Genomic DNA, 114,024 nt, shown 5'->3' with positions numbered 1-114,024 from the left:
GTGGTTTGTTCAACATGGAGTCGGATCCTTGCGCCGGCGATAAGCCTACTGCCACCGCTGCTCAATGCGCCAACACCGGCGTGACTGCGGCGCAATACGGCAAGATTGTGGACAGCACGGCGGGTCAGTACAACGGCCTGTTCGGCGGTAACCCCTTGCTGGAGCCCGAGACATCAAATTCGATGACCTTTGGTGTGATTTTGAATCCGATCAAGGACATGACCTTCTCGGTGGACTATTTCGACATCCAGATCGAAAAAGCGATCGGCAGCTTGCCGCCGGACGGCTCGGTGAATGAGTGCTTGAACACTGGCAATCCAGCCTATTGCAAGCTGATCACCCGTGACAGCAAGGGTACGCTGTGGCTGTTGCCGCAAGCGCAGGTGATTTCGACCAATATCAACGTGGCCAAGATCGGCACCAAGGGCGTCGACTTCGGCCTGGACTATGGCATGCGCATGGGCGACATGGGTAAGCTGGACTTCAGCGTGATGGGAACCTATCTGTTGGAGGCCAAGGCCGAAACGCAGCCGGGCAAGGGTGCTTTTGATTGCGCCGGCTACTTCGGTACCACCTGCGGCAACCCGGCTCCAACATGGCGCCACAAATTGCGCGGCACATGGACGGCGCCGTTCGGCTTGTCGACCACGCTGACATGGCGCTATTTCGGTAACGCCAAAAATCAGCTGACCAGCGACGACCCGCAATTGCATGGAGACGTGGCAGAAAGTCAGTCCAACATCAAGGCTGTCAGCTATCTTGACTTGGCTATGGGCTATAAGCTCACCAAGAACATCACGCTCAGCGCCAGCATCAACAACTTGCTGGACAAGGATCCACCGGTCTTGAATACGGGTGCTCCGTTCGGTAACGGCAACACCTATCCGGTCGTCTATGACGCGCTGGGCCGTCGGGTTACCTTGGGCTTTAACGCCAAGTTCTAAACCTCGGTCTGTAGTGACAAAGCCCATGCAATGCATGGGCTTTTTTGTGCTCAGATGTTTTGTAATTTAGGGTGACAAATAAGTGAAAACCCTAGGGCAATGGGGATGTTGGACCTTGCTGATACCAGTAAAATACCAGACGGAAGAAGGCTTGATGCCGCTTGGTAACTCTGGTCGGTGCTGGGCTCTTCTTCGGGAAATCCCCATGATCGAGTGGCTTTCGAACTCGTTTATGATCCGGGGCGCTGAAGATTTGAGCTCTTGCTGCAAGCTGCAAGTAAGGCTCTGGCCTTCGGTGAGGCCCGCGGCCCAAAGCTGACGGGCATTTTTTTTGAAGTGGCAATCGGTCGACTTGAGTCGTCTTGTGGTCTTGCTGTGATGGCGAGGTCGCTGCGGCGAGCAAGTAGATGAAAGCCTCAGGTTCGAGACGGGCACTGCGCAGAGCGGAATATTGCTCTCGCGTCTTGATGGAAGAATTTCGCAGTCTTATGAAGGAGCGCGCATGAACTTTGCGCAGGAGAAGAACGGCTCGTCACGTTTCATGGGTTTCGGCATCGTGGTTTTGATCCACGTGTTGCTCGTGTGGGCGATTGCCAGTGGTTTGGCCCGCAAGGCGGTTGAAGCCGTGACGGGTCCAATCGAGACCAAGGTGATTGAAGAGAAGGTCAAGCCGCCAGAGGAGATCAAAAAGATCGAATTGCCGCCGCCTGATCTGAAGGCTCCACCACCGCCATTTATTCCGCCACCTGAGTTCCAGGTGACCGCGCCAGCACCACCGGCGCCTGCGATCGCGTCGACCCAGGTCGCGCCTCCGCAGCAGCAAGTGCGCGCAGCGCCGCCGCCGGTCGTAGCGGCGCCGCCTGCACCTGCACCTGCACGTACCGGTCCGGTCAAGGCGGGTATGGTTTGCACCAAGATGGGCAAGCCAGAAGTGCCATCGGTGAACTGGAGCGGCGAAGCCTTGTTCCGGGTCGTGGCAACGGTCAAGTCGGGTCGTGTCTCTGGCATCGAAGTGCAGAGCCTGCGCAGCGGTGTTGACCGTAAGGCTCAGCGAGCGCTGGTTGCAGCGATCGAGGAAACCTTGCGCGATACCTATGAATGCCCAGGTGACCACGTGTTCGAACAAGAGTTCCAATTCAAGATCGAATAAGAACTCGCTAAGTCCTCATCTATGGGGCCGGATCATCCTCTGGCCTTGTTTTTCTCAATCTGATTCCGATTTCATCCGCAGGAGCTGACTCCATGATCTCTCGTATTTCCGGCCTGTTCGCCGCTATCGCTTTTGCTACGGCCATGGCCGTTTCCCCAGTCCACGCTCAAGAAGCCAAGCCAGCCGACGCTGCCTCGGCGGTTGTTGAAGGTGCCGCACCGGCTGCCGAAGCCGCCGCTCCGCTGGCTGCTGCAGCCGCCAAGCCTGTGGACAATCCATATGGCCTGAAGGCCATGTTGGAGCACGGCGACTTCGTGTCCAAGGGCGTGTTGGCCTTGCTGGTCATCATGTCGATGGGCAGCTGGTACATCCTGATCACCAAGCTGTGGGATTCGCATAAGCTGGCTGCTGAGGCCAAGACCGTGCGCACCAACTTCTTCAAGAAGGCCTCGCTGGCCGAGGGCATCAAGGGCCTGAGCGAGGGCAGCGCCTTCCGTTTCATCGCGGCTTCCGCGATTGAGGCTTCCGAGCATCACGAAGGTGCTTTGACCGAGAACATCGACCACAGCAGCTGGGTCACGATGAATGTTGAGCGCTCGGTGAGCGAAGTCAACAGCCGCGTTCAAGGCGGTCTGGGCTTCTTGGCTACCGTCGGTTCGACCTCGCCGTTCATCGGCTTGTTCGGTACGGTGTGGGGCATTTTGCAAGCGCTGACCGCCATTGGCGTTGCCGGCCAGGCATCGATCGACAAGGTTGCCGGACCAGTGGGTGAAGCGCTGTTGATGACCGCTTTCGGTCTGGCCGTGGCTGTGCCTGCGGTGTTGGGCTACAACTGGATGGTGAACCGCAACAAGGAAGTCATGGGCCAGATCCGTGCTTTCGCCGCTGACGTGCACGGCGTGTTGATGGGCAACCGTCAAGTCTCCAAGCGTTAATTCTCGCGTTCAAGCAACACTCAACGCGGAGAAGACGCCATGAGCATGAATGTCGGATCCTCTTCCGGCGAAGACGAAGTGGTTTCGACCATCAACACCACTCCCCTCGTGGACGTGATGTTGGTGCTCTTGATCATCTTCCTCATCACCATTCCAGCGGTCATCAGTGCGGTCAAGGTCAAGCTGCCTAGCGAAACCAATATCGCCCGTGTGACCAAGCCTGAGAACATTGATATCTCGGTGACCAAGGATGGCGACATCTACTGGAACACCACCCAAGTCAATGACACCGATGAGTTGGTCAAGCGTTTGGGCAAGGTTTCGGTGTTGAATCCTCAACCCGAACTGCATGTGCGCGGCGACAGCGGTGCGCGTTACGAATCGGTTGGCCGTGTGGTTTACGCCGCTCAGCGCGCCGGCATCATGAAAGTCAGCTTTGTCACGCAGCCACCCGAGCGTGGCGGCTGATTGAAGGGATAAGACATGGGTATGAATGTAGGCAGTTCGTCCGGAAGCGACGAGCCCGAAGTGATGATGGACGTCAACACGACGCCTCTGATTGACGTGATGTTGGTGTTGATCGTGATGTTGATCATCACGATTCCAATCCAGTTGCACTCGGTGAATCTGGACATGCCACCTCCGAGCACTCAGCAACCGCTGAAGGACCCGGTCGTGCATGAAGTCTTCATCGACTTTGACGGCACGGTCAGCTGGGACGGCGTGGCGCTGGCCAATCAAGCTTCGGTTGAGGCGAAATTGGCGGAAGTCGCGGCCGAACCCGATCAGTCTGAAGTGCACATCAAGCCCAATAAGCTGGCCGAGTACGGCAGCGTGGCGGCCGTGATGGCCGCAGCGCAGCGCTTGGGTGTCAAGAAGATGGGCATGGTCGGTAACGAACAATACGTCAAGTGACGCGGCTCGACGCATGAGCATCGAGTGAAGTGAAAAACGCGCTGCCTGCAAGGGTTGCGCGTTTTTTTTCGCTGAGGCCTCACCGGTATTTCGCCCAAACGTCACGATAAAAAATTTTTCGCAGAAAGTAGCTAACGATGAAGTTCAAGACCCTGTCCCTGGTGGCGATTGGCGCCATGGCGTTTGTGATGGGCTCGGCCCCTGATGGCCAGCTGGGCTTGGCGCCGGCGCATGCGCAGTCCGAAGGTGTGCGGCCTGCTGTGGGCAAAAGCCTCAAGGATGCGAGCGCCTTGATCAAGTCCGGCAAGTACCGGGACGCGCTCGGCAAAGTTGCCGAGGCGGAAGCCGTCAGCGGCCGCAATGCAACCGAGAATTACAACATCGAAGCGATGCGTGTGGCTGCCGCGTCAGGCGCCGGCGATACCGAGGCGATGGTCAAGGGTTTTGAAGCCTTGAAGGCCAGCGGCCGTTTGGCGCAGCCGGAGCAGTTGCGGATGATGGAGTCGATCTCCGGCACCTATCTGCGCAACAAGGATAACGCCCGGGCACTGACTTGGGCGCAGCGTTACTTCAAGGAAGGGGGAAACAGCCCCACCATGAAGCAGGTCCTGACTACCGCGCAGTTCAATTCCGGCGACATGGGCGCAGTCATCAAGGACACCGAAGCCGAAATTAATGCCGACGAAAAGGCCGGCCGCACGCCGTCAAAAGACAAGCTCAATTTGCTGCTGGGTGCTGCGATGCGCCAGAAGGACGGCAATGCCGAGCAAATGGCCATCAGCAAGTTGCTGGCCTACTACCCGAGCAAGGAATTGTGGGTGCAAGTCTTGGGCACGCTGCCGCAGAAGAAGGGTTTCTCGGACCGCTTTGCGCTGGACGTATACCGTTTGAAGTTGGCCACCGGCAATATGCGCGATGCCAATGACTATATGGAGTTCGCGCAGTTGGCGGCTCAAGCCGGTTATCCCGAAGAAGGCAAGTCGGTGGTGGACAAGGGCTTGGCCGCAGGCGTTTTGGGTCAGGGCGCCGAAGGTGCTCGCCATAAGCGTTTACTCGACTTGATGAACAAGCGCATTGCTGAGGCCAAGGCCGGCCAAGTGGAAGCCGAGCGTTCGGCCAATGAGTCCAAGGACGGCAATGCGATGATCTCGCTGGGCTTGGCCTATGCCTTCCGCGGCGAGGCTGCCAAGGGTGTCAAGATGATCGAAGCCGGTATCGAGAAAGACACGCTGAAGCGCCCGGAAGATGCCAAGCTCTATCTCGGCATGGCGCAGATGATGGCCGGTGATGACAAGAAGGCGACCGCCACCTGGCGTGCCGTCAAGGGCACGGACGGCGCCGCCGATCTGGCACGTTTGTGGATCGTGCAGACGCGCGGCGCCAAGCGCTGATAGCTGCTTAGCCTTCCGAACGTAAAAAGGGCCTGATCGATTCGATCAGGCCCTTTTTTACTTCTGGACTGCCTTTCTAGTCAGTTGGTGCCAGAGCTACTCTCTACGCAAGGGCGGTCTGGCACACAAGCTTAGTCAGTTATTTTGGCGCCAGCCGGATCGCGCCGTCGAGCCGGATCACCTCGCCGTTGAGCATTTCATTGGTGATGATCTGATGGACGAGTTTGGCGTAGTCGGCGGGTGTGCCTAGGCGCGAAGGGAAGGGCACGCCGGCGGCCAATGCATCCTGCACCTCTTGAGGCATGCTGAACAGCATCGGTGTGCCGAAGATGCCGGGCGCGATGGTCATATTGCGGATGCCATTGCGGGCCAGATCGCGGGCGATCGGCAGCGTCATGCCTACCACGCCGCCTTTGGATGCGGCATAGGCCGCTTGGCCGATCTGCCCGTCGAAGGCAGCTACCGAGGCGGTCGAGATCAGCACGCCGCGCTCGCCGGTGGCTTCGGGCGTGTTCTTGCACATCGCCTCGGCGGCGAGTCGGATCATATTGAAGGAACCGATCAAGTTGACCGTCACGACCTTGCTGAAGGCGGCCAGCGAATGAGCACCGTCTTTGCCGACGGTCTTGGCGGCCGGCGCAATGCCGGCGCAATTGACCAGACCAAACAAGGCGCCCAGGCTGAGGGCCTTGGCGACAACGGCCTGACCATCGGCCTCCTGGCTGACGTCGGCGCGCACAAAGGCGCCACCCAACTCGGCCGCCAGCGCTTCGCCACGCTCGGCCTGCAAATCGGCTATGACGACGGTCGCGCCATGTGCGGTCAACATGCGTGCCGTGCCTTCGCCCAAGCCCGACGCGCCGCCGGTGACGATGAATACCTTACCTGCGATTTCCATTTTCTATCCTTGAGTTGGCGTCAATGTTGACGTTTACGTAAACGTTAATTGTCGGGCAAAAACAAAGCCGCGATCAAGCGGCTTTGTTCGGGGTTTCTAGCAATCAGGCCAAGGCCGTCAAGGCGCGTTGGGTGATCTCGTCAACCGAGCCGATGCCGGCGATGCACCGATATTTGGGGGCATTAGCGTCGCCTTGAGCCGCCCACTGCGAGTAGTAATCCACCAACGGCCGCGTTTGGGCCTGATAGACCTCCAGGCGCTTGCGGACGGTTTCTTCCTTGTCGTCATCGCGCTGCACCAGCGCTTCGCCGGTGGCATCGTCCACGCCTTCAACCTTCGGTGGGTTGAACTTGACGTGGTAGGTGCGACCCGAGGCAGGGTGAACACGGCGGCCGCTCATGCGCTCGATGATGGCGCTGTCGGGCACGTCGATCTCAAGCACCAGGTCCAGCTTGACGCCGGCAGACTTCATTGCATCGGCCTGCGGAATCGTGCGCGGGAAACCGTCGAACAAAAAGCCATTGGCGCAATCGGCTTGAGCAATGCGCTCTTTCACCAGGCCGATGATGATGTCATCACCCACCAGGCCGCCGGCGTCCATCACCTTCTTGGCGGCGACGCCCATTTCGGTGCCAGCCTTGACGGCCGCACGCAGCATGTCACCGGTCGAAATTTGCGGGATGCCGAATTTTTGGCAGATGAAGGCGGCTTGAGTGCCTTTGCCGGCGCCGGGGGCGCCCAGAAGAATCAGTCGCATGGGTCTCCTTGTTATGTCTCAAAACAGTCGCCGGACTAGTTCGGCGGCCCTTCCAACGGCAGCCCCGAGCATGGGTCTCGGGGGCGCATCAATAGGCGGCGAGGATAGCATGGGCGAGCCTACGTCAAGCTGACGCGGCCGCAGCTTGTTCCTCTATGTAACTTGGCTTGAGTTGGCGCTCGGGGCAGCGGTTCTGATGATCGCTCGCACGCGCTCCAGGTCTTCCGGCGTATCAACACCCGGCCCGGGCCTCTCCGCGCTGACGTGGACAGCGATCCGCTCGCCATGCCACAAGACCCTGAGCTGCTCAAGCGACTCGATCTGCTCCAGGGGACTGACCGCCAACGTCGGAAAGCGCCGCAGGAAGCCGGCGTGATAGGCATACAAACCGACATGGCGCAGCGCCGAGCCGGCCAGAGGTGCCGGCAGGGCGGCTGTGGCGCCATCGCGCCACCAGGGAATCGGGGCGCGTGAAAAATACAGGGCCAGGCCCTGCTGGTCCAGCACCACCTTGACCACATTGGGGTTGGCAAACTCGGCCGCATCGTCGAGTGCATGGGCCACCGTGCTCATCACGCATTGCGGCCGCGCGCGCAGCAACTCGGCGCAGGCGTTGATCATTGCCGGCTCAATCAGCGGTTCGTCGCCCTGCACATTCAGCACCATGTCCTGGCCGTCCAGGCCGAGTTGCTCGCAGGCCTCGGCCAGTCGGTCGCTGCCCGAAACATGGTCGGCGCGGGTCAGCAAGGCCTGCACGCCATGGGCTCGGCAGGCGTCGATGACCGCTTGAGAATCTGTGGCGACGATGACTTGGGCAGCCTTGGACAGCGCGGCGCGCTGAGCGACTCGGACGATCAGCGGCAGGCCTTCGATGTCGGCCAGTGGCTTGTTGGGCAGGCGCGTGGACGCCAAGCGTGCCGGGACGATAACGCTGAAGCTCATGGGCTTGGCGTCCGACTGGGTCGGGTCTCGGTCTCGGGGTCGATCGCGCGGGCCTCGTTCTCCAGCATCAAGGGGATGCCGTCCCGCACTGGGTAAGCCAGTCGGTCGGCATAGCAAATCAGTTCCTGGGCGGTTTCACTGCGCTTGAGTTCCAGCGGCCCCTTGCAAAGCGGGCAGACCAGCATTTCCAACAATCGGTTATCCATTTTTCGGGGTCAGGTTGGCAGGCCGCAGCAGATGCTCAAGGCGATTCTCTACGGCCTGCTGAAAAGCTTGTTCGGGGCTGAAGTCTAGCGTGACCACCCAGACACGGGCGTCCTTGCAGCGCTGGGGCTGCAGCTTGACGGCGTCTTTTTCGGTCAACAGTACATCTTCAAATCCAGAATTTCCGCCACGCTGCCAGGGCAGGTTGCCGAAGTCAAAGTGGTCGGCCAAAGGCATTGCTTCAAAAGTCAGGCCCTCCGCGGCAAGCATGTCAAAGAAGCGCTGCGGGTGGGCCATGCCGGCGGTGGCCAGCAGTTTGCGGCCGCGCAAGGCATGCAAAGTCTCGATCCGCGCCGGCTCGCCGCGCCACCAATCTGCCAGGCTGACCGCGCCGGCCAGGCTGCGCCGCGCCATAAATCCAGGCAGCTGAGTGCTGGGGCGAGCGGCGTTATAGAGTACCAGTTCATGCGCTTGCAGGCGGCTGCAAGCGGCTTGGCGCAAGGGGCCGGCGGGCAGCAAGCGGCCGTTGCCCAGGCCGCGCTCATCGAACACCAGCACGGACAAGTCGCGCGGCAAGCGCAGATGTTGCAGGCCGTCATCGCTGAGCAGGATATGCAGCTCGGGGTGGGCTTGCAGCAACAGCCTAGCCGCCGCGACGCGGTCCCGCCCCACGGCCACCGGCACGCCGCTGCGTAAATGAATCAGCAGCGGCTCATCGCCGACCTGGCCTGCCGTGCAATCGCGACTGACCAGGCGCGGCGCATCATCCGAGCGGCCATAGCCGCGGGAAATCACGCCGACGCCAAGCTTCAGGTCTTGCAACTGAGTCAGCAGGGCCAGAATGGTCGGGGTCTTGCCGGCACCGCCGACGATCCAGTTGCCGACCACGATGACGGGCACCGGCAAAGACTCGGTGCGCAACCAACCCCTGCTGTAGGCGGCCAGGCGCAGCTTCAGCAGCAGGCCATAAGCCCAAGCAAGTGGCCGCAGCGAATCGGCGAATGCGCCGCCGCCGCCATACCATTGCGCTTGCAGGCGCTGGGCCCAGGCATTCACGCTCAAGGGGTCAGCAATGCGCGATCACTGCGCGTTGGCTTGGGCTGCAAAGGTCAAATGCGACAGACCAGCCCGCCGGGCCGCGTCCATCACATTGATGACGGCCTGGTGAGCGGCCGCGGCGTCGGCCGAGACGATCACCACGCTGTCGGCACGGCCTTCGGCTGCCTGGCTCATGGCGGCGCTCAGCAGTTCCACCGCGCGGCCCTCAACCGGCTGCGAGTTCACCACGTAACGCCCATCGGCTGCCACCGCGACGATGATTTCGCGCGGCCGGTCTTTGAGTTTTTCGGCGTCGGCCACCGGCAATGTGATCTGCAGTTCGGTGAACTTGGAATAGGTGGTCGAGAGCATCAAAAAGATCAGAATCACCAACAAAACGTCGATGAAGGGGATCAGATTGATCTCCGGATCCTCGCTGCGGCGCTGCCTGAATTTCATTGCGGATTCAGCCGGTGAAACGTTGCAAGTGGCTCAACATGCGGTCGCTGGACTGTTCCAGTTCCAGCACATATTCCTCCACCCGACCGCGGAAATAGCGGTAGAACATCAGCGAAGGGATCGCGACCATCAAGCCCAGTGCGGTGTTGTACAGCGCCACCGAAATGCCGTGCGCCATCTGCGCGGGGTTGCCGCCTCCACCTCCTTGGCTGCCAAAAATCTCGATCATGCCGACGACGGTACCGAGCAGACCCAATAGCGGCGCGGCGGTGGCGATGGTGCCCAGCGTATTCAAGTAACGCTCCAGTTGATGAATGGCGCGCCTGCCCGCCAACTCGAATACCTGTTGCAACTTGGCCGCCGGCATCCTCGGCTCGGTGGTGACGGCGCGCAAACCGGCCGCCAAGACCTGACCCAGCAGCGAATGTTCGGCCAAACGATTGACCACATCGGGCGTGGGCAGGCCTTGACTGGTGATGCCTAGCACTTCGTCGAGCAAGCGGCTGGGCGCGACACGACTGGTGCGCAGGCTGGAAAACCGTTCAATGATCAAGGCGAGTGCAATGACCGAGCAAATCAGCAAGGGCCAAATGGGCCAACCGGCGGCTTGTATGATCGAAAACAACGGGCGACCCCTATCCAGAAATGCGGAAAAGACAGCCTGGCGCCGAGGTGGCGCCGCTCTGCCAGCGTGCGGGCGATTATGGCCCCAACCGGCGCTGTTTTTTAGGCGGAAAACACTCGTTTGTCCAGATCGTCTATGCGCGTGATCTGGCCGGCAGGTCGATCTGTAACAATCCACTTTTGCTGTGGATAACTTTGTGGGCAAGCAGACCCCAATGGCCGGAGAGGCCCGAAAAACATGGCCTGAGGATAAATTGCTTAAATCTTGGGCAGGAAAAAGATCTTGAAAAACAAGCGTTTATATGCGTATGTCAGCGATGTGACGAGCCGAGTAGCCATCCGGCCCATGATTGGCGCGGCTGTGGAGTTCTGCCCCTGCGCGGGCGGCGGGCCTCGCCATGATTGATCGTCCGCAGGCGGCGCCGCAGCGCATGGTATGGGGCGTGGCCGCGCTGCTGGCGGCGGTCACGGAGAGCCTGAACACGCGCTTCGCCGTCTGCGTGGTGGCGGGCGAGTTGTCGGGCTTCACGCGCGCTTCCAGCGGCCACTGCTATTTCAGTCTCAAGGATGCTAACGGCCAAACTGCGATGCTGCGCTGCGCCATGTTCAGGCGCGCCGCCAGCCTGCTGGATTTTGCGCCCGCCGACGGCGCCTTGGTTGAAATGCGCGGCCGCTTGACGCTGTATGAGCCGCGCGGTGAGTTGCAATTTGTCGTCGAGGGCATGCGCCGGGCCGGTGCCGGCGCTTTGTATGAGCAGTTCTTGCGCTTGAAGGCCAAGTTGGATGCCCTGGGCCTGTTCGACGCCGCTGCCAAGCGACCCTTGCCGGCGTTTCCCCAGCGCTTGGGGGTGATCACCTCAACGGCGGGCGCTGCCTTGCATGATGTGGTGACGGCGCTGGCCCGGCGTGCGCCGCATGTGGAAGTGATCATTTACCCCAGCGTGGTGCAGGGCGAGCAGGCACCGGCGGCCTTGGTGGCGGCGCTGCAGACAGCCAATGCGCGGGCCGAGGTGGATGCACTGCTGCTGGTACGCGGCGGCGGCTCGCTGGAGGACCTCTGGGCCTTCAATGACGAACGCGTCGTGCGCGCGGTGGCGGCGTCCGATTTGCCCATCATCTGCGGTGTGGGTCATGAGACGGACATCACCTTGGCCGATTTGGCGGCCGACCTGCGAGCGCCGACGCCGACGGCAGCGGCGGAACTGTCCGCGCCCTCGCGTCAAGCCAATCTGGACGCCTTGGCGGCTTTGTCGGCGGCCTTGACGCGGAGGGTCCAGCAGCGCCTGGATCTGGCGGCGCAACGACTCGACCGGGTGGCGCTTCGTTTGGCACGGCCGACCGAGATGCTGGCCCGGCAACGCCGTCATCTGGCCCTGTTGGCACAGCGCTGGGGTCAGGCCTTGCCCAAACTGCAGGCCATGCAGTTGCAGCGCCTGGCCAATCTGGAGCAACGCGCCGGACGAGCCGTGCCGGCCTTGCTGAGGGCGCAGGATCTGCGTCTGGCATCCTTGCAGGCGCGGCTGGCGGCGCTCGACCCCAAGCAGGTGTTGGCGCGCGGCTATGCCTGGCTGGACGATGGCCAGGGCCGCGCACTCAGTTCGGTGCAGCAGTTAGCCTTGGGTGCTCAGGTGCGCGCGGTCTTGGCCGATGGCGAGGCGCAAATGCAGGTGCTCGCTACAACACCGAAAGTCTGAAGGCTACTCTGCGGCGCAAAGACTTGGCGCCCGCAAAGACCTAGAATCGCGCCCGAAGCTCTTCACCCCTGCCTTTTTTCACCGAGGAATTGATATGGAACATACCCTGCCCGCACTGCCCTATGCCAAGGACGCCCTGGCTCCTCACTACAGCGCCGAGACGCTGGAGTTTCACCATGGCAAGCATCACAACGCCTATGTGGTGAATCTGAACAATCTGCAAAAAGGCACCGAGTTCGAGGCCATGGATCTGGAGGCCATCGTCAAGGCCGCCAGCGGCCCGATCTACAACAATGCCGCACAGATCTGGAACCACACCTTCTTCTGGAACTGCATGAAGCCCAATGGCGGCGGTGCACCGACCGGCGCGTTGGCAGATGCCATCAACGCCAAGTGGGGCTCGTTCGATGCCTTCAAGGAAGCCTTCACCAAGAGCGCGGTCGGTAACTTCGGCTCCGGCTGGACCTGGCTGGTGAAGAAGGCCGATGGCTCGGTTGACATCGTCAACACCGGCGCCGCCGGTACGCCCTTGACCACCGCCGACAAGGCCTTGCTGACCATCGACGTGTGGGAGCATGCCTACTACATCGACTATCGCAATATGCGTCCAAAGTTCGTTGAGGTGTTCTTGAATAGCTTGGCCAACTGGGATTTCGCGCAAGCCAATTTTGCTTGAGCCTGTAGCGCAGCAATAAGGGCCGGTCGTTGACCGGCTTTTTTACGTTTTGGCGTATAGGAATCGGGTGCAGGCATGCGTGTATTGCTGGTTGAAGATGATGTGGCGCTCAGCCTGGGTGTTACGAGGGCGCTCGAGCGTGAGGGGTGGCAGGTCGATGGTCTGGCCGATGGCCGCCAAGCGATGGCGCCGGGCTTGATCAATCTGTATGAGTTGGCGGTGCTGGATCTTGGTCTGCCCGGCATGGACGGCATGACGGTGCTGCGCGCCTGGCGCGCGGCCGGGGCCAAATTGCCGGTGCTGCTGTTGACGGCGCGCGATGAGTTGTCGGACCGGGTGGCGGGGCTGAACGCCGGCGCCGATGACTATCTGGTCAAACCCTTCGATCTGCCCGAACTCGTTGCCAGGTTGCGGGCGCTGAAGCGCCGCTCCGAAGGCCGGGTCAGTGAAACCTTGGTGGTCGGCGAATTGACGATGGATTTGTCGCACCGGGAGCTTTCGCACCGGGCCGACCCGGTCTATCTGAGTCCGCGCGAATTCGCTTTGACCGAGATGCTGATGCAACGCGTCGGGCGGGTGGTCAGCAAGGATGCGATCGTGGCGCGCTTGTCGAGTTGGGAGGCCGACTTCAGCGAAAACTCGGTCGAAGTCTATGTGCATCGCTTGCGCAAGCGGCTCGGTGAATTGGGCGTGACGATCCGTACGGTGCGCGGCTTTGGTTATGTGTTGGAGTGCAATGCGCAGCCCGGCCCGGCGACCGAAACGGGCAATGAGTCCGATTGACTCGATTCGCCCGCTGAGCCTGCGGCGGCAATTGCTGGTGCCGCTGGCTTGGGTGTGGTTGCTCGGTTTGGGCGCGACGGTGGCGGGTGCGTCCTGGTTGGCCAGCGCCAGTGCGAACGCGGCGTTTGATCGCGGCCTGCAGGATGAAACCGCGGCCCTGGCCGCCAAAGTGGTCTGGACCGACCGAGGCCCATTGCTGGACATCAGCCGTCAAGCGATGGAGTTGCTGAATTGGGACCGTGAAACGCCGAGCCGCTTCGTGGTGCTCGATGAGGCCGGCCATGTGCTGGCAGGGGACGCCACCGTTCCTCGCCCCGACTTGCGACACCAGAGCTTTGCTCAGCCGCAATTGTTTGATGTTCTGCTGCAAGGTCAGTGGCTGCGAGGCGCGCAGTTTTCACTGCGATCGCCGATGCTGGACCGCAGTGTCACCGTCATCAAGGTGGAGGCCAGCCACAAGCGCAGCAGCTTGATGCGTGATGTGCTGTTGGCGATGGCCGTGCCCACGCTGGCCATCGCTTTGTTGACGGTCTTGCTTTTGAACTGGGGTATCCGGCGCGGTTTGGCGCCGCTGCGGGCGGTCGCGCGCGAGGTCGAACGACGGGCCCTCAGCGATCTCAGGCCATTGCCGGTCGAGGGCGTGCCGGCCGAGGCTGCGCCTTTGATCGAGCGCATCAACAGTCTGTTGGCCGATGTGCAGCAATCGGTGACGGTGCAGCGGCGCTTCGTGGCCGATGCGGCCCACCAGTTGCGTACGCCGGTGGCGGGTTTGCGTGTGCTGACGCAAGAGCTGGAGTTCGAGTTGGGTCAATACAAGGGGGCGCAAACCGCCGCCTGGCAGCCCTTGTTGAGCGCTTTGCTGCGGTCCAGTGACCGTTTGGCCCGCTTGATTGGCCAGTTGCTTAGTCTGGTTCGTTCGCAGGGCGCACATCAATCCACTGCCGGTGAGCCCGAGCGCCAGGACGTTCGACCCTTGTTGCGTGAGGCGGCCGAGCCCTTTGCCTTGCGCGCCGCGCGGCAGGGGCGCAGTCTCTTGCTGGAGATGCCGGACGCGCCGGTGCTGGCCCGGGCAGACTCGCTGTGGTTGGGTGAGGCGCTGGCCAATGTGCTGGATAACGCCCTGCGCTACGGCGGAACGCAGATTGTGGTGACGGTGCAGTCCTTGCCCGACCTAGTGCAGATCGATATCGAGGATGACGGGGTGGGCGTGGCTGCCGCTGATCTGCCGCGTTTGACCGAGGCGTTCTGGCGCGGCGAGCGGGCCGATACCCGGGGCGACGATGGCAGCGGTGGCAGCGGCCTGGGCCTGGCGATTGCCTATGAGGTGATCGCCCGACTCGGTGGCCACTGGTCGGCACAAACCCGGCCCGAATTTGCGGGTCTGCGGATCCGCTGGCGATTGCCGGCTTGAAATACTTGATGACGCTTGGACGTGCCTATTGTCCCCAAGGCCGGCCGGTCAATTTACTGCCCGGCTTGATGCCGCGTTTGGCAAACCAGCCCTGGTTCATCTCCAGTGCATAACGCACCGGCTTGGCGGAGCAATGAGACTCGAGTGCCTGCGGTTTCATTTCGGCAATATTGATGACCGTGCCGTCATCGGCGATGAAGGCGATGGACAGCGGCAGCAAGGTGTTCTTCATCCAGAAGCATTGCGGGTTGGCTTCCTCGAATACAAACAGCATGCCCTCATTGGCGCCCATGCTGGGGCGGTTCATCAAGCCGATCGCGCGCTGCTCGGGTGACTGCGCAACCTCGGCACTGATCACATGCATGCCGGCGCCGAGCTTGATGGCGGGCAGGCTTTGCGGCCGATCTTGTGCCAGCGCCGAGTTGCAGTCCAGCAGCCCGGCAGCGCCGACAAGCAGGGCCGGCAAGGCCAGCTTGGCCGCCAAATTGTGGGCATGGCGCGACAGGCTGGTGAGACTCATGCTGTGTGAGAGGCTAAAACGTTTGAAAAAATAATTGGTCTTGATATATATCATTTGGCTTACCCTTGGACTCGCCTAGATTATGGTGCCGAACCCCGCATGATGATCTCCGCCCCCACGCTCCTTCTTCCCCCCGACCCAGACACAGCGCTTGTTGCCGATGGCAATATTGCGCTTGATGACCCGGATCTGCTGGCTCCGTTCACTCGCTGGATGCCGGGCGATAGCGCGGACACCGGCTTGGCGGAATCGCAGTTCCAACTCGCCGGTCTGCATTGCGCCGCTTGCGCCGGCATCATTGAGCGTGCCTTATTGGGCTTGCCCGGCGTGCGAGCGGCCAGGGTCAATGCGGCCAGCTCCCGCCTGACGCTGAGTTGGCATCCCGGCCAGACCCGTCTCGCCACGATTCTGGAGCGCGTCGAACGAGCCGGTTATGGCGCCGCGCCGGACGCCGCCGCACCGGCGCGGCAGTTGCGTGAGCGCGAGCATCGAACGGCGCTGTGGCGTTTGTTCGTGGCGGTGTTCTTGATGATGCAGGTGATGATGATGGCCGCCCCGGCCTACTTTGCCGCGGCCGGCGATCTGAGTCCCGATCTGGCGCGCTTGCTGCAATGGGCTTGCTGGGTGCTGACTCTGCCGGTCTTGTTGTTCTCGGCCGGGCCGTTTTTCAGTGGTGCCTGGCGACAAATCCGGGCTCGCCGCCTGGGCATGGACGTGCCGGTCGTCTTGGGGCTGGCGACTACCTTTGTGGCCAGCAGCGGGGCGCTGTTTGAACCCGATGGTTTTTTCGGTAACGAGGTTTACTTTGATTCGCTGACGATGTTCGTGGCCTTTTTATTGGCCGGTCGTTTTCTGGAAATGCGTGCCAGACACCGCGCTGCTGCCGTACTGGAGCAGACCAGCGCCGACATGCCCGAGGCTGCAGAGCGGATCGAGGCCGATGGCAGCAGCACGAGCGTGGCACCGAATCGCCTGCGCGTCGGCGACTTGGTGCGGGTCTGCGCCGGCCAGGTCTTCCCGGCCGACGGCCGAATCGAGTCAGGGCTGACCACCGCCAATGAGTCCTTGCTGAGCGGTGAGTCCTTGCCTGTCAGCAAGGCGGTCGGCGATGAGGTGGTTGCGGCCAGTCTGAATTTGCAGTCGCCGGTCTTGATGCGGGTGCAGCGGGTCGGGGCGGATACCCGCCATCAGGCGATTCAGCGCCTGATGCGTGAGGCCTTGACGCAGAGGCCGGCAGCTACCGAATTGGCCGATCGCATCGCCGGGCCTTTTCTCTGGGCGGTCTTGGCTCTGGCGGCGGGCGGTGCACTGGCATGGAGTTTTATCGATCCATCGCGGTCGGTGTGGGTGGCCGTGTCGGTCTTGATCGTGACCTGCCCTTGCGCCTTGTCGCTGGCCGCGCCCTCGGCCAGACTGGCCGCCACCGGGGCGTTGGCGCGCCGCGGCATGTTGCTGGTCAGGCTGGGTCTGCTGGAGACCTTGTGCAAGGTCGATACCGTGGTCCTGGACAAGACCGGCACCCTGACGGAGGACCGCATGGAGTTGCTGCAGGCCCAGGCGGTTGGGTCCGAGACTGCGCCCTTGCTGAGAGCGGCGCAATCCTTGGCGCGACATTCGCAGCATCCGTTTTCACGCGCCTTGGTCGGCGCCGCCCTCGCGCCGCTGGCGTCCGAGACTGATATCTGGACGCAGGTGCAGGAGCTGCCGGGCAAAGGCTTGCAGGGCGTTGATTCAAGCGGGCAGATGTGGCGTTTGGGCGCACCGGACTGGGTCGCCGAGGCTAGGGGCACCGTACAGGCGGCAAGTTTGCTGGACGGTGCCCAGTTGGCCTTTGGTGGCGCCGCTGAGACCTTGTGCCTGCGTTTCGGCGAGCTCTTGCGCCCCGATGCCCGCGAGGCCTTGGCGGCCTTGCATGGGCAAGGTCTGCGCACCTTCTTGCTTTCCGGCGATGCCGACGAGCGAGTCCTTGGCTTGGCCGCCGCCGCAGGCGTTCAGTCTGCACAGGGCGCGGCAACGCCGGCGATCAAGCTGGACGTGGTGGCGCAGATGCAGGCCGAGGGGCGTTGCGTGCTGATGGTCGGTGACGGCATCAACGATGCGCCGGTGTTGGCACGCGCCGATGCCAGTGTGGTGATGGGGCAGGGCGCCATGTTGGCGCGGGCCAGCGCCGATGCCTTGTTGCTCTCCAATCGTTTGATGGACCTGGCCAAGGCGCGCGAGTTGGCCCTGCGTACCAACCGGGTGATTCGTCAAAACCTGCTTTGGTCGGCCGTTTACAACGCCGCCTGCATCCCCTTGGCCTTGGCCGGTTTGCTGCCTCCTTGGGCGGCGGGCTTGGGTATGGCCGGCAGCTCCCTTTTCGTCGTCTTGAACGCTCAGCGTTTGGCGCGGCCGCTGAACTAGGTCAGAGCATGGATATTTTGTATTTATTGATCCCCTTGTCCGTGCTCTTGGTGCTGCTGATCGTCGGTGTCTTCGGGTGGGCAATTAACAACGGTCAATTGGAAGATTTGGAACGCGAAGGCAATCGAATCCTCGAAGATGGTGATGGGTTTGACGAACATCAAGTTCCCCCGCCTGGCGATCGCAAAGAATCGCGCTCGTCTAATTAGAAGCCGCAAGGAGCCAACACAATGGCAAAAACCGCTGGACCGGTAAGTTCTACCGGAGAGGTGTACGAAGACGGAGTGGTGCGAGCCTTCGCACTCGCTGCCGTGTTATGGGGCGTTGTGGGCATGTTGGTGGGGGTGATCATTGCCGCCCAGCTGACTTGGCCAGAACTGAATTTAGGGATTCCGTGGCTCAGTTACGGTCGCCTGCGACCGCTGCACACGAATGCCGTGATTTTTGCTTTTGGCGGCTGCTCGCTGTTTGCGACCGCTTACCACGTGGTTCAGCGTACCGGCTACACGCGCTTGTTCGCGCCCGGTCTGGCCTGGTTCACGTTCTGGGGCTGGCAGTTGGTGATCCTGTCTGCGGCGATCACGCTGCCCTTGGGCTACACCAGCGGCAAGGAATATGCCGAGCTGGAATGGCCGATCGACATTCTGATCACGCTGGTCTGGGTGTCCTATGCGATCGTGTTCTTCGGCACGGTCGGAACCCGCAAGGTCAAGCACATCTATGTGGCCAACTGGTTTTTCGGTGCCTTCATCCTCGCCGTGGCCCTGCTGCACCTGGTCAATAGCGCGGCTATTCCCGTCAGCCTGTTCAAGAGCTACTCGGCCTACGCCGGCGTGCAAGACGCGATGGTGCAATGGTGGTATGGCCACAATGCGGTGGGCTTCTTCCTGACGGCTGGTTTCCTCGGCATGATGTATTACTACATCCCCAAGCAAGCGGGTCGGCCGGTCTATAGCTACCGCCTCTCGATCGTGCACTTCTGGGCGCTGATCTTCACTTATATGTGGGCGGGCCCGCACCATCTGCACTACACCGCCTTGCCCGACTGGGCGCAGAGCGTGGGCATGGTGTTCTCGCTGGTGCTGTTGGCGCCAAGCTGGGGCGGCATGATCAACGGCGTGATGACCTTGAGCGGCGCCTGGCACAAGCTGCGTGACGACCCGATCCTGAAGTTCCTGATCGTGTCGCTGTCTTTCTACGGCATGTCGACCTTTGAGGGCCCGATGATGTCGATCAAGACGGTCAACGCCTTGAGCCATTACACCGATTGGACGATTGGCCATGTGCATTCCGGCGCTTTGGGTTGGGTCGGCCTGATATCGATGGGCTCGCTCTATCACCTGATTCCGCGCATGTTCGGTCGCACCGAGATGTACTCGAAGTCGGCGATTGAATTGCACTTCTGGATCGCCACGCTGGGCATCGTGCTCTATATCGCCGCGATGTGGATTGCCGGTGTCATGCAAGGTCTGATGTGGCGTGCGGTCAACCCGGACGGCAGCTTGGTTTACACCTTTGTGGAGAGCGTCAAGGCGACGTATCCCTTCTATGTGGTACGTCTGCTGGGCGGCGTGCTTTACCTGGGCGGCATGTTGGTGATGGCCTGGAACGTGGTCAAGACGGTGCAGATTGGCCGCACTGCGTCGACCCCTATCCCCGCCGCATTGGCTCACGCCTGATGCATTGCTGACCTAGGAGAAATAGATATGGCATCGACAAACGATAAAGCCACTGGTCACGCAAGAATCGAGACCAGTAATTTTCTGATGATTGTGCTGGTGCTGCTGACGGTGATCGTCGGCGGTGCGGTGGAAATCATTCCGCTGTTCTTTCAGCGTTCCACCACCGAAGCCACGCCTGGCTTGAAGCCCTACACCGCGCTGCAACTGGCCGGGCGTGACATCTACATCCGTGAGGGTTGCTACAACTGCCACTCGCAGATGATTCGCCCGTTCCGCTCGGAGACGCTGCGCTACGGCCACTTCTCGACCGCAGGTGAGTTCGTCTATGACCACCCCTTCCAGTGGGGCAGCAAGCGTACCGGCCCCGATCTGCACCGGGTTGGCGGCAAGTACAGCGACGAATGGCATCGCATTCACATGACGAATCCGCGCGATTTGGTGCCCGAGTCCAATATGCCGGCCTACCCTTGGTTGGCCAAGAATATGCTGGATCCGAGCGAAATGGCGCCCAAGCTCCGTGCGCTGCGCGTCGTTGGCGTGCCTTATGCGGATACGGAAATCGCCGAAGCCGCCGAAGCCGTCAAGGGCCGCAGCGAGTTGGATGCGGTAATTGCTTACTTGCAGGTGCTCGGCACCGCGCTGAAGTGAAAGGTCGGACGCAATGGATATCAATATCTTGCGGGCGGCAGTGACGGTTTTTTCGCTGCTGGTTTTTTTGTGCATCGTGGCCTGGGCCTATTCCAGCCGCAACAAATCGAGCTTTGACGAGCAGGCCATGTTGCCGCTCGGAGATGATGTTATTGGGAGGGCGCAATGAGTGACTTTTTCCATGATGGCTGGTCCCTCTTCGTTGCCGCCGGCACGATCGCCGGGCTGGTCTTTTGTATTGTTTTGCTCTTCGTTGCCAGCCGCCACAAGGTCATGGCCGGCGACAATAGCACCGGTCATGTCTGGGACGAAGACATCGTTGAGTTGAACAATCCCTTGCCACGTTGGTGGGCGATTCTGTTTGTGTTGACGGTGGTTTTTGCCGGTATCTATCTGGCCATGTACCCCGGTCTGGGCAGCAAGGCGGGCTCCTTGGGTTGGTCCAGTGAAGGCCAGTACCGGCAGGAGCAGGATGCTGCGAACAAGGCGATGGCCACTTTGTTTGCCAAGTTCGAGGGCAAGACCGCCGAGGTTTTGTCCCAAGACTCGGTGGCCATGGGTATCGGCGAGCGTTTGTTCGCCAATAACTGCGCCGGTTGCCATGGCTCGGACGGTAAGGGTAGCAAGGGCTTCCCGAACCTGACCGACACTGATTGGATTTACGGTGGCGCGCATGAAACCATCATCCAGTCCATCACCAATGGTCGCAACGGCGTGATGCCGCCAATGGCCGCTGCGGTGGGGTCGTCCGACGATGTTCGCAATGTTGCCAACTATGTGCTGAGCTTGTCCGGTAGCGCCCATAACGCGATCGCCGCACAGCTGGGACGGGCCAAGTTTGGGGCCTGCGCGGCCTGCCACGGTTCGGACGGCAAGGGCAACCAAGCGATCGGCGCGCCGAATCTGACCGACAAGGTCTGGCTGCATGGCTGGGGTGAAGATGCCATCATCGGCATCATCAACAGTGGCAAGAACAATGTCATGCCGGCGCAAGCGGGCCGCCTCAGCCCCGAGCAGATCCATGTCTTGGGCGCCTATGTGTGGAGCCTCTCCAGCAATACGGCGGCAGTGGCTAAGTAGACTCTGCAGTTCAGAGGCCGTCCCCGGCCTCTCTTTCGGTGATCCAAGGTAGGCATGAGCGCAGAGACAGGCACGGCCCCATCAAAGCCCCCAGTCAAGCCCAATTCCGGCAAGGGAACGGGCAAGGGCAAGGGCAGCGACACGGTGATCGAGATCATCTCGCTGTACGAGGCGCAGAAGAAAATCTATCCGCGCTCGGTCAGCGGGCTCTTCGCCCGCTGGCGTTGGGGCTTGGTCTGGTTCACGCAGCTCTTGTTTTACGGCCTGCCTTGGCTGCAGTGGAACGGCCGGCAGGCGGTCTTGTTTGATCTGGCGAGCCGGCGTTTCTACATCGGCGGCTTGGTGCTTTACCCTCAGGACTTCATCTACCTGACGGGTCTGCTGCTGGTTTCGGCCTACGCCTTGTTTTTGTTCACGGCGGTTGCCGGGCGGCTTTGGTGCGGCTTTGCCTGCCCGCAGACGGTCTACACCGAAATCTTCATGTGGATCGAGCGGCAGTTCGAGGGCGACCGCCAGGCGCGCATCAAACTCGACGCGGCACCCTGGTCCGCCAACAAACTGCTGCGCAAAGGCGCAACCCAGCTGAGTTGGATCACGCTGGGGCTGTGGACAGGTTTCAGCTTTGTGGGTTACTTCACCCCGATCAAGCAGCTGTGGGCCGAGGCCTTCACGCTGGGCTTCGGGCCCTGGGAGTGGTTCTGGGTCTTGTTCTATGGTTTTGCAACCTATGGCAACGCGGGTTTTTTGCGTGAGCAGGTCTGCAAATACATGTGTCCTTATGCGCGCTTTCAAAGCGCGATGTTCGACAAGGACACGCTGATCATCAGCTACGACGCCGAACGTGGCGAGCCGCGCGGTTCGCGCAGCAAAAAGGCCAGCGTTGAGGAGATCAAACTGGCCGGTTTGGGTTCTTGCATCGACTGCACGCTGTGCGTGCAAGTCTGCCCGACCGGCATCGACATCCGCAAAGGCTTGCAATACGAATGCATCGGCTGCGCGGCTTGCATTGATGTTTGCGACGGCGTGATGGACAAGATGGATTACCCGCGCGGCTTGATCCGTTACGACACCGAGAACGGCCTGAGTCAACACCTGACCCCGACGCAAAAGCTGCGCCGTGTGTTCCGCCCGCGCGTGGTGATCTATAGCGTCGTGCTGCTGCTTTTGTGTGGCGCTTTGCTCGGCAGCCTGTTGTTCCTGCGCAGCCCGGTGAAGCTTGATGTGGTGCGCGACCGTGGCGTGATGGCGCGTTTGGTCGAGGACGGATTCATTGAGAATTTGTACCGTTTGCAGGTCATGAATGCGACCGAAATGCCGCAGCAGTTTTCGGTCTCGGTCAGCGGCATGGACGGTGTCGCGTTGGCACGACCGGTGGCGATGACGGTGGAGTCGGCCGAGGCGCGCTGGGTTTCCGTCGCGGTGCGGATACCGCCGGAGGTGGCCGCAAAGGCAGGCGCCGGCGCGCATCCCATTCAATTCCAATTGAACCGGGTGCAACAGCCGGGTCAGGTTGGCCCCCAGGCCGCCGCTGAAAAATCAACTTTTGTGGTGCCGCGCTGAGCGTACTGGCGGCAGCAAGGAATAGACATGAGCATGCAAGATATCCTTCCGAACTCTTCGTCCAACGCCAAGCCCGCGCGCACCCGCCCTTGGTGGCGTGAGCCTGTGATGTGGTTGGTGGTGGGTGGGCCGAGTTTGGTGGTGGTGGCGAGTTTCGCTACCCTGGGGCTGGCCTTGAGCTACCCCGATCCTGTGCTGCAAGAGCAGGCCGCCGGCAATAGCAGCGCTAAATCGATGCAGCCCGCCAAAGAGGCCCGTAACCACGCCGCGACGGGTGGGAAATGAGCGGATCAGCCGCAACACCACCTGAGGCCAGGGAGGCGCCCGGCGGGCGATCCGGCCGGCTTGGCCGTGTCGCCATGGTCGTGCTGTGGCCCTCGTTCTTGATGGCCGGGGTCTTGTCGGCGCTGATTTTTGCGCTGGTCGATCCGAGTGATTTGAGCTGGTTCGGCGGTGCGCCGCTCGATTTGCCGCGCCAGGCGGTCTACACCATCGGCTTCTTGCTGTTTTGGCTGATCGTCAGCTTAGGCTCGAGCCTGAGCGTGCTGATGGCTACGCTGCCCGAGCCGCCGGCCGACCAGCACCCGCGCGGCTGGCCGCGCTAAGCAGGCGACCTAGCAGTTGCTGCTATTGACCAAGCGCTGCAGGCCGGCTTGGTCGAGGATGCGCAGCTGCCGCTGTTTGACCTCCAGCAAGCCGTCGTCCTGGAACTTCGAAAAGGTCCGGCTGACGGTTTCGAGCTTCAAGCCCAGATAGCTGCCGATTTCTTCGCGCGTCATGCGCAGCACCAGGGCGGCCGCGGAGAATCCGCGGGCCTGCAGGCGCTGGGTCAGGTTGAGCAGAAAGGCCGCCAAGCGTTCCTCGGCACGCATGCTGCCGAGCAGCAACATCACGCCGTGATCGCGGACGATCTCCCGGCTCATGATCTTGTGGAACTGGCGCTGCAAATCGGTGAACTCACGCGACAACTCTTCGAGTTGCTCATAGGGGATCACGCAGACCGAAGAGTCTTCCAGCGCCACCGCGTCACAGCTGTGGCGGTCGGTGCTGATGCCGTCCAGGCCCAGCAACTCGCCGGCCATTTGAAAGCCGGTGACCTGGTCGCGGCCGTCTTCGGAGGTCACGCAGGTTTTGAAAAAGCCTGTGCGCACTGCGTACAAGGATAGGAAACTGTCGCCGCTGCGAAACAAGGTGTCGCCGCGGGAGACCTGGCGGCGCGTTGCGACCAACTTGTCGAGTTGCTCCAAGTCGCCCGACGACAAGCCCACCGGCAGGCATAGCTCGCGCAAATTGCAGCTTGAGCAGGCGACCTTCAGCGGTTCGATTTTGATCGGGATGGTGGCGTTCATTCGATTCTTTTCTACTGATTCGCCGCGGGAGGGCGGCGAATCATTGGGGGAAATGGGGCTGCTGAGATCATCATCCTGATATATCTCAAGAGCTGAAGCATTGTTGGTCTTGCCAAGCGCTTTAAGCTTGATCTTGATCAAGTAGCGAAAGTAAAGACTTGGCAAAGTGTGCGCCATGGTACAGATCATTCACGCTAGCCCCGCTTTGGGTTCCGCCTCGGCCTCGGACAGCATCAGCGAAGAGCTGTTGCAACGCTTCGATGTCTCGGGGCCGCGCTACACCTCCTACCCGACCGCCGATCGCTTTGTTGAGGCCTTTTCGGCCGACCAATATACGCAGGCCTTGCAGCAAAGGGCGGGAGGCTCCTTGGGTGGGGCTTCGCCTTTGTCCTTGTACATCCACATTCCGTTTTGCGAGTCGGTCTGCTATTACTGCGCTTGCAACAAGGTCATCACCAAGCATCACGACAAGGCCGTCGAGTATTTGCAGGCCTTGGTCACCGAGATGGACTTGACGCTAGCGCATCTGGGGCGAGGTGCCGCGGTGTCGCAGTTGCATCTGGGCGGGGGGTCGCCAACCTTCCTGAGCGACGCCGAGTTGAGCCAGTTGATGGCCGCTCTGCGCGAGCGCTTCCGCGTCGCCCCTGGCGCCGAGGTGTCGATCGAAGTTGATCCGCGCACGGTCACCAATGATCGGCTCAAACATCTGCGTGAGCTGGGCTTCAATCGGCTCAGTTTTGGCGTGCAGGACTTTGACGCCGCGGTGCAAAAGGCGGTTCATCGGGAGCAGAGCTACGAGAGCGTTGAGGCCTTGATGGTGGCGTCGCGCGAGCTGGGTTTTGAGTCCACCAATGTCGACTTGATCTACGGCCTGCCGCTGCAGACGCCGGCATCATTCGCGCGCACGATTGAGCAGGTCGGGGCGCTGAAGCCGGACCGGATTGCGCTCTATGGCTACGCCCATCTGCCGCAGCGCTTCAAGCCGCAGCGCCGTATCGATTCGGATCAGTTGCCATCGGCCGGCGACAAGGTCGTGATGCTGGCCGCTGCGATCGCCGGCTTTCAGGCGCATGGTTACAGCTATATCGGCATGGATCACTTTGCCTTGGCGACCGACTCGCTGGCCGTGGCCAAGCGGCAAGGTCGCTTGCACCGCAACTTCCAGGGCTACAGCACGCAGCCCGATTGCGATTTGGTGGCGTTGGGGGTGTCGGCGATTGGTCGTGTCGGTGCTTGCTATAGCCAGAACGCGAAGACGCTGGACGAGTATTACGACTCGCTGCGCCAAGGGCAATTGCCCATCGTGCGCGGCTTGGCTTTGAGCCGTGACGACATCGTCCGGCGGGCTGTCATCATGGCCCTGATGTGTCAGGGCAGGCTCGAGTTTGAATCGATCGAGTTGTCACACTTGGTCGATATGCAGGCCTATTTCAAGCCAGAGTTGGAACGCATGGCCGAGTTGGCCGAGCAGGGCCTGGTGACGATAGAGCCGGGCGCGATTCAGGTCACGCCGATGGGTTGGTATTTTGTGCGGGCGGTTGCCATGGTGTTTGATCGTTATCTGCAAGCCGACCGGAGTCGCGAGCGATTCTCTAGAATCATCTGATACGGACTGACGCAAAACTGCCCCAGCGTCGTTCTGCCGCCTTGTCGTACAAGGCGTCCTGCCTGCGGCGGCATGCCTAGCCGGAATAATTTTGCGTAAGTCCTAGGAACAATGCTCGATTTCGCCCTTGCCGGTTCGGCCCTGATGATGGGCTTGGCCGGAACTCCCCATTGCCTGGCCATGTGCGGCGCGGCCAGCACCGCCGTCTCGGGCTCCTCACGGGCGGGGCAAATGGGCTTTCAATTGGGGCGCTTGCTCAGCTATGCGACGGCCGGTGGCTTGGCCGCAGCCAGCGTCAGCTTGTTGGCTCAATGGGGGCAGGCCTCGGCCTTGTTGCGGCCACTCTGGGTGCTCTTGCATGTGGCTGCTTTTCTGCTTGGGCTGGCCCTGCTGTGGCGTGGGCGCCAACCGGCTTGGCTCGAAGGCATGGGCCAGCGAATCTCCAGCGGCATTCGCCCAGCGGTGAGCGTTTCCTTGGATGGTTTGAAGGGCGGCGCGACGGTCTTTGCGCGGCCAGCGCGGGCAGGCATGCTGGGCTTGGCTTGGGCGGCTTGGCCCTGCGGGCTCCTGCAATCCGCCCTGTTGGTGGCGGCCTTGGCCTCGGGGCCGGCGCAGGGCGCGGCGGTAATGGCGGTGTTTGCCATGGCCTCGGGGTTGGGTCTCGCCTTGGGCCCCATGCTCTGGGTCAAGCTGCAAGGGCAGGGCGGCGGCAGCGGGGCGGTTGGCATGCGCTGGTCGGTGCGGCTCAGTGGACTGGGCTTGGCGGGCGCTTCGGGCTGGGCCCTGGGCCATGGTGTGTGGAGCCAGGTGGTCGAGTTCTGCCAATGAGCAAGGCCTTTGTTGCCGATTTCTTGCGCTAGAACAGGTGGCCTTTCGCTCTATCCAAGAGAACATCAGTTTCAAGCAAGCATTGCTGACATAAAATCTGAAATTCAGCTTTTCCAACCACGCTCCGCGGAGACGAAACACATGTACCAACACATCAAGGTGCCCGAGGGTGGGCAGAAGATCACCGTCAACGCTGACTTCTCGCTCAACGTTCCCGATCAGCCCATCATTCCTTTCATTGAAGGTGACGGTACCGGTCTGGACATCACCCCGGTGATGATCAAGGTGGTTGACGCGGCCGTGGCCAAGGCCTACGGCGGCAAAAAGCAAATCCACTGGATGGAAATCTACGCCGGCGAGAAATCGACCAAGGTCTATGGCCCCGATGTCTGGCTGCCTGCCGAGACGCTGACCGTCCTGAAAGACTATGTCGTGTCCATCAAGGGCCCGCTGACCACGCCGGTCGGCGGCGGCATCCGCTCGCTCAACGTCGCGCTGCGCCAGGAACTGGACCTGTATGTGTGCCTGCGCCCAGTGCGTTACTTCCCCGGTGTCCCTTCGCCGGTGAAAGAGCCGCACAAGACCGATATGGTGATCTTCCGTGAAAACTCGGAAGACATCTACGCCGGCATCGAGTTCGAAGCCGAGAGCGACAAGGTCAAGAAGTTGATCAAGTTCTTGCAAGACGAAATGGGTGTTAAGAAGATCCGTTTCCCCGAGACTTCGGGCATCGGCATCAAGCCCGTGTCGCGCGAAGGCACCGAGCGCCTGGTGCGCAAGGCGATCCAATACGCGATCGACAATGACAAGCCAAGTGTGACCATCGTGCACAAGGGCAACATCATGAAGTACACCGAAGGTGGCTTCCGTGATTGGGCCTACAACCTGGCACAGAAGGAATTCGGTGCCGAGTTGATCGACGGCGGCCCATGGTGCAAGTTCAAGAACCCGAAGACCGGCAAGGACATCGTGGTCAAGGACAGTATCGCTGACGCCTTCTTGCAGCAGATCCTCTTGCGTCCGGCCGAGTACTCGGTCATCGCCACGCTGAACCTCAACGGCGACTATGTGTCCGACGCCTTGGCCGCACAAGTTGGCGGCATCGGCATCGCGCCAGGCGCGAACCTGAGCGACTCGATCGCCATGTTTGAAGCCACCCATGGCACCGCGCCCAAGTACGCCGGCAAGGACTATGTGAACCCAGGTTCAGAAATCCTCTCGGCCGAAATGATGTTGCGTCATATGGGTTGGCTGGAAGCCGCTGACTTGATCATCGAATCGATGGGCAAGTCGATCCTGAGCAAGAAGGTCACTTATGACTTCGCGCGCTTGATGGATGGCGCAACGCAAGTTTCATGCTCGGGCTTTGGCCAGGTCATGATCGACCATATGTAATTGGTGCTGCCGGCCGAGATTTCGGCCGATGCATGCAATGATCAAAGGGCCCGCTCGATGCGGGCCCTTTTTATTTCAATTCAGAAATTACAAGAATCAGGCGGCTTCACTCATCTCGGCCTGGCTCTGTTTTGCCGGAGCCTCCAGCGACGTGATGTTCTGCGCCAGTTGGCCTTTGGGCCCCTGGATCAATTCGTAGTTGACGCGACTGCCCTGAGCCAGGGTTCGAAAACCATCCATTTGAATGGCTGAAAAATGGGCGAACACATCTTCGCCGCCCGCCTCCGGTTCAATGAAACCGAAGCCCTTTGCATCGTTGAACCATTTGACAGTACCTAAGGCCATAACCGACTCCTTCCCCATATGCACGGTGCTTGCTGCACCGCCGCGGATTTTCAAATCCATGTTGAAGGGTGTCAATTCGGGACCTGCCCGAATGGGGCAGACCCTCGGTGCCAGCAAGTTTGTGAAAAAAGCCCTGCTGAGCCGCCAATTCAAGGCTTGCAATCGGCCGCTATGGCGCAAGATGCAAGCAGGTCCAAGCGAGGTTTGGGCTCAGTCGATAGAATCAGTACATGCCAGATATTCCCAGTCAACCGCCGGTGCCACCGACCAATATTCCGGGTCGGGATGGTTCCGATGGCACCACCACCGTCGAACGTGCGACCCAAAAAACCGAGCCTCCGCGGCTCTACCAAGTCCTGCTGCTGAATGACGATTTCACACCGATGGAATTTGTCGTGATGGTTTTGCAGGAGTATTTCCGTCATGACCTGGATACCGCAACCCAGATCATGTTAAAAATCCACCACGATGGGCGTGGGGTATGCGGCGTCTTCAGCAAGGACGTCGCAGCGACGAAAGTCGAGTTGGTGCTGGCCGCCGCAAGGCGAGCCGGCCATCCTTTGCAGTGCATTATGGAGGCCGCATGATTGCGCAAGAGCTTGAAGTTAGCCTGCACATGGCGTTCGTCGAAGCGCGCCAGCAGCGTCACGAATTCATTACCGTCGAGCACTTGCTGATGGCTTTGTTGGACAACCCCTCTGCGGCAGAAGTGCTGCGGGCTTGTTCGGCCAATCTGGATGATTTGCGCAAGAGTCTGGCGCAATTCATCAAGGAAAACACGCCAACCGTTGGTGGTGCCGATGAGGTGGATACCCAGCCGACGCTTGGTTTCCAGCGCGTGATTCAGCGTGCCATCATGCATGTGCAGTCCACCGGCAGTGGCAAGAAGGAAGTCACTGGCGCCAATGTGCTGGTGGCGATCTTTGGCGAGAAAGATTCGCATGCCGTCTACTACCTGCATCAGCAGGGTGTGACGCGTCTGGATGTGGTGAATTTCATCGCCCATGGCATCAAGAAGTCGGATCCGCCCGATGCACCTAAGGGTGCAGAAGGTGCTGCTGGCCCCGAGGCCGAGCGTGAAGATGCCGAGGGGCAGGGCAAGGGCTCGCCCTTGGATCAGTTCACCCAGAATTTGAATCAGCTCGCCAAAGACGGCAAGATCGATCCGCTGATCGGCCGCGAGTTGGAGGTCGAGCGCGTGGTGCAGATTCTTTGCCGCCGCCGCAAAAACAATCCGCTGCTGGTCGGCGAGGCCGGTGTCGGCAAGACCGCCATCGCGGAGGGCTTGGCTTGGCGCATCACCGAGGGCCAAGTGCCCGATGTGCTGGCCGAGGCGGTGGTCTATTCGCTCGACATGGGTTCGCTATTGGCGGGCACCAAGTACCGCGGTGACTTCGAGCAACGCCTGAAGGCGGTCTTGAAGCAGTTGAAGGATCAGCCCAACGCCATCCTCTTCATCGATGAAATTCACACCTTGATCGGCGCGGGTGCGGCCTCGGGCGGCACCTTGGATGCCAGCAATCTGCTCAAGCCGGCGCTCTCAAGCGGTGCGATGAAGTGCATCGGTGCGACCACTTTCACCGAGTACCGCGGCATCTTCGAGAAGGATGCGGCGCTCTCGCGGCGCTTCCAGAAGGTCGACGTGACCGAGCCATCGGTCGAGCAGACGGTTGAAATCTTGAAGGGCTTGAAGTCGCGCTTTGAGGAACATCACAGCGTCAAGTACGCTTTGGGTGCCTTGCAGGCAGCGGCAGAGTTGTCGGCCAAATACATCAATGACAGGCATCTGCCCGACAAGGCGATCGACGTCATCGACGAGGCCGGAGCGGCTCAGCGCATCCTGCCCAAGAACAAGCAGAAGAAGACCATCACGCGCAGCGAGGTGGAAGACATCGTCGCCAAGATTGCGCGCATCCCGCCGGCATCCGTGTCCAGCGATGATCGCAGCAAGTTGAAGACCTTGGACCGCGACCTCAATAGCGTGGTGTTCGGTCAAGCGCCGGCGATCGATGCGCTGGCTGCGGCGATCAAGATGGCGCGCTCGGGTCTAGGCAAGCCTGACAAGCCGATCGGCAGCTTCTTGTTCAGCGGCCCGACCGGGGTGGGCAAAACCGAGGTGGCCAAGCAGTTGGCCTATATCCTGGGCATTGAGTTGATCCGCTTCGATATGTCCGAGTATATGGAGCGTCATGCGGTCAGCCGCTTGATCGGCGCGCCTCCCGGCTATGTCGGGTTCGACCAAGGCGGTTTGTTGACCGAAGCGATTACCAAGAAGCCGCATGCGGTGCTGCTGCTCGATGAAATCGAGAAGGCGCATCCGGATGTGTTCAATGTGTTGTTGCAAGTGATGGACCATGGCTCGCTGACCGATAACAATGGACGCAAGGCCGACTTCCGCAATGTCATCATCATCATGACGACCAATGCGGGCGCCGAGACGATGAACAAGTCGAGCATAGGTTTCACCAACTCGCGCGAGCAGGGTGATGAGATGGCCGACATCAAGAAGCTGTTTTCGCCAGAGTTCCGCAACCGCTTGGACGCGACCGTGTCCTTCCGTGCGCTGGACTCCGAGATCATCATGCGTGTGGTCGACAAGTTCCTGTTGCAGTTGGAAAGCCAGCTGCAGGAGAAGAAGGTCGAGGTCACATTCAGCGACAAGTTGCGCAAGCATCTGGCCGTCAAGGGTTTCGATCCATTGATGGGTGCCAGGCCAATGCAGCGCCTGATCCAGGACACGATTCGCCGCGCCTTGGCGGATGAGCTGCTGTTCGGGCGCTTGGTGGACGGCGGGCGTTTGAGCGTTGATATAGATGACGAGGGTCAGACCTTGCTCGACATTCAGCCGCTCAAGGTGCGCGACAACAAGCCCAAGGCGGAACCGGCCACGGCCAGTTGATGCTTGACGTTAGCGGTATGAACAGGAGGCCCTGCTGGGCCTCTTGTCGTTTCAATCGAACAGGGCGGGATCTTGTTTGAAAAAGTCGGCCAGCAAACGGTACAGGGCCGGCTGTTCAATCAACATGGCCTTGGGCTGTACAAAAAAAACTTCGGCCGCCACCGCGAAGAATTCTTCCAGGCTCTCGGCGCCGTAAGGATCAATCAAGGTCGCCTCGTCGGCCTCCACTCGCTCGCAAAAACTCAGCCATTGGGTTTCGATCACCGCGAGCCAATGATGGTGGGCGGCCTTGCTGCTCTGTCGTGGCACACCGTCGGCCCAGCCTCCGTGCATGTCAATGACATGGGCGAACTCGTGGATGACGACGTTGAAGATGTTGCGATCGTCGGCGCCCGGTTCTTCTGGCTCGAAAGCCGACCAGACCAGCATCAAGGGTCCGCCCTCCATGGCCTCGCCGGCCAGGCTTTCTTCGAACCGGTGGACGATGCCGTCTTCATCCATGTGCTCGCGCTGGGCGACCACTTCGTCGGCGTGAATGACGATGCCGACAAAGCTGTCATACCAGTGCAGACCCAGGCGCAGAACGGGCAAACAGGCCTGCGCGGCTACGGCCAAGGCCACAGAGTCGCTGACTTCAAAACCCGCTACGCCGTGGAATTCTTTGCTGGCCAAGAACAAGGAGCACAGGCGGCGCAATTCGGCTAGATCGCTGTCGCTGCGCTGCGCCAGAAAGGGGTAGCGCAACAGTGTCAATTGCCAGAGTGGCTCTGGAATGGGGTGTCGGCGCATCGCGCTTGCTTCAACTCGGCGCGCCCAGGCCTGCTTGAGGCGTCGCCACATCAAGCGAGTGCGATGCGGCGCAGACCAGACTGACGCAACCGCAGCACATCGCCGCGCGCCTGCTCGGCCTCGAAGTCCCAGTCTGACAAGACATGACGGTGTAAGCCGGGCGATAGCTGATGCTCCGCCGGGCGGTGGGTGTGACCATGGATCATGCCGACGCAGTTGCTGGCCTTTAGCCAAGCGATGCAAGCGGCTTGATCCAAGTCCTCCCAATGCTCTTGCATTGCTTGTTGCGCCTTGCTGCCATTGCGCATTTGTTGGGCGAGCGCACGGCGCACTTCCAAGGGCTGGTTCAGAAATTGGGCCTGCCAAGCCGGATTGCGTACCTGTGCCCGAAAGCTCTGATAGGCCTTGTCCGCCAGGCACAAGGCGTCACCATGGGTGAGCAACCAGCGTTGACCGAAGGCGCAGAGCACGGTCGGGTCACTCAAGCCCTGCGCGCCGCAATCGGCCAACATCTCGGCGCCGAGCAGAAAATCTCGGTTGCCGGCCATGAAATAGAGCTTGAGGCGCGCACCTGCCGCGCGCAAAACCTTCAGGCAATCGGCCTCGAAGGCATCGAAGCGCCCATCGTCGCCGACCCACACTTCGAAGACATCGCCCAGCAGCATCACGGCATCGGCGCTGGTTTCTTGCAAGTGGCGCGTCAAGGCAGCCAGCGTCGCCGGTGTTTGTGGCGACAGATGCAAGTCGGAGAGGAATTCGATGCGGCGCCACTCGGGCGGCGCCGTCAATTCATCAAATTCGAGCGAGGCAGATGCTGGACCTGGCCTCGCTTCAATCGCTTCAGACAATTTCAACCGCGCGCTCGATAACGACGTCTTCCAGCGGCACGTCACCATGGCCGCCCGAGTTGCCGGTCTTGACCTTCTCGATCGCATCCACGACTTCTTTGCCGGAAATCACTTTGCCGAACACCGCATAACCCCAACCGCTAGCGGTTTCCGACTTGAAGTTCAGAAACTCGTTATTGGTGGTGTTGATGAAGAACTGGCTGGAGGCCGAATGCGGCGCGCTGGTGCGGGCCATGGCCAGCGTGTAGTGCTCGTTCTTGAGGCCGTTATTGGCTTCGTTTTGAATTTCGCCGGTGGTCGGCTTTTGTTTCATGCCGACAGCGAAACCGCCGCCTTGAATCATGAAGCGCTTGATCACGCGGTGGAATACCGTGCCGTCATAGTGGCCGCTGCGCACATAGGCGAGGAAGTTTTCGGCCGAGATCGGCGCTTTGGCCAAATCGAGTTCGATGGTGATCAGGCCATGGTTGGTATGTAGTTCGACGGTTTTGATGCTCATTTTTTGGGCTCCACAATGGCTTTGGTGATGATGACTGGTTTAAGCGGCAGGTTCTGGTGCATACCGTTGTTGCCGACGGGCACGAGGCGGATCTTGTCGACCACATCCATGCCTTCGATGACTTGGCCAAATACGGTGTAGCCGCCTTGGCCTCCCGGCGAATTGGCCGCATCGAGGAAGGCATTGTCGACGGTGTTGACGAAGAATTGCGAGGTGGCTGAGTTCGGGTCATTGGTGCGGGCCATCGCCAGGCTGCCGCGCACATTCAGCAGACCGTTGCTAGCCTCCAGCGGGACCGGGGGCTTGGTCGGACGCTGCTTCATATCGACCGTGAAACCGCCGCCCTGGATCATGAAGTTTTCGATCACGCGGTGAAAGATCAGGCCGTTGTAATGACCTGCCTTGACGTACTGAATGAAATTGGCGACGGTCTTGGGCGCCTTCTCGGCGTCCAGCGCGATACGGATATCGCCTTCGCTGGTGCTGAGCTTGACGGTTTGCGCCTGTGCGCCCAGCGTCAAAATTGCGAAGCCGCCGGCAAGCAGCAGACGGCTAATCAAGGACGAACTATTTGGAGCGTGCATAGATTCTTTTGATGGAACAAAAGTCTGAGTGGGTCGATTGTCACTCACTGGCTTGGCAGCTTTGCCGCTTGCAGCAAGTCTTGCGTGCGACTGAGTTTCAAGGCCAGCGAGCTTGACGGCGCGACCTGGGCTTGTTGGGCGCGCTGGTAAGCGCGCAGCGCCAACCTAAGCAATACATCGCCCATATTCTCTAGCGCCTGGGCATGACCGGGTTGCAGGGCCAGTGCCTGCTCCAATTCCTGCTGTGCCAGATCCAACTCGCCCATGCCGGCATGCACGACGGCCAAGTTGTTATAGGGGTCCGCAAGATCGGGGAAGTCCTGTGTCAAGGCGGTGAAGATGTTGAGGGCTGCGGCTTGTTCGCCTTGCTCCATGCGCATCACACCCAAAGCAAAGCGCAGATTCAGCTCATTCGGGGTCTTTTGCAGGGCGGCTTCGACCGTGGCAACGGCCTGTGTGCGCTGGCCGGCCAACCACTGTCGCTGAGCCAGTTCTAGCTCACTCGCTTGAGCCTGGCCCAGATTCAGCAGCAGGGTCCAGAGCAGAGTAAGGCTTGCCGATGTTATAGATTTGCAGGATGGCATGAAAGAAGGGGCTGAATTTCCGCCATTCGCGAGCGGTGGGGCAGGGTCAGTCCGGGCATAAACTTTCGGACCAACCGCTATACTGACGGCCATTCTACGGCGACCCGCCCGAAGCCGGACCGCTCTGGCGCCGGCAATTGGCGGGGCGCTTTGTAGGCCCCCGTCTACCACAGGTCAGCAGGTCAGCACGTTGGAGTTCGCTCCGGCGCAGCCCCCGAGAGCTCCATGTCCCTTCGTATCTACAACACGCTGACCCGCGCGGTTCAGCCCTTCGACCCACTCGAGCCAGGACACGCGCGCATGTATGTGTGCGGCATCACCATTTATGACCTTTGTCATGTGGGGCACGCGCGCATGATGGTTGCGTTTGATCTGATTTATCGGTGGCTGCGGGCCAGTGGTTATCGGGTTACTTACGTACGCAACATCACCGACATTGACGACAAGATTATTCGCCGAGCCTTGGAGCGCGGTATCCCGATCCGTCAATTGACCGAAGAGATGGTTGCGGCCATGCACGCCGACCTTGACGCGCTTGGCGTTGAGCGCCCCACCCATGAGCCGCGCGCGACCGAATTCGTGCCGCAGATGCTCTCGATGATTGGTACGCTCGAGAACAAGGGCTTGGCTTATCGCGCCAGCAATGGCGACGTCAATTATTCGGTTCGAAAGTTCGCTGGCTACGGCAAATTGAGTGGCCGCTCGCTCGATGATTTGCGCTCGGGTGAACGAGTGGCGATCGACGAGGGCAAGCAAGATCCGCTCGACTTTGTGCTCTGGAAGGCTGCCAAAACCGAGGAGCCCGAGGATGCCAAGTTCGCCTCTGATTACGGGCCAGGTCGGCCGGGCTGGCATATCGAGTGTTCGGCAATGGCTTGCGCCCTCTTGGGTCAGCAGTTCGATCTGCACGGCGGCGGTGCCGACCTGCAGTTCCCTCATCATGAGAATGAAGTTGCGCAGAGTGAAGGTGCCAATGGCGTGCCGCCGGCCGTCATCTGGGCGCACAACGGTCTCTTGAATGTGGATCAGGTCAAGATGTCCAAATCATTGGGCAACTTCTTCACCATCCGCGAGGTGCTGGCTCGTTATGACGCCGAGACCTTGCGTTACTTCATGCTGCGCACGCATTACCGCAGCCCATTCAATTTCAGCGATGTGAATCTGGATGACGCCCGCGTCGCCCTGTGCCGTTTGTATACGGCATTGGACGGCTTGGCCGTGCCTGACGATATCGAAATCGACTGGACTCATCCTCAAGCGGCGGCCTTTCGTGCCGCCATGGACGATGATTTCAATACGCCGGGCGCGATTGCCGCGCTGTTCGAGTTGGCCGCGCAGGTCAACCGCAGCGCGTCGCTCGCCGATGCGGCCTTGTTGAAGAAGCTGGGTGCTGTGTTGGGCGTGTTGCAGCAGCGCCCGCGTGACTATCTGCAAACCGGCAGCGGCATGGACGAAGCCGCGATCGAGCAGCAGATTGCTGCACGCGCGGCTGCCAAGGCGGCAAGAGATTTTGCGGGCGCCGACCGGATTCGCGCCGAGCTGCTTGCCGCCGGCATTGTTTTGCAAGACTCGGCCAGCGGTACGACCTGGATGAAGGCCTGAAGTGGGGCGCTCGAGTGCGACCGGGGTGACCCCGGACTATTGGGATGAAGCCTGCCGCCATCTGGTCAAGCGTGACCGGGTGATGAAGAAGCTGATCCCGGCCTTTGGCGAGGCCAGGCTGCAGAGCCGCAGCGACGCCTTCACAACCTTGGCTCGTTCCATCATTGGTCAGCAGATCTCGGTCAAGACGGCGCAAGCGGCTTGGGGTAAATTCTCGGCCTTGATTGGCGGCTCGGCCAACCGGGTGCAACCGGCTGCGGTCTTGGCCTTGCCCGATGGCGCCTTGCGTGCGGCCGGTTTGTCGGCCCGCAAGGTCGACTACTTATGTGATCTGGCGCAGAACTTCGAGGCCGGCAAGGTTCATGTGCGGCAATGGTCACAGATGGACGATGAGACCATCATTGACGAGTTGGTCGCTATCCGCGGCATTGGCCGTTGGACGGCCGAGATGTTTTTGATCTTCCACCTGATGCGGCCCAATGTGATGCCGCTGGATGACCCCAGGCTTCTTAAGGGTATTAGCGAGAATTACTTCTCGGGTGAGCCGGTTTCCAGGGCCGAGGCGCGCGAAGTAGGTGACGCCTGGGCACCTTACCGCTCGGTAGCCACATGGTACATTTGGCGCAGCCTCGATCCACTCCCGGTGGAGTAACGATCATCCGTTCTCGGGCAGCCCTTAAAATAGGCGGCCCGGCATAGGACCTTCCTCACTGAAAAGAATCGCAGGATGAGCAAGAAACATTTTTTAGACTTCGAACAGCCTATCGCTGAACTCGAAACCAAGATCGAAGAGCTGCGCTACGTGCAAAGCGAGTCAGCGGTCGACATCTCCGAGGAGATCGACCGCCTCAGCAAGAAGAGTATGCAGCTCACCAAGGACGTTTACGCCAGCGTGGCGCCTTGGCAGGTCTATCAGATTGCCCGCCATCCGCAGCGCCCGCAGACGCTCGACTATTGCACCGAGGTGTTCACCGATTTTCAGGAACTTCACGGTGACCGGCACTTTGCCGATGATGCGGCGATCGTGGGCGGCTTGGCGCGTTTTAATGGCCAGGCTTGCATGGTCGTTGGCCATCAGCGCGGCGCCGATTCCAAGGAGCGTGCGCTGCGTAATTTCGGCATGCCGCGCCCCGAAGGCTATCGCAAGGCCTTGCGTCTGATGAAGCTGGCCGAGAAGTTCGGCCTACCGGTCTTTACGATGATCGACACCATGGGTGCCTATCCGGGCATTGGTGCCGAAGAGCGCAGCCAGTCGGAGGCGATTGGCCGCAATATCTTCGAGATGGCGCAGTTGGAAGTGCCTATCATCGCGACCGTGATTGGCGAAGGCGGGTCCGGCGGCGCCTTGGCAATTGGTGTGGCCGACCAGGTTCTGATGCTGCAGTTCTCGGCCTATTCGGTGATTTCACCGGAGGGTTGTGCGTCGATTTTGTGGAAGTCGGCGGACCGGGCTTCAGAGGCCGCAAGCGCCTTGGGCATCACCGCTCACCGTCTGAAGGCCATGGGTTTGATCGACAAGATCGTCAATGAGCCGGTCGGTGGCGCGCACCGCGACAACAAGCAAATGGCCTCCAATCTGAAGCGCGCACTCAGCGATGCGCTGCGTCAGGTGAGCGATCTCAAGCCCAAGGAATTGCTGGATCGCCGCTATGAGCGCCTGCAGTCCTATGGCCGATTTGGCGACACCAAGAATCGCTGACCCGAGCGAAGCATCGCTTGTCGCCGTAGCCTATAGCGGCGGCCGAGATTCCACCGCCTTGCTGCACGCCACGGCGCGGCAGGCAAGGGCCTTGAATGATGCGGGTGCCAGTCTTCAGGTGCTGGCGCTGCATGTGCATCATGGGCTCAATACCTGCGCCGACGATTGGCTCGCGCACTGTGAGTCGCAATGCGAGACATGGGCTCAGGCGGGTTTGCCGATCCGTTTTCGTTCGGCTCGACTTGAGGGGCGACCGGCGGCAGGGCAAAGCGTCGAGGCTTGGGCCAGGGATGGGCGACATGCCGCCTTGGCTGCCATGTCGGCACAGGCGGGTGCCAATCTGCTCTTGCTGGCGCACCATCAACGCGATCAAGCCGAAACCTTGTTGTTGCAGGGTCTTCGTGGGGCTGGCGTTGCGGGCTTGGCCGGTATGCCGGCCCAACAGTGGCGCGAAGGCCTTTGTTGGGCGCGGCCTTGGTTGGATTTGCCGCGCGAGGCGCTTGAAGCCTATGTCCGCGCGCATCAATTGACCCATATCGACGACGATAGCAATGGCGACCCGCGCTTTGCGCGTAATCGCCTGCGTTTGTCGGTCTGGCCCGCATTGCTGGAGGCCTTCCCGCAGGCCGAAGCAAGCCTGGCGCAGGCGGCCAGATGGGCGCAGCAATCATTGGCCTTGCAGCAAGAGGTTGCAGCGGAGGATCTGCGTCGCTTGCTGAGCATCAATGGCTTGGCTGTGACCGAGTTGCTGGCCTTGTCTCCCGCCCGTGCCAGCAACGCTTTGCGGGCTTGGCTGGCGTTGCAATCCGGGCGGCCTGCACCGGCGAGCCTGCTGCAGCGATTGATGCGAGAGTTGCCCGCCTGCAAGGTCGGGGCCTGGTGCTGTGGCGCAGGCGAACTGCGGCTCTATCGAGGGCGTTTGCAATGGCGGGTCAGGGCCTCTGAAGTTGCTGCCGCTGAGGCTTCAGCGCTGACCACCACCGAAATCGACCTGTCGGCGCTTGGTTACCATCCGCTGCCGGCGTGGCACGGTGGTTGGCAGGTTGACCCGGTCGCCAGTGGCGGCCTAGCCTGCGACAGGCTCAAAAACTTGCAGATGAGAGCGCGACAGGGCGGAGAGCAATTTCAACTCAAGCCGGCCGGCACCTTGCGCAGCCTGAAAAAAGTCTATCAGGAGCAGGGTATTCCGGCCTGGCAGCGTCGAGGCCCCTTGTTATTTGCCGGCGACACCTTGATCTTCGTGCCCGGCCTTGGTCTGGATGCACGCTTCAGCGCGGCTGCTGGCGAGCCTCAAGTCAGCTTGGCCTGGCATGAAATGGCAGGCGACGAGAGGGCTTGAATTGTCTCAATTCGATCAGGCTGCAGGGCCTGTAACTCGATTGATCGTCATATTGCTGCAATGCAACAGTAGAATTGGAAGTTGCGACCGCGGCGCATTCCAACCCTTTTTCACCCGATAGGGCCCTCGACCCCCCTCCGCGAAGATACAGAGCTATGGCATTGATTGTTCACAAATACGGCGGTACCTCGATGGGGTCGGCCGAGCGCATCCGCAATGTTGCCAAGCGCGTAGCCAAATGGGCGCGCGCCGGCCACCAGATGGTGGTTGTGCCTTCGGCGATGAGCGGCGAGACGAACCGTTTGCTGGGTCTGGCCAAGGAATTGTCGCCCTCCGTCGGCAGCCCCGAATTGAACCGAGAACTCGACATGATCGCCGCCACCGGCGAGCAGGTGTCGGTCGGCTTGCTGGCCATCGCCTTGCAGGCCGAAGGCGTCGAGGCGGTCAGCTATACGGGTTGGCAAGTGCCGGTCGCCACCGACTCCAGCTTCACCAAGGCGCGCATCGAGAGCATCGACGACACCCGCGTGCGCTCCGACTTGGCCGCCGGCAAGGTGGTCGTGATCGCTGGCTTCCAAGGCGTTGATGAGGATAAGAACATCACGACCCTGGGGCGTGGCGGGTCGGATACGTCGGCGGTGGCCATCGCCGCAGCCTTGAAGGCCGCCGAATGCCTGATCTATACCGATGTCGACGGCGTCTACACGACCGACCCGCGCATCGTGCCCGAGGCCAGGCGTTTGCATACCATCAGCTTCGAAGAGATGCTGGAGATGGCCTCCTTGGGGTCGAAGATCTTGCAAATCCGCTCGGTTGAGTTTGCCGGCAAGTACCGTGTGCCGCTGCGTGTGTTGTCCAGCTTCACACCCTGGGACATTTCCATCGAAGAAGAAGCCAAGTCTGGCACTTTGATCAGTTTTGAAGAGGACGAAAAAATGGAACAAGCTGTCGTTTCCGGCATTGCTTTCAATCGCGATGAAGCCAAGGTGACCTTGTTGGGCGTGCCCGACAAGCCAGGTATCGCCTTCCAGATCCTGGGTCCGGTGGCCGATGCGAATATCGACATCGACGTCATCATCCAAAACGTCTCGCATGACGGCAAGACCGACTTCAGCTTTACCGTCCACCGGAGTGATTACGCCCGGACCATGGAGTTGCTCGAGAAGACCGTCGGCCCGGCCACGCAGGCCGCCAAGGTGATTGGCGATGCGCGCATCTGCAAGGTTTCGATCGTCGGCATCGGCATGCGCTCACATGTGGGTGTAGCGTCCAAGATGTTCCGTGCGCTCAGCGAAGAAGGCATCAACATTCAAATGATCTCCACCAGCGAGATCAAGACCAGCGTTGTGATCGATGAAAAATACATGGAGCTGGCGGTGCGCGCATTGCACCGTGCGTTCGAATTGGAACAAATTCCTGGCTAAATACTTTGCGGCCTTGAATTCTTAGTATAGAATTCGAGGCTGTGCTGGAGTCGTGACCGAGTGGCCGAAGGTGCTCCCCTGCTAAGGGAGTAGGTGCGTTAAACCGCCTCGAGAGTTCGAATCTCTCCGACTCCTCCAAGTAATAGGAAACCCTGAAAAGTTAGTCATAGCTATGACTTGACTCTTCAGGGTTTTTCCTTTTTCGGCGCCCAAAACCTCTTCGAGCGCGGGCTGGCTATTGCTGCGCTGTTGACGACACCCAAATGCCGCCGGCGATCAGCATGAAGGCGACGCCGTGATACCACTGCGGCCATTCCCCCAGCAAGGCCGCCGACATCAAGGCCGCGAATACCGGCGTCAAGTTATTGAAGAAGGCGGCCACGGCCGGGCCGGCTTCGGCGACACCTTGAGCCCAGCAGCGATAAGCAATCAAGGAGGGCCCGATCGCCACAAAGGCCAAGGCCAGCGCAAGACCTGACCCCCAGTGGATGGGCTGCGGGTTCGCCACCTGCTCCAGCCCGGCCATACCGCCGGCAAACAGCAGGCCAAAGAGGACCTGTGCCAGCAGCAGTTCGGCCCAGTTCCAGTTCGGGCGGGCTTCACCCTGCATCGAAGCGGGCGGGCGCGCCAGCAGCCAGCTGTAAATCGCCCAGCTGAAGACGGCAAGCAGCATCAATAAATCGCCGCTGACGAACTGCACCTCGGCCAGCGCGCTGACCCGGCCGCGGCCGATCACAAAGGCCACGCCCGCCAGCGACAAGGCCGCGCCCATCAACTGCTGCCGCTTGGGGCGAACGCCGAATAGAACGGCGCCGACGGCCAACATCCAGACCGGCATGCTGGCCGCTATCAAGGTGACGTTCAGTGGTGACGAGCTGCGCAGCGCCTGGTATTGCAGGGCGTTGTAGCAACCCATGCCAAGAAAGCCGGTCAAGGCCAGATAGCGCCAACGCAGCAGCATTGCGGTCGGCCTGGCGATAAGGCGCCAGGCCATTGGCAGCAAAAGCAGGGCGGCCAAGGTCCAGCGCATCGCGTTCAGGGCCAGCGGCAGCACGCTGCCGACCATCATCCGACCGACCACGGCGTTGGCCGCCCACAGCAAGGGCGGCAGGGTCAGCAACAAGGCCAGGCGCAGAGAGAGTCGCAAGGTCTAAGGTCTAAGGTCTAAGGGACTAGCTACCTGCGGCCACGGCTGGCAGGGGTTCCAGCAGCAAGGCGACTTCAAAGCTGAAGCAGGAGCCGGTGCCCGGTTGACTTTCGACCATGATGCGTCCGCCCATCAGGCTGACGAGGCGCTGAACGATGGTCAAGCCCAGGCCGGTGCCGCCATAGCGGCGTGTGATGCTGCCGTCGGCTTGCGTGAAGGGATCGAAGATCTGGGCGATCTGATCCTTGGTCATGCCGATGCCGGTGTCATGCACGCTGAAGCGTAGTCGCAGACCGGTTTCTGTTTCGGGGCCGGCGCTGGCTTCGGACGCTTCCTCGACCATCTGCACTTCAAGCCTCACCTCGCCTTTTTCGGTGAATTTCAATGCGTTGCCGACCAGATTCACGAGAACCTGGCGCAGTCTGAGCGCGTCGCCCAAGGCGCGCTGTGGCACGCCGGGTTGCACCCGGGCATGTAGCTGTATGCCTTTCTCATGCGCTTGTAGCAGCAGGGGATGCAGCGCCTCGCGCAGGCAGTCGTGAAGCGAGAACGGTGCGCGCTCGATCACGACGCGGCCGGCTTCGATCTTGGCCACATCGAGCAAGTCATTGATGATGACCATCAGGCCCTTGGCCGAGTTGTGAGCCAGTTCGATGAATTTGCGTTGCTTGTCGGTCAGCTCGGTCAAGAGCACCAATTCGGTCAGGCCCAGTACGCCATTCATGGGGGTGCGGATTTCGTGGCTCATATTGGCCAAGAAACTGCTCTTGGCCTGACTGGCAGCCTCGGCGGCCTCGCGGGCGGTCTCCAGCGCCGCTTGGCTGGCCTTCAGATCGGCAATGTCGCGGGCATTCAATAGGAGCACGGGCTCGCCGGTGGCGGGGTCGCGCATCGGGCTGGCGTTGATGCCATGCCAGCACAGGCCGGCGCTGGTACGCAGCTCGAAGTCTGCCTTGACGCTCTGACCTGCGCGCACCTGCGCATAGACATGGGCGGCATCGTCGGCATGGGCAAAGACGGCATCAAGCTCGCCCTGCTGGGCGGAGTTGTCGGGTGCCACGGTTTTGGCCCGCGAGAACGCCAGCGCCGCGGCTGGGTTGCGCATCAAGCAACTGCCGTCCTTGAGGCTGAACACCGCGATGCGCACGGACGTATGTTGCAGCGCCTCGATGCCGCGCAAGGCGCTCAGGTCGACGCCGCTGGCGAGCGAGTCGGCCGCAAAGAGCATCACTTGGCGCCGGTCCGGTGTGAGGATTCCGCGCGACACCAGCATCACCGTGGTGGGCCTGCCTTTCGGGTAGAGCGTCCATTGTTCGCGCACGATCTTGCCCTGGCCATGGTCGGCCGCGGTGACGGCCAGGCGCTCACGCACGGCTTCGCTGGTGTCAGAAAAATCGCTGGAAAGAAATTTCTCTGCGCTGCCTGCCTGCCAAAAGCGCAGGGCTGCGGCATTGGCCCATAGATTGCGCTGCCTCTCGGCATCGAATACCCACATGGGGACGTCAAGCCAGTCGTAATGCGTCAAGCAAGAGAAGTCGAGCATGGGAATGGGGTTGGGACCGTGACGAGGTTGAATTCAGCCCCGCATTGTGTCTCGACCAGCCCGGCCTTGGTTCCGGCCGGGCGAGTTTTATTGTGAAATCAAGCTGTCGCCAAGGCTCAGCCGACCACGGCTGCGCGGTAGGCATGCCAACTGGCGTGCCCCAGCAACGGCCCGGCGATCAGAAGGCCGATAAACCAGGGCAGCAAGGCCAGCACCACGATGCCGGTGATCAAGAAGCCCCAGAACAGCATCACGCCCGGCTGCGCCAGTACCAAGCGCAAGCTGGTCAGGCCAGCGGTGACCGCGTCGGCCTCACGGGCCAGCAGCATCGGCATCGAAATTACGCTGACCGAGTAGATCAGGCCGGCGAAGAAGCCACCAACGGCAAGATAGGCCGTGATGAAGCCGAGGTTTTCGGGGTCGAGCAGCTTGGTGATCGATCCGGCAAAGTCGGGCATGCCGTCAAAGCTAACGGCGAACACGATCAGCGCGGCGCGGCCCCAGATCATTTCCAAAATCAAGAGCACGCCGCCAAAAATGGCAATCTGCGATAGCCGTCGCCGCCAGGCGGTCAGGGAGTCGAGCAGGGTTGGCTTCTCGCCGCGCTCCAGCCTCATGCTGACCTGGTACAGGCCCAGGCACATGAACGGCCCGACCAACAAGAATCCTGCCGACAGGGCCAAGGTGTAGATGGGCGCATGCCGAAAAACACCCAGAATCGCCCAGCCCATCAGCATGAAGCACAGGCCGTAGAACAGGCCAATCGCTGGCGCGCGGCGGAAGTCGCGCAAGCCGGCGGCCAACCAGCACAGTGGATCGCGCAGGCTCAGGGTCCGCAGCGGGATGTTGAAGGAATTGTCGAGCGGCGCTTGCTCTTCGGGCTTGTTCTGAATCATCCGGGCAGCGTAGTGCACGCCAGCTCCATCGCGCCACCGGACTTTCCAGCAGAACGCCCGACTAAATTGCTTGTTAGCCTCGTCGCACGCGGCGGATTTCGTCCCAGATCAGCAGCACGGCGCCGACCGAGATTGCGCTGTCGGCAATATTGAAGGACGGGAAATACCAGCCGCTTGAATGGACCTGGATGAAGTCGATCACATAGCCGTGCAGCAGGCGGTCGATCACATTGCCGATGGCGCCGCCCAGGATCAGGCTCAAGGCCAACGCGAACAAGGTTTGTTGACCATGGCGGCGCAGCATCACGGTGATGAAGACCGTCGCCACCGCACCCAGGCCGACAAAGAACCAGCGCTGCCAGCCCGCCGCCCCGGCCAGGAAGCTGAAGGCCGCGCCGGTGTTGTGGACGCGCACGACATTGAAGAAACCGGTCACGGAACGGCTGTCCCCTAACTGGAAATTCCCCAGGATCAAGACCTTGGTGAATTGGTCCAGCAGAATCACGATCAGGGCCAGGCCGAGCCAAAGCCCCAATTTATTACCGCCGCCGCTTGCTTTTGCTTTGGTCGCCATGGTTCAGGCCACCAAGCGGGTTTCGCCGCCGCCGTGCAGATTGCTGTCGCAACGACCGCAAATCGTCGGGTGCTCTGGGTTGGCGCCAACATCCGCGCGGTAATGCCAGCAGCGCTCGCATTTCAGTTGCGTCGATGGACTGACCGTGACGGTCAATTCGCTTGCCTCCACCAAGGTGGCCGCCGAAGTAATGAAGACAAACTTCAGATCGTCGCCCAAGGTTTGCAGCAGGGCCAGGTCGGCGGCGGGCGCACCGAGCACGACATCGGCCTGCAAGGAGGAACCCACATCGCCGACCTTGCGGACCTCTTCGATGCTGCGGTTGACCGCCTCTCTGATTTCTCGGATGCGGCTCCACTTGGCCAGCAAGTCGGTGTCGGCGGTTTCAAACTTCCAGAAGGTTTCGGTGAAGATGCTCTTGCCTGCGTGACCGCCTTCAAAGACTTCCCAAGCCTCTTCGGCCGTGAAGCTCAGGAACGGCGCCATCCAGCGCAGCATCGCGTGGCTCAAGTGCCACAGTACGGTCTGCGCCGAGCGGCGCGCTAGGCTGCCGGGGGCGGTCGTGTAGAGCCTGTCCTTCAGCACATCGAGGTAGAAGCCGCCGAGGTCTTCCGAGCAATAGACCTGCAGCTTGGCCACCACCGGGTGGAATTCATAACGCTGGAAATGCGCCAGGATCTCGCCCTGCAGCTCGGCTGCGCGGGCCATCGCGTAACGGTCTACTTCCAGCAACTGATCCAGCGGCACGGCGTCCTTGGCGGCGTCGAAGTCGCTGGTGTTGGCGAGCAAGAAGCGCAGCGTGTTGCGGATGCGGCGGTAGGCATCGACGACGCGGGCGAGGATCTTCTCGTCCAGTCCTAAGTCGCCCGAATAATCGGTCGACGCGCACCACAGGCGGATGATCTCGGCGCCCATCTTGTCGCTGACGGTCTGAGGCGCCACCACATTGCCGACCGACTTGCTCATCTTGCGGCCCTGGCCGTCGACGACGAAGCCATGGGTCAGCAAGCCCTTGTAGGGCGCACGGCCGTAGAGCGCGCAGGCGATCAGCAGCGAGGAATGGAACCAGCCGCGATGCTGGTCATGGCCTTCCAGATAGAGGTCGGCCTCGGGGCCCTCGGCGTGCGCCGCGCCGAGATGGCTGCCCTTCAAGACATGCTGGAAGGTCGAGCCCGAGTCGAACCAGACGTCCAGGATGTCGCTGCCCTTGCTGTACTGCTCGGCCTCGGCGCCCAGCCACTCGGCCGGGTCCAGCTTGGCCCAGGCCTCGACACCGCCGGCCTCGACGATGACGGCCGCGCGTTCGATGAACTCCAGCGTGTTCGGGTGCGCCAGGCCGCTGTCTTTGTGCAAAAAGATCGGCAGCGGCACGCCCCAGCTGCGCTGGCGCGAGATGCACCAGTCGGGCCGGCCGGCGATCATGTCGCGCAGGCGAGCACGGCCGTTCTCGGGGTAGAAGCTGGTCGCGTCGATCGCTTCCAAAGCGGTCAGACGCAGCGATTTCTCGGGCGCCTCGGTCGCGAACAAACCAGCGCCTTCGTCCATGCGCACAAACCACTGCGCCGCAGCGCGGTAGATCACCGGGGTCTTGTGGCGCCAGCAATGCGGGTAGCTGTGGGTGATCTTGACGTGCGAGAGCAGGCGGCCGGCGTTTTCCAAGGCTTGCGCGATGATGGGGTTGGCCTTCCAGATATGCAGGCCGCCGAACAGCGGCAACTCGGCCTCGTAAGCGCCATTGCCCTGCACCGGGTTGATGATGTCCTTGAAGGCCATGCCGTGCGCCACGCAGGACTGGAAGTCATCCAGGCCATAAGCGGGCGCCGAGTGGACAACGCCGGTGCCGTCATCGGCGGTGGCGTAATCGGCCAAATAGACGGGGCTGCAGCGGTCGTAACCGGCATCCACATGGGCCAAGGGATGCTTGAAGTTCAGCCCGGCCAGGTTTTTGCCGACGGTGGTGGCCAGCACGCTGCCTTCGAGTTGCCAGCGAGCCAGGCATTTTTCCACCAGCGCCTCGGCGATCATGTAGATGCCGCGCGGCGTGTCGACCAGCGCGTAGCTCAGTTCCGGGTTCAGATTCAAAGCCTGATTGGCCGGGATGGTCCAGGGCGTCGTCGTCCAGATGACGGTGAAGGCCTCTTTGTCCAGCTTGCTCAGGCCGAAGGCGGCCGCCAACTTGGCCGGCTCGGCGCTCAAAAAGGCCACATCGACCGCAGGGCTCTGCTTGTCCTGGTACTCGATCTCGAATTCGGCCAGCGAAGAGCCGCAGTCAAAACACCAGTAGACCGGCTTCAGGCCCCGGTAGACAAAGCCGCGTTCGAACAGGCGCTTGAGCACGCGGATCTCGCCGGCCTCGTTTTTGAAATCCATCGTGCGGTAGGGCTTGGCCCAGTCGCCCAGCACGCCCAGGCGCTTGAAATCCTGGCGCTGTGCATCGATCTGCTCGCCGGCGTAGGCGCGGCTCTTGGCCTGCACCTCATCGCGCTGCAGGCCGCGGCCAAAGGTCTTTTCGATCTGGTTTTCGATCGGCAGGCCGTGGCAGTCCCAGCCGGGGATGTAGGCGGCGTCAAAGCCTTCCAGCTGGCGCGCCTTGACGATCATGTCTTTCAAGATCTTGTTGGCGGCATGGCCGATGTGGATCTGGCCATTCGCGTAGGGCGGGCCATCATGCAAGACGAACTTGGGCGCGCCAGCGCGGGCTTCGCGCAGGCGCTGGTAAGTGCCTTGCTCTTCCCAGGCCTTGACCCAGCCCGGCTCGCGCTTGGGCAGGTCGCCACGCATTGGGAAGGGCGTGTCCGGCAGATTCAGCGTGGCGCGGTAGTCTTTTTTGTCTGTCGTCATGATGGCGGAACTCGAACGTTTGGGCTGCTGCGTTCACGCGTTTAGCGCGAGTCGGCAAATTGAAGGAGAGGGCGCTGATTCAGCGGCCGGAGCGAATCCAGAGGCGAGCGGCAGGTGATTCAAGCCGCAGCATTCGCGTCAAATTCGGTCGCGCGTGGTCTGGCGCAACATCGCTGCATGGGTGGCCAAAAAGGCGCGGGCGTCCGACACATCCTGCCGGATGGCGGCCGTCAAGGCGGGCAGCCCGTCGTAGCGGGCTTCGTCGCGAAGTTTATGCAGTAGTTCCACACGCACGAGTTTACCGTAGGCCCCGTCCACGCCGATTTGCGCGGGCCAGTCCAGGCAATGCACCTCGAGCAAGACGCGACCGGCATCCTCAATGGTCGGCCGCACCCCGAGCGAGGCGACGCCGTCCACGGCCCGCTCCGCCAAGCCATGCACGCGCACGGCGAAGATACCTTTGGCGGCCGGCTTGTCATGGGTAAAGCGCAGGTTCAAGGTACGAAAACCATCGGCCGCGCCGCTGGCCGATTCGCCCAGGCTGCGGCCGAGCTTTTTGCCATGCACCACATGGCCGGAGATCGAGTAGGGCCGGCCCAAAAGTCGGGCCGCAGCCCCCATATCGCCACTACTCAAGGCCTCGCGCACGGCCGAACTGCTGACCCGCAGGCCATGCACCTCGTAGCTCATCATTCGTGCGACATCAAAACCCTGAGCGCGGCCGGCGGCGTCCAGCGTCGCGTAGTCGCCCTGGCGCTTGGCGCCGAAGCGGAAGTCGTCCCCGACCAGGATGTACTTGACGCCCAGGCCTTGCAGCAACACTTGCTGAATGAAATTCTGCGGGCTGAGGCTGGCTAGGCGAGCATCAAAGCGCAGCACCACCACTTGCTCGATGCCGCAGCGCTCCAACTCGCTGAGCTTGTCGCGCAGCGAGGCAATGCGGGTCGGCGCCAAATCGGGCTGGCCCAGTTTGGCGGCAAAGAAGTCGCGCGGATGCGGCTCGAAGCTCATCACGCAAGACGGCAGGCCGCGGTGCTGCGCCTCCGACTTCAGCAGCGCCAGCATGGCCTGATGGCCTCGATGGACACCGTCGAAATTGCCTATGGTCAGCGCGCAAGCGGGCGCTATGCCGGGGTGTTGGAAGCCGCGATATACGTGCATTGGATTTGTGTGGTGGACCGATCGAGCGAAGCGAGTAGCTCGGCCGCCAACTTGTTGAGCGGGTTCGGCGATTATCCGATGGACCTGCGCTGAACCTGCTTCAGGCCAACTCCGCCACCTGAATATGCCGCTGCACCACCGCGACCAGATCGTCCATTTCGAACGGTTTGACCAGGTAATCGTCCATGCCCGACTGGATGCAGCGCTCGCGGTCGCCGTTCACCGCGCTGGCCGTCAATGCGACGATGGGCACATGACCCAGGAAGCGGCTGCGCTCTTGGATACGCCAGCGGCGGGTCGCCTCGAAGCCGTCCATTTTGGGCATTTGGCAGTCCATCAGCACGAGGTCATAGGCCGCGGTCTCGAGTCGCTCCAGCGCTTGCAGGCCGTCTTCGGCATGCTCGACTTGCAGGCCGCAACTCTCCAGCATGGCGGTGGCAACCAGCACGTTGACCACGCTGTCATCGACCAGCAGCACCCGGCCGGACAGCTTGGGCGCCGGTTGCACGACACCCCGAGCGCTGCTCAGCGGCGGGACTTCGCTGACACAGGCCAGCAGCGGCAGCGTGAATTCGAATAGCGAGCCCTGGCCGGAGACCGAACTGCAGCGCAGGTCACCGCCCATCGCGCGCGCCAACTCGCGTGAAATCGTCAGGCCCAGGCCGGTGCCGTCTTGGCGACGCGGCTTGCCGGGGTGGCCAAGCGCTGACTCGGCCTGTTCGAACGGCGCAAAGACTCGCTCCATCTGGTCGCCGGCAATGCCCTCGCCGGTGTCGCGCACGGCAAAGCGCAGCAGCGTGCCGGCGCGCATGTCCAGCGTGGTGCCGACCTCGATCAAGACCTGACCCCGTTCGGTGAACTTGATTGCGTTGCCGATCAGGTTGTGCAGCACCTGCTTGATGCGCGAGGCGTCCCCCAGCGCGTAGTTGGGCAGGGCGGGGCTCAGTTTCAACTCGAAGCCCAGGCCCTTGTCGCGCGCTGTTTCTCCGAGCAAACGGCAGACATCATCGACCGTTTCACGCACATTGACCGGGCCGGCATCGACGGCGAGCTTGCCTGATTCGATCCGCGCCAGGTCCAGAATGTCATTCACCAAGGCCAATAAATGATGGCCGGAGCGCCGCATGATGTCGACCTGTTCGCGCTGCTGCGTGTCCAGCGTCGAGCGTTCGAGCAACTGCGTCATGCCCAGAATGCCGTTCAGCGGCGTACGGATTTCGTGGCTCATATTCGCCACGAAACGGCTCTTGCTGGTGCTGGACTGCTCGGCCGACTGCAGCGCTTGCTGGCGCTGCTGGGCCACCCCATCGGTGACCAAACGCATGCGTAGCAACTCGGTGCTGCGCTTGTCGGCGCGGCGCGATTCATTCAGGCCAATCGCCATAAAGACCATCAGACCCAGGGCTGTGAAGGCGCCGATCTGACTGCCCAGGCTCAGGTGGTAGGCAATCAGCGGCGCCAAGGCCAGGCCGCTGAACAAGAGGTTGGCGCGCCAACGACCACCCAGATTGAGTAGCCCAATGCCGGTCAAAGCCACCAGGGCGGCCAGAATCACACCCTCGAGTTCAGGGGCGGCAGCGGCATGAAAAAACCAGCCGGCGGCGCCCCAACTGAGTGACTCCAGCGCCAAGGTCAACATGAAGCGGCGCCGCCATGGGGCCAAGTCGGCCGTCGTTGGTGTGCTTGAGCAGCCTTGCCAATAACGGCGAAACCGCACGACATCCGCGCAGCGCAGTGCGCCCAAGAGCAACCTGACGCCGAACCAGGTCAGCAGAATTGCATGCGGCAGATGCGGCCAGAACAGCAGCAGCGGCACCAAGCTGAACACCAGGCCCATCAGGGTGGGTGTGGTGATGCGTTCGCATAGCGAAGCGAAGCGCTCCGACTTCACCTGTTCGGTGATGTCGGGCCGCATGGCTTCGCAAGGCTTTGCATTGTTTGGCATCGTTGGTCCGGGCGCCGTCCGGTTCACCTGTCCCAAGGCAGATGCTGCTGTCATAAGTCTGGTTCCCTCGACAAATCGACTGCACTTGTTTGGCAGTTCTTTGACAGTGGGATTAATACCCCTGTCCTAAGGGCGAGGTTCTACAGATACTTTGTTACAAAATGATTCGGGTCTTCCCTGAATCGTTACTTGGGCGTCGCAAAAACGCCGCATTTCTAGGGCAAACACCCAGTCCATGCGCCGTGTCACGAACTTGTTATGTGGGTGTGATGAGGCTGGGGCTGCTGATCCAGATCCATTCACCCGGTTTCAAATCGGGTGGCAAGGTGAGGGCACCAAACTGAGGGCGGTGCAGGCTTTCAACCCGGTTGCCGACCGCCGCGACCATCCGTTTGACCTGGTGATACTTGCCTTCGATCAGGGTCAGCCGCAGGCCATGGGTGCCGAAGGCCTCGGCACCCTCGGCGCGCACTTGCTCGGGCTTGTAGGGCACCGTGCGCTCGGGCTTGCCGCCAGGAGATCCGGGAGGCTTGCTGGATTCGGGCTCACGCAGCTCCACGCCGGCCAGCAATTGCGCCACCATCTCGGGCGTCACCGGGTGCTTGCACTGCGCCTCGTAGACCTTGGGCACATGGTGCTTGGGGCTGGTCAGTTTGTGGATCAAGGCGCCGTCGTCGGTCAGCAGCAGCAGGCCGGTGGTGTCTTCGTCGAGCCGGCCGATCGGCTGCGCATCACGCTCACGCAGCGGCGCCGGCAGCAGATTCATCACGCTGGGGTGGTGCTTGGGTTTGCGCGAGCATTCATAGCCGCTGGGCTTGTTCAAGAGGATCAGCGCCTTGGCGTAATAGGGCCAGGTCTTGCCCGAGACCTCGAACTCCAGGCCTTCGGTCTCGAATTCTTCCCAGGGGTCGGCAATGACATGGCCGCCAACGCTGACCTCGCCATTGAACAACAGTCCGGAACACAGGCGGCGGCTGCCGAAGCCTTGGGAAAACAGGATTTGGGCGATATGCATCTTCATGCCGGCATTGTCCCTCACGGGCGCCTACCGTTTCAGCGCGGCAAGGTTCGCAATTCGAAGTCGGGTGCGGCGATGAAATCCCCGTCGGCCGGCACATCAATCCGGCGCGAAAGCTGGCCGTACAACTTCAGCTTGGCCGCCTGTTCGGGCGCGATGCGCAAGCTGTGGCGGCCCGGCATGACTTGGTGCAACAGGTAGTAGCCGTCGGAGGAGCTGATCGTGCTGGCGATCACCTGACCCTGCTCGTTGACCAACTCGATGCGTGCGTCGCCGATGCCGCGCCGCTGGCCTTTTTTGTCATGGCTGAGCAGGTAGACCGTACCGTCAATCTCCGAGGTGGCGACGATGGGGAACTCGATCATCTCCACGCTGCCGGGTCTTGGCAGCACGCGCAGCCCCGGCAGCGCGGGCCGCCATTGGGGATCTTCCAGCGTGTTGGCGTCGATCGCGATATCGGTGTATTGGCCGGCCGGCAGGCGTGTGATCAAGGCACTGCCTTGCTCGTCGGTCAGCAGCGGGTGCCGTCCGCCGCCGTTCAAAATGAAGCCGGCGTTGGGCACCACCGGTTCGTCCGCGTCCCGCCGGCCATTCAAGTTACGGTCGACAAAGGCCAGCGCCGAGACCGAGCCGGTGCCGGCCAAGGGTTGAGCCTCGAAGAACCAAGTCTTGCTGCGCGGGTTGTGGCCCATCGCCATGAAGAGCTGCAGGCCGACGGCGAACTCGCGCTGGCTGCTGCAACTGCCACTCAAGGCCATGCCAAAGCTGCCGAGGAATTTGCTCAGACCGGCCGTCAATTGGCTGACGTTCGATTGAATCGAATGCTGCAGGCCCGCGTTGACGCGGTAGCCGGCGCCCAAGTCGCGGTCTGCCGTCATCGCCAAGCTTTGCAGTTTGGCGGCGGGTTGGATGCTGAATGCCATGCTGGCGCTCAGGCCGATGCCGGCGATGCGCCGGCTCAATTGCAGGGTGCCGTCGGAGCTGAAGCTGCCGCTGCGCAGATTGGTTTGTTTGGCCCCCAGCCGTTGCCAATGCAGGCTGCTGGACACCGAGGTGCCGGCCAGCATCGTCGATGCACGGCCCGACAAGGCTTGATTGCTGGCGCCGGAGGCCAAGCTGTCGTGCACGGCCTCGATGACGATAGACAGCGCGGGCAAGGCAGGCATGCCCGCCGCTGCTGCGGGCTGAAACGTGCTGTAAAGGCGCAGCTTGTCGCGGTGGCTTAAAGGGTCGCTGCCGCGTGGGAGGATCTCGCTGCTGAAGTCGCCAAAGCGTTGCTGATGTTGTAAGTCAATTGAATGCTTGCCCAGCCGCGTCTTCAGGCCCAGTTCCGCCAGCGCGCCGCCGGCCTGCGCCTGAGTCAGCTGCGAGCTCAGCACATAGGCGTCGGCGTAGTAGCGCAGGCCCAACTGGGCGTAGCCGAGCGTGCCCTGTTCGGGCAGGCCGCTGCTGCGCACCAAGGCGGCATTCGCAGCAAAGGCGCGGCTCAGGCCCAGATCCAGTTGCGCCACGCTGCGCAGTTCGCCCGCGTCGGTGCGCTGTTGGGCCAGCGAATAGAACAGCTCGCCCGGTTTGACGTTGGATTGATCGAGCAGAAAGCTCTTGCGCTCTACCCGCAACTGGCCGAGCGGGCCATTGAAGACGAGGCGGAATTCGTTCGCACCAAAGGACAGCGGTAGGTCCTCAAACGCATAGCGACCGTCGCTGCGGCTTTGCTGATAACCGGCCAGCGCGTCGTTGTAGTAAAGCGTTACGTCCCAGCCCGGTGGCAGGTCGCCGCGCAGGCTGTGGCGGTCGAAGTTGCTCGGCAGTTCCAAAGAGCGGTTGCTCAAGAGCACGCCGTTGCCGCTGGCATTGCCGGCCACAACATTGCTGACGCCAGGCACGGCAACATTGCCGAACTCGGCGGTGCGAGCCTGCATGGGGCCGGCCAGACCTGCCTCCGGGTCGTGGCGACCCAGCGTCAAGCGCAGCGCGGGGCTGTTCGAGCGACGTGCTTGGGAGACAAACGCCGCCGCCTCCAGACCCAGCAGATCGCCGGTCAGGTAGGCGGTGTAGACGGCCTGCAACTGGCGCCCTTGAGCGTCGGCATGGGCCTGGCTGCCCAGGGTCTGTTCAATGAAAGGCAGGGCAAAGGCCTTGATGGGCGCATGCGTACGGGTGAAATTGCGTTCGGCGGCGCCCGCCGCGGCCTGGGTGTGGATGCTGCCGCCGAGGTGCTCGCGCGCCAGTCGTTCTTGCAAGGGCAGGCGTTCACGCGGTTGTATGCGCAATTGCAGGCTGGCCAGGTCGAGGCTCAAGTCGATCGGCAGCCACTGCGCGAGCAATTGCTGGGCGACATAGAGGTCGCCGTCGATGAGCCGAACCGAGTGGGCGGGAAAGCGCTGTTCCTGACCCTCAAAATAGACCCGGCCACTGGCCTGCGAGAGCGCGAACTGCCGCTGCTCGCGCACGATAAAGCCGCTGGCGCTGCCTTGTTCGGTGTTGACCGTGACCGCCAGGGTCAACAGCCGGGCCAATTCACCGAGCGGCAGCAGCAGCTGTTTGCCGTCCTGGTAGGCACTCAGGCTGTCGGACAATTGATGCCCGTCCAGCAACACCTCCAGTACCAGCGCATTGGCTTCGATGTCGAGCGGGCTGAGGCTTGCGATTGGGTCGGGCTTTGTCGAGTCTGCGGTCTGCGCATGGCAGAAGGGCGCATGCAGCGGGCCCAGCAGCAGGGCGAGGCACAGCCAAGCTGCGTTGCGGGCGAGCACGGCGGCGCTGCTGCTGTCGGGGCTGGCTTGACGTCTGTCTAGACGGCTGTTTATGGCAGAGCCAGCTTCGCTTCGGCCAAGGTCTTGCCGCCGAACTCAGGGCGGTCACGGAAGACCACTTGGAGCGAGCCTTGCTCAAGCTTGGCGCCCTCGGGCAGATTCAAAGGCATGCGGGCCAAGCGCCGCGAATTGGGCGTGTAGACCGCCACGCCGCCGGCCTTGGCCACTTCGATCGGGGCCTTGCCCTTGGCGGCATAGAAGACTTGAAAGTCACCGTACACCGAACGGTTGCCGCTGCGATTGAGTGCAAAGCCGAGCACCGGCTGGGCGCCCTCGGCGTGGCTCAGCAGATTCAAATCGGACAGGGCCACGTCGACTTGCACCTCTCCGTGGCGCACGATCACCGGGATCGACGCGCCGACCAGGGCGTTCAGCACCACGCCGACCTCCTTGCCGGCGTCGGTCGCAGCGTTTTCGACGCTGTTGCCGCTGTTGGTTTCCGCCACGCGTTCAAACTGCAGATGCGAGCGGTATTCGCCGCTGGCTAACTCGGCCGGCCGACGCAGTTGAATCCGCACGGTTTGCGAGCCGCCGGGCGGAATCGTCACCTGGCGCGGCGAAAAACGCAGCATCGCATCGGCAAACAGTTCACCCGGCGCCGGGCTGTCGATGGCAATGAACTCACCGTTCTCGCCCATGCGCCGGTTGACGAAGCTGATGCGGTAGGTTTCGGGCGTCTTGCCTTGATTGATCAACTCGACTTGCGCCGCGCGCTGGGTCTTCTCCATCACGATGCGGGTCGGGTAGAGCATCAGGTCGGCGCTTGCGGGGCCGGCCATTGCCAGCAGACTCAGCAGCAATAGTAGGTTTATGAGGGGGGTGAACTTGGGCATGGCTTGGGCTTACTGGTATTCAACCGAAATGTTGTAGTGGCCGGAGTAGCTGCCGGCGGCTTGGTTGGCGCCAACGCTGAGGCTGGCGCCGACGCGCAGCTCCTTCAACGTGGGGCTGAGGGTGCTCATGCTGCTGATGAAACCGTTGACGGGCATGCTGTGCCCGTCCTGGTTGCTCAGCAGCACCACATGGTCGGCGGGCAGGGTGATGGTGTAGCCGGCGCCTGCGCTGCCGGTGATGATGAACTGCGCAGCCGCGGCGTTAGCGCCCTGGCCCATCAGAATCACGCTGCCGCCCTTGCTCCAACTGCCGTTGCTGCCGATCTGCACATTGCCGCCGTTGCCGGCGAGAAAGCTGCCGAACGACAGACCGGCGGTGCGCACGATGTTTTGCGCCGAGGCCTCGGGTGCTGGCAGCGCCAAAAGAGCCGCGCACGCCATGGCAAGCGCGGCAATACTGGCGCGCCAAGGACGCTGATGACACTGACGTCGCGTAAACATAAGTTGTTAGTTGAAGGCAATCATGATGCTCAGCCGCTCAGTTGCGGAGCCCGCGCCACCTGCGCCAGTTTCGCCCGCTGCTCTGGAGCCGGCGGGGGCGATCGGAACGGCGCTGGCAGAGATCGCCACCGCCGTGTCACCCCGCAAGGTGCCGTCACTCGCCTGTGCGGTCAGGGTCGCGGCCGCCTCGCTGCTGGACGGGTTGCTTTGGCCGTTGGCCTGGCCGGTGCTCGCTGGGCTGGTACTCGCAAGAGAGGTCTGCACCGCCTGGCTCGGCGTGGCCGTCGCCGCAACCACAATTGGCGGTGAACTGGGTGCGATACGGATCAACACCGACCCTGATTCGGTGCTGCTGGCCGAGGCCAGCGGACGGATCATTTCAAGCACCCGACCGGCTTCGTTGACCGTCACGCTCGCTTCGGCCGTGGCGCCCGCGCCTGATGCCTGGGCGCGCATGAGCAGTGCGGCCAAGCCGGCAAATGCTGCCAATCCAGAAGCCAGCCAGCCGCGCCTGGCAATTCTTGTTTTCATTGTTTGGCTGGCGCTAGCTAACGGCGCGGCTACTTGGTCTCGCGGCAGCTCAGTTATAGGCGACGGTGACGGCAAACGTGCCCGTATAGGCGCCTGGGGCTTGAGCCGAGCCGAGGTTCAGGGTCGCGCCGACCTTGACGTTTTGAGTGCCGGAGGACAAGGTGCCGGTCGTGGCCGGGTTGCTGGTGAAGCCGGTGACCGGCATCGGGGCACCTGCGCCGGTCAGGGAGACCGTGCCGTCGCTTGGCAATGTGATCGCGTAGGTGAAGCTGCCTTCGCCGCTTACGGCGAAGACCGCCGCAGCCGGACTGCCCTTGTTGGACGCGGGCTGAGAAATCGTGCCCGAGTTGACCGACACAACATCGGCCGTGCTCAAGGACACCGAGCCGCCGGTGGCGCCGACCGCGTAATTGCCGAACACCAGATTAGAGGTCTTGGTGATGGCGATGGGTTGAATGATGGTGGCGCTGGCATCGGCCGAGGCGGTGGCGCTTTGCTGCGCAAAGGCGGATCCCAACGCGGCCAGGCTCAGGCCCGACAGGATCAGCAAAGTGCGGACGGTGCGATTGAAATAAACGTTCATGAAAGTCTCTCGATATAGGTTTTTTTTGATTGAGACCATGTTTCGCTTCTTTGTGTACTTCTTCTGCGGAAGATGGTCGGGTGTTCCGGCAGTTCAGAAATAAACAAAAGCTTCCTCGTTCCGGTGTTTGTAATTTACGTTCGATTTGTAAACCAGATCGATCAAATAAAGAGTCGATTTCAGTGCATTTGAAATTCAAGAAATGTCTTTTAAATCAGTTACTTAGAGTGCAAATTTTAAGTCGATGCGAAAGTGTGACGGAGTTGGCATTTGAGTAATCGAAAGCTAGGGTTTACTAGCGCTTTCGATTTGAAAATTACTCGCTGATAAGGGTTTTCATGGGTAATGCGTCGATGTCGTCGATGAAAGAATACTTTCTTGTTTCGCTGACTTTGTGAAAGCATATTTTCATTTGAAGCCATATTCTTTGCTCAGCCCTCAATTGGCCGCTTTGCCGGTCTTGCAGCAAATTGCTCAAGCCGCGCCCTTGATGCCGGCCACGCAACAGCGTATGGCGGCGGCGGTGCTGGCGCATCCGTTTCGAGCCGCCACCGCGTCGATCGATGATTTCGCGGATGAGGCTTCGGTGTCGATCGCTTCGGCCAATCGGTTTGCCGTGGCACTGGGCTTTCGAGGTTATGCGCAGTTCCGGGCCGAGTTGACCAGGGCGTTCGAGACCACCTTGGCGCCAGTTGAGCGTTTGCGCACGGGCTTGGCCCAGTCGGCCGCCGACAGTGCCGAGGCGATGGCCAGGTCCCTTGACGAAGACCAGCGCAATCTCGAACGCACCCGTCAGGCCTTGGACCCATTGGCCTGCGAGCGGGCGGTCGACATGATTTTGGCCGCCCGGCGTATCAATACCTTGGGCTTCGGGGCCAGTGCCTATCTCGCCGGCCTTTTGCATCATGAACTCGATGCCTACTGCGCCGATGTGGCGACCTTGGCCCAGATGGGTGGCCCTTCGCATGCGGCGCGGCAGATCTTCAAGCTCGGCTTGGATGATTTGTTGATCGTGGTGGCGATGCCCCGCTATAGCGAAGATTCGGTCTTGCTGACGACAATGGCGCGCGAGCGTGCTTGCAAGATTTTGGTGCTGAGCGACAGCCCAAGCTCGCCCGTGGTGGGTTTGGCGGACCAGGTGCTCTACATCCATGCGGCCAAGCAAATGTCGGCCACTTCGAATACGGCCGCGCTGGCTTGCATCGAGGCGCTGTGCGCGGCGGTGGCGCGGCGTACGCCGAACGCGGTTGAACGCGCGCAAGAGTTGGCGCGCTTCGTGATGCCTTGGCTGCACATCGACAAGAGCGGCGTGCGGGCCGGCAGCAAACCGGCCAAGACAAGTTCGTGAGAGTGAATTCAGAGATGAACCCGATGTCAAACAAAAAGCCCTCGCCGGTATTGGCCATCCACGGTGGCGCCGGAACCTTGCTGCGCAGCCAGATGAGTGGCGCAAAAGAGGCCGAGTACCTGGCCGCGCTGGAGCGCATCTTGCTGGCCGGTCAGGCCCAACTGGCCGCCGGTGTGGCGGCCCTGGATGTGGTGGTGGAGGCGGTGCGGCAACTGGAAGAGTGTGAGCTGTTCAATGCCGGGCGCGGCGCCGTCTACACCGCCGCCGGCACGCATGAGTTGGATGCCAGCGTGATGGACGGCAGCAATTTGCAGGCCGGCGCGGTAGCCGGCCTGAGCCGCACCCGCAACCCGGTGCTGGCGGCCCGCGCCGTGATGCAACACAGTGAGCACCTGATGTTTGTGGGGGCGGCGGCCGACGCGTTCGCGGCCAGCCATCAACTGGAACAGGTCGCGCCGGACTGGTTCGGCACCGACCTGCGGCTGGCGCAATTGCACGCGGCTCAGCGCGCTCAGCGCGGTGCCTTGCTTGACCATGATGGCGAAAGTTCAAGCTCGGGTCCGATCGATGACGCCCGCAAGCTCGGCACCGTCGGTGCGGTGGCACTCGATGCGGACGGGCATTTGGCCGCCGCCACCTCGACCGGCGGCATGACCAATAAGCAGCCCGGCCGGGTCGGCGATTCGCCCATCATCGGCGCCGGCTGCTACGCCAATGACGCCACGGTGGCGGTGTCTTGCACCGGCACCGGCGAGGCGTTCATGCGTGCCTGTGCTGCTCACGATGTGTCCGCGCAGATGGAGTATTTGGGCTTGTCGGTGCATGCCGCCGCCGAGCGCGTGGTCAAGACCAAGCTGCCGCGTCTGGGCGGCAGCGGCGGCTTGATCGCGGTGGCGGCGAACGGCGAAGTTGTCTTTAGTTTCAACTCCGAGGGCATGTACCGCGGCTATGCGCGCGTCGGCGAAGCGCCGTTGGTGGCCATCTATGGGGACATGGCATGAGGGCTGCGCCAGTATTGGACGTTAGTGATCTGACGGTGCGTTTCAAGACCGAGGCCGGCCCGGTCGATGTGGTGCGCAAGCTGAGCTTTCAGGTGGCGGCGGGCGAGACGCTGGCGATAGTCGGCGAGTCGGGTTCGGGCAAGTCGGTGTCCTCGCTGTCCATCATGCGGTTGATCGAGCATGGCGGCGGCCAGATCGTCGGCGGGACCATCAAGTTCCAGCCCCGCCAAGGTGAGGCGCTCGATCTGGCACAGGCCGACGAGGCCCGCATGCGCCGGATTCGTGGTGCCGATATTGCGATGATTTTTCAGGAGCCGATGACTTCCTTGAACCCGGTGTTTACCGTCGGCGAGCAAATTGCCGAGGCGATCCGGATTCATCAGGCCAAGAGCCGGCCGGCGGCGTTGGCCGAGGCCTTGGCGCTGCTGGAGATGGTGCGCATACCGGCCGCGCGGCAGGTGATCACCCGCTACCCGCACCAGCTTTCAGGCGGCATGCGCCAGCGCGTGATGATCGCGATGGCGCTGGCCTGCAAGCCCAGCCTTTTGATCGCCGATGAGCCGACCACCGCGCTTGACGTGACGATTCAGGCGCAGATCCTGCAACTGATCCGTTCCTTGCAAGAAGAGTTGAAGATGGCGGTGATCCTGATCACGCACGATATGGGCGTGGTGGCCGAGAGTGCCGACCGGGTGGCGGTGATGCTGCGCGGCGAGTTGGTCGAGCAGGGTGACACCTTGGCCTTGTTCCAGGCGCCGCAGCATCGCTACACCCAGGCCTTGCTGTCGGCGGTGCCCAAGCTGGGCGCGATGAAGGGCTCGGATGCCCCGGCCAGTTTTTCCCTGATGAACGCGAGCGATGGTGAAATGGCCGCGGTGCGCGTGCAGGACAAGCCGCCCGGCGAACTCTTGCTGAAGGTGCAGGGGCTGAGCACCCGTTTCGATATCCGCGCCGGCTTCTTGAACCGGGTTGCCAAGCGGGTGCATGCAGTCGAGCAGGTCAGCTTCGAACTTCGTGCCGGCGAGACGCTGGCGCTGGTGGGCGAATCGGGCTGCGGCAAATCGACCACCGGGCGCTCCTTGTTGAAGCTGGTCGAAGCCAATGAAGGCCAAATTCTGTTCCGGGGGCAAGACCTAGCACGCCTGTCCCGGCGCGAGATGCAGCCGCTGCGGCGCGACATCCAGATGATTTTTCAGGATCCCTATGCCTCGCTGGACCCGCGTTTGACGGTGGGTTTCTCGATCGCCGAGCCGCTCTACATCCACAAACTCGCCACGCCGGCCCAGGCCGAGGCTCGCGTGCAATGCTTGCTCAAGCGCGTCGGCCTGCCACCCGATGCGGCGCACCGTTATCCGCATGAGTTCTCGGGCGGGCAACGCCAGCGCTTGGCGATTGCGCGCGCGCTGGCGCTGAACCCCAAGCTGATCGTCGCGGACGAGGCGGTGTCCGCGCTGGACGTGTCGATCAGGGCGCAAATCGTCAATCTGATGCTTGATCTGCAGGCCGAACTGGGCCTGAGCTATCTGTTCATCTCGCACGATATGGCTGTGGTGGAGCGCGTGGCGCACCGGGTGGCGGTGATGTATCTGGGGCAGATTGTCGAGATCGGGCCGCGCCGGGCGGTGTTCGAGAATCCGCAGCATGCCTACACCAAACGCTTGATGGCGGCGGTTCCGGTGGCCGATCCGAGTCAGCGGCGCCCGCGCGCCGATTTGCTCAGCGGCGAGATACCCAGCCCCTTGCGCGACCTGCATGACCTGCCGACCGTGGCGCCCTTGGTGGCGGTCGGCTTGAATCATTTTGTGGCCCGTCATGAGGTCGGCCTTGGTCTCGCCGCTTGATAGTCGCGAATCGAATCAATTGATTTTTTTGGGAGATACCTCGATGAAAACCAAACTTTATGCCGCCCTGGCTTTGGCCGCGTCCCTTGCCCTTGGCCTTGCTGCGCCGGCACAAGCGCAAGAAAAAACCGCGGTATTGGCGGTTGAAAACTCCTTCGCCTCGCTCGACCCTTATGACACCAACGTCACGCTGGATCTGTCGGTCTGCAAGTCCTTCTACCAAGGGCTCTACACCTTCGACAAAGACCTGAAGGTGACGCCGCAACTGGCTGACAGTTACGAGACCGCCAAGGCCGGTTTGATCTACACCTTCAAGCTCAAGAAGGGCATCAAGTTCCATGACGGCAGCGACTTCAATGCGGCGGCCGTCAAGGCCGTGTTTGACCGCGTTACCAACCCCGAGAACAAGCTCAAGCGCTACAACCTGTTCTCGAATATCGACAGCAGCACGGTGATCGATGACTACACCGTCAAGATCACCTTGAAGCGGCCGTTCTCGGCCTTCATCAACCAATTGGCTCATCCGTCGGCGGTGATGATCTCCCCCACCGCGCTGGCCAAGTACGGCAAGCAGATCGGCATGAACCCGGTCGGCACCGGCCCGTTCAAGTTCGTCGAGTGGAAACAGCCCGACTACGTCAAGGTGGTCAGGAACGACAAATACTGGAAGGCCGGCTGGCCCAAGGTCGACGCCATCATCTGGCGGCCGGTGGGCGACAGCAATACCCGCACCGCGATGCTGCAGGCCGGTGAGGCGCATTTCACCGCGCCGCTGCCGGTCGAGCAGGCCGATGGCTTGCTGCAAAACCCCAAGCTCGATGTGATCAGCGGGCCCGGCATCTTTGCCCAGTATTTGTCGCTGAACACGCAGAAAAAACCTTTCAATGATGTGCGCGTGCGCCAGGCCATCAACTACGCCATCAACAAGGAGGCGCTGGCCAAGGTGCTCTACAAAGGTTACGCCACACCGGCCGACGGCCCGCTGCCGATCGGCGTCGAGTACGCCGTCAAGACCGGACGTTACGAGCACAACCCGGCCAAAGCGCGTGACTTGCTGAAAGCGGCCGGCTACCCGAACGGCTTTGAGACCGAGCTGTGGGCGGCCAACACCAGCGTGGCCCAAAAGGGCACGCAGTTCCTGCAGCAGCAATTGGCGCAGGTCGGCATCAAGGCCAAGATCACGCTGATGGAAACCGGCCAGCGCGTGCAGCAAATCGAGAACGTGCAAAAGCCCGAGGATGCGGCGGTGCGCATGTATTTCGCCGGCTGGTCGTCCAGCACCGGCGAGGCTGATTGGGGTCTGCGGCCGCTGTTCGCCACCGAGTCGCAGCCGCCCAAGCTGCAGAACTTTGCCTACTACAGCAACCCCGAGGTCGACGATCTGCTCTACGAGGCGCTCGGCACGGCCGACCGGGAGAAGAAGGCCCGCGCCTACGCCCGCGCGCAGGAAATCGTCCACAAGGATGCGCCCTGGGCGTTTTTGGTGACCCGCAAGGTGGCCTACGCCAAGGCCAAGAACTTGAAAGGCATTTACCAGATGCCCGACAACAGCTTTTATTTTGAAGATATCGAGTTCAGTGGCAAGTAAGCATTAGCAGGCGCGCGACTCTTCATGTTCCAGTACGTTCTCAAGCGGCTATTGGGCCTGCTTCCCACGCTCCTGATCGTGGCGGTGTTCGTGTTCTTCTTCGTCCACCTGCTGCCCGGCGACCCCGCTCGGCTGGCGGCCGGCGCCGAGGCCGACCCGCAGACGGTTGAGTTGGTGCGCCGCGACCTGGGCCTGGATAAGCCCATGCACGAGCAGTTTTGGCGCTTTGTTTCGGGCGCTCTGCGCGGCGACTTCGGTCATTCGATTCGCACCAAGCGGCCGGTTGCGGATGAAATCGCCGATCGCTTCCCCTACACGCTCAAGCTGACGCTGGCCGCGATGGTCTGGTCGGTCTTGCTGGGGCTGGCGATAGGAGTGGTGGCAGCGGTCAAACGCAATCGCTGGCCCGACCGTTTGGGCATGACGCTGGCGATCTCGGGTATCTCCTTTCCTTCCTTCGCCTTGGGCTTGCTGTTGATGATGGTGTTCTCGGTCGGCCTGGGTTGGTTGCCGACGGTGGGTGCAGACACTTGGCGGCATTACGTGCTGCCGTCCTTGACGCTGGGGGCGGGCGTGGCGGCGGTGATGGCGCGCTTCACGCGCTCCTCCTTTGTCGACATCCTGCATGAGGACTACATTCGCACCGCTCGTGCCAAGGGTGTGTCCGAGACCAACGTGGTGCTCAAGCATGGCCTGCGCAATGCGCTGATTCCGGTCGTCACGATGATGGGCTTGCAGTTCGGCTTCTTGCTCGGGGGCTCGATCGTGGTGGAGAAGGTCTTCAACTGGCCCGGCATGGGGCGCTTGCTGGTGGATGCCGTCGAGATGCGCGATTACCCGGTCATTCAGGCCGAGGTACTGCTGTTCTCCTTGCAATTCATCCTGATCAATTTGATTGTTGATGTGCTGTACGGCGTCATCAATCCAACGATTCGCTACAAATGAGTGATCTTCCTTCCAAGGTGCGCACGCCGGCGGCCGAGTTCTGGCGCAAGTTCAAGCAGCAAAAGGTCGGCATGGCGGCCTTGGTTTTTGTTTTCTTGCTGGTGTTGGCGGCCCTGGCCGCACCCTGGTTTGTGCCCTATGACGCCGAGAACTTCTTCGACTACGACCGCATCAACGCCTTGCCTTCGGCCGAGCATTGGTTAGGCGTCGATGCCTTGGGGCGCGATATCTTCAGCCGCATCATGATGGGCGCGCGGGTGTCGCTGACGGCCGGCTTGGTGTCGGTCGCGGTGGGCTCTTTGATCGGCACCACGGCCGGTTTGCTGGCCGGCTATTACGAGGGCTGGTGGGAGCGCATCATCATGCGCATTTGCGATGTCTTGTTCGCCTTCCCCGGCATCTTGCTGGCCATCGGCATCGTCGCCATTCTGGGCGGCGGCATGCTCAATGTGGTCATCGCGGTGGCGGTGTTTTCGATCCCGACCTTCGCGCGCCTGGTCCGCGGCAACACGCTGGCCTTGAAGCACCTGACTTATATCGAAGCGGCGCGCAGCATAGGTGCGTCCGATTGGACCATCATCACGCGCCATATCCTGCCCGGCACGGTGTCCACGGTGGTGGTGTTCTTCACCATGCGCATAGGCACTTCCATCATCACGGCGGCCAGCCTGAGCTTTCTGGGCATGGGCGCACAACCGCCGACGCCGGAGTGGGGCGCGATGTTGAACGAGGCGCGCAGCGATATGGTCAATGCGCCGCATATTGCGCTGATCCCCAGCATCGCGATCTTCTTGACCGTGCTGGCCTTCAATCTGCTTGGCGACGGCCTGCGTGATGCACTAGACCCCAAACTGGACGGAGCCCGCTGATGAGCCAGCCGTTTGACTTTCCCCGCATTGGTGTGCTGCCCGGTGGTCCGTTGGACAGCTTGGCCGATGTGGCCGGGGTTACGGTGGGCCATCACACGCTGGCCGCTGGCGCGGTGCAGACCGGAGTCACCGTCATCAGACCGCATGACGGCGATCTGTTCCTGAATAAGCTGCCGGCCGGTCTGGCCGTGCTGAATGGTTTTGGCAAGAGCATGGGGCTGCTGCAGATGCAGGAGCTGGGGCAATTGGAGACGGCGATCGTGTTGGGCAGCACCATGGCGGTGGGCACGCTGGCGACCGCCTTGACGCGGGAGGCGATCGCCCGCCACCCGCAGATTGGCCGTGACTGGCCGACCGTCAACCCCTTGGTTTTGGAATGCAATGACGGCTATCTGAACGACGCGCAGGCCTTTGCCGTGCAGGCCTCGGATATGACGCTGGCCCTGGCCAGCACCGACGCGGACTTTGCGCAGGGCAGCGTCGGAGCAGGGCGGGGCATGAGTGCCTTCGGCCTGAAGGGCGGCATCGGTTCGGCCTCACGGCAAGTAGAGGGTTATCTGGTCGCAGCCCTGGTGTTGGCCAACTTCGGCCGCCCCGAGGCCTTGACGATTCGGGGGCGTTGCATCGGGCCCTTGCTGCAACAGCGGCTGCGCGATGCGGACAAGACGGCCGGGCCGGAGAAGGGCTCCATCATCCTGATCCTGGCGACCGATGCGCCGCTGGACGCCAGGCAGCTGAGCCGATTGGCGCGCCGGGCCGGCGCCGGTCTGGCGCGTACCGGCTCCGACTATGGCCATGGCAGCGGCGATATCGCCTTGGCTTTCTCCACCGCTTACAAGTTACCGCACAGCGCCAGGGTGCCGATGCCCGCGATCGCCATGCTGCATGAGGCAAGACTTGACCCTTTGTTCCAAGCCGGCGCCGAGGCCTGCGAGCAGGCGATCGTGAAGGCCTTGTTCGCGGCGAGCACGGTGGAAGGGCGCGATGGCCGCCGCCGCGTCGGCTTGAGTGAGTTGGCGCCGGACTGGCGCGAACTGCTGAGTTAACTCAAACGAACACGCCGGCCTTCTCCGTCATGCGGGCACTGACCTCGCCGAGTTGATGCAGACTGTCGCCGAACTGCATCTCCATCACGGTCAGACGCTTGAAGTAATGGCTGGAGATGTATTCATCGGTGACGCCGATGCCGCCATGCAGTTGCGTGCATTGCTGGCCGACAAAACGCATGGACTGGCCCAGTTGCAGCTTGGCCTGCGCCAAGGCGCGGCGCCTCGCGGCCGGCTCCTCGCCCAGTTTCAAACTGGCAAAGTAGCTCATCGAGCGGGCCAACTCCAGCTGCATTTTGACGTCGGCGATGCGGTGGCGCAGCGCCTGAAAACTGCTGATCGCGACACCGAATTGCTTGCGCTGATTCATATAGTCGGCGGTGACGGACAGCAACTTTTCCATCGCGCCGACGCCCTCGGCGCAAAGCGCCGCGATGCCGACATCGACCGCCAATTCCAGTACGGCCAGACCACGCTCTGGGCCGACCAAAAGCGTGGCTGGCGTATCGTTCAGGCTCAGGTCGCCCGCCCTTGAGCCGTCTTGCAGGCTGTAGGGGTGGAGGCGGACGCCGGCCGCTTGGCGCTCGACCAAGTAAAGCGCGATACCGTCGGCGGCTTTGACATCGCCGCGCACGCGCGCCGGCACGATGAAGGCATCGGCTTGGTCGACCGCCGCCACCAGGTTCTTGGTGCCGCTGAGCTTGCCGTCCACGGCGCTTGTGCCGACATGGCTCAGGCAGTAACGCGCGCCGCGCTCTTGCTGGGCCAGCACGATCAAGGCCTCGCCGCCGGCTATTCTGGGCAACCATTGGGCTTGTATCGCCTCGGGGGCGTGGCCGAGCAAGGTGGGAGCGATCAAGCCGGCTTGTGCGAACGGCTCCATCACGAGGCCGCGGCCCAACTCTTCCATCACCACCATCGCATCGACGCTGCCCAAACCCATGCCGCCATGGGCTTCGGGCACGGCCAGCCCCAACAAGCCCAGGCCTGCCATCCCGTCCCAGGCCTCTCGCGAAAAGCCTCCCGCTCGCACGATGTTTTGGCGCTGCGAAAAATCATAGTCTTTGGCTACCCAGCGGCGCACCGCGTCGCGCAAGGACTCTTGGTCATCGGTGAAATCGAAGTCCATGCTGCTAAGCCTTTAGCTCAAGACCGTCTGCGCGACGATATTGCGTTGCACCTCGTTCGAGCCACCGTAAATGGTGGTCTTGCGGGTGTTGAAATAATGGCTGGCCAAGGGCGCGCAATAGGCGGCGCCAACATGGTCACCTTGCCAGCCAGCCTCCATCGCCTCAAAGATATAGGGCAGGCTGAAAGGGCCTGCGGCCAGCATCATCAACTCCGTATAGCGCTGCTGAATCTCGCTGCCACGAATCTTGAGCAGGCCCGCCACGTCAAGCGATTGCTTGCCACTCTTCTCGGCGGACAGCACGCGCAGCACCATCATTTCCAGCGCGATGATGTCGACTTCTAACAGTGCGATCTGGTCCCGAAAGCGCGCGTCGCCGTCCAGCAAGCCTTCGGCCTTGGCGATGCGCTTGAGCCGCTCCAACTCCCGCTTGGCGCGGTTCACGTCGGCGATATTGCTGCGTTCATGGGCCAGCAAATACTTGGCATAGGTCCAGCCCTTGTTTTCCTCTCCGATCAGGTTGTCGGCCGGCACCTCGACATTGTCAAAGAACACCTCGTTCACCTCATGCTCGCCGTCCAGCATGATGATGGGCCGCACGGTCACGCCGGGCGACTGCATATCGATCAGCAGGAAGGAGATGCCGGTTTGCGGCTTGCCGGAGGAGTCGGTGCGCACCAGGCAAAAGATCCAGTCGCCGTATTGACCCAGCGTGGTCCAGGTCTTTTGGCCGTTGACGAGGAAGCCGCCGTCCGCTTGCCGCTCGGCCTTGCATTTGACCGAGGCCAGGTCCGACCCTGAGCCCGGCTCGCTATAGCCCTGACTCCACCAGACCTCGCCACTCGCGATGCCGGGCAAAAATCGTTGCTGCTGCTCGAGCGTACCGAAGGCCATGATCACCGGGGCCACCATCACCGGGCCGAAGGGAGCGATGCGCGGCGCACCGGCCAACGCGCATTCTTCCTCGAACAGATGGCGTTGCACGGCGTTCCAGCCAGGGCCACCAAACTGCTTGGGCCAAGCCCAGCCCAGCCAACCCTGCGCGCCCAGGATCTTGGCCCAGCGCTGCATATCGCGCTTGTCCAGCCGTTGCGCCTGATGCACCTTGGCGCTGATGTCCTGGGGCAGATGTTCGGCCACCCATTGCCGAATTTCGGCGCGGAACGCCATTTCTTCTGCCGTGAAGTTCAAGTCCATGCTGATTTGCCCGCCTTGTTCTGAACATTGCTACAGGGCGAGGTTTTAGCACGAACGTTCTATTTTTCTTTGTCTCGGCAGCGACAAGCGAGTGGTCGCCGCAGAAAAACGAAAAGCGGCCTCAAGGGCCGCTTTCGTTGCGTCAAAACCGACGACCGGTTCTGCTTTAAACCTGCTTGGCCTTGCTCTGGCGGCGGGTGTAGACCACGCCGAACAGGGCCAAACCAGCGAGAGCAAGGGAGCCTGGCTCTGGGACGGAAGAACCTACGGCAGTTGCTCTCATTACCACTTGACCACCTGGAGTACCCGCATCTGGGCTGTAGACGGTGTAGTTGTACTTGGTCACTCCAAGAGTTCCCCAGTTATTGGTGTTTAATGCGGTCAGGTAGACGTCTAGTTGCGTTTTGAAAGCGGCGTCGCCATCAGTCGTCATTAGATCCAAGCCACTTACTGTTGACGACGCTGAGCTGTACTTGGAGGCGGCATTGCTGTTTCCATCTCCTTCAATCTCCCAAATAGCAAACTGAAAAGCCGCTGACTTTGTCTTAGAACCGAGGCTGTCTGCATAGGCGTGCTCGTAGAGGTTCTTCAAGTCAGTCAGAACCCGAAGCTTAGTTGTCGTGTTGTCGTCATAGAAGTCTTTGACGCCACTAGCTTGATAATTTGCACCCCCGAATACATTGGTATAACCGTTACCGTTGATGAAGTTGGCTAAATCAGTCGTGGTAAAGGTGTCGGGATTCTGCGAGGTATTGAGCGGGTCAAGACAATACACCCAAAAACTATTGGGGCTGGGAGTCGTACTGCTTCCCGCGTTCACTTCCCACGCACCGAGCGACGACCCTTTTTTGTCGACTGATCCAAAACGGATGTCGTGGCTTTCTATCTTATTGGCGCCAGTGCTGGTCAACATGTCCGCACGAACAGCTGTTGATGCCAGCGCAAATACGACTACACACAAAGTTCCGGTGATTTGACTAGCGGTCTTGATCATCTGAGCGGTCTTCATCATGGTTTTTGCCTTGTATTCGGGAATTCTGAGCTTCATGTTCTTGACCCCGATCCTAACGATTTGAGCGCGGCGGGCAATCCCGCGAATCGGGGGGTAAGGCTGCCAATTTGCTCGGGCAGGACGAACTTTAGTAGCTTCTTGGCCCGGCTTGACCGGCATGCGCGGCGGCAGCGTACCGTTTGCACGTTTCTGCGACCGTTTTAGAGTCCCAGCTCCTTTTTGAGCTTCTCCAACTCCGCGCTCGGCCGCACCTTGTTGGGAACGGTGGACGCTGCAGCCAACTCATCCTTGGCTTCGACCTTGCGGCCGGACTTGGCTAAGGCATAGGCCAGATGAAAGCGAATGTCGCCCGAGTTGGGGTTGCGCAGGCGTGCCTCACGCAAGTGCCGCAGGCCGGCGTCGACATTGCCGCGCTGAACCAATATCCAGCCGAGGTTGTCGGTCGCCTCGGCATTGCCCGGCGCGAACTTGACGGCCTTCTCGGCCGCGTCAACGGCGGCCGGGTCACCCAGGCGCTGCAACAGCGCGGCGTAGTTGATCAGGGTGGCCGGGTCATTGGGTTCCAGCGCCAAGACCTGCACAAAGCTCTTGCGGGCGGCATCGGTTTTGCCCGCTTGCAACTGCACCTGCGCCAGCGCCTTCAGCGCATTGCGATCCTTGGGATTCTTTTTGGCCCAGGCATCCAGATCGCCTAGCGCCTTGTCGATGTCACCACCGGCGATTTGCGCCTGCGTGATCAGGATCGCGTTGGCGGTGCTGGGTTCCTTCGCCATCACGGCCCGGTAGCCGGTCAACGCCGCCGGGAATTGCCCGCGCGACATCGCCACATGGGCAGCGGTCATCAGGGCCGTGACGGATCCGGGGTGCGCCGCGCTGAGCGCCTTCAGCGCCGCATCGACCCGGGCGGCATCACCGCGCCTGGCTTCGACTTCGACCTGCAGACCCAAAGCATCCAGATGATTCGGCTGTGCCTGCAAGGCTTTTTGCACGTTGTAGGCCGCGCCGTCTATGCCTCCTGCCATCAAGTTCATGCGGCCAATTTGCACCTGCTGCGCCGGGTTAAATTCGGCGATGCGGGTGGCGGCCTGGAGCGTGAGGCGCGCGTTATTGGCGTCACCGGCCGCCATGTACAGGCGGCTCAGCGCTAACTGGGGCGCCAGCAAGTTGGAGTACTTCACCGACAAGGCCTTGGCGGTGCTGAGTGCCTTGTCATTTTGGGCTTGGCCGGCCAGCAACTCGATCATCAATAGACCGGCGCGGGGATCGGTGCGCTGCAATTCATCGGATTTTTGCAGATGAGCCATCGCTTCGGCCGGCCGCTTGGCGCGCAACTCCAATACGCCCAATTGGAACAAGACATCGGGGTCATCCTTGGCCCCCACCACCATCTTGCTCAGGCGGCTACGGGCCTCGTCGAAGCGCAACTCCTCCATGTCCAGCCAACTTAGGTTGATGGCCGCCGGCCTGAAGTTGGGGTCCTTGACGAGAATTTTCTGAAAGGCCTCGCGGGCGCCGCGCTTGTCGCCGGTGCGGCCCTTGATATTGCCCAGGAAATTGAGCATGGTCAGGTTTTCAGGATCCTTGCTGATGATGCTTTGCGCGGTCTGCAAGGCCTTGGCGTTATTGCCCTGGGCCAAGTAGGTCATCGTCAACTGAACGCCGGCGCGGGCGTCGCCGGGCTTGGCGGCGAAGGCTTTCTCAAGATTGGCCATGCCGGCCTTGTCTTGCCCCAGGCTGAGTTGGCTAAAGCCCAGTTCGCGCACCGCCGAGCTTGTGCCTGACTTGGCGACGGCCTTCTCAAACAACTCGCTGGCCAGTTGATAGCGCTTGCGGGCCATTTGCAGCGAGCCCATCAAATACATCACCTGCGGGTCATCGGGCTTGGCGCGCAAGGCGGTCTCCAGCAGCGGTGCGGCGCGGTTGTAATCACGCTTGTCGATATAGACGCCGGCCAGCAGCACCAAGGCGCTGTAATGTTTGCTGTTCGAGGTCAGCAGGGTCTCCAGATAAAACTGCGCTTTTTCCGCATTGCCGAGCGTGCGGTGCGACAAAGCACCCGCCATCAGCAAGGGCTCATTGCCGGCAATGACTTCGGGCGGAAGCGCATCGACCAAGCCGACCGCTGCGCCAAAAGCGGTTTTGGCTGCGGCATCGTCTCCCTTGCGGCTGGCCAGCAAGCCGGTCAAGTAGTAGGCGCGAGGATCTTCCTGCTTTTGCTCGACCAGCAGCGCCAAATCCTTTTCGGCCTCTTTTTCCCGCCCCAGTCCGATCAGGAGCGAGGCGTGGGCGATGCGCGAATCAACCTGTTTCGGATTGATGGCCAAGGCCTTTTCTTGTGCTGCCAGGGCACCCTTGACGTCTTGCAGCGCATGCAGGATCACGCCCTGTGTATACCAAGCGGCGGCATTGCTGGGCGCCAGTTCAACCGCCTTGGCGGCCATTGCGCGTGCCTTGTCGGCTTCACCCATGCGCAAGAGCAGGGGCGCCTCGGCAATCAGTGGCGTGGCCGAATTGGGGTTTTGTTGTTTGGCCTCGGCAAAGCTCTTGCTGGCCATGGCCATATTGCCTTGCATCGCGTAGGCGGAGCCGCGTAGCGTCAAGATGTCGACATGAATGGACTGCGGCATGCCGGTCAGCGTCAACTCATCCAGCAGCTTCTTGCGCTCACCCAGTTGCAAATAGAGTTGGCCCAGCGGCACGGCGACCTCGCTGCGATTGACGCCTTGTTTCAGCGCTTCCTCGAAGGCCGCCTCGGCGCCTTTCAGTTCACCGTTCTTGAGCAAGACCTTGCCAAGCAGCAGATGCGCGGCCAGCATTTTCTGGTCCTGCTGAATTGTGTTCTTGAGTTGAATGGTGGCGCCTTCCAGGTCGCCCTTCTCGTAGCGCTGCAAGGCATCTTCATAGAACTTGGCCGCCTTGTCGGGCGTGGCCTGGGCCAGCGACAGCAGTGCCGCCAGCAGCAGGCCTAGGACTTGCGGGCGACGTTTTTGGCTTTGAGTCATGGTTTTCTTTGAGCGCATCCGGCCAGTATCGTAAAACGCTGGACCTTCTTGAGTTTCAAAGCGCTGTTTCGGGTGAGTTTTTTCATGGCCGGGGCTGTTTTTTAAGCCGGTTTCAATAGCGCAAATCCAGCGTCAGCACGTCGTTATGTCTTTGCATCTGGAAACGGGTCAAGAAACTATTGCCGAGCAGTACATGGCTCATCTGCCCGGGGATCACGATGGCCTCGACATTGCGGACCTCGACGTCGCCGATCCGTACCGTGTTCAGCGCCATCATGTGGGCCGGCACGACGCCATTGGCGGTTTGCGTCAAGACGCGGCGGCCGGCCAAAAAGTTAAGTCCCAACCGTTCGGCCTCGGTCTGACTGATCGATATGGCGGTGGCACCGGTGTCGATCAGAAATTGTGTGGTCTGGCCGTTGATGGTGCCGGAGCTGGTGAAATGACCACCGGAGCCGGCGCTCAAAACGATCTTGCGGCCGGCGTTTGGTGCCGGGCCGGCATCGCCGACGCGCCCGGGTGATGCGCCCATCACGAGAATTTGTCGGCGGCTACCCAGTTCGATTTCGGCCTGACTGCCTTCAACCGACAGCAGGCGCACGCCTCGCACGGTGGCGCCCACCGCCACCGTATAGGGCTCGCCGTCTATCAGCAGCAAGGCGGCCTTGGCTCCCAGGCTGCCATTGAAGCCGACAACCGGACCGCCGCCTTGAGCGCAAGCCGCCGTGGCCAGCAGGCCTGCGCTCAATGCTGCCGAAAGGCGCGCGCTCAGGCTCATCCGGCTTCAGTCGCGGAAGTTGTCGTAGCTCAGCGGCACGTCCGCGAATTCCTTCTTCAGCAAGGCGATGCCAACCTGCAGGTCGTCGCGGTTTTTGCCGGTGATGCGCACGGTGTCGCCCTGGATCGAGGCCTGCACCTTGAGCTTGGCGTCCTTGACCGCCGCAACGATCTTCTTGGCCAGCACGGATTCGATGCCGTTCTTGATCTTGTAGACCCGGCGAACCTTGTCGCCGCCGAGCTTTTCGATCTTTTCCTGCTTGTCCAGGAAGCTGATGACAACGCCTTGCTTGATCAGCTTGGCGTAGAACACGGCTTCGATCTGTTCGAGTTGGAAGTCGCTGTCGCCGGTGGCGTGGATTTCCTTTTCTTTTTCCTTCAAGACGACTTCGGCGCTGGTGCCCTTGAAGTCGAAGCGGGTGGCGATCTCTTTGGCGCTGGTGTCAACGCCATTCTTGATCTTGGCCATATCGGGTTCGAGGGTGGTGTCAAAACTTGGCATGTTTATTTATCGCTTAGTGGCTAGTGAGCAGAGGATAGCTCGATTGATCTGGGAAAATTCTGCCATGCAGGATCAAGCTGTAAATCCCCCGAATGAGTCCGACGCTAAAACGGTCGCTGCCGCGCTGCCGATTGAAGTGGACGTCAACCTGAAGCCCTACAACAGCTTCGGCTTGCCCGCGACCGCCCATAGGCTGGTGCGCATCCGCTCGGCGGCCGATGTGCGCCGCGTCGTTGATCATCCGAAATTAGGCCGTGCGCCAAAGTTTGTGCTTGGCGGCGGCAGCAATATCGTGTTGACCAAGGACGTCGATGCGCTGGTGCTGAAGATGGAAATACCGGGCATTCGCCTGCTGGAAGAAAGGGCGGACGCCTGGATTATCGAGGCAGGCGCGGGTGTGCCTTGGCATCAATTGGTGCAATGGAGCCTCGATGAGGGGTTTCCGGGTCTGGAAAACCTGGCCCTGATCCCCGGCACGGTCGGTGCGGCGCCGGTGCAGAACATCGGCGCCTATGGGATGGAGATCAAGGACCGGCTGGACAGCGTCGCCGTGATTGACCTGGTGACCGGACGCAGCGTGCTGCTGCCGGCCTCGGTGTGCAAGTTTGGCTACCGGGACAGTGTGTTCAAACAGACCGGTTTTGGCGGCCTGAGCGGCAAGAGCGTGATCACCCATGTGCGGTTGCGCTGCCCCAAGCCTTGGCGGCCGGTGCTGGGCTATCTGGAGCTGGAGCGCAAGATGGCCGAAACGGCGACGCCCCAACCAACGGCGCGACAGATTTTCGACTGGATCTGCGAGATTCGCCGCGCCAAGCTGCCCGACCCGGCCGTGATCGGCAATGCCGGCAGCTTCTTCAAGAACCCGCTGGTCAGCGCGGAGCAATGCCGGGACATCATCGGGCGTGACCCGCACATCGTCCATTACCCGATGCCCGACGGCAGCATCAAACTGGCGGCCGGCTGGATGATCGATGCCTGCGGTTGGAAGGGCAAGGCGGTGGGCGGGGCGGCAGTCTACGAGCGCCAGGCCTTGGTGCTGGTCAACCGGGGCGAGGCGCGCGGTGCGGAAGTGGTGACGCTGGCGCGGGCGATTCAAGAAAGCGTCTACGGGCGCTTCGGCATCCGCCTCGAGACCGAGCCGCTGTTGTTTTAAAGCAGGCCTTGTTCGGCGCAGACGGCTTCGCTGCGCTGCATCGCCTGCAGCAGCGCTTGTGTGAGCGGCAACAAATCGGCCCACGCGATCTCGGCTTCTTTGCCCTCATGCAAGGCCTGCCGTGCACTCAATTCCAGGGCCAGAGCCGGTTGCTGAACCAAGGCTAGGCCCAAATTGGCGGCCGCTCCTTTGACGCTGTGTGCGGCTGCTTGCAGCGCCGCGTTGTCGCGTAAATTGTCGGCCTGCTTCAGCGCCTGACGGGTCTGGGTGAGGCTGCTGATATAGGTCGCGTAGAGCTTGCGTACGGTGGCCTCGGGCAGATTCTGGCGCAGCTCGTTCAGCGCCGCATGATCGAATTCGGCCTCGTCGTTTGAGGGGGGCGGCGCGACGGTCTGGCCGCCCAATACTTGAGCCAAGACCTCGATGCTGACCGGCTTGGACAGAAAGCCATCCATGCCGACCTGTAGCGCCCGGGCACGCGACTCGGCGAAGGCGTCGGCAGACAAGGCGATGATCTTGATGGCCGACTTCGGTGCGGGCAGGGCGCGAATCGCACGGGTGGCTTGATAGCCGTCCATCAGCGGCGTGTGCAAATCCATCAAGACCAGATCGAAGTCATCACCTTGTTGCAAACGATGCAAGGCCTCCAAGCCGTTATTGCAAAACACCGCCCGGTGCCCCAGGCGCTCCAGCACGGCTTGCAGATAGGCTTGGTTGGTCGGGTGATCTTCGGAGACCAGGATGTGCAGGTTTTTGTTGAGCTTGTGTTCGGGCAAGGCCGGCGGCACCACGGTCGGTGCCGGGCATTCGGCCAAATTCAGCTCCAGGCTAAAGGTCGAGCCCCGCCCCGGGCGACTTTCCACCTTGATATCGCCGCCCATTGCGCGAGCCAGATTGCGCGAAATCTCCAGGCCCAAGCCACTGCCTCCAAAACGCCGCGAGCTCGAATCATCGCCCTGGCTGAAGCGCTGGAACAGCTTGCCAATGGTGGCGGCGTCCATGCCGATGCCGGTGTCGCTGACTTGAAAGCGAAGGCTGCCCCGTTCACCCGTCTCTTCCATGCGGCTTAGACGGAGGGAAACCTGACCCCCTTGCGTGAACTTGATCGCATTGCTGATCAGATTGAGCAAAATCTGCCGCAACCGGGTGGGGTCGACGCTGACCCAGTTCGGCAAGTCTGGCTCAATGCAAAGCTCGAACTCAAGTCCGCGCGCGGCGGCTTGGGAGCGGCTCAATTGCGCCACTTCGGTCAGCAAACCGCGCAACTGCACCGCTTCCGCGCTGATGCTGATGCCGCCGGCCTCCATCTTGGAGATGTCCAGAATATCGTTCAGTACCGTCAGCAAATGTTGGCTGGAGTCGTTGGCCGCCTTCAACTGATTTTGTTGTTCGGGGCTTAGGCGCGTGCCTTTGAGCAGGTCCAGCATGCCCAGCAAACCATGCATGGGCGTGCGCAACTCATGGCTCATATTGGCCAGAAACAGGCTCTTGGCTCGGCTGCCGGCCTCGGCCGCATGCTGCGCCTCTAGCAATTGGGCGGCCTGAACTTTCTGGTCGCGGGCATTACGCAAGAGGCTTCTGAATTGATGCACCACCAACACGATCAAACCCAGCGTTAGTGCGCATTGCAACAGCGTCAGCCACAGGCTCAGTCGCGCCTGATGGTGGACCATATCGCCGCGCTCGGCGGCCTGCTGCGAGACCTGGTGCGAGGCACTCAGCGACAGATCATGAATGGCTTCGGCCAATCCGGCCATATGAGACAAAACTTCATTGGCGCGGTCCGGGCTGTGCGCCATCAAGTCTGCCGTCAGTGGCAGTTTGTCGGCCCACTGCACAAAGCCGCGAATTTGCGAAAGTGTCTGGCGGTAGCTCGAGTCGCGTTGCAATAAACGGGTGGCTTGATCGTCTTCAACCAGTCCCAGTCGGCTGACAAAAATCTCGAAGCGCTTTTCTACCTGCGCCGCCGCCGCGCTAGCGCCGGAATCGCCCTGCGTCGCATCGGCGCGAATTTGATAAAGCGACTGGCGCAATTTGAGAAAGTCGACCTCGAACTGAAACAAGCTCCAGACCACATAGTCGTCCTGGTAGCGCTGCGCGGAACTGATCAACTCGAACTGACGTGTTTGCAGCCAAGCCACCGCGCCAAAGGTCAGCACCAGCACACTGCATAAGCCGGCCAAGAACAGGCGCAATCGGCGCCGCTGGCTGCCCGGAATGCTGGGCGCGGCTGAAGGGAGGCTGGCGCTCATGGCATGGTCACATTACTTGATCAGCAAGGATTTCAACTGCCAGGCAGAGCGGCTGTAGAACACGCTATTGCGCAGTTCCTCGGCGGTGTCGAAGGGGTAGATGATGAAGAGCGGGCCCTTGTCTCGCAAGGCCATGGGCTTGTCGTCCAGCAAACGCGCCAAGATGACATTCCGTTGCTGCGCGTCAGCGCGAGGAATCGTGACCTTGTAGTCGTTCACGGCCATCGCCTCTATGAGCTTGCCCTGGGCTCCAACAGCCGCCGCTGCCAGCACATCTCTCAGCAGCGGACCGGTGAATTTGTGGGCCACCGGATACCAAGGCGTCTTGGTCGTGAAGCTGTGCTGGGGCAGGGCCGCCAACATCGCCATATCAAACTGCGCCTCGCCTTTCATGCCGACGCCGCTGATCGTGAGCACCACGGCCCCGCTGGGCCCATCCAGCGCCCAGCTTGGTACGGCCGCGAACCAAGCCGCCGCCGCGCAAAGCAGGCGGCGTGAGCAGGCTTGACGGAGCAGCCCGGTCAAGGCTTGCCGGCCGGCTTGTCGTCGGCCTTGCCTTGCAACTGCGGCAGGCTGTTGGCCGTGGCCGGCGACAGCAGGCCGACCTTGGCATAGGTCATCAGTTTTTCGCGCGTATCGACGATGTCGAGATTGCGCATGGTCAGCTGGCCGATCCGGTCCAGCGGCGAGAACGGTGCGTCCTCGACCTTTTCCATGCTCAGGCGTTCGGGCTTGTAGGTCAGGTTGGCGCTGCGGGTGTCGAGCAGCGAGTAATCATTGCCGCGGCGCAGCTCGATGCTGACCTCGCCGGTGATGGCGCGCGCCACCCAGCGCTGCGCGCTCTCGCGCAGCATGATGGCTTGTGGGTCGAACCAGCGGCCCTGGTAAAGCAGGCGGCCGAGCTTCATGCCGTTCATCCGGTACTGCTCGATCGTGTCCTCGTTGTGGATGCCGGTCAGCAGGCGCTCGTAGGCGATGTGCAGCAGCGCCAAGCCGGGGGCCTCGTAGATGCCGCGGCTCTTGGCTTCGATGATGCGGTTCTCGATCTGGTCGCTCATGCCCAGGCCATGGCGGCCGCCGATGCGGTTGGCTTCCAGCAGCAACTCGACCGGATCGGCGAACTCGACGCCGTTCAGCGCCACCGGCTGGCCTTCGTCGAAGCGCACCGTCACCTGCTCGGCCTTGACCACCACATCGTCGCGCCAGAAGGCCACGCCCATGATGGGGTTGACGATCTTGATGCCGCTGCTCAAGAACTCCAGGTCCTTGGCCTCGTGCGTCGCGCCCAACATATTCGAGTCGGTCGAATAGGCTTTTTCGGCCGACATCTTGTAGCCGAAGCCGGCCGCCGTCATGAAGGCCGACATCTCGGCGCGGCCGCCCAGCTCGTCGATGAATTGCTGATCCAGCCAGGGCTTGTAAATCTTCAGCGCCGGGTTGGTCAGCAGGCCGTAGCGGTAGAAGCGCTCGATGTCATTGCCCTTGAAGGTCGAACCGTCGCCCCAGATGTTGACGTCATCGGCCTGCATCGCGGCCACCAGCATGGTGCCGGTAACGGCGCGGCCCAGCGGCGTGGTGTTGAAGTAGGTGACGCCGGCGGTGCTGATGTGGAAGGCGCCGCTTTGCAGCGCGGCAATGCCTTCATGGGCGAGCTGCGCACGGCAATCCACCAAGACCGCCTTCTCGGCACCGTACTGCATCGCCTTGCGTGGGATTTCGTCGTAATCGGGCTCGTCGGGCTGGCCCAGATTGGCGGTGTAGGCATAGGGAATCGCGCCCTTGTTGCGCATCCAATGCAGCGCGGCGCTGGTGTCCAGGCCGCCGGAGAAAGCGATACCGACCTTCTGGCCGACGGGGATGTTCTGAAGAATGGTGGAGGACATGGGCTAGGGGCTTGAGGCTATCGGGGAAGGGGCGCACAGGCGCAAGCGTTCTATTTTCTGTCAAATTTGAAATCGGCTGATTTTGCCGCTCAGTACTGCGCCAATATGCGGACCGAATCATCCAGCGAACTCCGCTGGATATAGCCGATCGCTCCGGCGTTTTCGGCCACCAGCTTTTTGACCTCGGCATCGCTCGCCAGCACGCGCGGCGCTTGTGCCCTGCCGGTGAACATGATGCGCGACCAATAGGCCTTGATCTGAGCGCTGTCGCGATTGGCCACCGCCTTGTAGAACTGCCGGCGCGAGCCGCTGTCTTCGGGCAGGTCGATCGGAATCAAGACCGGCGAGCCGGGCAGGGTGTCGGTCTTGCCTAAAAACAGGTTGGCAATTTGATCGGGCCTCGGGTTCCCGATCGCAATGCTGGGGTGAACGATCACCACCACTTGCCCCGAGGACTGGGCCTGTGCGAGGCTCATGATGCCGCTCAAAGCGAGCCAACCGGCGCAGCGTAGAAGAGTGGCTCTAAGGGAATGCATCGCCTGCGCCTCAGAACACAAAATCAAGGTTCAGACCCAGCACATGAAACTGCTGGCCCTGTTTTGGGGAATCGAGTGGATTGAGATTGATCAGATAGCTGGCGCCGGCGGGGCTGTCGACGGTGATGCGATCCCATTGCAGCTTCAAGGCCATATTGGCCCTGAAGTCCCAGCGCAGCCCCAGCGAGACACTGTGTTGTGCCTGGGTGTTTTGTGCCGCGAACGTGTTCATGCCGGCATTGATGGCCGGGCTCGTGAAGCCCGTGACGATGCGGGCTGCTGCCGTCCGCCGTTTGGCGTAAATCCCGTAAGGCATCAGCGAGCCCAAGCGCCAGCCACCCATCGCATAGAAAGCATCGGTATCCGGCACGATCGAGCGCTCGCCCAAGCCCCAGCGTATCCAGGTGTATTCGGCTTGAAGCAGGAATTCACCGGGGTCGTAGACGGCCCCAAGGCCGGTAAAGGTGACGCGTTTATTCAGCAGGCTCAACTCGTCGGCCAGGGTCGGGTTCTCCGCCGTGGCGCGTGTGAACAGGGGCAGGATGCTGTTGGACTCATAGTCGCTGATGCCGCGGTTGTGCACCAGCCTGAACATCAGCGCATTGCTCTCGTACATGGCATCAACAGAGATCAGGTGATTGAATTTGCCTTTGTCCTCGGCCGAATGGGGGTCTTTGGAGGCTCCCGCATAGTTGGCCACGCCGTAGCCCATTTGCAAGGTCACACTCGCATCGCCAACGCTGCGGCGGTGGCGCAGTTGCAGGCCGTCGGAATGGGTCACGATAGACTGCAGATGGACCTCGACCGGCGCCCGCGCGAACGGGTTGGCATAGCCGATCAGCCGATAGTCGGAGGCCAGGAAAAATGGGTGCGGCATGCGCCCGGCGCGCAGCGAGTTGTTGCGATCAAAGTTGTACTGCAAATTGAGCATTTCCAGCGCTGGCCGGTAGTTGTTCAGATGCGTATACCTGACCATCAACTGCGCCACGCCTTCGAGTTGCTCGGAGAAGCCGTAATTGGCTTGCGCGGCCAACCGGCTGTCGGGCTTGGCGCTGAGCTGCTGGCTGCGCCCCGCGCCAAGCGGCACATCGCCGAAAGTGCCCTTGAAATCGCCCTGCTCGCTGTCCATCCGGGTCAGGGCCAGGGTGCCGAAGCCGCTGAGCTTCAAGCCCTCCTGGACTTGGGCCCGCAAGGGTGGCGCGGCGGCGAGCAGCGCGCATGCCAGCAGCAGGCCGGCTTGGGGGCGGTAGAAACATCCACTGTGCTTCATTGAATTTGCGCTTCTTGCTTCACGGTGGCCTGCAACGGCAGGTCAAGGGTGATGATTGTGCCTCGGCCGAGCTGGCTGTTGACGCTGACCTGGCCGCCCAGCAATCCGTTCACCAGGCTGTAGACAATGTGCATGCCCAGCCCCGATCCTCCTTGGCCCAGCTTGGTCGTGAAGAAGGGGTCAAAGACCTTGGAGAGATGTTCCGGCGCAATGCCGCGCCCCTTGTCCTCCACCGTCAAGCGCATATGCGTCAGGTCGAGCAAGGCCGCGCCGATATGTATGCAGGCATCGGCATAGCGCTCGCCATTGTTTTCGAAGCCATGCAGCACCGCGTTGTTGACCAGATTCATCAGCACCTGGCCCAGGGGGCCGGGGTAGCTGTGCATCTCGATCCCGCTGGACACCTCATTGCTCAGGGCTACCTGGGCTTTGCGCAAGGTCGGCTGCAGCGTCATGGCGATCTCGTCCACCAATTCCCGCAGATCGAAGGGACGCCGCTGGTAGCTGGATTGGTCAACCGCCACCTGCTTGAAATTGTTGACCAATTCGGCCGCCCGCCGCAGGCTGCGCAACAGCATATCGGCCGCCTGCTTGGAGTCAGAAACAAATTCGTCCAGCGTCGAGCGGCGCAGGCCATTGCTCATGGCGGTGTCGAACTCGATCTGGCGCTCATGCAAGGTGCTGGCCATCATCAAGGCGTTGCCGATCGGCGTGTTCAACTCATGCGCGACGCCGGCCACCATCGAACCCAGGCTGGCCAGTTTTTCCGAGCGCACCAACTCCTGCTGCGCTTGTTGCAGCGAGTCCAGGGCGCGGGCCAGTTCCTGTGTACGCTGCTCGACGCGGGTCTCCAGCGAGGCGTTGAGTTGCAGCACCTGCCGCTCGGCGCGTTTGCGTTCGGCGATATCCCGAGCAATGAACCAGTAGCCGACCGCTTGGCCGCGCTCGTCTTTCTCCAGGTAGACCCGCAACTCGACCGGCAGCAAATGCCCGTCGTAGTGGATGTACTCTTTTTCGTACAGCTCTGAGTGCCCCAGCGGGCGCACCTGATACTCCAGAATCGAGCGCTCCATCTGCCGCCAGCGCTCGGGTGACAGTTGCTCATGGGGCATGCCGGCCAATTCGCTTTCGGTATAGCCCAGCATCCGTTGCAGCGCTTCGTTGGTCTCGGTCAGCCGGCCCTCGCTGTCCATGGTGGCAAAGCCATCGATCATGGTGCTGTGCAGGCGTCGGTAGCGCGCCTCGCTATTGCGCAGCGCTTGCAGTGCGGCACGGCTTTCGGTGATGTCTTGTTGCACCATCACCTGCAGCCTGGTGCCGGCAACCGTGATCAGCCGCGCCGAGATCCGGCACAGCAGTCGGCTGCCATCACTACGCAGGCATTCGGCCTCGACCCCGTCGACCGACCCGTCGGCGCGCACCTGGGCCAGCATCTGCTCGCGTTGCTGCGGGTCGGCCCAGAGTTTCAGTTCGATGCCGGTGCGCCCGATCGCCAATGCCAGGCGATGGCCGAATTGAGCTTGCCAGGCCTCATTGGCCGTCAGGATGGTGTAGTTCTTGTCGACATCGGAGATCACCACGGCCACCGGGGTTGCTGCCATCAAGGCCTGCAACTTGTTCTCGCTCTCGCGCAAGACCTGTTCGGCCATCATGCGATCGGTCAGGTCCAGATAGCAACTCAGGACCATCCGTTTGCCTTGACTGGCCAGCATCCGGCCCGAGACCTCGCAGCGGCGCAGTTGCCCATCGGCGCGACGCAAATCCACTTGTAAGCCTTCAACGGACTCATCCGCCCGCAAGCGGTCAATGAACGCCGCATGCAACTTCAGGTCTGGCCATAGCCCAAGCAGGCTGCCGCTCTGACTTTCGGCCTGCTCTTTGCTGTAGGCAAAGGTGCGGTACCAGGCTTCGTTCCAATGGGACTGCAGCGGCCCGTCGCCCATCGGCGAATAGGCCATCGGGACGGGTGCGGATTGGAAGATGGTCATGAAGCTCTGTTCGCTCTGGCGCAGCCGCTCCTCGCTTTGCTTGAGCGCAGATATGTCCGACATCACCGACAGGGCCACAGCTTCCCCGTTCAGCTTGATCATTCGGCTGCTCAACAGACCCCAGTAACTGCCGGTTTGATCGTGACGCTGGACCTGTACGGTCACGCCATCGAGCCGCCCGCAGTCCCTCAACTCTTGCGCCAGAGCCAGCCGTTGCTCGGCTTCTTCGGGGCTGGCGGCGGGGCGGCGGACTTTTCCCAGCAATTCAGCCCGCGGCACGCCAAAAGCATGTTCGGCCGCGGGGTTGAGGTCGAGTACCAAATCGTCGCTGATGCGGGTCAGGATAATGGGGTGCGGGAACGCTTGAAAAATCAGCCGAAAGCGCTGCTCGGCAGCCGCCAGGCTCTCGACCATCTGGTTGAAAGATCCGGCCAGTTCGGCCAACTCATCGTTGCCCTCGACCTGGGCTTTTACGCCCGCCTCCCCGTTGCGCAATTGAGCTTGAGCGCTACCGAGTTGGGTCAGCGGGCGCATCAGCCAGCGATACAGCAACAAGCCGCCCGAGGCCGCGACGGCCAGCGACAGCGCCAGCAGCAGCAGCGCCTGCTGCCGGGTCGCACGGCCGACCGCAAGCAGCTCATCTTCCGCTTGCGTGATGACCAAGCGCCACCCCTCCTCGGCCAAGGAGCTTTGCCAGACGCGCACCGGTTTGCCATCCCTGCTGAGCCGCAGCAGGTCTGTCATTGGCGCGTCATCTTTGAGCGCAGCAGCCAGGGCCCGCTGTTCTTCAGGGATATTGCTCCAGGAGCCGGCCAAGGGGCGGCCCATGCGGTCCAGAATCAAGGCGGGCTTGCCGACGAGCCCTTGGGTGTCGTTGGCAACCGACAACATGGGCTGCAAGGAGAAAGCCGCCACCACCAGGCGCATGGCGGAATCTGCGGCCTTGGGCACCGGCATCACATGCAACAGCAGCGGCTCACCCAGCGCCTCGGTGATCAATATCTTGCCTTCGGCCAAGGGTGGCTGGAGCCAGGGCTGCAAGATTTGCTGGTTCAGTCGTTGGGAGTTGCCCAGTCCGGCTACCAGGATCCGGCCGTCGCCTCTCACCAGCGCCAAGGCCTGGATTTCGCCGAGGCGGCGGTTCCAGCGCAGCAGCATTTCATTTGCCGCCGGCATTCCCGGCGTTTGCAATTCGGCGCTTTCGACCAGCAATTGCAGCATCGCCGCCTGATCAAGCATGCGGCGCGAGAGCTCGAAGGCCCGAACATCGACGAGAGCTTGGGCCTGTAACTCGTTGGCCTCGGCCTGCTCTTGCGCCTTCTGCGTCAGCAAGATCATGCCCAGCAGGCCGCCCATCAGTACCGGCCCGATCACGACCGTCAGCATCTTGGGCAGAAGTCTCATGCAGCTCTCGTCCTAACTCATCGCGCAAATGGGTTTCACTCTAGCAGTTCTTGCGGCGCTGAGGCGCTGGCAGGCTGCAGCTTCAGCTGCTCAGTGAAGCGTCACGTGGCTCGCGATCAAAAACCCGCGCCCGGTTGGGCGAGGTAGGCCAATTCCTCGGCGCTCGATGCGCGGCCCAGCAAGGCATTGCGGTGCGGGTAGCGGCCGAAAAGCACAATCACCTCGCGGTGCTTTTTTGCGTAGTCAAGCGCGGCGGCCAAGCGTGCATCTTGCTGCGCCAAGCGCGTGAATTCGGCCACCGAGCGGTCTTGCATTGCCAGGCTCTCGGCATGTTCCAGCGGCATCAAGGCGAACCAGCGCTGCAGGGGCTCCAGCGTTGGCAGCAACTCGCTGTCCAGCAGGGCCAGCGTGTCTTGCAAGGCCAGTCCGTCGCCGGCAAAAGATCTGGCCTCGCCCCGGTAGACATTGCGGGTAAATTGGTCCAGCAGCAGGATGCGGGCCAATCTTGCTAGCGCCGACTCGCTCCAGGCCGGCAAGCGGCCGGCCAAAGCCTCCTCGATCAAGGCGCCAAAGCGCTGCTTGATCTCGGCATCGGTGGCCTCGCTCTTTTGAAACCACAGCGGCCTGATCTGCCCATCCTCGGCGCTGCCCAGTGGGCCAAACCAATAGTTCATCACTTGCTGGGCGGCCGGGGCCAGGGTCAGGCGTTGCCAGCGCGGATAACGCTTGATATGCGCGGCCACGTAGCTGCAGGCAGGCACGACTTGCAAACCGAGAGGCGCCGCCCATTGCAGGGCGTGCTCGACCAAGCGGCCGGCCAGACCGCGACCCCGCAGCGCCGGCGCGGTGCCGGTGTGGGTGAAGATCAGCCGATCGCCTTGCCTCTGATAGTCCAACTCCAGGCCATGGCCGTCGACGCTGGCGCTGAAGCGGCCTTGGATAGCGTCATGCTGAATGGCCAAGTCTTCGCTCATTTTTGCTGCCGTCCCAGTTGCTGCCAAAGATAGCTGTATTCGAGCGCTTGCAAGGTCGCACGTTGCTCGTTATCGGCCGCGCCGCCATGGCCGCCTTCGATGTTCTCGAAGTAAAGCAGATCATGGCCCTGCGATTCCATCCGCGCGGCCATCTTGCGGGCGTGACCGGGGTGGACACGGTCATCCCGGGTCGAGGTGGTGAACAGCACCTTCGGGTATTTGACGCCGGCCTTGACGTTTTGATAGGGGCTGTATTTGGAGATGAAGGCCCATTCATCGGCGCGGTCCGGGTCGCCGTACTCGGCCATCCAGGAGGCCCCGGCCAATAACTGGTGATAGCGGCGCATATCGAGCAGTGGCACCTGGCAGACAACCGCATTGAACAGCTCCGGACGCTGCACAAAAGTGGCGCCGACCAAGAGCCCGCCGTTGCTGCCGCCCATGATGCCCAAATGATGCGGGCTGCTGATCTTGCGCTTGATCAGGTCTTCGGCCACGGCGATGAAGTCGTCATAGCTGCGCTGTTTGTTGGCCTTGACGGCGGCTTGATGCCAGGCCGGCCCGAACTCGCCGCCGCCGCGGATATTGGCCAGCACCAAGACGCCGCCGCGGCCATACCAGGCGCGCCCGAAGCCGGCAGAGTACCAAGGCTGCAGCGAGGACTCGAAGCCGCCGTAGCCATAGAGCAGCGTGGGGTTCTGGCCATCGGCCTTGGCGCCCGCCGGCCAGACGACGAAGTAGGGCACCTGCGTGCCATCGGCGCTGCGGGCAAAGAACTGCTCCGCCTTCATGCCCTCGGCCGGAAATTGCGGCGTGCGGCTTTTCAGCACCTGGCGCTGGTCGCTGCCGGCCTGCGCCAGGAACAAGGCATCCGGGGTCAAAAAGTCCGTGTAGTTGAGCAGGTAGCGGTCGGCCAAATCGTCCTGCTTCAGTTCGCTGTCGTAGAGGCTGGCCAAGTGCAGCGTGCCGGGGAAGGGCGCTTTGATCAGCCGGTGGGTCGGTTTGGCCTTCTCGAAGCTCCATTCCTCCAGGCGGCTGGCCACGTTGTCGCTGATGTTCAGGATGACATGCGAGCGCGTCAGCGTGTAACCGGCCAGCGAGCGGGTTCGGGTCGGGCTGAACAAGACCTGGAACTTGCGTTTTCCCTTCAAAAATCCGGCGGCGTCGCTCAGCAGCAAGGAGCCGGCGGCAAAGGTCTGGCCGCCGACCTGCCAATCGCTGCGCGGCTGCAAGAGCAGGCGTGCGCCCCAGAATTGCTGCTGCATATCGCTGGGCAGATCGAGTTTGACCAGCTTGCCGGCTTGCAGCAGAAAGCTCTGCTGGTTGTAGAAATCGAGCGCCCGGCTGAAGGTGGTCCGCGCAAAGCCCGGCGTGTGGTCGACGTGAACCGACACCGCCACGTCCTTGGCCTCGCCTTCGAACACCATGGTTGCCTCGGCCAGCGGCTGGCCGCGTTGCCAGCGTTTGATCACGCGTGGGTAGCCGGAGTCGGTCATCGAGCCGGGGCCAAAGTCGCTGCCGACATAAATAGCGTCGGCAGCTATCCATTCCACCTCACTCTTGGCCTCGGGCAGGCTGAAACCGCCTTCGACGAAGCGCTTGGCCTGGGTGTCGAACTCCCTCACCACACTGGCATCGGCGCCGCCGCGAGACAGCGACAACAGGCACAAACGGTAATCCGGCGCCAGGCATTTGGCGCCGCCAAAGACCCAGTTCTCGCCCTCGGCCTGACCCAGCGCATCGAGGTCGAGCACGGTTTCCCATGCGGGCGCCGGTTTTGCGTATTCGCTCAAACTGGTGCGGCGCCAAAGGCCGCGCTTGTGCGCCTCGTCTTGCCAGAGGTTGTAGAGCCAGGTCCCAAAGCGCTGCACCTGCGGAATGCGGTCGCTGGCATTCAGCACCTCAAGAAAGTCTTGGCGCAGGCCCGCGTATTCGCTGCGCGCCTGCAACTGTTTGAGGGTACTTGCATTGCGCCCGCGCACCCACTCCAGGGCGCGCTCGCCCTGCACCTCTTCCAGCCAGAGAAAGGGGTCTTCGGACGGCTTGGCTTGATCTGGGGCTTGGGCGTTTGACATCAGGCTGCACAGAAGGAGGAGGCTGCTCAGGCCAAGCAGGCCTAAGCGACGGATTGCTGGAGTCAAGACGATGCCTTCTTTCTATTTGTCGTTATTCGCTCGCCAACTTCAAGGCGATCGGTGTGATTTCCAGCGAGTCGGCCGAGCTGGAGACATAGATGCCGCCGTCTTGCACCGTCACTTGCAACTGCATGCTGCGCTGCGCGAACTTGGCCAAAGCCAGCGATTGCTCGGACGGTATTTGCCACACCGACAGCCGCGGCGCACGCGTCAGCTTGGCCTCGATGCCGGCCCACCAAATGGCGGTGCTGTAGGAATAGCCGTAGACGCTGACATGCTCGGCGCGGCCATGCGCCTTGAGCAGGCGGCGGTCATCGGGCTGGCCCAGATCGATCCAGTGCAGGATATGGCCGGTCAGATCGCGCTGCCACAACTCGGGCTCGTCCACATCGGTCAGCCCTTTGCTGAGTTCCAGCTTGCCGCGCATCTCGTCGGCCGGCACATTGAGTGCGAAGGCCAGGATGCGGATCATCATGCGCTCGTCGGTTTCCGAGGGCTGGCGGGCAATCGTCAGGTTGTGCTCGCCGTAGACATGGCGGTCCATGTCGGCGACTTGCAACTGGGCTTTGTGGATGGTGGCTTTAAGTGCCATGTCGGATTCGGGCTCGGGTAAGGGGGCGGGACGGTGGTGAGTCGGTCCTGCAAAGCGGGCGATTATCGGCCAGCCAAGGCGGCGGCCTCGGCCGAGTCGGTGCATGGGGGACAATCCGGCCATTCTTTGAACAATAGGTAAGCACAATATGAGCATGAAAAAAACCGACCTCGACCGCCTTGCCGGCATCAAGCTTGATGGCCAGATGAGGGGCGCGCCGGTGTTGGGCCGCTTCGGCCAGGGCGCCGCTCAGCTGGTTGATCGCAAGGAGCAGCGTCGCTTGGACAGCGCGGCCGGCCTGGTGCCATTTGCTTGCAAACTGCCGTCCGATTTGACCCAGACCCTGCGTGAGCGTGCGGCGGCGCATGCCGGCGGCATCAATGGCCTGGTGGCCGAATTGCTGTTGAAGGGCTTGGCCTGATTTTTTCAGGCCTTCGGCCATGGGGTGAATAGCCTCATGGCATGATGTGAACGCGGCGTCCGTCAAGGGCGCTTTTCCTCATGTGCGTGCCGTATCAACCCATCGGCGGCATAGTTTTTTTGTCAGCGCCCGTTTGTTGGCGCATTCGAAAGAAAAAGTTTTTGCCATGAAACGACTCCTTGTCTCCTTGCTCGCTGCGGCTCTGTTGCCCGCTTTTGCTCAGACCGCTGGTACCGCCAAGGTCGACCCGAAGAACAACAAGGTCAGCAATCCGGTGGTTGAAAAGCCCAAGGCCAAGCTGATGACGCGCGACGAACTGCGTGCCTGCATGGACCAGGCCGACTTCAATAACAGCGAAGCCGTAGCGATCAAGGCCGATCAGGTCGCCTACAACGACAACGCGACCGCTTTGAAGGCCGAGAAGGCCGAGTTGCAAAAAGGCGAAGAGGCCGGTGCGGCCGGCACGGCCACTCTGAAAAAGGAGCGTGACGGCATTCTGCAGATGTTCGAGGAAATCAAGGCCGCGGCACCCAAGCTTGAGAAGGCCGAGCTTGACGAGCGCAACAAGGCCTACCAGGCCCGCGCCGCCGCCTTCGATGCCAGCGTGACCACGCTCAATGAAGGCATCAAGGCCAACTTGGAAAAGCGCAAGGCCTTCGCGGACAAGGTGGATGCCTTCAACGCCAGCTTCAAGGCACTCGAAGCTCGCCAAGAGGCGCATTTCGACAAGGCGGACGCTTGGAAGTCCGAGTGCAGCAAGAAGGCCTACGACGAAGCGGATGAAAAGGCGATCAAGAAGGAACGCGCGGCCGCTCAACCCAAGTAAATCGATTGAGGCAGGGCGGAGAAGCCTTGTTTGATCTGGATTGCCCCCATGCGGCGCCAGGCCTTGACCAGGCCGGCGCCGTTTTCATTTGTTTCGGACCACCCACCGACGCGGGAACACAAGATGAATCAGCTCACCAGCAACCCACTCTTGCAAGACTGGAACACGCCCTACGGCTTGCCGCCCTTTGCCGCGATTGAGACCGCCCATTTTGCGCCGGCCTTTGATGCCGCATTGCTGCAGCATAAGGCCGAACTCGACGCCATCGCGGAGCAGGCCGAGGCGCCGACCTTTGCCAACACCTTGGCAAGCTTCGATAGCAGCGGCCGCCTATTGACGCGTCTGGAGACGGTCTTCTACGCCCTGGCGGCTTCGGCCACATCGCCCGACCTGCAGGCGGTGCAGCGCGCAATGGCCGCTCCGCTGGCCGCGCATAACAACGCCGTCTATATGCATCAGGCCTTGTTCAAGCGCGTGGATGCGCTGTATCAAGAGCGCCAAGCCTTGGGCCTGCAGGCGCAAGAGCTGCGCTTGTTGGAGCGCGTGCATCTGGACTTTGTGCGGGCAGGTGCCAAGTTGCTCGGCGCCGCGCAGACTCGCTATGCGCAAGTGATGGAGCGCCTGGCCGAATTGAATACCCAGTTCGGACAAAACGTATTGGCCGAGGAAAGCGCTTACCGATTGGTGCTCAACGGTGAGGCCGACTTGACCGGCTTGCCCGACTTTGTGCGCGCCAGTGCCGCGCAAGCGGCGACCGAGAGAGGCCTTGCCGGCTCCCATGTGATCACGCTGTCGCGTTCCCACATCGTCCCCTTCCTGACCTTCAGCGAGCGCCGCGACCTGCGCGAGCAAGCCTGGCGCGCCTGGACCAGCCGTGGTCAAACCGACGGTCCCACGGACAACCGCGCCATCGCGCAAGAAATTCTCACCCTGCGTAAGGAGCAAGCCCGACTGCATGGGCATGCCTGTTTTTCCGATTACGCGCTGGCCGACACGATGGCCGGCACGCGTGCGGCCGTCACCGGTCTGCTGGACAAGGTCTGGCAGCCGGCCTTGGCCGCCGCCGAGGGTGAGCGCGAGGCCTTGCAGGCGATGATGCTCAGCCTGGGCCATGAGTTTGCGCTGGAGGCCTGGGATTGGCGCTTTTATTCCGAGAAGGTGCGGCTCGCCCGCTACGACCTGCAAGAGGCCGAGGTCAAGCCTTATTTCCAGCTCGACGCCATGGTCGCGGCCGCCTTTGACTGCGCCAAGCGCTTGTTCGGCCTGAACTTTGTGGCCAAGCCTGAGGTGGCCGGCTACCACCCGGACGTCAAGGTCTACGAGGTGCAAAACGGCGATGGCACCGTTCGCGGTCTGTTCCTGCAGGACAACTTTGCCCGCACGACCAAACGCAGCGGAGCCTGGATGAATGCGCTGCGCTGGCAGGCGCGCAATGGTCGCGCTGGCATTGATCAACTGCCCATCATTCAAAACAATAACAACTTCGCCAAGGGCGCGCCGGGCCAGCCGACGCTGCTCAGTTTTGACGACGCGCGCACGCTCTTCCACGAGTTTGGCCATGGCCTGCATGGGCTGCTGTCTGACGTTGAGTTTGAGCGGCTCTCGGGTACGCAGGTGCTGCGCGATTTTGTCGAACTGCCCTCGCAAATCTTCGAGCATTGGATGAGCGAGCCCGAAGTCTTGAAAAAGCATGCTCGCCATTACCAGACCGGCGAGGTCATCCCCGACGCGCTATTGGCCAAGCTGAAGGCGGCCGAGTTGTTCAACCAGGGTTACGAGACGGTGCGTTACACCGCCAGCGCCTTGGTCGATCTGGCGATCCATTCGCTGACCGACGAGACCGCGCCCGATGTGGTCGAGTTCGAGGCCAAGACGATGGCGGCCTATGGTTTGCCGGCCGCCATCGGCATGAATCACCGGCTGACGCATTTCCAGCATTTGTTCTCGGGCTCCAGTTATGCCTCGGGCTATTACGTTTATATGTGGGCCGAGGTGCTGGACTGTGACGCTTTCGATGCCTTTGTCGAGGCCGGCAGTGCCTTCGATACCAAGGTCGCGGCGCGTCTGCGCGAATGCATTTTGCAGACGGGCAGTAGCGTCGAGCCGGGCGCGGCGTTTCGGGCCTTTCGAGGACGGGATGCGGCGGTGGAGCCGATGCTCAGAAGTCGTGGTCTGCTGCCGGTAATTTGAAAGACAAAACCCACTTCGCGGTGGGTTCTCTTGGCTCAATTAGGCCTCGGTCAATGCGGCTTGCGTTTCCAGCAGGCCGCAGCCAGGCCGATGGCAACCAGGGCCAGACTGGCGGGTTCGGGGACGTCATTGCCGCCGCCAGATCCACCCGTTCCGCCACCGCCGCCACCGGAACCACCCGTTCCGCCGCCGCCACCTCCGCCACCACCACTGCCTGATTGGGCGTCATGCGAGAAGGGCGCAAAGTCATCGACGCCTATCGTGGTCGAACAAGTCGCCTTGCCCTTGCACTTTTGAACCGTTGAGTTGTAGAGGTCGAAGTGAAGATTCATGGTGGGGCTGAGTAGCCCGACATCGACGTCAAACGCGGCCCAGTACAAGGCGCCCACACCATTTGTATTGAATGACACACCGCCCAAGCTGGCATTGTCTTGAACGTTGACCGAACTCGCCTTGTTATCGGCATTGAAGTTGAACTTGAACTCGCTGAAATAGGTGTCGAAGATGCTGTGCGATTGGAGTTCACCTCCCGCGCCCTCGATCGCACCCAGTGGCGGGCTGCCGTAGGTCATATCGCCGGTGGCGTTGTAGCTGCTGCCGGCGTATTTGAAAGAGCCGAGATTCGCTGCGGTCTTGACTTGTGGGGCCAGGGCTGCCGAGACAAAGTAGTCGCCGTCCGATAGCGCCGTGTCGTCACCTGGATTAAGAAAGGCGTAGAGCTTGAATGTGGATGCGGGGGCAATCGACGTTTGGGTTCCCAGGTCATAACTGGCGCCGAGAATGCCCAGTTGCAGGGTTGGCAGTGCCGTGGCGGCACCGCAGGCCAGGGTTGCTAAAACGGCCAAGGAAACCTGCCGCAGTCGAGATTGCTTGATGAGGTTCATGATGATCTCCTATGAGTTTCTTTAATAGTCCCAACACTTCAAACAGATCAAATAAAGGCCACAAAGACCCGCCACGCCAGCCCGTGCAATTCAGCGATGGCGTGCCTCGTGCCCCTTACTTGCTTACCGATACCGAGCTACTGGATTTGTTGCCTGCCGCGTCCTGAGCCAGGGCCTGGATGACGTGGCCGCCCGCGGTCGCTTTGCGTGTGTTCCAGCTATAGCTGAGGCTTGCGCCATTGCCACTGGCGACTTGCACACCGTCGATCAACAGCGTTTGCTTGATGCCGGCGGCGCCGGCGTCATCGCTTGCACTGGTCGAAATGCTGACGCTACCCGAGACGACACTGCCGGCTTTTGGGTTGCCGATGGAAATACTGGGGGGCGAGGTGTCGGGCGGCACGGTATTGGCCACGTTGACACTGACGGTGGCGGAGCTGGCCGAGTTGCCGGCGGCATCAAACGCGACAGCCGCCAAGGTGTTCATGCCGTTGGCTTGTTTGCTGGAGTCCCAGCTGAAGCCAAACGGCGCGACCGTGTCGGTCGCCACCGTTGCGCCATTGACGCGCAATTCCACCTTGGTGACCCCGACGTTATCGCTGGCGACCACGTCCACCGCGACCATGCCGCTGACGCTGCTGCTGGCCAAGGGCGCGCTGATGGTTGCGCTGGGTGCCTGGGTGTCGGCGGCGATTGCGCTCAAGCTGGCTTGCACCGCAGCGGCAGCGTTGACGCGGCCGTAACCGTAGAGCGGGTCGCGGCCGGCCGTACCGAGGTCGGTGGCGCTGGAGAACAGCAGGCTCTCGACTTGGCCGCTGCCCAGGCTCGGTTTGGCCGACATCATCAAGCCGACCACGCCGGCCACGACCGGGCTGGCCAGCGATGTGCCCCACCAAGCCTGATAACTTCCGCCCCGCACGGTGGTCCAGATGTCTTGCCCCGGCGCGGCGAGGCTGACCGCGGCGCCGTAGCTGGACCAGGAGGTCTTGGTGTCCGTGCTGTCGGTGGCCGACACGATGATCATGGTCGTGGTCGGAGCGATCATCTCGTCGATGCCGTTATTGCCGGCCGCGACGATCACCAAGCCGCCCTTGCTCTTCATGTATTGAGCCGCGCTTTGTACAGCCGCACTGCCGCCTGCGGCGTAGCTGATATTGGCGACCCTGGCGCCGTTGTCTGCCGCCCAATTGATGCCCTGAGCAATCGTGCTGAAGTAGGCATAGGCATTGGCGTCGGCAATGCGTACCGGCATGATGCGGGCTTGGCCCGCCGTGCCGGCCACACCGGTGCCGTTGTTCAGCGTCGCGGCAGCCGCGCCGGCCACTGCCGTGCCATGCCCATTGACATCGGCGGCATTGGCGTTGTTGTCCAAAAAGTTCCAACCCGCCACCATGCGTGCGCTGAGATCGGGGTGGCTGCCGTCCACGCCGCTGTCCAAGATCGCGATCGTGATGCCAGCGCCTTGGGCGCTGTCCCATGCGCTGCTGCTGCCTATTTTGCTCAGATGCCACTGGCTGCCGGCATAGGGGTCATTGACCGCGAACGAGGGCGCAAGGCGACGGTCCAGTTCGGCGAATTTGAGTTGAGGGTGCTTGCCGAGCAGGTCGGCGATGGCTTTCTCCGAGCCCACCGGCACGGTGGCAATGTGTAAATCGCCGCGCCCGATGCGGCTCGCCCGGCCGGCGTATTTGCTCAATAGCTTGCTCATCTCGGCATCGGACACGCCAGCGCGTGCGCCAATCAAGAGCCTGCCGGGGGCGTGTACCAGCGGAGCGGGTGCGGCAGCCGTGGGCTCCAGATCGATCGCTTGCGATGGGTCCAAAGCGTCTGATCGGTTGGCCGCCAGGGCGGTGGCGTCATTGGCCAAGCCGCTTCGGCTCATGCGTGCGAAGTGATGACCGTTGATGGTGATCAGCACGCAATAGCCGCCTTCGCAGTAGCTCAGCGCAAGCTCCCGAGTACTTTCGCTCCATTGCTCGCGGCTGGGTTGACTGCAGCTGCTGCCGACACCGGCTTGCAAGCCGCTGATCAGATCGCCGTAGTGTTGCTTGCCGATGATGGCGTCACGCTGGATGGCCACCACTTCGTCAAACTGGTGCTCCTCGATGCGGCGTTTGAGGCGCTCTCGGAGTTCGATGGGGATGTCTTGAAAGCGTTCGACGAGCGGCGCCAATGGGCCCTCGAAGGCGGCTTGGCTGGACGGGTGCCAGTCACAAGTCCCGGTCGTAGCGGCCATGCCGGCTGCCAGAGCAATAGCTGTCAAAGCCATAGCGAACCATCCAATCCAGATCGATACGCCGCGGCCTCTTGCGAGTCTCAACGTTCGTTTGCTTTGTAGCAACTCCCTGAACTTGGCTTCAGTATGTCGCCAGTGCAATCGCTTTGACTAGATTGGCAATCCCCTTGATTAGGGGGGGTGAGGGGGTGAATTAATGGTTCTTTACAAAAGGATGGCAAAGCCAGGAAAGTGAGGGCAGGGCTAATGCGTCACAGCAAAGAAGGCATCCAGCCCGCTCAAAAAAGCCTTGAAGTCGATTGGTTTTGTCCAGTAGTCGAGAAAGCCGGCCGCCTTGGCTCGGTTGATGTCTTCGGACATTGCGTTGGCCGATAAGGCGATGCAGGGGATGGCCGCAGTGACGGGGTTGGCGCGCAGTTGTTCAATCACCTGGTAGCCGTCAAGGTCGGGCAACTGCATATCCAGCAGGATCAACTCAGGCAGCATGCTGCGGGCGCGGGCGATGCCGCTTGCGCCGTCAATTTCACAGATCAGACTGAAGTACGGGCGGGTTGCCACCAGTTCTTCAACCACCAAGACGTTGACCGGGTTGTCTTCGATGTAGAGCAGGCGCCCGCCACGAGGTTTGGCGACAATGCTTGCGGCCTCAATGCAAATGGCTGGTGCGCTAGGGTTTGAACTTGACATGTCCAGAGTCTAGAGGGGGCTTGGTGGGTCTGACCTCAGAGCTGCGAAATTTGCTTGAATAAATTCTTTGGTATACGAGAAGCTTGACTTTCAAGACGGGCGCCCCAAATAAGCAGGTCAAGCCAAAAAGGAATGACGATCTGATGCCTGCTCCACAGAAATTTGCCCTGGTGACCGGCGCCGGTTCTGGCGTTGGCCGCGCTTGCGCGCTGGCTTTGATCGAGGCCGGCTACTCGGTGGCGCTGGTCGGCCGGCGCCTAGAGGCGCTGCAGCAAACAGCGGCCGCAGCCATTGCGCCAGAGCGGGCTTTTGCCTGGGCCGCCGATGTGACGCAGCCCGAGGCGGTGGCGGCCTTGTTCGAGCGGGTGCGCGCCGAGTTCGGCCGGCTTGATCTCTTGTTCAATAACGCCGGCATCGGCGCGCCGGCTGTGGCCGTTGATGAGTTGACCTTCGAGCAATGGCGGGCGGTGATTGACGTCAACTTGAGTGCGAGTTTCTTGTGCGCCCAAGCCGCCTTCAAGCTGATGAAGAGGCAGTCACCGCGCGGCGGGCGCATCATCAATAACGGCTCGGTCTCCGCCCATGCGCCGCGCCCCAACTCCGCGCCCTACACGGCCAGCAAGCACGCCATTACCGGCCTGACCAAGGCGCTGTCGCTGGATGGCCGCGCGTTTGACATCGCTTGCGGGCAGTTGGATATCGGCAATGCCTTGACCGAGATGGCGATGCCGATGACGGTGGGTGTGCGCCAGGCCAATGGCAGCGTCGAGGCGGAGGCGACAATGGACGTCGAACATGCGGCCAGCGCTTTGCTTTATATGGCCGGCCTGCCCTTGTCGGCCAATGTGCAGTTCATGACGGTGATGGCCACCAAGATGCCCTTCATAGGCCGTGGCTGATTGACCCCGCCCAGTCTTCCCGAAAGAGAGTCGAATTTTGTTGTCTGCCTTGATACGTTTCATCACCCGCGTGATCTTCACGCTGGCTACCTTGGTGTTGGTGCTGTGCCTGATGGGCGTGGCCGTGGTCACGATGATCGGCTTGCTGATCTGGAGCCTGCTGCGCGGGCGCAAGCCGGTGTTTGACACCTCGGGCTTCGCCCGTGCGCGCAACTACCGTGCCGGCCAGCGCGGCGCAGCGCCCAAGCCCATGGGCGAGGTGATCGACGTTGAGGTGCGCGAAGTGTCCGAAAAGCTGCCGCCGCAAACCTGAATTAGCTTTTCTTTTTTTTACCAGCGCTTGCTGGTCAGCTCGGCCAGAATCTCGCCGTAAATCCGGTAACGCGAGGCGCTGATCAGCCCGGCCTCGACCGCGTCGCGGACGCCGCAGCCGGGTTCATGCTGGTGGGTGCAGTTGTAAAAGCGGCAGTTGCCGGCATGCTTGCGCAGGTCGGGCATCAAGAGCGGCAACTGCATAGGTTCGACCTGCTTGACGCCGAATTCCTGAAAGCCCGGTGAGTCGATCAAGGCGGTTTGGCGTTCGGCATCGACCCAGTACCACTGCGTCGTGGTGGTGGTGTGGCGGCCCGAATTCAGCGCCACCGAAATCTCGCCGACCTGCGCCTTGGCGTCCGGGATCAGCAGATTGATCAGCGTGCTTTTGCCGGTGCCGCTGGGGCCCATCACAAAGGTCTTCTTGCCGGCCAGCCAGGGCGTTAGCAGCGCGGCGGAGCCTTCACGGTCGGCCGTCAGCGCCAACTCCATCATCGGCAGCTCCATCGCCCGGTAGGGCGCCAACCGTTCTCGCGCGGAAGGCGTGCCGGGCAGGTCGATCTTGTTGAGCGCGATGGTGGTCGAGATGTCGGCGGCCTCGGCCGCGATCAAGGCCCGGCACAGCTGGGTTTCGCTGAAGACCGGCTCGACGCCGACCAAGATCAAGAGCTGATCGACATTGGCGGCAAAGCTCTTGGTCTTCCACTCATCCTGGCGAAACAACAGGTTGCGGCGCGGCTCGACCGCCTCGACCACGCCTTCGTCGCTGCCGGACGGCGCCCAGCGCACCAAGTCGCCGACCACGCAGTCACTCTTTTTGCCGCGCGGGTGGCAGACCCGGCGCAGGCCGTCCTGGCTTTCGACGATGTAGTGGCGGCCATGGCCGCGCACCACCAGGCCGATGTCAAGGTGGTCGAAGCGGCTCACGCCGTGCCTTCCGGCAGCGCCGAAATCTGCGCGGCGCAGATGAAGTCATTGCTGGTCAAGCCCTTGGCCGTGTGGGTGCTGAAGCTCAAGGCACAGGCGTCAAACGAGACCTGCATCTCGGGGTGATGGTCCTGGCCATGGGCGATTTCGGCCACCGCGTTGACGAAGGCCATGGTTTGGTAGAAGTTGTGAAACTCAAACCGGCACTCGATCGCCGAGCCACTGGCCGCTAGCTTCCAGCCGGGGACTTGCGCCAACCAGGCGGGCAAGTCGGCGGCGGCCAGCGCTTCGCGCTGCGGGGAACATTGGGCGATCAATAGGTTCATCGATGAAGTCATATCAGTGGGCTGCCTGAGGAGCTTGCGGGCCAGCCAGGATGGCTCCCAAACGCTCGGTGGCTGGGGGGTGCGAGTAGTAGAAACGGGCGAAAACCGGGTCGGGCGTCAAGGTGCCGGCATTGTCCTCATGCAGCTTGAGCAGGGCCGAGGCCAGATCGGCGCCGCGTGCATGGGCGCAGGCATAAGCATCGGCCTGAAACTCGTCGCGGCGCGACATCAGGCTGCTCAAGGGCGTAAAGAAAAACGCGAACACCGGGACCACCATCATGAAGAGCAAGAGCGCCAAGGCGTCATTGGGCGCGGCCATATTGGGCTGCACCGCGAAGGCCAAATAGAAGCCGCTCTGGCTAGCCAGCCAGCCCAGCAAGGCGAAGCCGGCCAGGCTGATCGCAAACATCGTCAGCATGCGCTTGAGCACATGCTTGTGCTTGAAGTGGCCCAACTCATGCGCCAGCACCGCTTCGACCTCGGGGCCATTCAGGCGGTTCAGCAAGGTGTCAAAAAACACCACCCTTTTGGCCGGCCCGAAGCCGGTGAAATAGGCATTGCCGTGCGAAGAGCGGCGGCTGCCGTCCATCACGAACAGGCCCTTGGCGGCAAAACCGCAGCGCGCCATCAAGGCCTCGACGCGGCTCTTGAGCGCTTCGTCCGGCAGCGGCTCGAACTTGTTGAAGAGCGGCGCGATCACGGTCGGGTAGAGCACCAGAATCAAAAGGTTGAAACCCATCCAACTGGCCCAGGCCCACAACCACCAATTGGCGCCGGCCGCACCCATCAGCCACAGAATCAGCGCGGCAATCGGCAGGCCGATCACGGCGCCGACCAGCGCGCCCTTGAGCGCGTCGTTGACGTACATCTTCCACGTCATGCGGTTGAAGCCGAAGCGCTGCTCGATGCGAAAAGTATCGTAGAGCTCCCAGGGCAGGTCGAGCATTGCGCCGATCACGACAAAGGCGAGCAGGAGGCCGAGCTGATAGGCCATCGCGCCGAAGCGAGTGAAGGTCGCGTCATAGACCCAGGCGTTGAGCGCGTCGAGGCCGCCGAGCAGGGTCCAAGCCAGCAGCAAGGCGCTGCTGAAGGCCAGATTCAGGAGCCCGAAGCGGCTGCGTGCGACCGTGTAGTCGGCCGCTTTTTGATGGGCGTCCAAGGGCATGGTGCCGGCAAAACTCGCCGGCACTTGGCTGCGATGCTGGACCACATGGCGGACCTGCCGGCTGCTGAGCCAGAACTTGAGGGCCAGAGACAAAAGCATCGCCAGCGCGAAGGCCAGGCTCAAGGCGCCTGGCTGAACAGGGGGTAAATAGCTTGCAAACATGGGGCGAAGTGTAGGGCTGCGACAATGCCGCCGATTCAAGAACGCTAGAAAGCACTCCTTCATGACCACCGAATCCTCCGCAAGCCCTGTGCTGGCCAGCAACGAACAGAACCTGATCTGGATTGATCTGGAGATGACCGGGCTCTACCCGGACAGCGACCGCATCATCGAGATCGCCGTCGTTGTGACCGACGCCAACTTGAACGTCAAGGTCGAAGGCCCGGTGTTCGCCATTCATCAAAGCGACGAGACGCTGGACAAGATGGACGCTTGGAACAAGGGCACGCATGGCAAGAGCGGGCTGATCGACCGGGTCAAGGCTTCGACCATTACCGAGGACGAAGCGGTGGCGCAGACGATTGCCTTCTTGAAACAATATGTGCCGGCGGGCAAGTCGCCGATGTGCGGCAACAGCATCTGCCAGGACCGTCGCTTCCTGGCCAATTACATGCCCAAGCTGGAGTCCTTCTTCCATTACCGCAACCTGGATGTGTCGACGCTGAAGGAGCTGGCCAAGCGCTGGAAGCCCGGCATCACAGCCGGTTTCAAGAAGGCGCAGGCGCACACGGCGCTGGCCGATATTCACGAGTCGATCGATGAATTGGCCTATTACCGTGAGCATTTTTTGAGCCTTTGAACCTCGTCTGCTTGTGAGGCCATCCGCCGTGCCTTTGGATCAAGTCTGGGCCGCGTTTGACTTCCCTCGCCATCCGCTGGCGCGTGAAGACGGCGAGCGGGTGCGCGGCGCTTTTTATTGCCCGCCCGAGCGGTGGCTGCGCGCGCATAGCGCGGCCGAATTGCGCGATGTCATCGACGCTGCCCATCAGGCCAGCCGCGATGGCGCCTGGGTCTTGGGCGGTCTGCGCTATGAGGCGGCGGGCGCCTTGGACGCCGCCCTGGTCGGGCAGGAAAGCGGCTTGGCCTTGGCCGAGTTTGCCGTGTTTACCTCGGCCCCCGAGGCTTGGCCCGAAGCCTTGCCGGCTGGACGGTTGAGCACGGCCTGGGTCGATGTTCAGACCGATGCGGCCGAGTGTGAGCAGGTCGAACGCATCCGAGAATGGATACGTTGCGGCGATTGCTACCAAGTCAACCTAACGACCCGGCTGCAGGCCCATCTGCCGACAGGGGTGAGCCTGGCCGAGCTGTTCTTGGCCTTGCACCGGGTGCAGCCGGGCGGCTTCTCGCTGTTTTTGCGCGGCTTGGACAATGGCCTGGGCGTCGCCAGCGTGTCGCCCGAGTTATTCTTCGATTGGCGGCCGGTCCCGGACGCCGAGCGCAGCTGGCTGCTGGCGGCGCAGCCGATGAAGGGCACCACGCCGCGAGGCCATGACAAGGCCGCAGACGAAGCCGCGCAGGCCTATTTGCGCACCAGCGAAAAAGAGCGCGCCGAGAACCTGATGATCGTCGACCTCTTGCGCAATGACATGAGCCGAGTCGCCACACTCGGTTCGGTGCGGGTGCCGCGCTTGTTCGAGTTGCTGGCCTTGCCGACGGTTTGGCAGATGACCTCCACCATCACCGCCGTCAGTCGGCCCAAGCTGCGGCTTTCCGATGTGTTTGCGGCGCTATTCCCCTGCGGCTCGGTAACCGGTGCGCCCAAAGTGCGGGCCATGCAGATCATCAAGGCCTTGGAGCCGGCGCCGCGCGGCTGGTATTGCGGTGCTCTGGGTTTGATGCAGCCGGGCGGGGTGGTCAGCTTCAATGTGCCGATCCGCACGGTTGAGGCGTCGGGGCATGGTTTGACGGCCGGCGTGGGCAGCGCCATCACGCTGGATTCAGACGCCGCGGCCGAAGTGGCCGAATGGCGCGCCAAGAGCCGGTTTTTGCTGCGTGCGCAAGCGCCGATCGCGGCGCTGGAGACGCTGCGCTTGCAGGACGGTGCATGCGTCAGGCTGGCCGGTCATTTGGCCAGGCTGCAGCGCACCGCGCAATATTTTGGGCTCAAGTTGAACCTGAACGAGGTGCGAGAGAGGCTCGGGGAGCTGAGCAGCAGCAAGCGCCAAGGGGCTTGGCGCCTGCGCCTGACAGTCGAATCCGACGGTCGCATTGGCAGCGAATGCAGCCCCTTGGCCGACACGCCGCAGCCCGTGATGCTGGCCTTAGCCGATACTGCGATCGATACCGAGGGCGCCGAGGCCGAATTTATTCGGCACAAAACCACAAGGCGCGAGCTGTACGAAGCGTTTTTCAAGGCCAAGCCGCCGCAGGCCTTTGATGCCTTGCTCTGGAATCGGGCGCAGGAACTGACCGAATGCACGTTTGGCAATATCGCCTTGCGGATTGACGGGCAGTGGCTGACGCCGCGTTTGCAGGCCGGGCTTTTGCCCGGCGTCTACCGCGAAGAATTGTTGCAACTTGGGCGCGTGCGAGAGGCCAGGCTTTTGAAAACCGACCTCGAACGCGCCGAAGAAATTGTTTTTTTTAATAGCCTGCGCGGCTGGTGTCAAGCCAGCTTGTTGCCTGGCTCCGGTGGGGCTTTGTCCTCCACCTAACTCATCAAATACTCTTATGGCCATCGCCCCTAAAACGCGCAGCAAGACCAGCGCCAAGACCGTCATTGCCGCCAGTTCCGTCAAGCCCGCAGCAGCAGTCAGCAAGCCCGTTGTGGCTGCAAAGCCCGCAAAAGCAGCGAAGGCACCGGCTGCCGCCAAGGCCGTCGTTAAAAAGACCGCAGTTAAAAAAGCTGCAGTCAAAGCCGAAACGAAACCGGTGGCGGCGAAGAAGACCGTGGCGGCCAAGAAGGCGAGCAAGCCCGTCGAAGTCGCCAAACCGGTGCCGGCGAAGAAGGCCGCGGCCAAGCCGCCAAGCGATGTAACAAGCAAGACGGCAAGCAAGACGACAAGCAAAAAAGTGGTCAAGCCCATCGAGGCCGTGCTTGCAGCGGCAGTTGTCGCGCCGGCCGCCAAGCCTGTAGTGAAACCAGCGGCCAAGCGGAGCAGCAAGCCCGCCGAAGAAGTTACCAAGAAAGCCCTTGTCAAAAAAGCGTCGCCCAAGCTAGTCGCCGTTCCGGATCTGGCGCGAAGCGTCGAACCGGTGGTGCCGGTGCCGGTGAGCAAGGCCAAGCCAAAGCCAGCTCCAAAGCAAGTGGTGCCGGTGGCCGTTAAGCCGGTTGAGCCGCTTGTTGCCGCCAAGAAGCCCGTGAAGAAGTCGGCCGAACCGGTGAAGGCGAAGGCCAAGGCCGTCGCCCCGCCGGCCAAGACAGCCAAGAGTTCGACCGGACGAAGCAAACCGGTCGCAAAACCGGTTGCACTGCCAGTGGCGCCTGCCGCTCCACCCGCCATTCCAAAGCCGCCTGCAAAGTTCGCGCTGCAGCGCCCCAACGCTGCCGCCGCAGGCGTCTTCGGCGACTATGTCGTTGCCGAGTTGGCTGGCGAGCAGACATGGGCGGTGTCGGTGCGCGGCACCAGTCTGAGCGACTGCCGCTGCAGCTGTGCCGATTTCCGCTTTGGTGAGCGCGGCAGCTGTGAGCATGTGGAATTCGCCCTGGGGAGTTTGTTGGACAGCCCGCAGCAGCGCGCGGCGCTCGAGCAAGGCCTGCGCGCGGATTACAGCGAGGTCTTGATGGGTTACGGGGCCGCACGCTATCTGCGCTGGCGTCAGGGGCAGCTGTGCCCAATGGAGTTGGCGCGTGAGGCGCAGGCCTTGCTGGATGAGCGCGGCCGCCTGCCTGCCGACGATGCCGATGCCGTGGGTCGACTGACCGGCCTGCTGCAAATGGCGACGGAGCTTGGGGCTGAGGTTCGCGTCGAAGCCGGCGTGTGGGAGCAGGTGGCGCTTGGCCGCGATGCCCGCCAGCGCGTGCAAGGCCTGGCGCAAGCCTACCCGCAAGGGCTGGAGAGCCCAGCCTTGCGCGGTCTGCTGAAGCTGCCGCTGCCGCTTTACCAATTGGAGTCGGCCTTGTTTGCCGCTTGCGCAGGGCGCGCGCTGGTGGCCGACGATCTGGGTCTGGGGCTGTACGCGCCGGCCTATGCTGCGGCCGAATTGTTTGCCCGTCATTTCGGCGTCGAGCGGGTCTTGGTCTTGTGCGCCGAGTCCGCGCAGACGCGCTGGCTCGGCGAGGCGCGGATCCTCAGTCATGCCTCGGCTCAAATGATTTGGGGTGATGCCGGCACGCGCCAGTCGCAATGCCAAAGTTTGGGGCAGGGCGGGCTTGAGATCAAGATCGCGTCCCTGTCCTCGTTGAGGCAAGACTTGACCCTGTTGCAGGGTTTCGCGCCCGAGCTGATCGTGGTGGATGAGGCCGCGCGCTTGGACGCGGATGCGTTGGCGCTGTTGCGCAGGCTGGACAAGGGTTTCTTGCTGATGCTCAGCGGGCAGGTGCTGGATGAGCAGCCGCAGCAATTGCTGGCGCTGGTGGAGTTGCTGGATCGCCATCGCAATGGGCCCTGGGAGCGCTTCCTGAGTCGCCATGTGCGGCGCAGCGGCCAGGCGATGCATTTCTATGCCTTAGAGCGCTTGGATCAGACGCTGGAGCGGGTGATGTTCAGCCGCAGCCGCGCCGAGCTGCAGCCGACCTTGCCGGTGGCCTTGGTGCAATTGCGTGCCGTGCCCCTGACGTCACAGCAATCGCTGTTGCAGCAGCCCTTGCTGGCTGACTTGCGGCGTGCCGTGGCGCGCTGGCAGCGCAGCGCCTATGTGTCGGAGAGCGAGTTGCTGCATTTGCAGCAGACCTTGCAGCATTTGCGCCGTTTGGCCATCAGCCCGCAGTTGCTCGCGCCTGAGGTGGGCGTAGCCGACGCGCCGAAGTTGACCGCCGTGGCCGCGCTAACGCGTGAATTGCTTGGTGCGGCGGCGGAGCATCTGTTGGTGTTCTGTCAATGGGACGATGCCCTGAGCTTGCTGGCCGCGCGCTTGCAGGCCGGCGGCACGGCTTTTGTGCAGTTGCATGCCGAGCAGACGCTTGCGCAGCGCATTGAGCTGGTGCGGCAATGGCGCGATGACTCGGCCCGCGCGGTCTTGCTCTGCAGCGATAGGGCGGCACTCGGCCTCGATCTGCAGATCGAGCGCGCCGCCCTGGTCAACCTTGAGCTGCCTTGGGGCGAAGCGCTGCTGGAGCAGCGGCTTGTTTGTCTGGCCGACGAGCATTCGCGCGGCCTGCCACTGATTCAGTTGCTCGCGCAGACCGGCCTGGAGCAGGCGATGTTGCAAGCGCTTGACGGCGTGGCCGACTTGCCGGCGGGCAGCCTGGACGGTGATGCGAGTCGGCAATTGCTGCTCGGCGACGAGCCGAGTCGCTTCATGCAAGCCTTGACGGCTTTGTGTAGCGTTTTGACCGACTGAACCGGCTTCTCGGTCATCGAAGCGGCCCGGTGTGATTTTTCGCACGCACCAGGCCCCTTCGATGTCGATCTTGGCGGAAGTTCATTCCGTGAAAACCCTAGTGTGCTATAGTCGCAGTCTTGCTTCGGTGATTACCGCTGCATTTCGTACGTCTCCTCTGACCTCCGTTCAGGCCACTGCCCAATTCGATCAAATTTGATCTAAGCGATTGCGTGCAGTGACACCGGCACACCTTTATCGGTGACGCCAGTGCACCCCTCCAGGGTGAAGCGCTGAACACCCTTCGGGTTCGGTCGGCGGCGATGCCGTCGCTTTGACTGTTCCCCCGGCGCCGCACCTGGCACCTTACGGCATGCTTTTGCCGTCTCCCAAGACCCGGTGCACGACGCGAGCTTTCTCCCAGCGACTTTACTGGCTTGATGCGCAAAATTTTGCTGTGCATCAGGTGCGTGTGTTCGTCTCGTTATTTGCGGGGTGGGCCACGGCATTGTTGAAAGAAATACATGAGCTTTGAAAATCTAGGCCTCCAAGAAGCCCTCCTGCGCGCTGTTAAAGATTCCGGCTACGAGACCGCCACCGAAGTACAAGCATTGGCAATTCCTGCCGGCCTGAAGGGCCTGGACATGATGGTGTCGTCGCGCACCGGTAGCGGCAAGACCGCCGCTTTCATCTTGCCTGCGCTGCACAAGGTGCTCGAGAGCCGTGCCAACCCGACCGCTCCTTCGGTTGACGAAAAGGGTCGCCGCAAGGTCCAAGGCCCCAAGGTCTTGGTGCTGTGCCCAACCCGCGAATTGGCAATGCAAGTGGCCAAGGCCGCTCAGACCTACGGCCGCTATGTGCCGGGCCTGCGTTTGTCGACCGTCTTGGGCGGCATGCCTTACGCTTTGCAACTCAAGCAATTGAGCGGCCCGCTTGACATCTTGATCGCCACCCCTGGCCGTCTGCTGGACCATATGCAGTCGGGCCGTGCGGTGCTGGACAACGTCGAATTGCTGGTGCTCGACGAAGCCGACCGCATGTTGGACATGGGCTTCATCGACGACATCAAGACCATCGCCGATCGCATCCCTTCGACACGTCAGACCGTGATGTTCAGCGCGACCTTTGCCGGTCACGTCGGCCGCTTGGCGCAAGACTTGTTGCGTGACCCGATGCGCATCGATGTGGCTTCGCACACCGACACCCACGAGAACATCACCCAGCGTCTGCACTGGGCCGACAACAACAACCACAAGGACCAGTTGCTTGAGCATCTGCTGGCCGACAAGGATGTTGACCAGGCGCTGGTGTTCACCAGCACCCAGCGCGACGCTGACTGGTTGGCTGAGCGCCTGCAGGAACTCGGCCACTCGGTCGCTCCGCTGCACGGCGGCATGCCGCAAGGTCGCCGCAACCGCGTGCTGATGGCTTTGCGCCGTCGTGAAGTGAAGGTTCTGGTTGCCACCGACGTCGCCGCTCGCGGTATCGACGTGCCGACCATCACCCACGTGATCAACTACGGTCTGCCGATGAAGGCCGAGGACTATGTGCACCGTATCGGCCGTACCGGCCGTGCCGGCCGCGCTGGTCTGGCTGTGACGCTGGCCACCCGCGATGATGTGTCGATGATTCGCCGCATTCAGCAGTTCACCACGCAACAAATCCCGGCCGCGCAGATCGAAGGTCTGGAGCCCAAGTCGCAAGAGCCACGCATCTTCCCGCCACGGCCGGCCGGTGCGGGTGGTTTTGAAGACCGCGGTGCGCGTCCTGCATGGGGCGGTAAGCCCGGCTTCGGCGGCAACAAGAGCTTCGGCGGCGGCAAGAGCTTTGGTGGCGGCGCAGGTCGGCCGTTCCAGCCACGCGATGGCGGTCAGCCTTTCAACCGTGATGCAGGTCGCCCGGCCGGCTTCGAGCCACGGGGTGACTTCCGTCAGGACAGCCGCCCATCGTTCGACCGTGCACCGGCCGATCGTGGCAATGATCGCGGTTTCGCTCCGCGCGGTGACTTCGCCCCACGTGGTGACTTCGCTCCTCGCGGCGACTTCGCGCCCCGCAATGACCGTCCGGCCTTTGGCGACAACAAGCCGTCCTTTGGCGGCAAGCCCAGCTTCGGTCAAGACCGTCGCCCGGCCGGTGGTGGTTTCGAGTCGCGCGGTCCTGGTGGCCCAAAGCGTAGCGGCCCTCCCAGTGGCGGCCCACGTCGCAGCGGCTTCGGTCGTTAATTTCCACTGTTGACTGCGGCGCCTTGAATGGGCGCTCGGTCAAGCAGTAGATGAAGAAGCCCGCTGAGAAGCGGGCTTTTTTATTGGGACAACCGAAATTCAGCTTCTAAGCTTATGCGCCAACAGGGTCAGTTAACTCAATGGGACGACACCAAGGGCTATGGCTTTATCTCGCCCGCCAATGGCGAGGCCAAGCTATTTGTGCACATCAAGGCCTTTGGTCTGCGCGCCGAGCGGCCAAAGTTGGGAGAGTCACTAAGTTTTGAGTTGGGGCAGGATGGCCAGGGCAAGCGCCGCGCGGTGAATGTTCGTGGGCTTCATGCGCCAGCCGTCAGGGCCAGCACATCGGCCAGCAGCCTCTATCTGATCCCGGCTTTTGCAGCGTTCTATCTGGTTTGCCATCTGCTCTGGCCTTTACCGCCGGCGCTATGGGGTGCTTATATGGCGATGAGTCTTGCCACCTTCATTGTCTACGCCGGCGACAAGCGTGCGGCCGCCAAAGCGCAAGAACGTGTGCCCGAACGCACCCTGCATGGCTTGGCGCTTGCCTGTGGCTGGCCCGGCGCTTTGCTGGCACAGCAGTTGTTGCGGCACAAATCCAGCAAGCCCGCCTTTTTGCGTGTTTTCTGGCTGAGCGCCGGGCTCAATGTTTTTGGGTTTGTGCTGCTGGCGACGCCGCTGCCAAAACAGCTGCTGCGCCTGTTGCTGGGATAATCGCCTTCATGCGGGAGAACCCAAACCCAGCGAGCGAAGACGAAGCTCGTTTTGAAGATTATTTTCGCGATGCGGCGGCTCCCGGTGAGGCGCAACTTTTGTGGCAGCTGGAGCGCCAAGAGGGCTTGACGGCCGGCTTGCGTGCGCTCTTTCACGGGCCGGCCAGCTTGGTCAAGCTGCGCGTTTGGGTGTTCCTGGAGGTGATGGCGATGCCGGCCTCGCGGATCAGCCGCGAGGTCTTCAATCAGCATTTCCATATGCTGCGCGACGAACCGCTGGAGTTGGTGCTGAAGCGTTTCCGCGAAGCCGACCTGCTGCTCTGGGATGGCTCCAACCAGCAATACAGCGTGACGCCCTTGGCGCAGCAGTTGCTGGGGGTGCTGACGCCGCTGATCACCAGCGTGGGCCAGGATGCCGACCTGACCGCCTTGCTGGCCAATGTGGCCGGCGCGCATCAGCTTGGCACCTTGGACCCGGCGCAGCTGCAGCATCTGCAGGCCCAGCTGTCCAGGCTCTATGACGAGTTTGCCGACGCGATCGCGAGCGGCTCCGAGTTCCATCTGCGCCGTGCTCGCCAGCGTTTTGGCAAGGCCTTGAACCTGGTGGCCAAAGCCAGCGAGGCCTTGACCGCCATCATGGTGCAGGCGCAGGAGCAGGGCAATGCAAGGCTTGAGCGGCTGGCGCGCGAGTTGGGGTTAGCACAGGCCCGGTTGTTGGCGATGGCCAGCCAGTTCAACCGTGCACTGCAACAGGCCGACCGCCAGCGCGTCACCTTGGGTTCAACCGGTATCACGACGACCGATGTGCGGCGCTGGTTGCAGAGCGTGCACTTTCTGGAAAATCTGTCTTTAGGCGCGCTGTCGCGGCCGGTCCATCCGGTCTTGGTGTCCCAGCATGAGTTGCTGGATCAGGCCGAGGCCGAGTTCGAGCGTGACCGGCCCAAGCCCAAAGAGGCCGAGCCGCTGCCGACTGCCCAGGCCGCACCCGAGGGCGAGCTGGCGGTGATGAGTTTGCCGCCCGAGATGGGGCTGATGCAGGCCTTGTTGAACCGCTGGGCCGAGGCCGGCGAGTTGGAGCAGGACTTGGCCCCCGCCGTGCTGGGTGGTAGTTATGCCCGCGCCTCCTACCGGGCGCAGTTACTACCGCTGCTGGGGGACCCTCAGGCCCAGCATCTGGCCGGCGCCACCGGCGATATGGCGCGCCAACCCTGGCGCGTGCATTGGGGCGTGGAGCAGGGGCCCATCGACGATGAATACATACGCTGGATGAGCCGAGGCGTGCTGCGAGCCAGCCCGGCTAAAAACAATGAGGAAGATCCGACATGAGCGCAGCTCTTGATGATGCGGCCGCCTTGGCGGCGCAATTGCTGGCGCGTCGCTGGTTACCGCGCAGCCACCCGCTGGTGCGCCGTGCGTTGATCGATACCGATGTCTGGACGGCTCTGAGCGAGCGCTTGGCTGCCGTTGGTTTGCGGGTGATCGATAACCTCTACGCCGATCACATCAGCGTGGCGATGCTGCGCCCGGCCGAGGTGGCGGTGTTTGGCGAGACCGGTTTGGCCGCCAACAACAACCTCGATTTGCCGCGGGACGGCGTCGCGCTGCTGGTGATCTTGTGGTCGCTGATCGTCTTGCCCAAGCGTCAGCGCCAGGTCGCCCGCGCCGACGCCAAGGAGCTGGGTCAGAACGAGATGTTCGCCACCGACAAACCGCTGCCGACGGCCGCCAGCGTCAGCCCGACGCTGTCCTATCGCAGCTTGCTGGTCGACTTTGGCAATCAGCTGGGCAAGAAGATGCGGCTCGACTCGAACCTGAAGTTATTGGAGCGCAACGGCTTCATCACGCGGCGCGGCGAAGACATTGCCGAAGGCCCCTTGCTCGACTTGCTGCTGGATTACGACACGCTGGCGCCGCGCATTCTGGACGGGGCGCTGGCCGATGTGCTGGCGCGCACGACCGATCTGCTGGCGGGGCCTGCCATCGCGGCGCTGCGGCGGGATCAGGTAGAAGAATTCCAAGAAGAAATAACGATAACAATAACGCCCGAGCAAGACTGACCATGTTTCATCTGCAATCTCTGGAACTGCTGCACTGGGACTATTGCCAGCGCGTCACCATGCCCTTGGACGGCGCCATCATCACGATCGCCGGGCCGAATGGCTCGGGCAAGACCACGCTGCTGGACGCGATGCGCACGCTGCTCGGGCTGGAATGCTCGGGCGGGCGTACTTACAAGACCTATGCCCGCCACGCTAACGCCGAAACCGCCTGGTTGCGGGCTTTGGTGGACAACCGCCCGCGCGGCCGCCAGAACAGCTCGCGGCCCTTTGCCAGCTCGCTGATCTATTCCGATCAGGTCACGCTGGCCTGCCGGATCGAGCGCCATGGCGGCGATTGGCAGCGCCGATACATGATGGTCGAAGGCGTGCAGACGGTCGAACAGTTGACTGAAGCTGCCGAGAAGGAATGGATGGGCATCGAGGCCTGGCGCCGCCGCTTGGAGGCCGCCGGTCTGACGCGCGCGATCGGCCGCGTGCTGGCGCTTGAACAGGGTCAGACCGACCGCTTGTGCGAGCTCAGCCCCAAGGAGCTGCTGCGCCTGGTGTTCGAGGTCTTTGGCGATCAGGAGGTGCTGGACCGCTATGACCAGGCTCGCAGCCATCAGCAGCATCTGCTCAAGGAAGTGGAACAAGCCGGCCACGAGCTCTCGCACACGCAGGCACAGTTGTCCGACCTGGCCAACCGCGTCACCAGCTATCAGCAATATCAGTTGCGCCTGCGCGAACGCGAGCGTATCGCCTCGGAAGTCTTGCCGGTCTTGCAGTGGAGCGAGGCTCGCGCGCGCACCGCACAGGGTTTGCGCGATCTGCATAGGCAGCGCCTGTTCGCCGGCGCCGATGCCCGCGCGCAGGCGGCCAAGCGGGCCGAGCTGCATGCCTTGTTCGAGGCCTCACAAAAAGCCAAGCAGCGCCTCGGCGAGTTGGACCAGGAGCGCCGCTTGAACCGCAGCGGTTTCGACGCCGCCCGCGAGGCCGAGCGGCCGATGGAGTTGCTGGCCAAGCGCGAGGAAGAACTGAAGGTTCTGGCCGCGGTGGAAACCGATGCGCAGGAGTTGGCGCAGCGGTTGGAGGACTTGAGCGGCCGCCAACACAGCCTGCGCGAGAGCTTCACGCGCGCCAATGACCAGAGCAAAAAGGCGCAAACCGCGCTCGACGGCCTGGCCGGCCAGCGCCTGCCGCCGCCGCCGGTCGACGTGACGCGCTTTCGGCGCGCGCTCGACGACGCCGGCATTCCTCACCATGTGCTGGCTGACTGCATCGACATTGCCGATGAAGCCTGGCGGGCCGCGGCCGAGGGCCTGCTGCGCCCGTCCCGCTGGGTGGTGGTGTTAGCAAGGCCGGGTGACGAGGCCCATGCCTTTGCGCTGGCCTCGCGCGAGCGCTATCGTCATTACGTGGTGGCCGAGGGCGAAAGCGCGCCGGCCGCTGCGCCCCCGGACTCCTTGCTCGCTGCGCTCAAGATCAATGCCAAGCTGCCGGGCTGGTTGTTGCGTCAATTGGGTGGCATTCGGCGGGTCAAAGACACCGAGGCCGGCGCCAAGGTTGGCGGCGAGTGGGTCACACCCGAGGCCTATTACCGCGACGGTCGCGGCGGGCGCAGCTTGTGGGTCGAGCCCCGTGACTTTCAATTCGGTGTGTCGGCGCTGGAGTCCCGGCGCAAGGCGCTGGAGAGCGAATTGGCGCGCTATGACGCCGAGTTGAGCCGTTTGGCCAAGGAGCAGGCCGAGGTCGAGCGCCAGTTCAAGGACGCACAGCGCGCCGCCCAGGGCCACAAGGCCGCCAAGGAATTGGGGGAGCGGGCGGATGAGTTTGCGGCGGCGCGCAGTCGTTTGCCGGCCTTGCGCCAAGCGCGTGCCGAGGCGTCCAGCCGCATGACGGCGCTGGAGGCCGAGCATGATCGGGCGTTGACCGCGCAAAGCCGCAGCGAGCGTGACTATGAGGCGGCGCAGCTGAGCCTGAAGGCCAGCGAAGAAAACGTTGGCCGCGCCGAGCGCGAGCATCTGACGCGCCTGCAAGACCTCAAAGCCCAGGCCAAGGCGTCTCGCGAGGCACGTGCGCGTTTCCCGTCGGCCTGGATACAGGCGAGCACGCTGCAAGCCTTGCGCGATGAGTTCGAGAATGCCAAGCAGGCCGAAATTGCCGGCCGCCATGTGCAGGCTGAATTGGAAAAAGGCGTGTGGGAAACCGACCCGCAGGTGCAAGAGCGCCATCACCGCATGAGTGCGGCGGTGCTTGAGCAAACCAGCCAGTTGGACGACCGACGTGCCAGCAACGAGATGGCCCGCATCGCCGCTTTCAATGCCCGTGAGCGCTATATCGATGTGTTGCGTGCGACCGTGCGGCGCTACAAGAAAAATGTGCAGGAGCTGGGCGAGTTGGCCGGCGTGATTGCCGTGGCCGAACTGCCGCATCTGGACAATGACGATATGGTGCTGGCGCAGGCCGGACTGCAGGTCAAGTTCAACTTCGACGGCAAGGGCGAGGTGGGACTCAACGACGGCGAGGCCTCGGGCGGCCAGCAGGTCTTGAAGAGTTTGATTTTGCTGGTCGGCCTGATGAAGGACGACGACAGTCCGGGCGGCTTCGTCTTCATCGACGAGCCTTTTGCTCACCTGGACGTGCGCAATATTCAGCTGGTCGGCCATTTCCTGCGCTCGACCCGCGCGCAGTATTTGCTGACGACGCCAATCACCCACAACGTCGAGGTCTTCGAGCCCAGCGAGATCACGCTGGTGACCAGCAAAAAGGGCCGGGGCGAGCGCTGGGCGCCGCCCATCGCGGTGTTGGCCCGCAGACCCGAGAAGTCTATTTACGACTGAGTGTTTTAAGGAGTTAGCGCATCATGCCTTTCGTCAACATCCAGATCACCCGCGAGGGCGCGACGCCCGAACAAAAGGCCGAGTTGATCGCCGGCGTCACCGAGCTGTTGGTGCGCGTGCTGAACAAGAACCCGGCCACCACCTTTGTCATCATCGATGAGGTTGATACCGATAACTGGGGAGTCGGTGGGCAATCGGTGACGGCGTTGCGCTTGGCGCAGGAGCGTGCCAAGGTCGGTAAATAGCTTGTCGAATCGCTTGCCGCGATGAATAAGGCCCCGTCAAGACGGGGCCTTATGCTTTGAGCAGCTGTACCTTAAGACCGGCGGCGCAGCAGGCCCATGCCGGCCAGGGCGAGCCCAACCAAGGCCAAGGAGGCAGGTTCGGGGATCTGGGCACCCTTGCCAACAATGACATTGATCTCAGACCGGGCCAGCGACTTGCCGTCGGCGCCGAATGCTTGCAGATAGATGGTGTAAGTGCCATCTTTTGTGGGGTCAAATTTGAAGTTGCTGTCGTTATCGAAGAAATCGTAGTTCCACGAATTTTGAACCAGGTTATTGGCCGCTTTCAAAGCGTTGTAGGACAGCAAGTAGTCGGGCAGCGTGGCGCCGGAAGCTTTTGTGCCCTGTCCTTGCGCGGTGGAGTTTTTGCCGAAGCTGTGATCCCAGGCCGCAGCGCCTCCTGCGGAAGGATTGGGTCCATTGATTAGGTCGAAAACCTGGAAGTGCGTGCCGACGCCAGCGTCGAAATCCATGCCCAGTTGGTAGGTGAGCGCAGCAATATTTTGGCCGGGTTTGGGGCTGGTGTTGGTGTTGATGGACCAATCAAAGTTCCAGGATGCCCGGGTACCGCCGGCGGTGCCATTGGCGCCGCCCGAGGGCGTGAAACCACCTGTTGCATGACTGTAGCTGCCGTCGTGATTGGAATTGGTCTGTCCTGTGGGGGAGTAGACGCCATTGATGTCGGGGTTGCCGTAGCGAACCCGTGCGCGCAGGCCAATTTCCAAGGATTCTGTTGTCGCGACGGTGAACCCGCCATTGCCGATTCCACTGCCGGTGATGACGTTGCCTGTAACGTCTCTATCGAACAGCAGCGTGCCGGCTTGGCTGTTGATGGAGAAGGCGCCTAGCAGCGCGAGAACTAAAGTCGAACGAATCATGAAGATATCCTTGTGCATCTGTTTTGAGGGTTAGGTAAAACTGCAGTGGTTTACCCTTGACTGTGGTCGCCGTTATTGGGCCAAGCTTGATTCTTTGACCGCCAAACGAATCATGGTTTGGTAGACGCAAGAATCATTCCAAAATCTTTTTAAAACAAGCAAGTCCTTGCCCTGTCTGAACTGCCAGTTGTCCATTGAGTGAGTTGCAATACCCAGTTAGCTTTTTGTCGTTCAAAGTGTAAAGAAATCCGACTGTCTCGTTTTGATGCGAATCTGATGCGGGTTTGGTTTTTTGACTTCTCCTGGATGGCTCGAACCGATGGAGTCGTAACATTCGGCGTCGCTTGATCCGTCGTGCCATTGAATATCTATGTCCCGCTCCTCCCGCCTGTTCGACCTCCTTCAATTGCTGCGCCGCCACCGCCACCCGATTCAGGGTGCGGCGCTGGCGCAGCAGATGGACGTTAGCCTGCGTACGCTGTACCGTGACATCGCCACCTTGCAAGCACAGGGTGCGCAGATCGAAGGCGAGGCAGGTGTCGGTTATGTCTTGAAGCCCGGTTTCATGCTGCCACCGTTGATGTTCTCGATGGATGAGTTGGAGGCCTTGGTGCTGGGGTCGCGCTGGGTAGCCGGGCGCGCCGAGGATGCGCAATTGGCCGAGGCTGCGCGCAATGCGCTGGCCAAGATTTCCGCCGTCTTGCCGGCGGACTTGCGCCATGAACTCGATAGCTCGGCCTTGTTGGTCGGCCCCGGCGAGCCGCTGAACGGACCCGAACAGTTGATGGCCCGCCTGCGCTCGGCGATGCGAAATGAGCTGACGGTGACACTGCAATACCGCGACCTGAAAGGCCGGACCAGCGAGCGCAGCGTCTGGCCTTTTGCGCTGGGTTTTTTCGACTCGGCGCGGGTCCTGGTGGCCTGGTGCGAGATGCGCCAGGCGACCCGTAACTTCAGGCTTGACCGGATCGAGCGCCTGACGGTGCTGGAGACCCGCTATCCCAGGCCACGCCAGGCCTTGCTGAGCGAATGGCGGGCGCAGGAGGGCATTGCGCCGCAGTAGCCTGCCCGATCATTTCGCTGCTGCCAGAAATTGACACCGCCGGTTTTTACGATGAACGCTTCTTCAATCAGACAGTAGAAGGTTCATCGACATGACGCAGCCCAATTTCATTCTTCTCTATGTCAGCAGCCCCCCCGAGAGCGCGGCCTTCTATGCGCGCTTGCTGGGCCGCGAGCCCATCGAGGCAACGCCAACCTTTGCCATGTTCGCGCTCGACTCCGGTGTCATGCTGGGTTTGTGGGCACGCCATACGGTGGAGCCCATGGTCGCTCCGGGCTCGGCCAAGGCCGGCAGCGAGTTGGCCTTTGCCCAGCGGGACATGGCCGCCGTTGACGGCCTGCATGTCGAATGGAT

At 61.8% G+C, this 114,024-nt stretch carries 103 protein-coding genes and 1 tRNA gene (2 of these 104 cut by a window edge); 54 read left to right on the top strand and 50 right to left on the bottom strand.

Annotated features, from left to right (window positions below; all coding sequences use genetic code 11):
* The 6 genes from LNV07_RS14705 to LNV07_RS14680 form a co-directional block, all read left to right on the top strand.
* A protein-coding gene (locus LNV07_RS14705) for a TonB-dependent receptor plug domain-containing protein (protein WP_263571912.1) crosses the window boundary here: on the top strand, positions 1-944 show its end. It extends 1,960 nt beyond the left edge of the window; only the last 944 of its 2,904 coding nucleotides appear in the window; its start codon lies off the left edge, out of view; it ends in the stop codon at positions 942-944.
* A 502-nt stretch (positions 945-1,446) separates the two neighbouring features.
* The gene (locus LNV07_RS14700) at positions 1,447-2,094 is read left to right on the top strand and encodes a hypothetical protein (RefSeq protein WP_263571911.1); all 648 of its coding nucleotides are present in this window, start codon (positions 1,447-1,449) and stop codon (positions 2,092-2,094) included.
* A 92-nt stretch (positions 2,095-2,186) separates the two neighbouring features.
* Entirely contained in the window at positions 2,187-3,029 is an 843-nt protein-coding gene (locus LNV07_RS14695; protein ID WP_263571910.1) for a MotA/TolQ/ExbB proton channel family protein, read from the top strand.
* 39 nt (positions 3,030-3,068) lie between these two features.
* Positions 3,069-3,497, top strand: coding sequence for an ExbD/TolR family protein (locus LNV07_RS14690; protein WP_263571909.1), 429 nt, complete (start codon positions 3,069-3,071; stop codon positions 3,495-3,497).
* A gap of 15 nt (positions 3,498-3,512) precedes the next feature.
* A complete protein-coding gene (locus LNV07_RS14685; RefSeq protein ID WP_263532065.1) occupies positions 3,513-3,944 on the top strand; it encodes an ExbD/TolR family protein in 432 nt (143 codons plus the stop codon).
* A 137-nt stretch (positions 3,945-4,081) separates the two neighbouring features.
* Complete coding sequence (locus tag LNV07_RS14680; protein WP_263571908.1) at positions 4,082-5,335, top strand: hypothetical protein; 1,254 nt, start codon at positions 4,082-4,084, stop codon at positions 5,333-5,335.
* A 139-nt stretch (positions 5,336-5,474) separates the two neighbouring features.
* Here LNV07_RS14680 and LNV07_RS14675 read toward each other — a convergent pair whose 3' ends face one another.
* The 7 genes from LNV07_RS14675 to LNV07_RS14645 form a co-directional block, all read right to left on the bottom strand.
* Complete coding sequence (locus tag LNV07_RS14675) at positions 5,475-6,233, bottom strand: 3-hydroxyacyl-CoA dehydrogenase (RefSeq protein ID WP_263571907.1); 759 nt, start codon at positions 6,231-6,233, stop codon at positions 5,475-5,477.
* A 103-nt stretch (positions 6,234-6,336) separates the two neighbouring features.
* Complete coding sequence (adk, locus tag LNV07_RS14670; RefSeq protein WP_263571906.1) at positions 6,337-6,990, bottom strand: adenylate kinase; 654 nt, start codon at positions 6,988-6,990, stop codon at positions 6,337-6,339.
* A 153-nt stretch (positions 6,991-7,143) separates the two neighbouring features.
* Entirely contained in the window at positions 7,144-7,932 is a 789-nt protein-coding gene (kdsB, locus tag LNV07_RS14665) for a 3-deoxy-manno-octulosonate cytidylyltransferase (protein WP_263571905.1), read from the bottom strand.
* A complete protein-coding gene (locus LNV07_RS14660) occupies positions 7,929-8,138 on the bottom strand; it encodes a Trm112 family protein (RefSeq protein ID WP_263571904.1) in 210 nt (69 codons plus the stop codon). Before LNV07_RS14660 ends, kdsB begins: the two co-directional genes overlap by 4 nt.
* A complete protein-coding gene (gene lpxK, locus LNV07_RS14655) occupies positions 8,131-9,192 on the bottom strand; it encodes a tetraacyldisaccharide 4'-kinase (protein ID WP_263571903.1) in 1,062 nt (353 codons plus the stop codon). Before lpxK ends, LNV07_RS14660 begins: the two co-directional genes overlap by 8 nt.
* A 24-nt stretch (positions 9,193-9,216) precedes the next feature.
* Positions 9,217-9,633: an ExbD/TolR family protein gene (locus LNV07_RS14650; RefSeq protein ID WP_263571902.1), complete on the bottom strand. Its 417-nt coding sequence runs from the start codon at positions 9,631-9,633 to the stop codon at positions 9,217-9,219.
* Between the two features lie 7 nt (positions 9,634-9,640).
* Positions 9,641-10,258: a MotA/TolQ/ExbB proton channel family protein gene (locus LNV07_RS14645; protein ID WP_263571901.1), complete on the bottom strand. Its 618-nt coding sequence runs from the start codon at positions 10,256-10,258 to the stop codon at positions 9,641-9,643.
* A gap of 397 nt (positions 10,259-10,655) precedes the next feature.
* On the opposite strand from LNV07_RS14645, the gene xseA reads away from it, so the two are divergent.
* The 4 genes from xseA to LNV07_RS14625 all read left to right on the top strand — a co-directional run bounded on the left by xseA (position 10,656) and on the right by LNV07_RS14625 (position 14,821).
* Complete coding sequence (gene xseA, locus LNV07_RS14640) at positions 10,656-11,951, top strand: exodeoxyribonuclease VII large subunit (protein ID WP_263571900.1); 1,296 nt, start codon at positions 10,656-10,658, stop codon at positions 11,949-11,951.
* A gap of 94 nt (positions 11,952-12,045) precedes the next feature.
* Entirely contained in the window at positions 12,046-12,627 is a 582-nt protein-coding gene (locus tag LNV07_RS14635; RefSeq protein WP_263571899.1) for a superoxide dismutase, read from the top strand.
* Between the two features lie 75 nt (positions 12,628-12,702).
* Complete coding sequence (locus tag LNV07_RS14630; RefSeq protein ID WP_263571898.1) at positions 12,703-13,410, top strand: response regulator; 708 nt, start codon at positions 12,703-12,705, stop codon at positions 13,408-13,410.
* Complete coding sequence (locus tag LNV07_RS14625) at positions 13,397-14,821, top strand: sensor histidine kinase (protein WP_263571897.1); 1,425 nt, start codon at positions 13,397-13,399, stop codon at positions 14,819-14,821. Before LNV07_RS14630 ends, LNV07_RS14625 begins: the two co-directional genes overlap by 14 nt.
* Before the next feature lie 25 nt (positions 14,822-14,846).
* Here LNV07_RS14625 and LNV07_RS14620 read toward each other — a convergent pair whose 3' ends face one another.
* Positions 14,847-15,341 (bottom strand): DUF192 domain-containing protein, encoded by a 495-nt coding sequence (locus LNV07_RS14620; RefSeq protein WP_263571896.1) that lies wholly within the window; start codon positions 15,339-15,341, stop codon positions 14,847-14,849.
* 99 nt (positions 15,342-15,440) lie between these two features.
* Between LNV07_RS14620 and LNV07_RS14615 the strand changes: the two genes are divergently transcribed.
* The 9 genes from LNV07_RS14615 to LNV07_RS14575 are packed head-to-tail and all read left to right on the top strand — an operon-like array spanning position 15,441 to position 23,319.
* The gene (locus LNV07_RS14615; RefSeq protein WP_263571895.1) at positions 15,441-17,744 is read left to right on the top strand and encodes a heavy metal translocating P-type ATPase; all 2,304 of its coding nucleotides are present in this window, start codon (positions 15,441-15,443) and stop codon (positions 17,742-17,744) included.
* A gap of 8 nt (positions 17,745-17,752) precedes the next feature.
* Positions 17,753-17,953: a cbb3-type cytochrome oxidase assembly protein CcoS gene (gene ccoS / locus LNV07_RS14610; RefSeq protein WP_263571894.1), complete on the top strand. Its 201-nt coding sequence runs from the start codon at positions 17,753-17,755 to the stop codon at positions 17,951-17,953.
* Between the two features lie 21 nt (positions 17,954-17,974).
* Complete coding sequence (gene ccoN / locus LNV07_RS14605) at positions 17,975-19,423, top strand: cytochrome-c oxidase, cbb3-type subunit I (RefSeq protein WP_263571893.1); 1,449 nt, start codon at positions 17,975-17,977, stop codon at positions 19,421-19,423.
* A gap of 27 nt (positions 19,424-19,450) precedes the next feature.
* Positions 19,451-20,074 (top strand): cytochrome-c oxidase, cbb3-type subunit II, encoded by a 624-nt coding sequence (ccoO, locus tag LNV07_RS14600; protein WP_263571892.1) that lies wholly within the window; start codon positions 19,451-19,453, stop codon positions 20,072-20,074.
* 13 nt (positions 20,075-20,087) lie between these two features.
* Positions 20,088-20,243 carry a cbb3-type cytochrome oxidase subunit 3 gene (locus tag LNV07_RS14595; protein WP_263571891.1) on the top strand — a complete coding sequence of 52 codons (156 nt, stop codon included), beginning with the start codon at positions 20,088-20,090 and terminating at the stop codon, positions 20,241-20,243.
* Positions 20,240-21,154, top strand: a complete 915-nt coding sequence (ccoP, locus tag LNV07_RS14590) for a cytochrome-c oxidase, cbb3-type subunit III (protein WP_263571890.1) — start codon at positions 20,240-20,242, stop codon at positions 21,152-21,154. The genes LNV07_RS14595 and ccoP overlap by 4 nt, the downstream gene beginning before the upstream one ends.
* Before the next feature lie 54 nt (positions 21,155-21,208).
* Complete coding sequence (gene ccoG / locus LNV07_RS14585) at positions 21,209-22,714, top strand: cytochrome c oxidase accessory protein CcoG (protein WP_263571889.1); 1,506 nt, start codon at positions 21,209-21,211, stop codon at positions 22,712-22,714.
* Positions 22,715-22,747: 33 nt separating this feature from the next.
* Positions 22,748-22,999: a hypothetical protein gene (locus LNV07_RS14580; RefSeq protein ID WP_263571888.1), complete on the top strand. Its 252-nt coding sequence runs from the start codon at positions 22,748-22,750 to the stop codon at positions 22,997-22,999.
* Positions 22,996-23,319, top strand: coding sequence for a hypothetical protein (locus LNV07_RS14575; RefSeq protein ID WP_263571887.1), 324 nt, complete (start codon positions 22,996-22,998; stop codon positions 23,317-23,319). Before LNV07_RS14580 ends, LNV07_RS14575 begins: the two co-directional genes overlap by 4 nt.
* A gap of 9 nt (positions 23,320-23,328) precedes the next feature.
* Here LNV07_RS14575 and fnr read toward each other — a convergent pair whose 3' ends face one another.
* Entirely contained in the window at positions 23,329-24,063 is a 735-nt protein-coding gene (fnr, locus tag LNV07_RS14570; protein WP_263571886.1) for a fumarate/nitrate reduction transcriptional regulator Fnr, read from the bottom strand.
* A gap of 175 nt (positions 24,064-24,238) precedes the next feature.
* On the opposite strand from fnr, the gene hemN reads away from it, so the two are divergent.
* The 3 genes from hemN to icd all read left to right on the top strand — a co-directional run bounded on the left by hemN (position 24,239) and on the right by icd (position 27,892).
* Complete coding sequence (gene hemN / locus LNV07_RS14565) at positions 24,239-25,669, top strand: oxygen-independent coproporphyrinogen III oxidase (RefSeq protein ID WP_263571885.1); 1,431 nt, start codon at positions 24,239-24,241, stop codon at positions 25,667-25,669.
* Positions 25,670-25,780: 111 nt separating this feature from the next.
* Positions 25,781-26,497, top strand: coding sequence for a sulfite exporter TauE/SafE family protein (locus LNV07_RS14560; protein ID WP_263571884.1), 717 nt, complete (start codon positions 25,781-25,783; stop codon positions 26,495-26,497).
* Positions 26,498-26,638: 141 nt separating this feature from the next.
* Entirely contained in the window at positions 26,639-27,892 is a 1,254-nt protein-coding gene (gene icd, locus LNV07_RS14555; protein ID WP_263571883.1) for an NADP-dependent isocitrate dehydrogenase, read from the top strand.
* A 96-nt stretch (positions 27,893-27,988) separates the two neighbouring features.
* Here the strand turns inward: icd and LNV07_RS14550 are convergent, their stop codons facing one another.
* The gene (locus tag LNV07_RS14550) at positions 27,989-28,237 is read right to left on the bottom strand and encodes a cold-shock protein (RefSeq protein ID WP_263572076.1); all 249 of its coding nucleotides are present in this window, start codon (positions 28,235-28,237) and stop codon (positions 27,989-27,991) included.
* Between the two features lie 230 nt (positions 28,238-28,467).
* On the opposite strand from LNV07_RS14550, the gene clpS reads away from it, so the two are divergent.
* Both clpS and clpA read left to right on the top strand, forming a co-directional pair.
* Positions 28,468-28,824: an ATP-dependent Clp protease adapter ClpS gene (gene clpS / locus LNV07_RS14545; RefSeq protein ID WP_263571882.1), complete on the top strand. Its 357-nt coding sequence runs from the start codon at positions 28,468-28,470 to the stop codon at positions 28,822-28,824.
* Entirely contained in the window at positions 28,821-31,136 is a 2,316-nt protein-coding gene (gene clpA, locus LNV07_RS14540) for an ATP-dependent Clp protease ATP-binding subunit ClpA (protein WP_263571881.1), read from the top strand. The genes clpS and clpA overlap by 4 nt, the downstream gene beginning before the upstream one ends.
* A gap of 51 nt (positions 31,137-31,187) precedes the next feature.
* On the opposite strand, the gene LNV07_RS14535 is transcribed toward clpA, so the two are convergent.
* From LNV07_RS14535 to LNV07_RS14515, 5 genes are read right to left on the bottom strand one after another with little or no spacing between them, the layout of a single operon-like run.
* Positions 31,188-31,976, bottom strand: coding sequence for a M90 family metallopeptidase (locus LNV07_RS14535; protein ID WP_263571880.1), 789 nt, complete (start codon positions 31,974-31,976; stop codon positions 31,188-31,190).
* Positions 31,976-32,779: a UDP-2,3-diacylglucosamine diphosphatase gene (locus LNV07_RS14530; RefSeq protein WP_318013730.1), complete on the bottom strand. Its 804-nt coding sequence runs from the start codon at positions 32,777-32,779 to the stop codon at positions 31,976-31,978. The genes LNV07_RS14535 and LNV07_RS14530 overlap by 1 nt, the downstream gene beginning before the upstream one ends.
* On the bottom strand, positions 32,766-33,272 hold the full coding sequence (locus LNV07_RS14525) for a peptidylprolyl isomerase (protein WP_263571879.1): 507 nt from the start codon (positions 33,270-33,272) through the stop codon (positions 32,766-32,768). The genes LNV07_RS14530 and LNV07_RS14525 overlap by 14 nt, the downstream gene beginning before the upstream one ends.
* Complete coding sequence (locus LNV07_RS14520; RefSeq protein ID WP_263571878.1) at positions 33,269-33,856, bottom strand: peptidylprolyl isomerase; 588 nt, start codon at positions 33,854-33,856, stop codon at positions 33,269-33,271. Before LNV07_RS14520 ends, LNV07_RS14525 begins: the two co-directional genes overlap by 4 nt.
* A gap of 44 nt (positions 33,857-33,900) precedes the next feature.
* Positions 33,901-34,440 carry a tetratricopeptide repeat protein gene (locus LNV07_RS14515; protein WP_263571877.1) on the bottom strand — a complete coding sequence of 180 codons (540 nt, stop codon included), beginning with the start codon at positions 34,438-34,440 and terminating at the stop codon, positions 33,901-33,903.
* A 225-nt stretch (positions 34,441-34,665) separates the two neighbouring features.
* Here LNV07_RS14515 and cysS point away from each other — a divergent pair, with 225 nt between their 5' ends.
* The 6 genes from cysS to LNV07_RS14485 all read left to right on the top strand — a co-directional run bounded on the left by cysS (position 34,666) and on the right by LNV07_RS14485 (position 40,642).
* Positions 34,666-36,042: a cysteine--tRNA ligase gene (gene cysS / locus LNV07_RS14510; RefSeq protein ID WP_263571876.1), complete on the top strand. Its 1,377-nt coding sequence runs from the start codon at positions 34,666-34,668 to the stop codon at positions 36,040-36,042.
* A gap of 1 nt (position 36,043) precedes the next feature.
* The gene (locus LNV07_RS14505; protein WP_263571875.1) at positions 36,044-36,694 is read left to right on the top strand and encodes a DNA-3-methyladenine glycosylase family protein; all 651 of its coding nucleotides are present in this window, start codon (positions 36,044-36,046) and stop codon (positions 36,692-36,694) included.
* Positions 36,695-36,769: 75 nt separating this feature from the next.
* Entirely contained in the window at positions 36,770-37,741 is a 972-nt protein-coding gene (locus LNV07_RS14500; RefSeq protein ID WP_263571874.1) for an acetyl-CoA carboxylase carboxyltransferase subunit alpha, read from the top strand.
* On the top strand, positions 37,692-39,080 hold the full coding sequence (tilS, locus tag LNV07_RS14495) for a tRNA lysidine(34) synthetase TilS (protein WP_263571873.1): 1,389 nt from the start codon (positions 37,692-37,694) through the stop codon (positions 39,078-39,080). The genes LNV07_RS14500 and tilS overlap by 50 nt, the downstream gene beginning before the upstream one ends.
* Before the next feature lie 155 nt (positions 39,081-39,235).
* On the top strand, positions 39,236-40,504 hold the full coding sequence (locus tag LNV07_RS14490) for an aspartate kinase (RefSeq protein ID WP_263571872.1): 1,269 nt from the start codon (positions 39,236-39,238) through the stop codon (positions 40,502-40,504).
* 46 nt (positions 40,505-40,550) lie between these two features.
* Positions 40,551-40,642 (top strand) — tRNA-Ser (locus tag LNV07_RS14485).
* 97 nt (positions 40,643-40,739) lie between these two features.
* On the opposite strand, the gene LNV07_RS14480 is transcribed toward LNV07_RS14485, so the two are convergent.
* The 13 genes from LNV07_RS14480 to LNV07_RS14420 all read right to left on the bottom strand — a co-directional run bounded on the left by LNV07_RS14480 (position 40,740) and on the right by LNV07_RS14420 (position 56,893).
* On the bottom strand, positions 40,740-41,651 hold the full coding sequence (locus tag LNV07_RS14480; protein WP_263571871.1) for a DMT family transporter: 912 nt from the start codon (positions 41,649-41,651) through the stop codon (positions 40,740-40,742).
* Positions 41,652-41,676: 25 nt separating this feature from the next.
* The gene (locus LNV07_RS14475; protein ID WP_263571870.1) at positions 41,677-43,194 is read right to left on the bottom strand and encodes an ATP-binding protein; all 1,518 of its coding nucleotides are present in this window, start codon (positions 43,192-43,194) and stop codon (positions 41,677-41,679) included.
* A gap of 116 nt (positions 43,195-43,310) precedes the next feature.
* Positions 43,311-44,108, bottom strand: a complete 798-nt coding sequence (locus LNV07_RS14470) for a DUF2189 domain-containing protein (RefSeq protein WP_318013729.1) — start codon at positions 44,106-44,108, stop codon at positions 43,311-43,313.
* 55 nt (positions 44,109-44,163) lie between these two features.
* On the bottom strand, positions 44,164-44,664 hold the full coding sequence (gene lspA, locus LNV07_RS14465) for a signal peptidase II (protein WP_263571869.1): 501 nt from the start codon (positions 44,662-44,664) through the stop codon (positions 44,164-44,166).
* 3 nt (positions 44,665-44,667) lie between these two features.
* Entirely contained in the window at positions 44,668-47,505 is a 2,838-nt protein-coding gene (gene ileS, locus LNV07_RS14460; protein ID WP_263571868.1) for an isoleucine--tRNA ligase, read from the bottom strand.
* 138 nt (positions 47,506-47,643) lie between these two features.
* Positions 47,644-48,666, bottom strand: a complete 1,023-nt coding sequence (locus LNV07_RS14455) for a bifunctional riboflavin kinase/FAD synthetase (protein ID WP_263571867.1) — start codon at positions 48,664-48,666, stop codon at positions 47,644-47,646.
* 100 nt (positions 48,667-48,766) lie between these two features.
* A complete protein-coding gene (locus LNV07_RS14450) occupies positions 48,767-50,611 on the bottom strand; it encodes a response regulator (RefSeq protein ID WP_263571866.1) in 1,845 nt (614 codons plus the stop codon).
* A 256-nt stretch (positions 50,612-50,867) separates the two neighbouring features.
* Positions 50,868-51,626, bottom strand: a complete 759-nt coding sequence (locus LNV07_RS14445) for a pseudouridine synthase (protein WP_263572073.1) — start codon at positions 51,624-51,626, stop codon at positions 50,868-50,870.
* A 38-nt stretch (positions 51,627-51,664) separates the two neighbouring features.
* Entirely contained in the window at positions 51,665-54,385 is a 2,721-nt protein-coding gene (locus LNV07_RS14440) for a carboxypeptidase-like regulatory domain-containing protein (RefSeq protein WP_263571865.1), read from the bottom strand.
* A 50-nt stretch (positions 54,386-54,435) separates the two neighbouring features.
* Entirely contained in the window at positions 54,436-55,278 is an 843-nt protein-coding gene (locus LNV07_RS14435) for a fimbrial biogenesis chaperone (RefSeq protein WP_263571864.1), read from the bottom strand.
* Between the two features lie 9 nt (positions 55,279-55,287).
* A complete protein-coding gene (locus tag LNV07_RS14430; protein WP_263571863.1) occupies positions 55,288-55,719 on the bottom strand; it encodes a DUF4402 domain-containing protein in 432 nt (143 codons plus the stop codon).
* A gap of 66 nt (positions 55,720-55,785) precedes the next feature.
* Entirely contained in the window at positions 55,786-56,310 is a 525-nt protein-coding gene (locus tag LNV07_RS14425) for a hypothetical protein (RefSeq protein WP_263571862.1), read from the bottom strand.
* A 49-nt stretch (positions 56,311-56,359) separates the two neighbouring features.
* Positions 56,360-56,893 carry a DUF4402 domain-containing protein gene (locus LNV07_RS14420; protein ID WP_263571861.1) on the bottom strand — a complete coding sequence of 178 codons (534 nt, stop codon included), beginning with the start codon at positions 56,891-56,893 and terminating at the stop codon, positions 56,360-56,362.
* A 412-nt stretch (positions 56,894-57,305) separates the two neighbouring features.
* Between LNV07_RS14420 and LNV07_RS14415 the strand changes: the two genes are divergently transcribed.
* Genes LNV07_RS14415 through LNV07_RS14385 form a run of 7 tightly spaced genes read left to right on the top strand, consistent with a single transcriptional unit; the run spans position 57,306 to position 65,531 of the window.
* On the top strand, positions 57,306-58,241 hold the full coding sequence (locus tag LNV07_RS14415) for a MurR/RpiR family transcriptional regulator (protein ID WP_263571860.1): 936 nt from the start codon (positions 57,306-57,308) through the stop codon (positions 58,239-58,241).
* A 23-nt stretch (positions 58,242-58,264) separates the two neighbouring features.
* Entirely contained in the window at positions 58,265-59,242 is a 978-nt protein-coding gene (locus LNV07_RS14410) for an isoaspartyl peptidase/L-asparaginase family protein (protein ID WP_263571859.1), read from the top strand.
* Positions 59,239-61,083 carry an ABC transporter ATP-binding protein gene (locus LNV07_RS14405; RefSeq protein ID WP_263571858.1) on the top strand — a complete coding sequence of 615 codons (1,845 nt, stop codon included), beginning with the start codon at positions 59,239-59,241 and terminating at the stop codon, positions 61,081-61,083. The genes LNV07_RS14410 and LNV07_RS14405 overlap by 4 nt, the downstream gene beginning before the upstream one ends.
* A gap of 43 nt (positions 61,084-61,126) precedes the next feature.
* Positions 61,127-62,671, top strand: a complete 1,545-nt coding sequence (gene gsiB / locus LNV07_RS14400; RefSeq protein ID WP_263571857.1) for a glutathione ABC transporter substrate-binding protein GsiB — start codon at positions 61,127-61,129, stop codon at positions 62,669-62,671.
* A 24-nt stretch (positions 62,672-62,695) separates the two neighbouring features.
* Entirely contained in the window at positions 62,696-63,616 is a 921-nt protein-coding gene (gene gsiC, locus LNV07_RS14395; RefSeq protein ID WP_263571856.1) for a glutathione ABC transporter permease GsiC, read from the top strand.
* The gene (gsiD, locus tag LNV07_RS14390; RefSeq protein WP_263571855.1) at positions 63,613-64,485 is read left to right on the top strand and encodes a glutathione ABC transporter permease GsiD; all 873 of its coding nucleotides are present in this window, start codon (positions 63,613-63,615) and stop codon (positions 64,483-64,485) included. The genes gsiC and gsiD overlap by 4 nt, the downstream gene beginning before the upstream one ends.
* Positions 64,485-65,531 carry a DmpA family aminopeptidase gene (locus LNV07_RS14385; protein WP_263571854.1) on the top strand — a complete coding sequence of 349 codons (1,047 nt, stop codon included), beginning with the start codon at positions 64,485-64,487 and terminating at the stop codon, positions 65,529-65,531. Before gsiD ends, LNV07_RS14385 begins: the two co-directional genes overlap by 1 nt.
* Position 65,532: 1 nt before the next feature.
* Here the strand turns inward: LNV07_RS14385 and LNV07_RS14380 are convergent, their stop codons facing one another.
* The 6 genes from LNV07_RS14380 to LNV07_RS14355 form a co-directional block, all read right to left on the bottom strand.
* Positions 65,533-66,660: an acyl-CoA dehydrogenase family protein gene (locus tag LNV07_RS14380; RefSeq protein WP_263571853.1), complete on the bottom strand. Its 1,128-nt coding sequence runs from the start codon at positions 66,658-66,660 to the stop codon at positions 65,533-65,535.
* A 12-nt stretch (positions 66,661-66,672) separates the two neighbouring features.
* The gene (locus LNV07_RS14375) at positions 66,673-67,857 is read right to left on the bottom strand and encodes an acyl-CoA dehydrogenase family protein (RefSeq protein ID WP_263571852.1); all 1,185 of its coding nucleotides are present in this window, start codon (positions 67,855-67,857) and stop codon (positions 66,673-66,675) included.
* Between the two features lie 166 nt (positions 67,858-68,023).
* Positions 68,024-68,905, bottom strand: a complete 882-nt coding sequence (locus LNV07_RS14370) for a PEP-CTERM sorting domain-containing protein (RefSeq protein ID WP_263571851.1) — start codon at positions 68,903-68,905, stop codon at positions 68,024-68,026.
* Positions 68,906-69,069: 164 nt separating this feature from the next.
* Positions 69,070-71,871 (bottom strand): XrtA/PEP-CTERM system TPR-repeat protein PrsT, encoded by a 2,802-nt coding sequence (gene prsT / locus LNV07_RS14365; RefSeq protein WP_263571850.1) that lies wholly within the window; start codon positions 71,869-71,871, stop codon positions 69,070-69,072.
* 112 nt (positions 71,872-71,983) lie between these two features.
* The gene (locus LNV07_RS14360) at positions 71,984-72,649 is read right to left on the bottom strand and encodes a retropepsin-like aspartic protease family protein (protein ID WP_263571849.1); all 666 of its coding nucleotides are present in this window, start codon (positions 72,647-72,649) and stop codon (positions 71,984-71,986) included.
* Between the two features lie 6 nt (positions 72,650-72,655).
* Positions 72,656-73,150: a YajQ family cyclic di-GMP-binding protein gene (locus tag LNV07_RS14355; protein ID WP_263556562.1), complete on the bottom strand. Its 495-nt coding sequence runs from the start codon at positions 73,148-73,150 to the stop codon at positions 72,656-72,658.
* Between the two features lie 124 nt (positions 73,151-73,274).
* On the opposite strand from LNV07_RS14355, the gene murB reads away from it, so the two are divergent.
* A complete protein-coding gene (gene murB, locus LNV07_RS14350) occupies positions 73,275-74,303 on the top strand; it encodes a UDP-N-acetylmuramate dehydrogenase (RefSeq protein WP_263572072.1) in 1,029 nt (342 codons plus the stop codon).
* On the opposite strand, the gene LNV07_RS14345 is transcribed toward murB, so the two are convergent.
* The 9 genes from LNV07_RS14345 to LNV07_RS14305 all read right to left on the bottom strand — a co-directional run bounded on the left by LNV07_RS14345 (position 74,300) and on the right by LNV07_RS14305 (position 87,337).
* A complete protein-coding gene (locus LNV07_RS14345; protein ID WP_263571848.1) occupies positions 74,300-76,555 on the bottom strand; it encodes an ATP-binding protein in 2,256 nt (751 codons plus the stop codon). The two genes, murB and LNV07_RS14345, sit on opposite strands and share 4 nt — an antisense overlap.
* Positions 76,556-76,567: 12 nt before the next feature.
* Positions 76,568-77,080, bottom strand: a complete 513-nt coding sequence (locus LNV07_RS14340) for a putative pterin-binding protein (RefSeq protein WP_318013728.1) — start codon at positions 77,078-77,080, stop codon at positions 76,568-76,570.
* Positions 77,077-78,438, bottom strand: a complete 1,362-nt coding sequence (argG, locus tag LNV07_RS14335) for an argininosuccinate synthase (protein WP_263571847.1) — start codon at positions 78,436-78,438, stop codon at positions 77,077-77,079. Before argG ends, LNV07_RS14340 begins: the two co-directional genes overlap by 4 nt.
* An 89-nt stretch (positions 78,439-78,527) precedes the next feature.
* Positions 78,528-78,914, bottom strand: coding sequence for a type 2 periplasmic-binding domain-containing protein (locus tag LNV07_RS14330; protein ID WP_263571846.1), 387 nt, complete (start codon positions 78,912-78,914; stop codon positions 78,528-78,530).
* A 70-nt stretch (positions 78,915-78,984) separates the two neighbouring features.
* Positions 78,985-80,244, bottom strand: coding sequence for a hypothetical protein (locus LNV07_RS14325; RefSeq protein ID WP_263571845.1), 1,260 nt, complete (start codon positions 80,242-80,244; stop codon positions 78,985-78,987).
* Positions 80,241-83,636 (bottom strand): PAS domain S-box protein, encoded by a 3,396-nt coding sequence (locus LNV07_RS14320; protein ID WP_263571844.1) that lies wholly within the window; start codon positions 83,634-83,636, stop codon positions 80,241-80,243. Before LNV07_RS14320 ends, LNV07_RS14325 begins: the two co-directional genes overlap by 4 nt.
* Before the next feature lie 116 nt (positions 83,637-83,752).
* On the bottom strand, positions 83,753-84,610 hold the full coding sequence (locus LNV07_RS14315; RefSeq protein WP_263571843.1) for a DUF924 family protein: 858 nt from the start codon (positions 84,608-84,610) through the stop codon (positions 83,753-83,755).
* On the bottom strand, positions 84,607-86,685 hold the full coding sequence (locus LNV07_RS14310; protein WP_263571842.1) for a prolyl oligopeptidase family serine peptidase: 2,079 nt from the start codon (positions 86,683-86,685) through the stop codon (positions 84,607-84,609). Before LNV07_RS14310 ends, LNV07_RS14315 begins: the two co-directional genes overlap by 4 nt.
* Positions 86,686-86,776: 91 nt before the next feature.
* Positions 86,777-87,337 carry a YaeQ family protein gene (locus LNV07_RS14305; protein WP_263571841.1) on the bottom strand — a complete coding sequence of 187 codons (561 nt, stop codon included), beginning with the start codon at positions 87,335-87,337 and terminating at the stop codon, positions 86,777-86,779.
* 148 nt (positions 87,338-87,485) lie between these two features.
* On the opposite strand from LNV07_RS14305, the gene LNV07_RS14300 reads away from it, so the two are divergent.
* From LNV07_RS14300 to LNV07_RS14290, 3 genes are all read left to right on the top strand, one after another.
* Positions 87,486-87,758, top strand: a complete 273-nt coding sequence (locus LNV07_RS14300) for a hypothetical protein (RefSeq protein ID WP_263571840.1) — start codon at positions 87,486-87,488, stop codon at positions 87,756-87,758.
* Positions 87,759-87,924: 166 nt separating this feature from the next.
* Positions 87,925-88,584, top strand: a complete 660-nt coding sequence (locus LNV07_RS14295; protein WP_263571839.1) for a hypothetical protein — start codon at positions 87,925-87,927, stop codon at positions 88,582-88,584.
* A gap of 123 nt (positions 88,585-88,707) precedes the next feature.
* Positions 88,708-90,774, top strand: coding sequence for a M3 family metallopeptidase (locus LNV07_RS14290; RefSeq protein WP_263571838.1), 2,067 nt, complete (start codon positions 88,708-88,710; stop codon positions 90,772-90,774).
* Between the two features lie 50 nt (positions 90,775-90,824).
* Here LNV07_RS14290 and LNV07_RS14285 read toward each other — a convergent pair whose 3' ends face one another.
* From LNV07_RS14285 to LNV07_RS14275, 3 genes are all read right to left on the bottom strand, one after another.
* Positions 90,825-91,658, bottom strand: a complete 834-nt coding sequence (locus LNV07_RS14285) for a choice-of-anchor N protein (protein ID WP_263571837.1) — start codon at positions 91,656-91,658, stop codon at positions 90,825-90,827.
* Between the two features lie 115 nt (positions 91,659-91,773).
* Complete coding sequence (locus LNV07_RS14280) at positions 91,774-93,927, bottom strand: MHFG family PEP-CTERM protein (protein WP_263571836.1); 2,154 nt, start codon at positions 93,925-93,927, stop codon at positions 91,774-91,776.
* Between the two features lie 210 nt (positions 93,928-94,137).
* Positions 94,138-94,581, bottom strand: a complete 444-nt coding sequence (locus tag LNV07_RS14275) for a response regulator (protein ID WP_263571835.1) — start codon at positions 94,579-94,581, stop codon at positions 94,138-94,140.
* Between the two features lie 143 nt (positions 94,582-94,724).
* Here LNV07_RS14275 and LNV07_RS14270 point away from each other — a divergent pair, with 143 nt between their 5' ends.
* Both LNV07_RS14270 and LNV07_RS14265 read left to right on the top strand, forming a co-directional pair.
* Positions 94,725-95,480 carry an SDR family oxidoreductase gene (locus tag LNV07_RS14270; RefSeq protein ID WP_263571834.1) on the top strand — a complete coding sequence of 252 codons (756 nt, stop codon included), beginning with the start codon at positions 94,725-94,727 and terminating at the stop codon, positions 95,478-95,480.
* Between the two features lie 40 nt (positions 95,481-95,520).
* Entirely contained in the window at positions 95,521-95,793 is a 273-nt protein-coding gene (locus LNV07_RS14265) for a hypothetical protein (RefSeq protein ID WP_263571833.1), read from the top strand.
* Between the two features lie 17 nt (positions 95,794-95,810).
* Here the strand turns inward: LNV07_RS14265 and rsgA are convergent, their stop codons facing one another.
* From rsgA to LNV07_RS14250, 3 genes are read right to left on the bottom strand one after another with little or no spacing between them, the layout of a single operon-like run.
* Complete coding sequence (rsgA, locus tag LNV07_RS14260; protein ID WP_263571832.1) at positions 95,811-96,719, bottom strand: ribosome small subunit-dependent GTPase A; 909 nt, start codon at positions 96,717-96,719, stop codon at positions 95,811-95,813.
* Positions 96,716-97,045, bottom strand: a complete 330-nt coding sequence (locus tag LNV07_RS14255; protein WP_263571831.1) for a 4a-hydroxytetrahydrobiopterin dehydratase — start codon at positions 97,043-97,045, stop codon at positions 96,716-96,718. Before LNV07_RS14255 ends, rsgA begins: the two co-directional genes overlap by 4 nt.
* A 13-nt stretch (positions 97,046-97,058) precedes the next feature.
* Positions 97,059-98,372 carry a M48 family metallopeptidase gene (locus LNV07_RS14250; protein ID WP_263571830.1) on the bottom strand — a complete coding sequence of 438 codons (1,314 nt, stop codon included), beginning with the start codon at positions 98,370-98,372 and terminating at the stop codon, positions 97,059-97,061.
* Between the two features lie 61 nt (positions 98,373-98,433).
* Between LNV07_RS14250 and orn the strand changes: the two genes are divergently transcribed.
* The 9 genes from orn (at position 98,434) to LNV07_RS14205 (ending at position 111,690) form a co-directional block, all read left to right on the top strand.
* Positions 98,434-99,009, top strand: a complete 576-nt coding sequence (gene orn / locus LNV07_RS14245; RefSeq protein WP_263571829.1) for an oligoribonuclease — start codon at positions 98,434-98,436, stop codon at positions 99,007-99,009.
* A 28-nt stretch (positions 99,010-99,037) separates the two neighbouring features.
* Entirely contained in the window at positions 99,038-100,864 is a 1,827-nt protein-coding gene (locus tag LNV07_RS14240; protein WP_263571828.1) for a chorismate-binding protein, read from the top strand.
* 16 nt (positions 100,865-100,880) lie between these two features.
* Positions 100,881-103,652, top strand: a complete 2,772-nt coding sequence (locus tag LNV07_RS14235; RefSeq protein ID WP_263571827.1) for an SNF2-related protein — start codon at positions 100,881-100,883, stop codon at positions 103,650-103,652.
* Positions 103,653-104,155: 503 nt separating this feature from the next.
* Positions 104,156-105,853 (top strand): DEAD/DEAH box helicase, encoded by a 1,698-nt coding sequence (locus LNV07_RS14230; RefSeq protein WP_263571826.1) that lies wholly within the window; start codon positions 104,156-104,158, stop codon positions 105,851-105,853.
* 114 nt (positions 105,854-105,967) lie between these two features.
* Complete coding sequence (locus LNV07_RS14225; protein WP_263571825.1) at positions 105,968-106,567, top strand: cold shock and DUF1294 domain-containing protein; 600 nt, start codon at positions 105,968-105,970, stop codon at positions 106,565-106,567.
* 8 nt (positions 106,568-106,575) lie between these two features.
* The gene (locus LNV07_RS14220) at positions 106,576-107,892 is read left to right on the top strand and encodes a hypothetical protein (RefSeq protein WP_263571824.1); all 1,317 of its coding nucleotides are present in this window, start codon (positions 106,576-106,578) and stop codon (positions 107,890-107,892) included.
* Positions 107,889-108,623 carry a hypothetical protein gene (locus LNV07_RS14215; protein WP_263571823.1) on the top strand — a complete coding sequence of 245 codons (735 nt, stop codon included), beginning with the start codon at positions 107,889-107,891 and terminating at the stop codon, positions 108,621-108,623. Before LNV07_RS14220 ends, LNV07_RS14215 begins: the two co-directional genes overlap by 4 nt.
* A gap of 2 nt (positions 108,624-108,625) precedes the next feature.
* Positions 108,626-111,445: an ATP-binding protein gene (locus LNV07_RS14210; RefSeq protein WP_263571822.1), complete on the top strand. Its 2,820-nt coding sequence runs from the start codon at positions 108,626-108,628 to the stop codon at positions 111,443-111,445.
* A gap of 23 nt (positions 111,446-111,468) precedes the next feature.
* A complete protein-coding gene (locus LNV07_RS14205) occupies positions 111,469-111,690 on the top strand; it encodes a tautomerase family protein (RefSeq protein ID WP_263571821.1) in 222 nt (73 codons plus the stop codon).
* A 71-nt stretch (positions 111,691-111,761) separates the two neighbouring features.
* On the opposite strand, the gene LNV07_RS14200 is transcribed toward LNV07_RS14205, so the two are convergent.
* Positions 111,762-112,607 carry a PEP-CTERM sorting domain-containing protein gene (locus LNV07_RS14200; RefSeq protein WP_263571820.1) on the bottom strand — a complete coding sequence of 282 codons (846 nt, stop codon included), beginning with the start codon at positions 112,605-112,607 and terminating at the stop codon, positions 111,762-111,764.
* A 370-nt stretch (positions 112,608-112,977) separates the two neighbouring features.
* Between LNV07_RS14200 and LNV07_RS14195 the strand changes: the two genes are divergently transcribed.
* Together LNV07_RS14195 and LNV07_RS14190 are read left to right on the top strand one after the other, a co-directional pair.
* Positions 112,978-113,670 (top strand): helix-turn-helix transcriptional regulator, encoded by a 693-nt coding sequence (locus LNV07_RS14195; protein ID WP_263571819.1) that lies wholly within the window; start codon positions 112,978-112,980, stop codon positions 113,668-113,670.
* Between the two features lie 91 nt (positions 113,671-113,761).
* Positions 113,762-114,024, top strand: partial view of a VOC family protein gene (locus tag LNV07_RS14190; RefSeq protein ID WP_263571818.1) — the 5' portion only. The gene runs 115 nt beyond the window's last position; 263 of the gene's 378 nt are visible here — the first part of the coding sequence; the start codon lies at positions 113,762-113,764; its stop codon lies off the right edge, out of view.

It is taken from the genome of Roseateles oligotrophus (assembly GCF_025717515.1).
Taxonomy (GTDB): Bacteria; Pseudomonadota; Gammaproteobacteria; order Burkholderiales; family Burkholderiaceae_C; genus Paucibacter_A; species Paucibacter_A oligotrophus.
This window is presented reverse-complemented; position numbering and strand designations above follow the sequence as displayed.

Bases quoted from the DNA above. Each gene is read 5' to 3' on its own strand.
- LNV07_RS14700 (WP_263571911.1), top strand. From the start codon at position 1,447: ATGAACTTTGCGCAGGAGAAGAACGGCTCGTCACGTTTCATGGGTTTC.
- LNV07_RS14695 (WP_263571910.1), top strand. From the start codon at position 2,187: ATGATCTCTCGTATTTCCGGCCTGTTCGCCGCTATCGCTTTTGCTACG.
- LNV07_RS14690 (WP_263571909.1), top strand. From the start codon at position 3,069: ATGAGCATGAATGTCGGATCCTCTTCCGGCGAAGACGAAGTGGTTTCG.
- LNV07_RS14685 (WP_263532065.1), top strand. From the start codon at position 3,513: ATGGGTATGAATGTAGGCAGTTCGTCCGGAAGCGACGAGCCCGAAGTG.
- LNV07_RS14680 (WP_263571908.1), top strand. From the start codon at position 4,082: ATGAAGTTCAAGACCCTGTCCCTGGTGGCGATTGGCGCCATGGCGTTT.
- LNV07_RS14675 (WP_263571907.1), bottom strand. From the start codon at position 6,233: ATGGAAATCGCAGGTAAGGTATTCATCGTCACCGGCGGCGCGTCGGGC.
- adk (WP_263571906.1), bottom strand. From the start codon at position 6,990: ATGCGACTGATTCTTCTGGGCGCCCCCGGCGCCGGCAAAGGCACTCAA.
- kdsB (WP_263571905.1), bottom strand. From the start codon at position 7,932: ATGAGCTTCAGCGTTATCGTCCCGGCACGCTTGGCGTCCACGCGCCTG.
- LNV07_RS14660 (WP_263571904.1), bottom strand. From the start codon at position 8,138: ATGGATAACCGATTGTTGGAAATGCTGGTCTGCCCGCTTTGCAAGGGG.
- LNV07_RS14650 (WP_263571902.1), bottom strand. From the start codon at position 9,633: ATGAAATTCAGGCAGCGCCGCAGCGAGGATCCGGAGATCAATCTGATC.
- xseA (WP_263571900.1), top strand. From the start codon at position 10,656: ATGATTGATCGTCCGCAGGCGGCGCCGCAGCGCATGGTATGGGGCGTG.
- LNV07_RS14635 (WP_263571899.1), top strand. From the start codon at position 12,046: ATGGAACATACCCTGCCCGCACTGCCCTATGCCAAGGACGCCCTGGCT.
- LNV07_RS14630 (WP_263571898.1), top strand. From the start codon at position 12,703: ATGCGTGTATTGCTGGTTGAAGATGATGTGGCGCTCAGCCTGGGTGTT.
- LNV07_RS14625 (WP_263571897.1), top strand. From the start codon at position 13,397: ATGAGTCCGATTGACTCGATTCGCCCGCTGAGCCTGCGGCGGCAATTG.
- LNV07_RS14620 (WP_263571896.1), bottom strand. From the start codon at position 15,341: ATGAGTCTCACCAGCCTGTCGCGCCATGCCCACAATTTGGCGGCCAAG.
- LNV07_RS14615 (WP_263571895.1), top strand. From the start codon at position 15,441: ATGATGATCTCCGCCCCCACGCTCCTTCTTCCCCCCGACCCAGACACA.
- ccoS (WP_263571894.1), top strand. From the start codon at position 17,753: ATGGATATTTTGTATTTATTGATCCCCTTGTCCGTGCTCTTGGTGCTG.
- ccoN (WP_263571893.1), top strand. From the start codon at position 17,975: ATGGCAAAAACCGCTGGACCGGTAAGTTCTACCGGAGAGGTGTACGAA.
- ccoO (WP_263571892.1), top strand. From the start codon at position 19,451: ATGGCATCGACAAACGATAAAGCCACTGGTCACGCAAGAATCGAGACC.
- LNV07_RS14595 (WP_263571891.1), top strand. From the start codon at position 20,088: ATGGATATCAATATCTTGCGGGCGGCAGTGACGGTTTTTTCGCTGCTG.
- ccoP (WP_263571890.1), top strand. From the start codon at position 20,240: ATGAGTGACTTTTTCCATGATGGCTGGTCCCTCTTCGTTGCCGCCGGC.
- ccoG (WP_263571889.1), top strand. From the start codon at position 21,209: ATGAGCGCAGAGACAGGCACGGCCCCATCAAAGCCCCCAGTCAAGCCC.
- LNV07_RS14580 (WP_263571888.1), top strand. From the start codon at position 22,748: ATGCAAGATATCCTTCCGAACTCTTCGTCCAACGCCAAGCCCGCGCGC.
- LNV07_RS14575 (WP_263571887.1), top strand. From the start codon at position 22,996: ATGAGCGGATCAGCCGCAACACCACCTGAGGCCAGGGAGGCGCCCGGC.
- fnr (WP_263571886.1), bottom strand. From the start codon at position 24,063: ATGAACGCCACCATCCCGATCAAAATCGAACCGCTGAAGGTCGCCTGC.
- hemN (WP_263571885.1), top strand. From the start codon at position 24,239: ATGGTACAGATCATTCACGCTAGCCCCGCTTTGGGTTCCGCCTCGGCC.
- LNV07_RS14560 (WP_263571884.1), top strand. From the start codon at position 25,781: ATGCTCGATTTCGCCCTTGCCGGTTCGGCCCTGATGATGGGCTTGGCC.
- icd (WP_263571883.1), top strand. From the start codon at position 26,639: ATGTACCAACACATCAAGGTGCCCGAGGGTGGGCAGAAGATCACCGTC.
- LNV07_RS14550 (WP_263572076.1), bottom strand. From the start codon at position 28,237: ATGGCCTTAGGTACTGTCAAATGGTTCAACGATGCAAAGGGCTTCGGT.
- clpS (WP_263571882.1), top strand. From the start codon at position 28,468: ATGCCAGATATTCCCAGTCAACCGCCGGTGCCACCGACCAATATTCCG.
- clpA (WP_263571881.1), top strand. From the start codon at position 28,821: ATGATTGCGCAAGAGCTTGAAGTTAGCCTGCACATGGCGTTCGTCGAA.
- LNV07_RS14535 (WP_263571880.1), bottom strand. From the start codon at position 31,976: ATGTGGCGACGCCTCAAGCAGGCCTGGGCGCGCCGAGTTGAAGCAAGC.
- LNV07_RS14525 (WP_263571879.1), bottom strand. From the start codon at position 33,272: ATGAGCATCAAAACCGTCGAACTACATACCAACCATGGCCTGATCACC.
- LNV07_RS14520 (WP_263571878.1), bottom strand. From the start codon at position 33,856: ATGCACGCTCCAAATAGTTCGTCCTTGATTAGCCGTCTGCTGCTTGCC.
- LNV07_RS14515 (WP_263571877.1), bottom strand. From the start codon at position 34,440: ATGCCATCCTGCAAATCTATAACATCGGCAAGCCTTACTCTGCTCTGG.
- cysS (WP_263571876.1), top strand. From the start codon at position 34,666: ATGTCCCTTCGTATCTACAACACGCTGACCCGCGCGGTTCAGCCCTTC.
- LNV07_RS14500 (WP_263571874.1), top strand. From the start codon at position 36,770: ATGAGCAAGAAACATTTTTTAGACTTCGAACAGCCTATCGCTGAACTC.
- tilS (WP_263571873.1), top strand. From the start codon at position 37,692: ATGAGCGCCTGCAGTCCTATGGCCGATTTGGCGACACCAAGAATCGCT.
- LNV07_RS14490 (WP_263571872.1), top strand. From the start codon at position 39,236: ATGGCATTGATTGTTCACAAATACGGCGGTACCTCGATGGGGTCGGCC.
- LNV07_RS14475 (WP_263571870.1), bottom strand. From the start codon at position 43,194: ATGCTCGACTTCTCTTGCTTGACGCATTACGACTGGCTTGACGTCCCC.
- lspA (WP_263571869.1), bottom strand. From the start codon at position 44,664: ATGGCGACCAAAGCAAAAGCAAGCGGCGGCGGTAATAAATTGGGGCTT.
- ileS (WP_263571868.1), bottom strand. From the start codon at position 47,505: ATGACGACAGACAAAAAAGACTACCGCGCCACGCTGAATCTGCCGGAC.
- LNV07_RS14455 (WP_263571867.1), bottom strand. From the start codon at position 48,666: ATGCACGTATATCGCGGCTTCCAACACCCCGGCATAGCGCCCGCTTGC.
- LNV07_RS14450 (WP_263571866.1), bottom strand. From the start codon at position 50,611: ATGCCAAACAATGCAAAGCCTTGCGAAGCCATGCGGCCCGACATCACC.
- LNV07_RS14445 (WP_263572073.1), bottom strand. From the start codon at position 51,626: ATGCATATCGCCCAAATCCTGTTTTCCCAAGGCTTCGGCAGCCGCCGC.
- LNV07_RS14435 (WP_263571864.1), bottom strand. From the start codon at position 55,278: ATGCCCAAGTTCACCCCCCTCATAAACCTACTATTGCTGCTGAGTCTG.
- LNV07_RS14430 (WP_263571863.1), bottom strand. From the start codon at position 55,719: ATGGCGTGCGCGGCTCTTTTGGCGCTGCCAGCACCCGAGGCCTCGGCG.
- LNV07_RS14425 (WP_263571862.1), bottom strand. From the start codon at position 56,310: ATGAAAACAAGAATTGCCAGGCGCGGCTGGCTGGCTTCTGGATTGGCA.
- LNV07_RS14420 (WP_263571861.1), bottom strand. From the start codon at position 56,893: ATGAACGTTTATTTCAATCGCACCGTCCGCACTTTGCTGATCCTGTCG.
- LNV07_RS14410 (WP_263571859.1), top strand. From the start codon at position 58,265: ATGTCAAACAAAAAGCCCTCGCCGGTATTGGCCATCCACGGTGGCGCC.
- LNV07_RS14405 (WP_263571858.1), top strand. From the start codon at position 59,239: ATGAGGGCTGCGCCAGTATTGGACGTTAGTGATCTGACGGTGCGTTTC.
- gsiB (WP_263571857.1), top strand. From the start codon at position 61,127: ATGAAAACCAAACTTTATGCCGCCCTGGCTTTGGCCGCGTCCCTTGCC.
- gsiC (WP_263571856.1), top strand. From the start codon at position 62,696: ATGTTCCAGTACGTTCTCAAGCGGCTATTGGGCCTGCTTCCCACGCTC.
- gsiD (WP_263571855.1), top strand. From the start codon at position 63,613: ATGAGTGATCTTCCTTCCAAGGTGCGCACGCCGGCGGCCGAGTTCTGG.
- LNV07_RS14385 (WP_263571854.1), top strand. From the start codon at position 64,485: ATGAGCCAGCCGTTTGACTTTCCCCGCATTGGTGTGCTGCCCGGTGGT.
- LNV07_RS14380 (WP_263571853.1), bottom strand. From the start codon at position 66,660: ATGGACTTCGATTTCACCGATGACCAAGAGTCCTTGCGCGACGCGGTG.
- LNV07_RS14375 (WP_263571852.1), bottom strand. From the start codon at position 67,857: ATGGACTTGAACTTCACGGCAGAAGAAATGGCGTTCCGCGCCGAAATT.
- LNV07_RS14370 (WP_263571851.1), bottom strand. From the start codon at position 68,905: ATGAAGCTCAGAATTCCCGAATACAAGGCAAAAACCATGATGAAGACC.
- prsT (WP_263571850.1), bottom strand. From the start codon at position 71,871: ATGACTCAAAGCCAAAAACGTCGCCCGCAAGTCCTAGGCCTGCTGCTG.
- LNV07_RS14360 (WP_263571849.1), bottom strand. From the start codon at position 72,649: ATGAGCCTGAGCGCGCGCCTTTCGGCAGCATTGAGCGCAGGCCTGCTG.
- LNV07_RS14355 (WP_263556562.1), bottom strand. From the start codon at position 73,150: ATGCCAAGTTTTGACACCACCCTCGAACCCGATATGGCCAAGATCAAG.
- LNV07_RS14345 (WP_263571848.1), bottom strand. From the start codon at position 76,555: ATGAGCGCCAGCCTCCCTTCAGCCGCGCCCAGCATTCCGGGCAGCCAG.
- argG (WP_263571847.1), bottom strand. From the start codon at position 78,438: ATGTCCTCCACCATTCTTCAGAACATCCCCGTCGGCCAGAAGGTCGGT.
- LNV07_RS14330 (WP_263571846.1), bottom strand. From the start codon at position 78,914: ATGAGCCTCGCACAGGCCCAGTCCTCGGGGCAAGTGGTGGTGATCGTT.
- LNV07_RS14325 (WP_263571845.1), bottom strand. From the start codon at position 80,244: ATGAAGCACAGTGGATGTTTCTACCGCCCCCAAGCCGGCCTGCTGCTG.
- LNV07_RS14320 (WP_263571844.1), bottom strand. From the start codon at position 83,636: ATGAGACTTCTGCCCAAGATGCTGACGGTCGTGATCGGGCCGGTACTG.
- LNV07_RS14315 (WP_263571843.1), bottom strand. From the start codon at position 84,610: ATGAGCGAAGACTTGGCCATTCAGCATGACGCTATCCAAGGCCGCTTC.
- LNV07_RS14310 (WP_263571842.1), bottom strand. From the start codon at position 86,685: ATGTCAAACGCCCAAGCCCCAGATCAAGCCAAGCCGTCCGAAGACCCC.
- LNV07_RS14305 (WP_263571841.1), bottom strand. From the start codon at position 87,337: ATGGCACTTAAAGCCACCATCCACAAAGCCCAGTTGCAAGTCGCCGAC.
- LNV07_RS14300 (WP_263571840.1), top strand. From the start codon at position 87,486: ATGAGCATGAAAAAAACCGACCTCGACCGCCTTGCCGGCATCAAGCTT.
- LNV07_RS14295 (WP_263571839.1), top strand. From the start codon at position 87,925: ATGAAACGACTCCTTGTCTCCTTGCTCGCTGCGGCTCTGTTGCCCGCT.
- LNV07_RS14290 (WP_263571838.1), top strand. From the start codon at position 88,708: ATGAATCAGCTCACCAGCAACCCACTCTTGCAAGACTGGAACACGCCC.
- LNV07_RS14285 (WP_263571837.1), bottom strand. From the start codon at position 91,658: ATGAACCTCATCAAGCAATCTCGACTGCGGCAGGTTTCCTTGGCCGTT.
- LNV07_RS14280 (WP_263571836.1), bottom strand. From the start codon at position 93,927: ATGGCTTTGACAGCTATTGCTCTGGCAGCCGGCATGGCCGCTACGACC.
- LNV07_RS14275 (WP_263571835.1), bottom strand. From the start codon at position 94,581: ATGTCAAGTTCAAACCCTAGCGCACCAGCCATTTGCATTGAGGCCGCA.
- LNV07_RS14270 (WP_263571834.1), top strand. From the start codon at position 94,725: ATGCCTGCTCCACAGAAATTTGCCCTGGTGACCGGCGCCGGTTCTGGC.
- LNV07_RS14255 (WP_263571831.1), bottom strand. From the start codon at position 97,045: ATGAACCTATTGATCGCCCAATGTTCCCCGCAGCGCGAAGCGCTGGCC.
- LNV07_RS14250 (WP_263571830.1), bottom strand. From the start codon at position 98,372: ATGTTTGCAAGCTATTTACCCCCTGTTCAGCCAGGCGCCTTGAGCCTG.
- orn (WP_263571829.1), top strand. From the start codon at position 98,434: ATGACCACCGAATCCTCCGCAAGCCCTGTGCTGGCCAGCAACGAACAG.
- LNV07_RS14235 (WP_263571827.1), top strand. From the start codon at position 100,881: ATGGCCATCGCCCCTAAAACGCGCAGCAAGACCAGCGCCAAGACCGTC.
- LNV07_RS14230 (WP_263571826.1), top strand. From the start codon at position 104,156: ATGAGCTTTGAAAATCTAGGCCTCCAAGAAGCCCTCCTGCGCGCTGTT.
- LNV07_RS14225 (WP_263571825.1), top strand. From the start codon at position 105,968: ATGCGCCAACAGGGTCAGTTAACTCAATGGGACGACACCAAGGGCTAT.
- LNV07_RS14220 (WP_263571824.1), top strand. From the start codon at position 106,576: ATGCGGGAGAACCCAAACCCAGCGAGCGAAGACGAAGCTCGTTTTGAA.
- LNV07_RS14215 (WP_263571823.1), top strand. From the start codon at position 107,889: ATGAGCGCAGCTCTTGATGATGCGGCCGCCTTGGCGGCGCAATTGCTG.
- LNV07_RS14210 (WP_263571822.1), top strand. From the start codon at position 108,626: ATGTTTCATCTGCAATCTCTGGAACTGCTGCACTGGGACTATTGCCAG.
- LNV07_RS14205 (WP_263571821.1), top strand. From the start codon at position 111,469: ATGCCTTTCGTCAACATCCAGATCACCCGCGAGGGCGCGACGCCCGAA.
- LNV07_RS14200 (WP_263571820.1), bottom strand. From the start codon at position 112,607: ATGATTCGTTCGACTTTAGTTCTCGCGCTGCTAGGCGCCTTCTCCATC.
- LNV07_RS14195 (WP_263571819.1), top strand. From the start codon at position 112,978: ATGTCCCGCTCCTCCCGCCTGTTCGACCTCCTTCAATTGCTGCGCCGC.